Below are 115,343 nucleotides of genomic sequence, written 5' to 3' on the forward strand. Positions count from 1 at the left end.
CTCTTACCGGCGACAACAATCCTTTACATCTGGATGCAGCCTATGCGGCTAAAACACCTTTCCGGAAACCTATTATGCACGGGTTCCTGGGAGGAAGCATTTTTTCCAAAGTGTTAGGTACACTTTTTCCTGGCGAAGGGTCTATTTACCTGAAACAAACGATGGAGTTTGTAAATCCTATGTTTGTAGATGTTCCCTATGAAGCCGTATTTATCGTAAAAGAAATATTGCCTAATTCCATAGCACTGATCGAAACACTGGTGGTAGACAAAGCCAGCCGTACCGTACTGATTACCGGCGAGGCGTTGGTCAGAAACAAAAAGATCAAGCGTATCAAGGCAACTTCTGCTGAATAATACGTTTATCCTGTAAGAACCTGAACTCCATACTTATACCCGTTGCATGAGGAATTTCATTCTGGCTACTTTCTTTCTTTGCTGTGCCTTTACTTCCGATAAAAAAGCATATCAGTTATTTAATCAGAAGGGTAAATTGGTGGAGTACGAGCAGGTGGTAACAGATGCTCTGGAGGCTGATATTGTTTTATTTGGAGAACTGCACAACAACCCCATCTGTCACTGGCTGGAGCTACAATTGCTGAAAGATCTGCATACTAAGAAGAAAGATAAATTAATTCTGGGAGCAGAAATGTTTGAAGCCGATGACCAGGTGGTGCTAGATGAGTACTTACAGAAAAAAATTACCAGTAGGCACCTGGAAACAGAATCTAAGTTATGGAATAATTATGCTACCGATTATAAGCCCCTGGTAGAATTTGCCTTAGCTAATAACCTGCCCTTTGTGGCTACCAATATTCCCCGCCGCTATGCCAGCATGGTGGCAAAATCAGATTTGACGGTGTTAGATAGTTTAGGAAATGATGTAAAAAAGTGGATAGCCCCCCTACCTATAGAGGTAGATTTGAATTTGCCCGGCTATAAAAAAATGATGAATACTGGAGGAGAGAGTGGTATGGCTCACGGGCACGGCATGAATATGGGTAATTTGGCCAAAGCACAAGCTATAAAGGATGCCACCATGGCTCATTTTATTTTATCCAACTGGCAGTCTGGCCAAACGTTTTTACACGTAAATGGTAGCTACCATTCCGATAATTTTGAGGGAATTGTCTGGTATTTGAAAAAGCAAAACCCACAACTGAAAATTCTCACCATTGCTTCGGTAGAACAGCCAGAAGTAACTAAACTTCAAGACAAATCTCAAAATTTAGCTACCTATGTTTTGGCTATTCCTTCAGATATGACCAAGACCTATTAAATAAGCCGCTTTTCAACTCTGCTCCACTTTTACTCCCCGCCAGAAGGCTACATACCCTTTTATCTGTTTAGCAGCTTCTTTCGGATTGGGATAGTACCAGGCAGCATCTTTGTTTTCCTGGCCGCCAGCCTGGATTGTATAATAAGAGGCTTCGCCTTTCCAGGGACAATGGGTATGCGTGGAACTATCTTTCAACAGGTCTTTTTTTACAGACTGGGGTGGAAAATAATGGTTACCTTCCACTACAATTGTGTCGTTACTTTCTGCAACTACCGTATTATTCCAGATGGCTTTCATAGTTTTTAAGCTTTATATCTACTAAACTAACGGAAGCAAAATTAGTTCTGATTGGTATGAGAGCTCTAAGGTTTTTCTTTGCCTGAACTATATCCCGCTTTGCTTTGCAAGGCTTCTATGGCAGAGGCTAAATAGGCCAACGGGGCATTCCAGTTAATGGCAATTTCATTGGATGCATACGAGCAGTCATCATCAGTAAAAGTTTCATCTGCAATAGTGGACGTATACGTGGTACATTTATCCTGACGTGGGGCATTGGCATTTGGCCCGCCGGAAAGTAAACCGGGTACTGGTTCCTCTACCTGATCGGCAATGGATGGCCGATGGTGCGGATGCATAGGCGTTTTATCTCCAAAACCAGTCACAAAAGAAAACCCTGTGGCATTTCTACCTACTAAATAATCCAGGTTGATTAATGCGTAGTCTAAATATTTTTTATCGCCAGTAAGCCGGTACACTTGAATAAGCGCAATACCCTGGTTAGCTGCCACAGCTGAACTCCCCCATATATAATCTTTTGCAGATTTTCCCATAACCGTGGCATACGAACGCTTCGAAGCTCCGTCTGTCAGTTCATCGGCAAATTGTACTAGCTGCTTTCTTAACTGAGGAAAATCTTTTTTTGCAACAGGCGTTAAGTCCTTCTCAAACCTGGCCAATGTATAATAACCCAGTAAGCGTACTTGTGCCCAGGATGGCAAAGGCATTTGTGTATCCGGAAATATGGGAACCGCCTGATAATAGCTGTCTTTTTTTGTGGTAATGTATAGTTCTGAGGCTGCCCATATAAACTCATCTGTTACATCTTTGTCACCATAGGCTCCTGTGCTTACATCTGGGTCATACTGTTTGTTCAGGGCTTCCTGGTCATATAGAACCGCCGGATTCTGGCGTGCCCAGTCCCAAGCCCTGGTAGCAGCGGTGAGGCACGAATCTGCCAACCCAGGTAATGCTTGAGGAAATTTTCTGGCAATGCGGCTTGCCTGCGCCATTACAGCTGCAAAATCCAGGGCTGCTGGAGTGCTTTTCTGTACCACATACCTGGGGTTTTTAGCCTCTTCTGGCATTACCATGCCATCAAATCTAGGGTTGGTTAACTTATGATATACGCCTCCGTCATTTGGATCTTGCATGGCCAGCATCCAGCGGAGATTCCATAAGGTTTCGTCGAGCAGGTCGGGAAGGTTGTTATTGCTCTCTGGAATGTTCAGTTTCAGGGTATCAAAATACGTGGGAAAATCTTCATACAATGAAAGTAAGGTGCCGGTAGTAATGCCACTGTTGACAATGTATTTATTGTAGTCTCCGGCGTCATACCAGCCAAGCGGAGCAGAAATTTTGGTGCCTTCCGGCCGTTGAGTAGTGGCAGCCGAAGGATGGATTAGTACCTGGGTATCTTCCTGTACATGCCCTGCCGGACGTTGCCATTTGCCTGCATATTGCTCAGGTAGTGGAGTAGAAATCCGTTGGAAATAAAATCCTTTGATAGAAGCTTTGGCTACCTCCTGGTGTACTTTTGACTTGATTTCGAAGGGGTATGAATGGCCTATCTCCGGAATGTATACCACATAGGAGCCTGGGGTAGTAAGAGCAGAAAAATCGGCAATGCGTGTCTTTTTAGCAGAAAATTCAGAAGTGCGTGGCTCGGTCAACTTTCCGGTAAAAACTGTTTTCCGAAGGTCTATGGTAGTTATATAAAATGTGTTACCAGCCTCAGCAGCCACTACAGCCACTTTAGGACCCGATGGGTAAAAGCCTATCTGGTTTAGCCGGATTTGTCCGGAGAGTGTAGCCTTTTGCGATTGATTAGCCGGAGTGCTAGTTTGCTGTGCTATGCTAAAATGGCTGATAAAGAGAACCAACACCATTATTGGCAGTAATTTTCTGAAGAAGAAAAAAATATTCATTTTAGGTATATTAGGTTGTTGTGTCTGAATCTACGTTTTTATAATGATTTTTTAAATAAGCATACATGGTTAGCAAACAATCTGCTTATTGTATAAGTAGCTTTGCTATATGAACATGTTTAGAACTATGTAGCCTGACCAGATAAATTCCTGGTTTTAGCTGTGTATGCAAATTAAGCTGATGTTGATTGGCCAAGAGGGGCTGACTATAGATGATTGTTCCATGGATATCTACTATCTCTATTTTTGAGAATTTTCCTTCTGGTAAATCTATTGTAAACTGATTACCGGAGGGATTAGGAAATACATGTAGATAGGTTGTTTCTGTTTTGTCTATTGCCAAAGGAGAGCCATTGCCATTTTCGACTAATACATAGTGCACTGACCTTGCCGGGGCGGCAACCTTTATCCCATTTTCCATAGTAGCCGATAGAGCAGAAATATTTTCCACAGTAGCCGGGCCACCAGCTGCATAAGGAGATCTCTGGCCATTTACCAATACATTCAGAGAAAAATTGCCATTGTCTTGGCCTCCGGTAAGTGAATATACATAATACCGGTTGCCATAGCCAAAATTCTGTAAATCCAGGGCAACGGTTTCTGCGGTATTTCCTTTATTTACGATTACTACCCCTGCCTGTCCGGAGTCAAATATGGAGGCATAGGCTACAATAGTACTACTGCCTGTTGTGGATGAAGTAACCAGGTAATTGCCGAAGAACTTCTGAAAGTAATACATATAATAAAATACCGGCCTTGGATTCCATTTGGGCACGTTTCCAGGTTCATCGCCTTGCGAAAACATGCCATGGTCGTTGCCATTGTTCCAGCCATTCGCCAAATCCCAGCGGCTGGCCATGCCATATTTATTTTTGATTAGTTCGCCCAAGGTCATAGTCGCATGTATGCCATTAATATACGAAACATATTGTCTGGAGCCTTCCGCAAAAATATTCCATTCAGTAAGGGCAACTGGTTTCATAGCTACACCTGCCGTTTGTATACTTTTGCTAATATAGTCCATAATGGCCCGGCTTTCCAGCCCAGGCGTACTCAGTATTTGATCGGGTGTGGAATTTTGCCCATAAGGGGTATAATAACTGTGGACAATAAAGAAGTCGGCTGCATTGCCAATGGCTTTAAACAAGCCAGCATTCCAGGTTTTATTTACCTGCGTATCCCAGCTGGGAGGTTCCGTTTGAATGAGCTGGGCACCAATATGAATTGTAGTTCCTATTTCAGCCGCCGCTGCCCGCATAGAATCGGCAAATACGTTGAAGTGCTGGCCGTACAATTCACCAGTAATAATTTCTGGCTGTCCATCTTTATTTTTTCTGGTATCTATCCGGTAGCCAGCCTGCCAGGTACCAGCATTTTCGTTTCCAATTTCCCAATACCTGGTTCTTCCTTTATCATACCGTACCCACTCAGCGGCATAATGAGCAGCTGTTTGTACAGGAGTTGGCCCGGTGCCATAACGGGCATAGCTATAATTAACAGTAATAATACCTGTGCTGCTAGTCATCTCCAGCATTTTGTAATAATTGTCTAAAGAAAGTGTCCAGCTTTCGGTATTCTTTCCAAACCAGTAATAGTTACTATATTTTTTCCCTTCCACATCTAGTAAGGTATCTGGTACATCAGCCGGGAGCTGGTCTTTGGAGGCATCCCAGAAGAAAACACTGCTTAGGTTGCCGCCTGGGAAGCGGATAATATTTGGTGAAAGTGTCTGAATATGGTTTAGCAAATCTGGCTGATCTACCATTTGACTCATATAGACATTGGCATTGGTACCAAAAATATATTTAGATACTTTGGCCAGTGTATCCGTACAGTTTATGGTAATAGTTGCCGTAGGACTCATAGCAGGAGGGGCGAAGTTTGTATATGGAGGAATAACTGCATTTTTGGGCTTAAAATCATCCAGGAAAAAGCCTTGGGTAGGTTGAGCCAAAAGAGGTAGGTGTTGACTAATCAGGAGTAGCAAAACAAAAAGGTAGTATTTTTTTAACATACAGAAGATGTCAGGCGATGAAGTAAATAATCCTTTTAAACACGCATACCCAGGAGGTCCGACGTAGTTGTGTGACTACTCAAAGAAAGCTATGCTGTTAAAAAATAAAGACTACCAGAGTCGAAGCAGCCCTGGCAGTCTGGTTGTGTTATATTTTGAGTCAACACTTATAACACATTTAACTATGATATTTTCTTACAAATCTTTTTAAGACTATATGGAAGCTGAATCCTTTACTGGCGTACTACCATGTTTTCAATTCTGAAGTTATCCAGGGCTAAGGTTGCCTGAATACCATTGGCTGTCGGATTTTGAATCACAATCCGGATCTCATTCGGATTCAGGTCAGAATATTTGGTAAGCTTGCCACCGCCATCAGCCGCAGAAGCAGCCAAGTCTGCTAACGGTACACTCATGGTATACCATTTGCCATCGGTGCTGCGCACAAAATCTGTCAGTTTAACCAATTTCTCAACGGTGCCAGCAGGTGTTCCAGGTATCCATACAAGTAATTCTAACCCTTCTAAAGAGCCACCGCCTGAGGCAGCAATTTCCATTTTCAGATCGAAGTTAGAGATTGGGGCATCCGCCGCATATTTAGGTGAAGTAGTTTCCGGAATTAAGCGGTTTGTACTATAGTTGCTCATGCTGATCACTTTATCATTGTTCCATCCCCATCCGCCTGGGACTACCTGGCTTATCAGGCCGAATTTGTTGTCGATGGCATTTATACCAGGCGCAGAGGTTACTACAGCTTTGCCAGCATCTAAGCCCCAGCCAAAGGCATTTACATCATCCCAGTTATGGATAATGCCTTCGTTGTTGAACAACTTGGTTCTCCGGCTAGCAGCAGACGTTCCACTTTCAGATGTGACTACTACATCTCCCTGAGCTGGATTTACCCCTGCAGGTATTTTTACAGTCATGGTTCTGCCGGTAGGGTCATTCGCTGTCATTTCAGTAGCTACCACATCACCTGGGAAGGTTACTTCTTTTACAAAGTAGAAGTATTGCCCAAACAGCGTAATGGTTTCGCCTTCTTTCGCAAATTCATTGCTAATGGCACTAATCACTGGTGCAGGAGGTAGTACAGTAAAGGCATAAGTTGCTTCGCCTGCGCTATTTACCACTTTCAACTCATTAGATACACTGGCAGATGTAGCTACCGTAGGAACCAGATCAGGAATCCGCACAATCAAATGCGTTTCTGTGGCGTATACCGGATTGATAGTTGTCTGGTAGCCATTGAAAGAAACATACTGGGTTGCTGCCAGATTATTTCCTACGATTACAATGGTAGAACCTAACGTAGATTGAGTAAACAAACTATCTGCCGCAGCCGGATTGGTTGTCCGGATAGCTGTAATGGAAGGCGGACCTGATGCTTCTCTGGGTTCAGTTGGATCTTCTTCTTTGCAGGAAGAGAATATAAACAAACCTCCAAGCAAGAATAACAAAAGGTAGCTTATTCTATGTAAGGGGGTTACGATAAGGTGTTTCATAAATTTTTCTGGGTTTTGCCTCCGGATTTCGCCAGTTGTTAAGATGGCTGAATTCCGGAGGCTTTTATAAGTTAATAGGTTATTACTACCTCAAAATAGCTTATTTAAATGTGTAGGGTATAGGTTCTTTGCGTAAGTTCGGAGCCCTGGACAGTTCAGTTGTTGGTATAGGAATAATGAAATTATTCAGGCTAACCGGGAAGGTCCGCTGGTTAGTACCCACACTGGTTATTGTCCAGGAAGTAGGGTTTTCTTTGCTGTCTGGGGCAACATTGAAGTTACCTCTGTCCTGTGTGCTCAGTTTGGAATAAGCCAGTTGCGGATTGTAGTAATGCAGGCGTACAAATTCATACCATGCTTGGCCTTCCATCGCAAACTCTAACAATCTTTCTTTATGGATGTCTTCCCAGGTAACAGTTTCTTTTGGAGCTAAGCCTGCTCTGGCCCGTACCAGATTAAAGTAATTCAGTGCTTCACCAGGAGCCAATACGTCATTGTTACCTAGTATGGCTTCTGCATAAATCAGGTATACGTCTGCTAAACGCAGCATATAAGTCTGTATTTCGGTGCGTTGTTGCTGTACCTTGCCACCGTTGTCTTCCGGCCGGCCTACAACGTATTTCTTTACATGGGCTCTGCTTCTGAAATCAGCCGTATTGTTATTATCTGTCTTTACGGTTAATTCTACAATCTTTTTAGAGCCTGGTTTGTCGGGGTCATCTACTTCTTCATGGATATAGCTGTAATGGTCGCCTGGTAGCATGAAGGTAGCTTTTCTGCGCTCGTCTTTGGAAAGATCTTCGTACTGCTCAAGCATAAATTTAGAAGCGCCAATATCGCCACCCCAGCCATCGCCGAAACCGGTAATGCTAGAACCGTAAGCTAGATAGGCTTGCACACTATTTTGGGTGCCCCAGTTGCCATCGTATTTCCACTGCAGCGCAAACAGCGTTTCGGAGTTGTTGTTATTAGCTGTTTTAAATAAATCCTCATAGTTCTGCATCAGCGACTTACCACTGTTGTCAATTACGCGTTTGGCAAAGTAGGCGGCGCTATCCAGGTCAGATTGGCGGCGGGTGCCACTCATGCCTACACCAGCGCGGGTCAGGTACATTTTTGCCAGCATACCTTCGGCTGCCCACTTATTCAGGCGGCCGGTTTGTAGCGATGAAACTGGCAGGTTTTCCGCAGCAAAACGAATATCGCGGATTAAAAACTGCCACACACTTTCTACCGTGTTTCTGGCAATGGTTGTATCTGTTAGTAGCGTTGTGTTGTTTTCGATAATAGGCACAGCCCCCCAGTTTTGCACCAAGTATGAATACGCCAATCCTCTCATAAAACGGGCTTCAGCTATGGCATGCTGTTTTATATCAGTGGATACGGCATCGCCGGCATATTTATTAATATTCGTAATTACCGTATTAGACTGCCCAACAATGTTGTAGAAAGACCGCCAGGAGTTGTTGTTTTCTTCGGTATCTCCGGTAGTATTCATCTGCACATTGGCTAGCTGGTACGAGCCGGAGAAAAGTACCCCGCCCCGGGCATCGCCAATACCATGAGACGCTTTGTCGTTATAGGCAAACCACACTTCGTTATATAAAGGAGCTGTACCGGCTAACACCTGGTCATTGGTTTTGTAGTAGTTGGCATCTACTACCGTATCTAATGGCGGTCTGTCCAAGAACTCATCCGAGCAGCCGGTAAGGAGGCCCAGAAAGAGAAGACCGGCAAAATATCTTTTATAGTTCATGTTCGATTTTATCATCTTGTTGAGTTGAATTAGCTTTAAAAATCAATACCGATATTAAAGGTATACATTCTGGTAAGCGGGTAGCGGCCATAGTCCAGACCGATAGATTGAGTAGTAGCCGATACGTTATTTCCTACATAAGCACCTACTTCAGGGTCCATGCCTTTGTATTTAGTGAAGGTGGCCAGGTTCTGTATCCCGAAAGACACACGTGCGCCTTGTACTACATTTTGCACACCCAATAAGCTCTTAGGCAGGTTATAAGAAAGCTGTAAATTTTTGACCCGTACATAGGAGCCATCTTCTATGAATTTGCTTGAATGTCTCACTCCATTGCCATTAGCATCTGTACTGGTAATTCTGGGAACAGTGGTACCTGGGTTTGATATATAAGCCGATGTACCTTCCCCTTCTACTTTTGCATAGTCAAAGGTTTCTGCCAGCATGTTGCGGCCCAGGTTGATCTGGTTCGGATTGGTGTTTACAAAGCGGATATAATTGTATACATCGTTGCCAAACGCACCGGTCAGCAGGGCAGTTAATTCAAAACCTTTATAACTAACAGTGTTCGTCAACCCTAGTGTCACTTTCGGCCATGGATTACCAATAAATGTCTGGTCTCTTTCATCAATGACATTATCTCCGTTCAAATCTTTGTATTTAATATCGCCCACCCATACACCGCTAGGATCAACTGGTAATCTTTCGCCATTTCTGGTAGGTATTGCACTGGCATTAATCTCTTCTACCGACTGGAATAACCCTTCGGCTACATAGCCACGCATTAACCAGGGAGCCTGACCTACTACTGCTCTTTGTGTCCAGTTAGACATCCACCAGGAAGTTCTGTCCAGGAAGGCTGCTTCGGAATAAAACTCAGTAACTTTTGTGCGGAAACCAGATACGTTGAAGTTTGTTGTCCAGTTTACCTGGCCATTGTCTACGTTGATAGTGTTTAAAGTGAACGCATAGCCTTTGTTTTGCAGCGCACCAATATTAACGGTAGGAGGAGCAATGGAACCTTCTGCAGATGTACCCATATACCATGGCAATGGATTTTCCATCAACAGGTTGTCGGTATTTTTTACATAAAAGTCACCTTCTACTTGTACGCGGCTGTTCAGTATACTCAGGTTGAAACCTATATTATTTGTTTGGGTCTCTTCCCACTGCAGGCCGGCATTACCATATCTGGAGGCACGGAAGCCAGAACCCCACGGAGTAGTTACAGCACCCAGAGGAGAGAATATACGGCCACCATCGCCCTGATTACCAGTTAAGCCTGTTTCTGCACGTAATTTTAACTCATTGATAAAAGGCATGGCCTCCATAAACGGCTCCTGCGTTACACGCCACGCTACGGATACGGAAGGGAAGAAGCCCCATCTGTTTTCCGGACCAAAGTTGGCTGAACCATCGGCGCGGAAAGCACCTTGCACAATGTATTTATCTGCAAAAGAATAGACTGCACGGCCTAAATACGATTCCATGGCCCACTGCCCTCTGGCGCTGCCATTTTGCTGTCCTAATGGATTGCCTAAAGTAAGCTCTATTAAATCGTTGGAAACAAACCCTGTTCTGCTACCATAAATGTTTTCCCACAATGATTCCTGCGATTCATGGCTAGCCATCAGGTTAATGTCATGTTTACCGAAACGGTTGGTGTATTGCAGCAACTGGTTCCAGTTCCAATAGGTATTGGTTTCGTTACGGCGTTCTAAGCTGGCCGTACTGTTTACGACAGATCCTAACTGGTAGGTAGGGGTGAAGAAAACAGAGTTATTAAAGCCAATATTTCCATTGAATGAGGTACGGAAGGTCAGCCCTTTCAGAATAGTTACATCTGCGTTAACTCCACCGAGGAAGTTTCTTCTTTTAAAGTTGTTTTGAATCAACTCTGCCAGCGCAATTGGATTAGGCGGGGTAAATTGTGTACTGCTTCCATTGGTAGCATCGGCGCCGCCCCAGGTTCCATTCGGATTCACTACGGCAATATTGGGTGCCATTTGCAGCGCATTGATGATTACATCTGATTGAGACGTACCCAGCTCTTCATTGGTCTGGCTGAAGTTTAAGTTAGTTCCTATTTTTAACCATTTACGGGTCTGGTTATCTACGTTTAACCGCACAGAATACCGGTCGAAAGCAGAGCCAGTAGCTACACCCTCCTGATCGAAATATTCACCTGACAGATAGAAAGTCGTTTTTTCACTCCCACCGCTTAAGCTAAGCTGGTGTTTATGCAGAGGTGCTCTTTTAAAAAGGGCATCTTGCCAGTTAGTACCTTTTCCAAGAATAGAAGGGTCCTGAAATTCTGTAGTTAAAGTGCCTCCCGTAAGTGTCCGGATAGCATTATGCATGGTCGCATACTGCTGCAAATCCATTGTAGATAAAAACTCTGGTTTATCCTGTAAAGAGAATGTATAACCATAATTGATGTTCATTTGGCCGGCTTTTCCACGTTTGGTGGTAATAAGCACTACCCCATTGGTACCTCTAGAACCATAAATAGCAGTAGCCGAAGGGCCTTGCAGAATCTCCATAGATTCAATATCTGACGGGTTCAGACCAGCCAAAGGGTTAGTAGAGCTTCTGGCACCATATTGTACTGTGGGAGGTGCAATTTGTACCCCGTCAATAACATATAACGGTTCATTGCTACCATTAATTGAGTTAATCCCTCTGATATTAACCGAGATACCACCACCAGGCTGCCCGGTGTTCTGAGTTACATACACACCAGCTGTTCTTCCCTGAATGGCTTGCTCAATAGTAGTGTTTACCGTTGATTGTATTTCTTTGGCGCTGATGGTCGTCTGAGCACTGGTGATATCAGTCCGTTTTAGCTCCCCATAGCCCACTACTACTACTTCGCCTAAGGTGGTTATATCTTCCGCTAACTGTATATCCAGACGGGTCTGGTTAGTTACGGCTACTTCTTCTGTCTGATACCCGATAAAAGAGACCACCAGCACATCTCCACTTTTCGTTTCTATGCTGAAATCCCCATTACCATCAGTGGTAGTACCGGTTGTACTGCCTTTAATTACAATATTCACCCCTGGAATGGGCTGGTTATCTAGTGTGGACGTTACTTTGCCTGCTAATCTGGATTGTGCCTGGCTGGTATAACTATGCAAAAAAAGTATTACCAATAGCAGCGTTGTAAATTTCCACACATGCGAGAGCTGTAAAACAAGAGCTTTACGGAGGTTATCCTTGTTTTGGTACATGTTTTTTACCATACAACTTGGGTTTAGATTATAAGAGATGTTATTCATTATTTCATTCCTGTATTTGGTTGTTCGGGTATTGATTAAGGTTGATTGGATAAATATTTATTGGTTAAAGTGAGTTTATTGTAAGGAATAGCTATCCGCTAATCCGCATATAAAGAGTTGCCTGATTGAGATAGTCTGTAAATACATAGGCTATTGGTCTGGTTAAAGTAGCATGAGCTTGTAGCTGTATCGTGCTGCATACATTGACTGCTGCTTTCATCCTACTTATGCGTGCTGTTGTTGTTAAATAATAGTGCAATACTTTCTTATTTTAATACAAAACTAGGGTATCTATTCCAGAGCCAGGTTTATAAAAAGCACCTGTTTAGGGTATAAAATGTTAACTGGAGGGGTGCAAATGATTTGAAAAGAGGTATAAAATGTTAACAGCTTGTAAAAAATAGTATTGTTTGAAGATGTTATATGAGAAAAGAATAAGGGTACATTGCTTGTGGCAATGTATTACTATGAAAGGCCATAGATGCTAATAGTATTGGTGCTAACAGAAGGGGAGTTATGGCTAAAATGAGCCGAAAGAATGCATGGAAGGTAAAAAGAGCAGCTTAGCTTGCAGGGAGCAAGACGTAATAGCTTATAAATGAGCGAGATAATAAAAATAGTATAAAGAAAGGCTACATAACAAAAATGAAAATAATAACGCCAGTGATGAGTACATAAAGCAAAATCTCTAGTGCTAAGAATAAACTTCCCGCCCGTTTGTATCGGTTTCCAAACATACTATTGAAGGTAGCTAGTAGAATAGTTAATTATCTAAAACTAGCCGTTTTCCTTAATTCAACAGGGGGCGATATCACTATATCAAGGGTATAAAATGTTAAAAGTAATGACTCAAATAAAAAATATTGTGGGCTTTTATGTAATTACTTAATTCCTTTGACCTGGTAAGCTTTTACTTGCTCGCCATTTATACCAAAAAGGATACTATTACCCAGCATTATACTGCTCCTAACATCGCCAGATAGTTTTAGGCCTGAGTTGCCTTGCGGGACATAGCTGAACTGTCCGTTGCCATTTCCCTGGAGCAGGGTTCCATAACTGGCATCATACTTTCCGAACCGGAGGCGGGAATGCTGTATGTTACCTGCAAGCAGCAGATCTTTCTTTCCATCCTGATTATAATCAAAGGAAATAAGGGTATGTACAGGTGCAAACTGAGCTTCTATAGGCAAAGGTTTTTCCTCAAATTTCCCTTGTGCATTAGTTATAAAAAGAGTGGTTTGTAATTGATTGGCAGTTAAATGGCCAGCTCCTTTCATTTCTTGCGGAGTAAATATATCGGTAAGTGTAGCACTGGCATAGCTAGTATAGTCGGCAAACCTGGTCCGCATGCTACTTACCTGATCCAACAACTCGTCGCGGGTAACATAAGGGTAGCTTTTGCCTTGTATATAAAAACACAGGATGGGATCAACCGAGCCATTATCATCAAAATCTTTGTAATACAATTCTGCTGGCTCTGTATCTGAGGCTTTACACTGAGAATTCAAGCCTAAATTTCCCACAATCAGGTCAGATTTGCCGTCGCCATTAAAATCATCTATCTGGAGGCTATTCCACCAGCCACGGTAGTTCTTATCAAAATAGGTTTGCGTAGCATTCGTAAACTTCCCATTTGTATTTGCAAAAACAGTAACGGGCATCCATTCGCCTACCACAATTAATTCTGCTTGCATATCTCCATTTAAATCATGCCAGGCGGCGTCGGTCACCATCCCAAGTTTTTGGAGTTGCGGAGCTAGTTCAGCTGTCATATCCATAAACTGCCCTTTTCCATTATTGATCAGCAAATAGCTTTGAGGCGTTTCCGGGTAACGCCCCGGAATTACCCTGCCTCCAACAAATAAATCTGGGTAGCCATCTTTGTTTACATCTGTGGCCCGGACACAGCTTTTACTTTCCAGCATAGCAGGTAAAGCTTGTTTATCTCTGGTAAAATTGCCTTTCCCATCATTTAAATATAGTCTGTCCTGCAACAAAGAATCATTTGGCAAATAGGTATCGTACCCTCCACTAACTATATACAGGTCTGGATAAGTGTCCTGATTTACATCCAGGAAAAGGGCATCTGCATCGTTCGACAGTTTGTCTGTTTCCAGAGCTGGTATAGGTGTAGGTATAAACTTTCCATTTTTAGCCTGAAGATATACCCTGCCTGCCTGGCCACGGCTACCTCCCACAAATACATCTTCCAGACCATCTTTATTTACATCCGATTTGGCCAGGCAAGGTCCGGGAAAAGATAAAGGATTCACCATTAGTGGCTGACGTTTAAAATCATTGACAGGTGTTAGCTGATGGGTAAAAGAAATAGGGGATTTTATTTCAGCCAGAATAGGAGAGGTAGTAGCCGGAAAACGATATGTAGAGGTAGCATTCTTTTCTTGTAAACTAAGTAATTGATTGGGTTGAATATTCCGAAGAAGTTGCTGTTTTCCACTTAGCCAGATAATCTGTAAGGAATCTATTAACGTATTTTCTCCCAATCCAACATGCAACACCGGGGATACACTGGACTGAAAACCCCTGGAGGGCATTTGCTCTTGATATTGTTTTTTCCCATCTATAAATAAAACTACTTTGGCTCCAAACCCTGCGGTGTTCTTTCCTTCCCCTTCCAGCTTGAGTTGCAGATAATTATTTTTTGAAAGCTGCGTATTTGCCTGGTTCTGATAGATAAAAGCCTGTTGGTTAATGTTATTTGTTATCAGATCCAGGTCTCCATCGTTATCCAGGTCGGCATAGGCAGCTCCATTGCTATTAGAAGGTATATTTATTCCCCAGGCTTTTCCCTGATTACTAAAGGTGAGGTTGCCATTGTTCTTGAAGATGTAATTGTTTACCTGGGAGGAGGGAATTTTATTTACTAAAGCCAATACGCCTTCCGGGTCAACTTGCCCGCTTTGATAAAACGAACTTCTGAATTTAATAAAGTCCATGTTGGTAAAATCCCGCAAGAATCCATTGCTCACAAACAAGTCTTTCCATCCGTCATTATCATAATCAGCAAATAGCGGAGCCCAGCTCCAGTCGGTGTTAGATATACCTGCCAGCTGGCCAATTTCACTGAAGGTACCATTGCCATTGTTAATGTGGAGCATATTCCGCATGTATTGATAATGAAACCCTACCCGCAGAAATAAATCGAAGTGTTCGTAATTATCTGGAGCAAAAAGGAGTTTCTGCCGGCGGTTGTCTTCTGGTAGCATATCCAGGGTAAATACATCTGGCAATGCATCATTATTAATATCACTGATATCATTCCCCATGGAATAGAGTGGCGTATGTCCCATGCTTTGCTTCAACTGATCGGTAAAGGTGCCATCGCCATTGTTGATGTATAAGTAATCCGGAGCAGAGTAATCGTTGGAAATATACATATCTGGCCATCCATCGGTGTTAATGTCGGCGATGGCTACCCCCAAGCCATAAGTAAAAGCAGAGCCAAAAAAGCCAGCTTTGTCCGACACATCTGCAAACTTTCCATTCTCATTTCTGAATAACTTCACCCGGATACTGGATTCTTTTTGCTTTAGTTTCTCAGTGATGCTAATATCATCTAAGTTGCGGAATAGCTCTGGGTTGTGGTTGAGCAGAAACATATCCAGGTCGTTATCCCGGTCGTAGTCAAAGAAAGAGGACTGTGTACTGAAGGAGGAATCGGCCAGGCCATAGTGGGAAGCCATATCGGTAAACTGCGGCAAGCCTGCTGCATCCGTTCCCTGATTAATAAATAATTGATTTACTCTGGCTTCTCCAGGCATGTTTCCAGAATAACACACATACATATCCAGTAATTGATCGCCGTTTACATCGGCCATGGTTACGCCAGTTTTCCAGTTATTTTTTCTTCCGGCCACTCCGGCTTTTTCTGTAATATCCTCAAACTGCATATTGCCTTTGTTGAGATACAGGCGGTTAGGAACCATATTTCCGGTAAAGTATATATCCTGTAAGCCATCATTGTTGATATCTCCTACAGCTACGCCGCCCCCGTTATAGAAATACTGGTACATAAGTATATTGCCATAAGGATTTTCTTTGATGATATTGCTGAACGTAACATGGGTTTTTTCCGGAGGCAGCAACGTAAATAAAGGAGGAGAAGTAGCCGCTTTTTCTACAGGATTTTGTTGCTCCTGTGTTTCCGCTTTTTTCTGGCAACCGAGCAATCCTATACTTATTGCAGCCCAAATAAGCAGGGTCCTAAACATTGGCAAGTGCATTCTAATTTCGGGGAATCGTTTGTTAATGGGGAAGTGACTATACATGGAAATACTCCTATACTTCCTGTTTTCTTTTCTGCGCTATATAGGCAGAGGGAATCAGGTTGAACTCGGATTTAAAGTATTTGGTAAAATATTTGGGATTGTTAAACCCTACCTGGTAGGCTATTTCCGATACGGTTAACTGGCTTTTTTCCAGCAACTGGGCAGCTCTTTTCAGGCGCACCGTCCGGATAAATTCAATTGGCGTCTTCCCTGTCAGGGAAAGCAGTTTTTTGTACAGGTGCACCCGGCTCATGCCTAGTTCCCGGCTTAGTTCTTCCACAGAAAAGTCGGCATTGCTCATATTCTTTTCTACTAAGGCCAGGGTTTTCTGAATTAGCTTTTCATCCAGCGACGGAATATTTACTTCACTCGGATTAATTTCTAGCTGCTTCTGGAAGGTTTTGCGGATTTGCTCCCGCTGGGCAATTAAGTTTTTAATGCGGGACATAAGCAGTTCAAAGTTGAACGGTTTGGTTATATAATCGTTGGCCCCGGTTTCCAACCCTTCCATCTGTTGCTCTGCTGCAGCCCGGGCCGTTAAGAGAATAACCGGAATGTGTGAAGTCCGTGGATCTCTTTTAATTTTCCTGCACAACTCCATGCCATCCATTTCCGGCATCATTACATCACTTACAATGAGGTCTGGTACCTGGGTAACGGCCTGCCGCCATCCTTCTTTTCCGTGTGCTGCTTCTATAATAGTATACTTGTGTTTCAGGTTGTCTTTCAGGTAGAAGCGGAAGTCTTCATTGTCTTCCACCAGCAGAATTAATGGTTTTTTGCTCTGGCCATTGGCGTACAGTAAAGCATCTTTCTCATCATTTTCTTCAACTGGCGCCAGCAAGTGTATTTCTTCCGGTATAAGCGCAGGAATAGCCACAGGTTCAGCTACTTTCTGAAGCGGTAACAGCACAGTAAAGGTGCTGCCTCTTTCTGGGACACTTTCTACTGTAATGGTGCCCCCGTGCATTTTTACAAATTCTTTAGTAATCGCCAGGCCAATGCCGCTTCCGTGGTTTACAAGATGACCAGGCGTCTCATGCTGAAAAAAGCTTTCAAATATCTTTTCCTGCTTTTCCGGCGGAATGCCTATGCCAGTATCTGTTACTTTTATTTCCAGCCAGTTATAGGTATCAGTTTCTTTCGGATTAATCCATACGGTAACGCTGCCTTGTTCTGGCGTAAATTTGAAGGCATTAGATAATAAATTGAACAAGATTTTTTCCAGCTTATCGGCATCAAAAAAGGTAATAAACTCTGCAACCGTTGCCTGGAAAGTAAAGCGGATGTTTTTTTTCTCTGACAAATCTGAAAAAGAAGAAGCTACCTCTCTGATAAAACTAATAATATCTCCCTGGCTAGTAGTTAATTTAATCTCCTGTACCTCCAGTTTGCGGAAGTCCAGTAACTGGTTCACCAAGTTTAATAAGCGCCGGGCATTCCGTTGGATCAGGGTAAGGTGTTTATGCTGCTCAGGATCTAGGGTGTTTTTAATCAGTTTATCCAGGGGTGTAAGAATAAGGGTGAGCGGTGTGCGGAATTCATGGCTCACATTGGTAAAGAAGCGGATTTTGAGCATATCCAACTCGTGCATCCGTTGGGCCTCCTGCCGTTCCTGCTCCAGCTGGAAATGCATTTTGGTGCGTTCTACCACTATTTTTCTGGCTAGCAACAAAGCGCCTATAATTAACAGGATATATCCGGCAAAGGCCCAGGGTGTTTTCCAGAAAGGTGGAAGTACATTTATCTCTAAGGCTATTCCTTCCCGGTTCCAGTAGCCGTCGTTATTAGCAGCCTTTACTTGGAACACATACTTACCAGGATTCAGGTTAGTAAACGTTGCTTTTCTTTCGGTCCCGTCAGTAATCAGCCATTCTTCTTTAAAACCTTGTAGCCGGTACATGTACTTATTTTTCTCCGGATGAAAAAAGCTCGGAGCCGCAAATTCAATGGTAAAAACATTATCTGTATGAGGCAAATTAATAGCCTGGGTATAGGTAATTGCTTTGTCTAGCACGGTATGTCCGCGGGTTATTTCGCCGGCTGCTATGCTTTTATTGAAAATCTGAAAATCTGTAAATACCAGCTGGGGCACCTGTTTATTTACCTCCAATTGGCCAGGACGGAAAATATTAAACCCGCCAGGTCCGCCAAAAATGAGTTCACCGGTACTAGTACTGAAAGCAGCTCTGTTGTTAAACGCTTTACCCTGCAAGCCATCGGCTTCGTCATAATTTCTGAACCGGAAAGAGGTATCTGTTGCTCCCGGAGCTTTTCCAATCGTAAGGTTAGACAGGCCGTTGGTGGTACTGAGCCAGATACTCTGCTTCGTATCTTCCAGAATACCTAATATCGTATTATCGGGCAGGCCATTTTCTTTTTTTAAAACTTTAAAGCTTTTCGTTTGTGGGTCAAACAGATTGAGGCCGTCGTTGGTGCCAATCCAGATTCTGCCCTGGCTGTCTTCAAATACGGTATTGGTATTGTAATGACTTAAGCCATTGGAATCGTTGCCAGTATTTACATAATGCGTAAATTTTTGAGAATCTTTTTCCAATACATCTACTCCATAGGCCGTAGCCACCCACAAATTGCCTTGCTTATCTTCGGTAATGGCTGAAATATGATTGGAGTGAATAGAATTTGCCTCATCCATCTTATAATGCCTGAACGTATTTGCCTTTCTGTTCAGAATGGATAGGCCTCCTCCCAACGTACCTACCCACAATCTTTTTTGAGAATCTTCGTAAATGTCCCACACCCGGTCGTCAGCAAGGCTTTCTGGGTTATTCGGATTATGGGTATAATGCGTAAATGTTTTTCCATCAAACCTATCCAGACCGCCGAAGTAGGTGCCAATCCATAGGGTTTGTTTAGCATCCAGATACAAGCTCACAATAACATTATTACTCAAGCTATTAGTATTGGCCGGGTTGTGCATGTACTGAACAAAACGGTTGGCTTGCCTGTCGAAATATAGGAGGCCGCCTCCATTGGTGCCTATCCATAAATTACCTTTGGCATCTTCTGCAAAGTCATTTACATCTTCATAAGGCAGACTCAGGGGATTAGAAGCATGGTTTTTAAAAAGCCGGAATTTGATGATATTTTCGTGATAATAGCTAATACCTTTTTTAAAGGTTCCTACCCATATAATATTGGTATTGTCTTTATACAGCACATAGATACTATTCTGGCTAAGGCTTTTTTCATCATCCGGATTATGAAGCAAATAGCTAATGGTGAAATCTTTTTTGTTTAGCAAGTTAACGCCTCCATGGTCTGTTCCTATCCATAGCAAGCCTTGTTCATCCTGCACTACACTCCTGACAATATCTTCGTTCAGCTGAGCAACCGTAGATTTTTTATGTAGATGCGTGAAGGTGTTTTTCTTCCAGTTGAAATAAAACAGCCCATTTGCTTCTCCTGTTACATATACCCAGGGGTCTCCATCCGTGTCGACATATAGATTATACGCTTGCAACTGATCCGGATATTTTTGGGCAAGCGTACGGTTTCGGTAAACAACGGTATGTGTTTGTTTGTCTAGTTTTTCTAAAATCCCATTCCGGTGGATTAGCCATACATACTGTGCATCTGCTTCTGCCATGGCGGCTACCTCATTGGTTGCAATAGATAAGCTATCACCTGGATTGTTTGTAATGGCTAAGGTAGTTTTAGTGGCAGTAGTATACTTATAGATGCCATCCTGCCCGGTTACAAACCAATAGTTTCCCCGCTTGCCTTTCACTATCGCCGTAACCGATACATTGGGAATGGCATACTGTTTAAGCGCAAGGCCGGCTGTGTTGTCAAACGATTCTTTCAGCGGATCATAGATGCTAATGCCATTGCGTGTATTGACCCATAGTTTATTATCCGGGCCGGGAAACATTCCAATAATGTAATTATCACTGATCGAGGTGGAGTCGCTCAGGTTGTGCCGGAATGTTTTAAAGCTGTAGCCATCGTAGCGGTTCAGGCCAGACATGGTTCCAAACCACATAAAGCCTTTATCGTCTTTTATAATACAGTTAATCTGATTGTTTGATAAGCCCTCATTAATGCCAACTCTGGAAAACTGATATAAAGCTTGCTGAGCAAATAAAGGGAACAGAGAAAAACTGAGCAGGCAGGCGAAAAGAATACGGTATACCATAATTGAGCGAAGCACTATTTTAGCTGGTACATCCATTAAGCAGGATGGCAGAAAAGTAACACGCTGTGTGTAGCAAAAATTACATTTCCACAGAAAAAATAGTGTGCAATATACGAATGATTGTAGATTTAATTGAAAGTATGAAAATTACTAACTAATGGGCGGCCAGTCGTATGGTGATATGTGCTGTATAGAGAATCAGGTGTGGCAGCTAGCTGTTGCTATGCATTTGGATTGTTAAATACAAAACCGGATTCTTCTTCGCCTTCTTCAAAATCTATTTCCAGGCCCAAGACATACATTACGTGCTTTTTTTCAATAAATACCAACACATTCTCTGTTGTATAGGCTTCATCTCCGGTTTTGGCTTTGTCAAACCCAAGTAAAAACGAAGTTCCGCCACAACCGCCTCCTTTAATACCTACCCGCAAGCCATACTCATCAGGCGAGATATTTTTCTGTTGCATAATGTCTTTTATATACGAAATAGCTTTGGGGGTAATACTTACCGGAATTTTTTTATCTGATACAAGAATGCTCATGCCACTAGCTGTTAATAAGTAAAATGGTACGCTGGCTAAATAAACAGGCAAGAATCCAGCTTATATATGGTGTATGATGTAAAAATTTTTACATTTGAAACGTATATTTAGCCAAATAAATTCTCATTCAGGAAATACGCATGGAAATAGTAGAAGAACTAATTAAAATTTTGTTGCCGGCAGCTATTGTATTGTACGCAATGTATTTGACAGTCAGGGCTTTTTTAAATAAGGAGTTTGAAAGAAAATTAATAGATATTAAGCTAAAAAACACAGAAATTGTACTCCCCGTGCGGTTGCAGGCCTACGAACGGATGTGCTTGTTCCTGGAAAGAATATCGCCTAATAACCTTATCCTACGGCTCAATAACAGTATGCTGTCTGCCAATGACCTGCATCAGTTGCTGCTGGCGGAAATCCGGGAAGAGTACCATCATAATTTGTCGCAGCAGGTGTATATGAGTGACCGGGCCTGGCAGCAGATAAAAGCAGCGATGGAAGAGATAATTACAATAATTAATAGTGCAGCCAGTTCAGTAGCCGCTGATGGAAAAAGCATTGATCTGGCTAAAGCTATATTCGACCGTATTATTCAGCAAGATTTAGATCCGTCGGGTGGAGCGCTTCGCTATATTAAAGATGAAATCCGGCAAGTATTTTAAGCTTAACTAAGGCTACTGCTCCTAACACAAAGGCGGCTACCATTGAAGATACTTTTCAATTGCAGCCGGCTTTTTAGCTATTTTTATTTATTCTTTAACAGTCAGCACAGAATTGGTGTAACTGCCATCTGCTTCTGTTTGTGGATTTGCAGGATCGGTAATCCATTCGCCATCTACTACAAATTTATAGCTATGGTTACCGGTTTCTAGGGGAACTTGCACTTGCCATGTATCTCCTTTGCGTTTCATTATATGGGTTCTGGGCGTCCAGTAATTGAAAGACCCGGCTACCATTACTTCTTTGGCTTTTTCATATCCTTTTAAAGTAAACGTGACGGGCTTAATCTGAGGTTTGGTTTTTTCAAGAGTAGCCAGTTCAGTAGTCACTACCTTTTTCCATTGCTCATCCATCGTTCCTGTAGCCTTGCTTGCTGCTGCGCCATCTGCCAGGTCATTTTTAGGATTCAGGATTTCTGTTAAAGCTGTGGTTTGAGCGGTATGTAAGGCTACAGAAGCTGGTACGGCTATATCGGGTGTTACGCCAGTACCTTCCCAGTTTGTTTTGGTAATGGGGTTAGTTACTTTGCCAAAAGGCACCCACACCATAAAGTGGTCGTTAGCCCGGCGTGTGCCTCCCGGGTTAGCTCCACCCCCGGTGGTATCTCCAATAATGGTAGCTCTTTTCAGGTTTTTTAGATCATATGCCAATTCTTCAGCTCCGGAGAATGTTCTGCGGCTGGTGAGTACATAAATAGGTTTATCCAAATACCGTTTGCCTGGCACATAAGCCCATGACCAGAACTGGCGGGTTTTATCTTCGTGCCGCCAGTAAATATCATTCAGGTGTACCGGGTCTTTAAAGAAATAAGAGCAGAGCATAGGAATAGCATCTGGAGAGATGCTTCCGCCACATTCCCGTAAGTCAATAATCAGCGCATCTGTGTTCGATACATAGGTTATGGTAGCAGCATACACTTCTGCCGCCAGGTCGGGTGGTGCCAGTAAGTTAAATTTAATATAGCCCAGGTTGCCTTTCAAGATATCTACCTTAGCTACGCCAAAATTTTCTTTAGCCAACATTTGCCGCATATGTTCGGCTTCCTGTGGAGACAGTGTCAGGTGTTTGGGCTCCGGAGGCAGTACTTGCGCTGAATAAGTAACATTTACGTGTAGGTCATGGCAGATGGCTTGTAAATCTCTGGTTAATCGTTGAGCGAACAGGTTGCCATCGGTAATGTGGTTATATTCTCCTTTAGCAGCCCGGCTTACAATGTCTCTCTCCATTTTGGCGGCTATATCCGGATAAATATAATTTTCCTGAAGGCAGCGGAGTACACTTTTAATAGCATGTGTACGGGCAGTGGCATCCAGATCTTGGGCCTGGCTGGCTGGTGGATTTGCGAAATTTGCGGCAAGCACCCATGCGAAGAGAAGTAGCTTGTCAAAAAAAGTATGTCGTTTCATAAGTATGTTGATTAATCGTAGCGGAGGTTACCTGTTGTAATTAGTTCACTCTGTTTTGTTCTTCCTCGGCTCCTGATCTACGGTTGCCGGGGGCTTTGATAGTTGTATTTCCAAAGTTGTAGGTAAAGTTTACCCGTACTGTGCGGCTCTCATACGAGGAACGGAAGCGAATATCCATATTCTGGTAGGCTATTACTCCTTTCACAGGGGCTGTCAGGAATAGGTCGGTTACATTTACTCGTACTGTAGCTTTTTTATCCCACAATTGCTTTTGTACGCCCATGCTTACCTGGCCAAAACCTCTCATTTGAGATAATCCATGGGCGGAAGGGGCATTATACCAGGCATTCAGTTCTGCAGTAAAGCCTCCCGGTAAGAGAAAGGAATGATTGGTAGAGAAGTTGCCGGATAACCGGCCATTATCCAGTTGTTGACCCAGATAATGGGAGTTGTAGCGGTTTCTGAACACATTGATAGTTTGATGACTGTTCCACCAACGGGTTATTTGTACAGGAAAACTCAGGTTCAGATCCAGGCTAGTTAGTTCATCCAGGTTGATTACGGTTTGTTTGGTAACTTTTGTCTCATCATTTTGCTCAGTTACGCTTGTAATTACTCCCTTTGTGTGGTTATAGCCAATACTTACAGTGGTAGCTCCTTTCCAGGTATAAGCTAGTTGCAAAGCATTGGTGTATTGCGGATTCAGATACGGATTGCCCTGATAGTAGGCATAGGGGTCCATTACATAGATGAAAGGATTGAGGTTGAGGTAATTTGGGCGGTCTATCCGGCGGCTATAGGAATACCGTATCTGGTGTTTTTCATGGATGCTGTAGGTGAGAAAAGCACTGGGAAACAGGTTTAGATACGTGCGGTCAACCACTTTATGTAACGTCACTGAATTGCCGATGGAGTGTGTTTGTTCGCCACGTAAGCCAGCCTGTACAGCCCACTTTTTCCAAGTGATATTACCATTCATGTAGGCAGCATGAATAATTTCTTTATATAGGAAATGATTGGTGCGGTCCGGATCAACCTGCCAGGTAGATTCTTCTAGTTGCTCAAAGCGAACGTCATTATCTGATGTTACGTAGCTGCTCTTCCAGCCTGTTTCCAGCCGTGTTTGCTTGTTGATCGGATGCACATAATCGGCTTTTGCAGCCCGGATGTATACGTATGAAGGGGGGATTGTCCGCTGAAGTAAGGTAGGTGCCGTTTCTTCGCCGCTGGCATTAAAAAAGCTGGTAATTAAATTATCCGTAGGACGTATGTTTACCACTGAATAATCAGCGTCTGCGGTGAGTTCCCGGCCAGTGCTGTCGAATGTGTGCTTATAATTAATAGTTGTGGCTATTCGTTGCATGCGTCTGTCAGTAGTGTTGGTCATTTTGGAGACTGATTGTAAGACAGAAGTATTTGTAAAAACCTGGTTTTCATTTTGTATATCAGCCTTGTCATGATTCACGATGCCATGTAAAAGAACGCCGAACGTGTTTTTCTTACCCATTGTGTAGTCTGCGCCTAGTTTAAAGGTATGTCCTTTGGTCTGATTGGGACGGTAGCCCTGCTGCTTTACCAGAGCCGCCGCCGGGTTTTCTGGAAAGTGCCTTTCGATGGCTATAGCCCCATACCCTTCACGGTGATCATAGGTATAATTGCCCATCATACTCAGATTTCCCTGACGCATAGTTAGGGTGATACCTGTGTTTGCTTTAGGAAACCGCCCATAACCCCCACCAAGGGCTACATTCCCATTCATGCCATATTGGCTACTGTTCCGTTTCAAGCGGATATTGATAATTCCTGAGTTGCCGGCTGCATCATATTTAGCAGAAGGGTTGGAAATAATTTCTATGCTGTTGATGCTATTGCTTGGCGTACTACGCAATAGGTTCATTACTTCTGTAGTTGATAAATAAGTTGGCTTCCCATCTATCATAATCAGTACTCCTTCCCGGCCTTTCATGGTGATGCGTTTATTCTGGGCATCTACTACTACACCCGGGGCTTTCTCCAGTACTTCCAGGGCATTTCCTCCGGCAGATACCAAACTGTTTTCTACATTCATCACCGTTTTGTCTACCTGTTGTTCAATAAAAGGTCTGGTAGCTTTTACTTCCACGGCTGCCAATACTTTTACATCTTCCCGTATGATAAGGGCAGGAACGGTGTAGGTCAATTGGTTTTCATGCAAACTAAATTCCTTAGAATATACCTTTTCGTAGCCCAGCCTGGAAGTAGCTACCAGATAGGAACCTTGTACTACATTTTCAATTTCATACTGTCCGGCAGTAGTGGTGATGGAACCTTTTACCAGCGATGAATCTGTTGATTTTACCAGAAGAATAGTTACAAATTCCAGGGGTTTGCCTGCTGCATCAGTTACTACGCCTTGCACGGTTGCTTTCGTTTGTGCTTTGCCTGGTACTATAGCCACCACGAGTAGCAAAGGAGTCAGCCAGGCAAACAGGCCAATGTATGTGTATAAAGTTTTCATAAGATAGGGTGCGAAGTGTGTCAGTTAATTTCTACAACAAAGTTGGCAGGAAAAGTCACGCTGCACAATCGCATGAAAATGCGAAAATGGATGGCTATAAGTTTGTTGCAGATAGATAGGTAGGCTTTATTGAGACGAGTAGCCAGCGAAAAAGACACAGCTTATCCTATCTGGTTTTTGCTTTAGTCCGGTATAACCACCAGTTAACCATCCAGGAAACCATTGCTACCAGTTACCTGCATAGATATGCGATGTTTATTTGCCAAAGCCTCTACCTACTTAATCAAAGGATGAGCTGAAGTACACTATACTATTGAATTGCTTATAATGAGTAGACAATAGGGGCGGGCCGTAATCTTATATGTAAAGCTGAATAAAAACTTATTACACTAATCCTTCACGCATAGCTTTGAGGATTGCTTCGGTTTTGGAGTTTACCTGGAGTTTGTCGTAGATGTGGCGGATATGGGAACGCACGGTGTCTATACTGATGTGAAGCTCATCGGCAATGAGTTTGTAACTATAGCCGGAAACCAAGCCCTTGATAATGTCCATTTCCCGGGCAGATAAATTATAGTCGCCGGCTTTTGTGCTTTTCTGCCCCTGAAAAAATTGCAATACTTTACGGGCAATATTGGCTGTCATAGGTGAGCCGCCCCGGTGAACATCAAAAATAGCTGTAATAATTTCAGAGGGAGGCGTATGTTTCAGCAGATAGCCGCTAGCTCCATTCCGGATAGCCCGGAAGATTTTATCTTCATCATCAAACACGGTCAGCATCAGTACCTGAGTTTGGGGAGCCAGTGCTTTTACTATTGGTACCGCATCTATACCACTTAAGCCGGGCAAATCAATATCCATCAATACTACATCCGGAAGTAAACTTTGGATTTCTTCTTTAATATGGCTGCAATCGGCAAATGCACCGAGCAGCCGGAGCTGGGGGGTAGCCTGTAACAAAAAAGTCATGCCTTCGCGGAGGTTGCGGTTATCTTCGTAGTAAACTACACTAATAGGTTCTTGCATACAGTAAAGGTAGGAAGAAGTTAAACAGGGGTAAATAGCATTAAGATGTGATCCGTGTGTGCAATTCTATTTTAGTGCCTTCCCCAGGAGCTGAATGAACAGTTACTTGTCCTTTAATTTCTGCGGCACGTTTACGAAGGTTCTGTAAGCCATTTCCCTGCCGGACGGTAGCTGGATCAAAGCCTCTGCCATTATCCTGAATTGTTAACCGCAGCAGCTTCCCGGTAACAGCTAAATCTACGGTTATTTTTGTGCATTGGGCATATTTTACAGCATTGTTAATGCTTTCTTTGAAAATAAGATATAAATTCCGTCGGTGTTCCACATGAAACTTTGTTAAATGAAAGGTATCCGATACCTGCATCCGGAAGTCTATTTGCTTTGCCTCAGCCATTTTTAACCCAAATTCCCGCATTCTGGTAACTACGTCTTCCAGGCTATCGTGCTTTGTTTGAATAGTCCAGATAATATCCTGCATGGATTCTGAAAGCGCTGTAGCACTGGAACTAATACGCTGCAAAATAGGAATAACCTCTGGTTGCACCGGGGCAATCTGGTTTTGTACCACATCGCTGAAAATGCGGATGCTACTAAGCGTGGAACCCATATCGTCGTGTAGATCAGTGGCAATGCGGTTACGGATAGCTTCCAGCCGGAGCCTGTTCGCTTCCCGATACCGGTAAATACCGTACAATATGCCTGCGGCTACACTCACCATAAGTATTATAAACCACCAGGTCTGGTAGAAAAATGGTATCTTATAGATGGTTAATGCTGCACCTTGCTCATTCCAGATGCCGTCGCTGTTCGCTGCTTTTACTTTAAAGGTATATGTGCCTGGCGCTAAGTTGGTATAGGTAGCATTCCGGTTCTCCGTTTTGGTCCATTGGTCATCTAAACCTTCCAGCATATACCTATATTGATTCTTTTCCGCCAGATGGTAACTTAGCACCGCAAAGTCTACGGATAGTGTATTTTCAGCTGCATCTATTGTAAGTGTGTGTTCTGTTCCAGGTAATCGTGGTTTGTTATCTACTTTTATTCCGGTAATCACCACCGGCGGTGGCGTTTTATTATATAGGAGTTGCTCAGGAACCAAGTGATTGAATGCTGCTGTAAATCCTATAAATAACTCACCCTTATCATCTTTGCGTAGCTGGCTATCTGCATTATTGGCAAACAGGCCATGTTCTTTCCGGAAATAGGTAAACTCTCCGGTTTGCAGGTTAAGCCGGTGCAGCAGGTAGTCGGTGCTCATCCATAGCCCTCCAGAGTTATCTTCTTCCAGAGAATACACATGATCGGCTTGAAGGCCATTTTCTGCTGTGTAGGTTTTGTTTACTCTCCCATTTAAGTCAGCTTGCGCCAGAAAACCAATACCCGATACCCAAACCCTATTTTTTGAATCTATTTTGAAAGAACTTTGCAAACGGTCGGAAGGTTGGATCTGAGAATCCAGCGAATGAAGGAAAATTTTCTCTGTGCGGTTTTGTGCAACCTGAATCCGGAATAAGCCCCGGCTGGTAGAAACCCATATCCGGCCAAGGGAATCTTCTTCAAAGGCATTCACCCGCAGCGGGTTGCCTATGCTCAGAGGCTCGTTTAAGGACCATGGCTGAATTTTGCCTGTTTCCTGGTTCAACAGAAATACCCCATCCTGACTAGAGCCGATCCAGATCCGATTTTTAGTGTCCGGAAAAACAGTACTAATAGAGTAGCCCGTAGCAGTTGCCGGAGGATTATTCCAGTGTTTCCATTGATTTGAAGCAGGGTCGCAACTATACAGTCCCTTTTCGGAGGCTACCCAAAGGGTGCCTTTTAAGTCTTGCCGGACGTCGGAAATGTACCGGCCCGGCGTATTTTCTTTACCGTTTATAGATTTGAATACATTGCTGCGCCTGTTCCATTCCAGAAGGCCACTGCCTGTCGTACCAATCCAGTATAGGTTTCGGTTAACCTGGTTCTGGTATAGGGCCAGTACTTCACTGGTAGAGGTGCTATCTACAGGTAAAGGGATGAGTTTTCTTTTAAATTTTATTTCAAAAGGATCGGACTTTTGAATACCACGGCTGGTAGCCATCCAGATAATACCTGTTTGCCCGTCCCGGTATAGGTGAATTACATCTCCGCCATTGTGGCTAAGTTTGTCTCTGATGTGATAGGTGAAGGATGTTTGCTGCTGAGAATCTGGCCGGTAGATGGCAGCTTTCTGGCTTTTTCCTAACCAGAATACCGGTTTCCCGTCTGGCAGAAAATCTTCTACCATTGTATTGACAAACGTATTTTCGTCTGGTTCATCTACAAAACATTGCTTGGTTGTATCGTACCGCATAATGCCTTTTTCAAACGTGGTAGCCCATACTGTTTTTTGGCTGTCTTCATACAGAGAAGCTACATGGATCTGGCTTTCCGGATGCTGAGTGTCCTGGCCCATAACATAGGTATACAAAGCTTTGTCTGGATTGAAGCGGTACAAAGCCCCGGCACGCATAACCCATAATTGTCCTTGGGAATCAGCAAAAAGATACATCAGCAGTGGGTGTGCATCCGAAGAGATCCCGGGAAATGTAGTTAGTCGCCGGGTTTGCAGATGTAAGCGGTAGAGTTTTTCTGCAGAAGCAAACCATCCATACCCTTCTTTATCGAATACTAAGCCGGATACAAAATCATTATCTCCCCGCGTGTCGGTTTGGGTAGGTAAAGGTAACGGCTCAAATGTTTCAGAAGCCGAATTGAAGCGGCATATTCCCAGGTGTGTAGAGATCCACAACCCCCCATCAGGACTTTGATTAATACCAATGATATAGTTGCCTGGTAAACCGTCTTTGGCCCGTTTATATACTTTAAACTCAATACCATCGAAGCGGTTTAGACCATTTACTGTACCAAACCACATATAGCCTTGCTTATCTTTAAATACACACGTAGTTTGGTCACTAGAAAGGCCATGGTCGGTAGTATAATGCCTGAAAGAATAATCAGATGCCTGACATACGGCAAGCTGGCTACCTAACAAAAATGCCATCATAGCGCTTAATAGGCGGACGATTAGCTGCATAGGTGGCATATAGTGTAGCTTAGAATGGAATAATGGCTTGGCCTAAGGGTAAGTACTCATATGCAATATACCCCTTTCTGAAAAAAATCAGTAGTCAGAGCAAGCACTATTTACTGGCACCAAGTAAAATCTGACCGGTATAAAGTACTGGTTGTACTTCTATCGTCCTGATACCAGAATTTTCGGGTGCTGATGGAGTTTTTACGTACAGTCCAGCCGTAAATCTTCTTAAACTGCCTGTGTTGCTTCTGCAGTATATCTACAGGAATCTATTTACTTGCTGAAGTTAGATTTTATACTTAAATCCGGCAAATAAAAATCCCACTATCCGGAAAAGGATGTGGGATTTAACTCATTTGTATACTCTGTAAAATTAATTGCCCAGCGGACCTAAACTACGGACGGAAGAACGGTTGCCTCCAAACATATAATGCAGGCCTATTTGTGCACCAACCAGCATATTAGCTCTTCTGCCGAATAAATCTTTTAGCACATCGTTAGCAGAGTTCTGGCGGATGCTGTTAATCAGATCCTCGTTGCGCATATCGGTAAAGCTATAATTACCCCGGATATTGGTAGATAGATACAAATGAGAGCCAATATCAATGTTTAAGCCTAAGCCTGCAGCTAGTTGTAATTCTTTGTCACGAAATTGTTTGATGGCAGAAGCCGCATCGGTACTCGCCAGAACCGTAGTACCTGCCGGGTAGCTATAGGTACCATTGCCATTATCGGTAGCTCCTACAGGGATTTGCCCATTTTCTGGTGTTTGCAAAGTGCCATTTTTATATTGTTCATAAATCTCTTGTCCCTTGGTTAGTAAAGATAGTTGTGGGCCAAGCATGAAGTTAAAACTGGTTCTGGAAGAGCTGTTGCTTAAGAAATTGAGCATTAAGGGCAAGTTTATGTATTGCAGATCAATTCTGCGTTCGCCAATTTTCTGTTTAGCTACATCTATAATTTCATAGATCTGTCCCTGGTTAGAGAGGATTGATTCCAGTTGCAGGCCAAAGCCCCGGTTAAAATCTGCTCCGAAAGCCATACCCACCGGAGCCCAGTTATAGGTCATTTGTGCACTGTACCTGGGATCTTTAGATAAGCCTTCATCCAGTACAAAGGTACTGTTGTAGGCCGTAGAGGCGCCCAGATGCACCCGTACCTGAGCACTTGCCTGCAGGGCAAGACAGCACAGCAAAAGAAGGAAAATGTGTTTAGTTGTTTTCATAATATTAGGAGAATTTAAGGATGCTATTTTTAAATGTTGTATGAAGAAAAATTAGTTTGATTGTTATATGTATGGGTGAGCAATTTATTCTTCATGAGCAAAGTGATAAAAATTGTCATCAATTTGTTGAAATACATCAAATTTAACCGTATCCTTAGATACATTCCTTTTAGTATATATAATACCTTCTTCTCCATACATTGGTGAAACCCTCTAACGGTAGCATATTTCTTTATTTTCAATGTAAACATCGGATAGATTGGTTTTCTTCATTGCTTCAACGATGAACATTATCCTATTACTGTCAATGGCAATGCCTCTAGAGGATAATAAATCGTTAATTGAATTATAAGGTATGCTATCTCCTGCCTGATAATAGTTGATATAGAAACCTAATGTAGGTTCTTCCCCATATGTCCTTTTAACTAGATTTATTACTGTTCCATCAACTACTATATAGTTATCTACTGGAAGAACGGCGATATTCTTAATGTTTGAAAGACTTAGAACACACGTATGCAAGGCTTTAAACTCATTATTTTTAACTAAACTTTTAACGTTGACTTCTTTTTCATTGGAATCAGCAATAACAAAAGTTATTACTCCAACTAAGCAAATAGGCAAAATGAAAAGAACTATTTCCTCTATATATTTCAGTATCTTCATTTCCATCAATACTATTGACCACCCAAAGTACAGACAAGCTTCCGGAAGTTTTAAAAAATAATGGCCAAACTTGCATGAGTGTATGAAATTGGAGAATGTTGTGTTTTCTATAACCTGTTGCATATCTACACTACTTCATATGTTCATCAGAAAAAATGGGGATTCTGCGGGAAAATATAAACTTATCTGCTTTACTACGGGTTGAATTGAATATATTTGAGATTGGTGTTCTTCTAAGAATAAAAGCAAACCTATGGAAATATTAGATATCGTAGTAGTAGGCGGTGGCCCCTGTGGACTTGCCTGTGCGATTGAAGCCTCCAGACAGAAACTGACACACATTGTACTGGAAAAAGGCAGCCTTACTGAATCTATCCGGAAGTACCCGAAACGGATGAAATTTTTTTCTACCGCAGAAAATATTGAAATCGGAGGCATTCCTTTTTCTACCTCTAATGTAAAAGCTACCCGCGACGAAGCCCTGCAATACTACCGCAAAGTAGTAGCCTATTATAAAGTAAACTTCCGGCTCTTTACGGAGGTAACTGGTATAGCCAAACAAGGAGATGTTTTTGAAGTGCATACGAGAGGCGACGAAAGATTTTTTGCAAAAAATGTTGTTATTGCTACCGGCTATTTCGACTTCCCCCGTATTCTGGGTATTCCCGGAGAAAATCTGCCGCATGTATCGCATTATTATGATGAGCCATTTAAATACTCATTTACTAAAGTAGTAATCGTGGGTGGAGGAAATTCAGCTATAGAGGCAGCTCTGGAATTGTACCGCCACGATGTAGATGTAACGATTGTACACAAGTTTGAGGATTTTACGCCTACAGCTAAATACTGGCTTACACCCGATCTGCGAAACCGCATCCGGGAAGGAAAAGTTAAAGTGCTGTTCCATACAGAAATAAAAGCAATAGAACCTGGCAAAATCCTGATAGAAAATAACCAGACACATGAACCCAGAGAGCTTCCTGCTGATTTTGTATTTCTACTGGTAGGTTATTTGCCGGATGCAAAACTGCTGAAAGAGTCTGGGATTGAACTTACGCCTGATACGCTGGTGCCTACCTACGATTCACAAACGTTTGAAACAAATGTAAAAGGCCTTTATTTGGCAGGCACTATAGTCGCGGGTATACATACCGAAAAGATATTTATTGAAAATGGCCGTGAGCATGCCAAAGCTATAGTGGCAGATATTGCCAGCAAACATTCAGTGACTGCCGAAAAATGATAAACCATTTGGCTACACTCAACCCAAAAGACACCCTGAAAGGTGTCTTTTGGGTTGTATGCACCTTCTCTAGCAAATCCATGAATGTAGAATACCTCTCCAGACTATAGTTGCCCCTGAAAAGCTAAAAAATATAGGCTGTATAAATATATTCACGCCTGCGTTACGCAAAACTGAGTATATTTGCTTTATGTACAAAGCTCTACTCCAGCCGCTTTTATTTAACCTGGAAGCTGAAAAAGCCCACGAATTTGTTTTCAACTCTGTAAAGCAAACCTTTAAGTTATCTCCCATAGCTTCAGTCTTTAAGCGTCAATATACCTTTGAGCATCCGGCTTTGGAACGGGAAGTTTTCGGGTTGAAGTTTAAAAATCCGGTAGGTTTGGCTGCAGGTTTCGACAAAAATGCTGAACTGACAGATGAACTGGCCTGTATGGGTTTTGGCTTCATAGAAATAGGAACGCTTACTCCTCGGCCACAGGAGGGAAATCCTAAACCCAGAATGTTCCGTCTGAAAGAAGATAAGGCCCTAATTAACCGCATGGGCTTTAATAACCAGGGGGTAGAAGTAGCAGCACACCGTTTAAAAAACCGCAAATCAGACATTATTATTGGGGGCAATATTGGCAAGAACAAAAACACACCAAACGAACAGGCTTTATCAGATTACTTGTTCTGTTTCGATGCATTATATGACGTAGTAGATTATTTTGTGGTAAATGTAAGTTCGCCTAACACACCCAACCTGCGCGATTTACAGGAAAAAGAACCACTTACCCAACTGTTGCAAAGTTTACAGAACCGTAACCAGTCGAAGCCCAAGCTTAAGCCTATTTTGCTGAAAATCGCCCCTGATTTAACGGATGGCCAACTGGATGATATTATAGATATAGTGAAACAAACGCGCATTGCCGGGGTTGTAGCGACTAATACTACCATTAGCCGCGAAGGGCTGCACACCGATAAAGCTACCATCCAGGCCATTGGTGCCGGTGGACTAAGCGGCCAGCCCCTGAAAAAACGGTCAACCGAAGTAATCCGTTATTTAACAGAAAAATCTGGCAAAGCTTTTCCCGTTATTGGGGTAGGAGGTATTGCTTCGGCAGCAGATGCCCTGGAAAAACTGAAAGCCGGAGCTTCCCTGGTGCAGTATTATACCGGATTTATTTATCAGGGTCCGGAACTGGCGAAAAAAATTAACCAGGCAATTATTCAACAAAAAGAGTATATTTAATTTGAAAATTTGAGAATGTGGAAATATGAAAAGTAGGTGTATTTCAAAATTCCACATTTTTTTTCGTTCGTAGAATCGCATCTGCATGGCAGGTATACAGCAAAAATTTGATGACTATACGTTCTAAGCATTTCGACATTTTCAAATTTGCATATTTCCAACTTACCCGGCATGGCAAAAAATACCTTTAAAGAGAATACGTTTAAAAAAGACAATGAAATAAAAAAGCCCGGGCCATCTGTTGCTAGTGCTACGGTTGCAGCGCCGAAGGCACCCAGGCGTAAATGGTTTACCTTTCTAGCCGATAGAAGATTTCATCTGACCGGAGGCTTCTTCTTAATATTTATTTCCTTGTTTCTAGCTGTATCTTTTGTTTCCTACTTATTTACCGGCAAAGCCGACCAGAGTATTGTCGATTCTGTTTTTGATGCGACTGTCCGTGAGTCGGGGGCCGAGGTAGAAAACTGGATGCGGCTGACTGGTGCTGTAATCTCTCACTTGTTCATATTCCGCTGGTTTGGAATAGCTTCTTTTCTGTTTATTCCCGTATTTTTCTTTGCAGGCTATAAAATAGTATTCCGGCGGGAGTTATTTCCGATTGCCACCTTAACCAGTTTTTCCGTTTTTTCCATCCTGTGGATAAGCCTGCTGCTGGGATATGTTATTCTTATTTCGCACGAAGAGAGTTTCCTGGGCTTTTTGTCTGGCGGTATTGGCTATGAGTTTGCCCTCATGATGGACAGCCTGATCGGATGGGGCACTTTGTTATTTATTGCCTTCTCACTGATCGTATTCATTATCTTCTTTTTTGATGTTACCTCCATTAAAGGGTTTAATACCAAAATAAACGAGAAAATTAAAGACATAGAAGAAGCCCATAAAGAAGAGGTGGATTTTACCCCATCACCCAAAATAGTAGAAAGAGAACCCGAACCTGCCTTTGTAAAAAGTCCGGTTACTGGCGAAGAAAGAGTACTTTCACCCACCGTAATGGCTATGAAAGATACCCGGACGGAAGTTTCCTTAAGCCCTGCCGTTTCCGCCAGTCAGCATACCTCATACACGAATGGGTCTGCCGCAACTACCAAAAAGCAGGGAGGCGTAGAATTCAGCATAGAAGAACGGCATGAAGAACCGGAACTGGAAATAGCCCCTGTGGTGGAAGAGGAAGAATCTAATACTAACTATGCCCAGGTGTTTGGCAACTATGACCCTACTCTGGATTTGCCAAATTACCAGTATCCGCCCATTGAACTGCTGAATGAATACCAGACTGATAAAGTCCAGGTAAGTGTAGAAGAACTGGAAGCCAATAAAGATAGAATTGTAGAAACCCTGGCCAATTACAGCATTGGCATTGCTTCTATTAAAGCTACCATTGGGCCAACGGTAACCTTATATGAGATTATCCCGGAAGCTGGGGTACGAATTTCCAAAATTAAAAATCTGGAAGACGATATTGCCTTGAGTTTATCTGCCCTAGGTATCCGGATTATTGCCCCTATTCCTGGCAAAGGCACCATTGGTATAGAAGTGCCGAACAAAAACCGCGAAATGGTATCTATGCGCTCAGTATTGGCTACCGACAAGTTTATGAAAAGTAGCATGGAGTTGCCAGTCGTATTAGGAAAGACTATCGCCAACGAACTGTTTATGACAGACCTGGCTAAAATGCCTCACTTGCTGATGGCGGGTGCTACTGGCCAGGGTAAGTCTGTAGGCTTGAATGTGATTCTGACTTCTCTTATTTATAAAAAGCACCCTTCCCAGCTGAAATTTGTACTGGTAGACCCTAAGAAAGTAGAGCTTACCCTGTTTAATAAAATTGAACGCCATTTCCTGGCTATGTTGCCAGATGGTGCCGAACCTATTATTACAGATACAAAAAAAGTTGTAAATACGCTTAATTCACTTTGTATAGAAATGGATATGCGCTACGACCTGCTGAAAGATGCCGGTTGCCGCAACCTGAAAGAATACAACCATAAATTTATTGAACGCCGCCTGAATCCAGAGAAGGGTCACCGGTTTATGCCCTATATTGTACTGGTCATAGATGAGTTAGCCGATCTGATGATGACGGCAGGGAAGGAAGTGGAACAGCCCATTGCCCGCCTCGCACAGCTGGCCCGTGCAATAGGTATTCACCTAGTGGTAGCTACCCAGCGGCCTTCTGTAAACGTAATCACCGGTATTATTAAAGCAAACTTCCCGGCCCGTTTGTCTTTTAAAGTAACTTCTAAAATAGATTCCAGAACCATTCTGGACACCGGAGGTGCCGACCAGTTGGTAGGGCAAGGCGATATGCTGTTATCTACTGGCTCAGATATTATCCGCCTGCAATGTGCCTTTGTAGATACCCCCGAGGTAGACCGTATTTGCGACTTTATCGGTAACCAGCGTGGCTATGATTCAGCGTACATACTTCCTGAATATGAAGGAGATGAAAGTGGGGAAGAGAAAAGTGAATTTGACCCAGCTAACCGAGATCCTTTATTTGAAGATGCGGCCAGAGTTATTGTAACGCATCAACAGGGAAGTACTTCTTTGCTGCAACGACGGCTGAAACTGGGCTATAACCGGGCAGGCCGCCTGATAGATCAACTGGAGTCTGCCGGAGTGGTAGGCCCCTTTGAAGGAAGTAAAGCCAGAGAGGTGCTCATTCCTGATGAAAATAGTTTGGAACAATTATTGAACAAATTGAACAATAATTGATGCCCCGAGTTACTTACTAGCATAACCAAATGTGGTAGTTTTCGTGTAGAAATAAGGGTATCTTGTTTGCTTACAGATATTTATAAGACTATTTATTAACATACCTTAATGAAAAGAATTAACCTCTTACTTGCTTTTGTATTTTTATGTACTGGAGCACTAATGGCACAAAAAGACAAGCGTGCCGAAGAAATACTAGATGCCATGAGCGACAAATACAAAGCTTTTCATGCGTTCAAAGCACAATTTACCTATACTATGGAAAGCCCCTCGGCCGGTGTAAATGAAACATACAATGGCGATCTTACGGTAAAAGGCCCTAAATATTATATGAATCTGGGGGAGCAAGAAATTATTAACAATGGCTCTACCGTATGGACGTATATTAAAGAAACAAACGAAGTAAATATTTCTGATTATGAACCGGATGAAGATGAGATTACCCCATCTAAGATTTTCAGTATTTATAAAAAAGGGTACAAATACAATTTTGTAGAAGAAAAGAAAGAAGGCGGCCAGGTATACGAAATAGTAGATTTGATTCCGGAAGATAAAAACAAGAATATTTTCAAGGTGCGCATTACGGTAAACAAAAAAGACAGATCCATGAAAAGCTTGCGTGTATTCGAAAAGAGTGGCAACCGGTATGTATACACCGTTAACCGTTTTACCCCGGTAGAAACGATAGACGACAACTTTTTTGCGTTTGATAAATCTAAATACAAAGGCGTAGAAATTATAGACTTGCGGTAAGTCACTTACTTACCTGTTTGATCCCTCACAGCAAATAAAAACTGTGAGGGATTTTTGTTTCTAGCCATTCAGCTAGTAGGTTTACATTGCATTATGTATTCTATTACAAAGCCATATAACCGGAATAACCTATGACACGGAAAGAACTATTTCAACAAATGACCCAAAAACAGTCTTACTTATGTGTAGGATTAGATACAGATATACAAAAAATACCATCACACCTCCGGTCAGCAGACGATCCCATTTTTGAGTTTAACAAACAAATTATTGATGCAACAGCCGATTTCTGTGTAGCCTATAAACCCAATACAGCCTTTTATGAAGCTACGGGAGCTAAAGGCTGGGAAAGCCTGCAAAAAACACTGGAATATATTCCTAAAAACTTCTTTAAAATAGCCGATGCCAAACGGGGTGATATCGGCAATACGTCTGGTTTGTATGCCCGTGCATTTTTTGAGCAGATGCAGGCCGATGCCGTTACAGTAGCCCCTTACATGGGCGAAGATTCTGTAAAACCTTTTCTGGCTTTTGAAAATAAGTGGGTAATCCTGCTGGCCTTAACCTCCAACCCGGGCAGCCAGGATTTTCAGACAAAGCTATTAACCTCAGAAAAACCATTGTTTGAGCAAGTAATAACTACCGCTGCTACCTGGGCCGATGCCGATAAATTGATGTATGTAGTAGGGGCTACCCAGGCAGAGCAGTTTCATAAAATCAGGCAACTAGCACCAGACCATTTTTTGTTGGTGCCAGGCGTAGGAGCGCAAGGAGGAGATTTACAGTTACTTTCTCAACATGGCATGAACAAGCAGTGCGGACTATTGGTAAATGCCTCCAGGGCAATTATTTATGCATCGGCTAACAAAGATTTTGCTGCAAAAGCCGCCAGAGAAGCACAGTCGATACAGCAAGAAATGGCAATTTACCTGGAAAAATATCTGTAAATCAGCAGAAACTATTCCGGTTGAACTTAATTGAAGCTACCTTTGCTTATTATTTTATAGACGATTAAACTGACTGAGCCATGAGTAAATTTCATGCACCTGAAAAGACAATCTATGTATGTGTAGGCAGCAAATGCGGGAAAAAAGGCGGAAAAGCTATTTGTAAAGAATTCAAAGATATTATTAAAACAAATGGATTAAAAGATGAAGTTGAAATAGTAAAAACAGAATGTACCGACCGTTGCAAGTTTGCTCCGGTGCTTTCTATTCAACCGGCCAATGTGTGGGTAAAGGAATACGATGAGAGAGATGCTTTTAAATTCCTGAAAATAGCCTACAATGAAGAGTAGGATAATTTGAAAATGTAGAGATGTGAAAATCTAGACATTGTATAAAAGAAAAGACCTCACCGGTTTCTGAAGCCGGTGAGGTCTTTTCTTTTATATATGGAAAGGAATTATCATTCGTATTTGATTTTTGGAATTTGATGGTCAATTTCCCAGCGGCCAGTACCTTCTTCGCCAATAACATCAAACAACTCCAACGCCCTTCTGGCTACATATTCTTCTTCTTTCTGTTCGTTCAGGAACCAGTTCATAAATTCCACCGTCATATAATCTTTTGCCTTGTGGCATTTATCTACGATGTTATTAATAGATTGGGTAATTAAAACTTCCTGCTCTAAAGCCTCTTCAAATACTTCGCGGAAAGAGTTAAACTCAAACTTTACATCTAAGATAGTCGGAGAAACGGCCGTACCACCCAGATCCAGTACATATTTGAAAATTTTCAGCATGTGCTGACGCTCTTCGTCTGACTGCTTATAAAAATGATCGGCACTGTTGTCAAATCCATTTCTGTCGCACCAGGAAGCCATAGCCAGATACAGGGCAGATGAATGCGCTTCTTTTCTGATCTGATCATTCAAAACAGCTTCTATTTCTTCGGTTAATGAAGTTTTAAGTCTCAATAAATCTTTCATGGGAGTAAAATTAGTTTACTTACAAATTCAGTGTTATATACAGCACTATGTATGTTCCGGCAATCGGCAGGTAAATAATGCTTTTTGTACATGGGTAATCATCTGAAACCCTGGTGTGTACACGTAAATTACAACGGCAATATACGTTGTTTGGTTCAAAAAAGTATCAGGTAAGCCTAGTTTTTGGCTAATTTAGAAAGAGATTAAAGAAGAATAAAAACAGAACTATTTTACTAAGCGGCAGAGTCTTTCTTTGAGAATACTATTCAATTCCAGCATCACTTTGGCCCCGGCTAACAGTTCTTTGAGTGCAGCAATTTCGGCCAATGTAAGTACGTAGCAGTGTTCGCAGGCGCAGGGAGAAATGATTTCTATATCCGATGAACGTTCCGGGCAGGCAGCCATATCTGGAAGGTTCACTTTGTCTACTAATGTTTTCAACCGGAAAAAACAAAGGATACTGAATTTAATTGCTCTCCCACCAAAATCGACATAAAAACAGTTTTCTACATCTGACTGATACACACAACCTGCTTCTGTACGGAAAACTTCTTCTAATATGGTGTTACGCTTTTCTTTAAGTATCATTGGTATTGCCTGCATTGGAATTGAATTACACAAAAATATATACTATTTAGAATAAGTCCAAATAAAATGATAAAGTTCATTATAAAGAGCATATCATAAGAAGTAACAGTTCTCCAGGGTATTTTTTAGTAAGAGTATAAGAAAGGTAAATGCTTTGTAATCAACAAGAACTATACTACACCTGGATTGCTTGGTTTATGAAACGGCCATAAAAAAGTAACCTGAAAAAGTTGATATTAATCATTCTTTTTCAGGTTAAAAATTTCTCCTAAACATAGATTATTTTAGGTAAGGCTTAATTGTCTGTGTCCAGATGTCATATCCATCGTCATTCATATGTAGCATATCTTGCACAAATAATTCGGGGCGGGGTTGCTGATCATTGTCTAACATCTTATCGAAGACATTAATATAGGTTGCTTTCTTCTGTGTATTTAAAAAATCGTTGATCAACCGGTTCGCTTCCTTCACTAGTGCCAGTTTATCGGCTCTGGAAGGGCTGGGCTTCATAGAAATATAGGCAATAGGTGTACTAGGCATTTTCCGCCGGATAGCGGTAAACAAAGTTTTAAAATCAGCCAGCACTTGAGCAGGTGTTTTGCCATCATTTATGTCATTCTCTCCAGAGTAAATCACTATTTGTTTAGGTTGGTAAGGATAAATAATCCGATTGGCATAATGAACAAGATCTCCCAGGCCAGAGCCGCCAAAACCTCTGTTAAGGACTTTTTTGTTAGGAAACCGCTCAGCTAGGTCCTTCCAAACCCGTATAGATGAACTACCAGTAAAGAGAATAGCATTTTTTGGTGGAGGATTTTCTTTATCTGCCTTTTCAAAGGCTACAATTTCATTTTCAAAGCGGTTTATTTCCTGGCAACTAGCATGTTGAATAAACAGAAATACAAACAAAAAACAAAAGGTAATAAATACTTTCATGGGATGTCTGAAGAATTAACGTCTGTTTTAGATTTTCCCTTAATTTAGCGGCCGGTTTTACCTAGCTGCTGTGTCCAATACAAATATTACACTTCTTACTTCGTTAATCATTATTCTTATTGGGTATTTTTTAAAAAAATATCAGGTAATCAAAGAAACAGAAGGAAAAGTACTCTCCAAAGTTGTATTATACGTTACCTTTCCGGCGTTGATATTCGATACAGTATCTGACCTGGAAATACGCTATGCATTGGTTTTTTTGCCCTTCATTCCTTTAGCTTTCTGCCTGCTGCTTTTTAGCATTTGTTACGTTCTTTTCAGAAATCAGCCGGCCACTATCAAAGGAGTACTTTTTATGGCTGCTACCGGGTTCAATATCGGGCTGTTTGCTTACCCCATTATTGAAGCTATCTGGGGTAAAGAAGGACTGCAATATATTGCCATGTACGATCTGGGCAATGCATTTGCTGTGCTAGGGCTGAGCTATTCGCTGGGTTCTGCCTTCTCTCCGCAACGTACCGGAAGTAAACGGATAGATGGTGTGTACATTTTAAAAAAGCTGGTTAGATCAGTGCCGCTGGTGAGTTATGTGGTAGCCTTGCTTTTCAATATTATGGGGCTGTCGTTTCCATTCTTGATAAACAATGTCATAGGTGCAGTGGCCAGAGCCAATATGGCTATGGTGCTTTTACTCCTGGGTATTTACTTGAACTTCCGCCTGGATAAAACATTTATAAAACAGCTGTACTCCATTCTTTTTGTCAAGTTTGGCTTAGCCTTGCTGATAGGAATCACTCTGTTTTATATCCTTCCTTTTGATAAACTGTATCGCACCATTGTGCTTATTGCCTTAATATTGCCAGTAGGGTTAACCGTTATTCCTTTTTCAGATGAGTTTGGGTATAATACCCGTTTTGCAGGAGCTATTGCCAATATCAGTATTCTGATCAGCTTTGTGTTGATGTGGGGGTTAATCATGGTGTTTAACCTGGCGTAACAATTCTATTAAGCTTACAGGAAAAAATCATAAAGTAGAAATTTAAAAATTTAACATAGCGCTTCTGCCTTGCAAGCCGCCAGTATGCAGAACAACCAGGGTGCTGCCTTTCGGGAAGTACCCTTCCTGCAACAGATCATATACGCCGTAGAGCATTTTTCCGGTATACACTTGTTCCAGTGGAATGTTATGTGTCTGTTCAAACTTCCGGATAAATTCCAGTAACTCGGGCTGCACTTTTGCATAGCCGCCAAAATGGTAATTTGTTTGAATATGCCAGGTACTAGCAGTAAGGTATGTTTTATTGGGTGCAGCATCAATAATAGCATAGCTCTGCAATAACTCTTTTACGGACTGATTGAGAAACTCACCCCCTTTTAAAGCAGAAAATCCGATGATCTTTTTATCGGGTGCACCGGCAACAAGTCCGGCCATAGTACCACCTGTTCCGCAAGGGAGGCACAAATAATCAACCTCCAATGGGATGTCTTGTATAATCTCCATGCAGCCTTTTACTGCCAGGGCATTACTTCCTCCTTCGGGGATGAGATAAAAATTGCCATACTGCTCCTGTAAAGAATATAAAACTTCGGGATGTTCTTTTTGCTGATAGGTAGTACGGTCCAGGTAATGGAGATGCATGCCACAAGCCCGGGCGAAAGACAATGTAGCATTAAGTGGCTGATGTTCCTCCCCACGGATGATTCCAATAGTACGGAACTTATATAATTTCCCGGCCGCCGCCACTGCATAAATATGGTTAGAATACGCTCCGCCAAAGGTAAGCAAGGTGTCTTTTCCCTCTTGAGCGGCCTGTAGTAAATTATATTTTAGTTTTCTCCATTTATTACCAGATATTTGCGGATGAATTAAGTCTTCCCGTTTAATATATACCTGTATTCCTGCTGCCTCGGTAACTGCATCTTGCAGGCGTTGCAGCGGGGCATACACAGGCGCATGAAGCAGGGTAGATAGGGCAGACGACATACACAAAGTTGACGAACATATTTCTATTAACAAATACTTCTATGAGTGAAGCGACAGGCAAAGACGAATATATAGAGGACGATGATTTATTTGAACATTACCGGTTCCAGGTAGATAAGGGCCAATCGCTGCTGCGGATTGATAAATTTCTGATGGACCGCATACCCAATGCTACCCGCAACAAATTACAGCAGGCCATCGATTCGGAGGCTGTGAAGGTAAATGATAAAGTAATAAAGGCCAGTTATAAAGTGAAGCCACTGGATATAATTACTATTTCCCTGCCCGAACCTCCACGCGACACAGAAATTGTACCCGAGGATATTGCTTTAAACATTGTATATGAAGATGCGGATGTACTGGTAGTCAATAAACCGGCAGGTATGGTGGTACATCCGGCCTATAATAACTGGACCGGTACGCTGGTAAATGCCCTTACCTATCATTTTCAAAATCTGCCTACATCCCAGAATGGCGAAGGCCGCCCTGGTCTGGTACACCGCCTGGATAAAGATACCTCTGGGTTACTGGTAATTGCTAAAACCGAATTGGCCATGGTGCATCTGGCCAAGCAATTTTATGAGCATAGCATCGAACGTACGTACTATGCCCTGGTCTGGGGAGAACCTAAAAATGAAAGTGGTACCATCAATGCCCATGTTGGCCGCAGCCTGAAAGACCGCCGGGTTACGGCTGTGTTTCCAGATGGAGAGTTTGGCCGCCATGCGGTTACCCATTACAAAGTACTAAAATACCTGCGGTATGTATCCTTGGTGCAGTGTAATCTGGAAACCGGCCGCACCCATCAGATCCGGGCACATATGCAATATCTGGGGCACCCGCTGTTTAACGATGCTACCTATGGTGGGGATAAAATTCTGAAAGGAACCAGCTTTACCAAATACAAACAGTTTGTAGAAAATTGTTTCAAACTTATTCCCAGGCAAGCCTTACATGCCAAATCTCTGGGCTTTGTGCATCCCCGCACGAAAGAATGGTTACAATTCGACACTGAACTTCCGGAAGATTTATCAACCGTAATAGATAAATGGGAGAAGTATATGAATACAATTTAAATGTGAAAATATGAGTAATGTGCTTATCGTGTGATGTGCAGATGTGCTGAATAATAAAAAACTTCTGAGGAAACATACGAAGGCCAAACTTAAAATTTATTTCCCTGATGCACAGAAGATAGTAAATTATACTGGCCTAAATCAGCCGGGAAGCTTGCCATATCAGGTGAAAAGCCTTAATTTTCACAATTACACATTCTTCAAATTTTCAAAAATTATCTATTATGGCCATCTGGTTTTTATGTAAAATCCGCTATCAGAAGCAGAGTGAAAATGGCAAGCAAACCGCCGTCAACGAATCCTATCTAGTAGATTCTGTGTCGTTTACCGATGCAGAAACAAGAATATACCAGGAATTAAGCAGCATTATTAAAGACTTTACCCTTACTGGTGTACGGCCTATGCGCTTAACGGATGTGTTTCACTACGAAGATGCCGAAACCTGGTATAAGTGTAAAGTGAACTATGTATCGGTAGATGAGAAAAGCGGCAAAGAAAAGAAAATTCAGAATACAATGCTGGTGAGTGCCTGGAGTGTAAAACAAGCGTATGAGCGGATAGAAGAAAGCCTGAAGTCGATGCTTGTTCCTTTCGATATATCGGATATTAATATCACCAATATTATGGAAATCTTCCCATACGTAGCAGAAGAGAAAGTTCCGGCTAATTTCCGTCCGCTGGCAGAAGTGCAGGCAGAGCGGGATATGGAAACGGTAGAATAAGTAGTACCGTACTTGCTATAAAAGAAAGCCCGCCAGTCTACAAACTGGCGGGCTTTCTTTTATCTATTTTTTACTTCCTGCCGGGATATTATCTTTCAGCGAGAGCCAGTGAATGGCTTCTTCCCAGGTCTTAAACGAACGGATACTATCTTTAAAACCCAGATTACTTCCCACCTTTGTCAGAAACTCTACCGAAAGATTTTCATCCTCATTCGTAGACTGAATAATAGCTGTTCTGAAAACCAGTCCGAAAGTTTTAATGATTCTTGGTAAAAAATTAGTAGCGTACCAGGTTCTGGACTGCATGTCCGTATAGGTCAGGTCTTTTAAATTGTAAACAATCTTGCGGCATTTATATACGGTAATGGCCTTGTACAATTTTTCCAGAATGGCTTTGTAGCTTTCATGTTCTACAGCCCCGGAAAATCTGACAGTGAGCAGGGCCTCTTCTTCCGCAATAAACAAAGCGGTAGTCTTTTCGTCATTTTCAAAGAGTAATTGTAGATCCATAAGTAATTAACTAAAGTAGTATATAAACAATTCTACGTAAATACTGTTTGAAACAGCATTGATCTTCCCGGGTTATCTTACATACGCTACAATCAAAATCATTAGCCGTTCCGGAGAATTGGGTAGCTGAGAGTAGTGTGCTGAATACGAATAGTTTATGTTATCAACTGGAAGCTTTGCCAGAGAAAATAAACAACATGGCGAATAGGCTGTTTTTCAATTGCTGGATTGATTTTTAGCAAACAATGTTTTATCTTAACATACACCACCTTAACCTGTACGCTATGGCCCGCATTTTTATGCTCATCACTTTCGTTATCAATGGATTTTGCGTTCAGGCGCAGTTTAAATTAATAGGCGATGCAGATTATATGGATAACGGCTGTATCCGGCTTACGCCAGATATTCCGTATTCGGAGGGCATCGCATACAGTACAGCCACCTTGAATCTGGAGCATAATTTTGAAATAGAATTTGATATATTTCTGGGAGATAAAGATGAGGGAGCCGATGGAATTACTTTTGTTATTCACAACGACAGGCGTGGGTTTGAGGCATTTGGCACCTGGGGCGAATGTATGGGCTATGGCACCTGGAGCCGGGCCTATGGAGGAGGTACCTATATAGCGCCTTCGGTAGCCGTAGAGTTCGATACCTATGAAAATGGCCGGCAAAACGACCCTTCCTCTGACCATGTGGCGTACCTGGAAGATGGAAGTAATTTTCATTCTACCTATTGGAACAACAATGATATAGCCTTTAACCTGGAAGATGGCTATCTACACAACTTTAGATTTAAGTGGAACCCCACTACCAAAAAAATTACTGTATACCTGGATGGCCGTATTGTTTACCAGGGCACCAAAGATCTGATAAAAGATATCTTCAAAGGTTCTACAGAGGTGATCTGGGGATTTACAGCCTCCACCGGTAGAAAAAGCAACCTACAGTATTTTTGCCTGAAGCGGCTAGCCATGAAAAAGGCAACTCCGCCTGCCCCCAAAACTACCAAGCCGAACTTACAAGCACCCCAGGTAACTCTCACTTCTAAAGACCGGCCGCAACAAGCCGAAAGCCAGTATGCCAGAAATGAAACGAAAAAATAGAAAATACTGATAAACTGTGTTTATCTTCCGGCAAGTTATAAAATAGTATAAGTTATGTGTGTTTAATTCTGAAATATAGAAGTTGTATGTATGATAGAGATTGACGATGAAAAAGAAGCAATTATGGGCATTATCTATGCCTGTATGTCGGCAGATAATAATGTATCTACACAGGAATACGATGAAATGGTGCACTTACTATCCAGAAAACAACTATATGCCAACACGGACCTGCGGGTGATTTTTAACAAGATAAAGACATTGCATCAATCGATTGGGTATAACTCGTTTAAGTTGATTGAACTAGCTGCTGAGAAAGTTTCAGAGAATCTACGGCTGACAGTGTATGCTAATGCCATGGAAATTTTTCTGTTAGACAAAACGTTTCATGCCAACGAAAAGCAACTGGCAGATTATCTGCAGAAAGCCTTGCATATAGATAATAAATGGGCTAAAAAAATACAGGAAGTAAGTACTATTAAAAGTATGGGATAACAAGCTGGAGAATTGCGTGTATTTATGTGTTGAGTACTAGTAAGAAAAGTTTAGGATGAAAGTAATAAATGTATCCCTACAGATGAGTTACTTAGCAAGTTTGGAAGGTCAGTCAAAAGCTAAACGAGAACTGCTCTTATACTTTCTAATTGGGTGTAGCATTCTACTAAATTTAGGAAATAATGTACTGCATGTCATCAATTATAAAAAACAATTTGGTATGCCTTGGTTTGGGTCACCGATAAGTATATATGAAGCAGTAAATTATGACTATTTATTAGGCCCACCTCTCCAATCATTTAACAATGGCTATCCATTTGACTACCTGCTTGTAAAAATTATATTATGGAGCCTAGCACTAATATGCCTGATACTATGGATAGGTAAGTTGAACATTGGAAGGATAGTATTAACTTTTCTCTTTACACTTTTTTCTTTGTTCTTATTAGTTTCAGTGAATAGTTATCTAAGGAATGAATTCACGGAAATATTGGATTCGCTACAGACCATTGAGATTCCTCAACATACGGCTTATAGGATAATTGGCGATTCCATAGGAGTGATAGTATATAAGTTTATCGGATGTTGTATTTCTACTTTTATTGTTTACAAGTTGATCAATAAAACCGGTGCCTAACATCAACCCTGCTGCCACCGCTATTTCCTTAATAGGAAGTAATGGTTTGTATAGGTTTATGCCCCATTAGCTATCTAAACTATACTTCAAAAATAAAAAAAGGAGGGTTGAACCCAGCCTTCAATAATAACGGTTTGGAGACGTTAAAAACTTTTACTCCTTTAGAAGTAGTTCCCTCCAGAGTGCCTACATGCGCATGCCCATGAAAAGCGGCTACTACCTCCCGCCGGTTAATGGGTTCGGCAAGTCTGGAAGAGCCTAAAAAGGGAAAGATGGGTTCCGGTTCGCCTACCACCGTTGCCTTAATGGGTGAATAATGCATTACTACAATTTTCTTCAAATCAGTATGTTCACTATCCAGCTTAGCTAGAGCCCGGTCCAGACATAAAGCTTCATTTACCGCTTCCTGTACAAATTGTTTGTTCATTTTTTCGCCCCACAAAGGCAGCATATGCTGGTCAAAGCCTCCCCCGAATCCTTTAATGCCTGCAATTCCTACATTGCCTATTACAATAGAGTCGCCATCCAGAATGCATATATTTTCACTGTGGAGGGCTTTTTTTATTTCTGCCTGTTCGTCTGCTTCATAATCATGGTTGCCCAATACCCCTACTACCGGGATAGTACAAGCGTTTAGCTCTTCGCGTAACGTTACTGCATCTGCCGCACGGCCAGTATCTGTTAAGTCACCTGCCAGAATTAACAGATCAGCCTGTTCAGACACGGTTCTAAAGTACTCCACCCATTTGCCTTTATCGTTTTCCCGCACATGAATATCGCCAACTGCAGCTATACGCGTTTTTTTTCTGGAATTCGCCATAAACTAAGTGTTTTGCTAACGTATATTCGGTCACAGTAACAGTCAACGTGCTACTGGGTACATTATATAGTTTTGATGGTGATTACCTTATAATCCCACTGAGTAATGTCGTTTTTGTATTGCGTCTGGTCGATAATAGGACCCAAGCATACTTTTTCTACGGGCGCAGGTAAAGCGTACTGATCTTTGGCCAGGGCAATCAACTGGTCAAACAGCCAGCGGGGAATTAGCTCCCGTTCCGTAGGATACACAAATTGAAATATCAGGCATTGGGCCAGTAATAAGTGCCAGTGCTGCTCCAGCCGCCGCCAAATCCGGTGCCAGTCCAGGGTTTTGCCCTGTTTTAGAATAATATGATTTACATCGGCTCCGTCGTAACGTTCGCGGTTTTGTACATATATTTTACACCACAAAAGTTCTTCGGGTGCAATCAGGCGTACTGGTATTCCATACGCTTCGCCATCTACCGCATGCTGATACCATACATCGTCTACCTGGCAAATATTATTTACGGTATTGAAAATAATATCAATAAAATTATCCCCTTTAAATACTTTCGCCAGCCAGCGGACATCGGTTATTTCGGTAGTATAGCCATGTTCGGCAAATAATCTTAATATATGTGGATACTCCCCGGCTTTGCAGAATATATCCAGGTCTTTCATGTCCCGGTCTATTCCTACATATTCCCGTAAAGCTAGGCCTCCTCCCACTAAAAAGGGTAATCCATTATCTATCAGGAGTTGTAAAGCCTCCCGGTAAAATTCCTGCGCAACTGTCTTCTGATCTTCTACTTGCATCATGCCTGTCTAAAATTCCTATATTGAAAGTCTAGCCATATACTTATTTCTCCTAGATTTGTTGCAACTTTCAATCGTCATCCCGAAGTTTTTGTACATAAAGCAATTATAAAGAGTTACTGCTTTCTAAAAACATAGGTAATCATCTACTTTATGAAAAATATCTGCACTTCCATTGTTTGCATACTTATTTGTTTAAGCTGTCAGCGGCCTTCTGCCGGAGCCGATTGTATAGATCAGAGCAAGGTAAACCCCGATACCATGTGTATCCAGGTATATAAACCAGTGTGTGGCTGCGACAATAAAACCTACGGCAATGAATGTGAAGCACAGCGAAGTGGCGTTACCTCCTGGAAAGAAGGGGAATGCCCGGGAAGTCAAAATTAATTTCAAAAATATCCGTGCCTCGTGCAACTATCGGCCGCATTCTGTCATCTGGTAGGCTAGAACACACTAAAATTTTAAACGTATGCATATGATTCGTAACAGTATACTCCTTATAGTTTTCTGTATAGCTTCCTCAGTAGCCTTTGCACAGGAAACAGCCGTACGTAAAATGGGGTCTTTTAACAGGCTGGAACTGGGTGGCCATTTTGATCTCCGCCTGAAAAAAGGCGACAAAGCCGAAGTAACCATCGAAACCGAAGATATTGGGCCAGATGAAATTATTACAGAGATTAAAAACAGCACCTTGCACATCCGGATGAAAGATGACCGGAAATGGGGAAAAAGTGACCTGAAGAGATCGGTTATTTACCTGACCTATACCGATCTGCGGAGTATTCAATGGGATGGTGCCGGAAATATCACCACCGAATCGGAACTAGTAACCGACAGGTTCGATCTGGAAATAAGCGGTGCAGGCAATGTAAAAATGGATTTAAAAGTGGAAGACTTACAGGTAGATATGTCTGGTGCAGGCAATATAGAGCTGCGCGGATCTGCCAGAACACAGGATGTACAAATGAGTGGAGCCGGTAATTACAATGGCTTTGAGTTAAAAAGTGAACGGGCTAAGGTAGATATGAGTGGGGTAGGCAATGTACGGGTATATGTTACCAAAGAGCTCAATGCCAGTGCCAGTGGGGTTGGGGCAGTCCGCTACAAAGGGAATCCGGAAAGTATTATTAAAAATTCTTCCAGCTTCCTGGGCTCTATCAAAGCAGGCGATTAATAATCCATTAATCCATTTTAGATCTTTGTAAACTTGCCTATTATCGCAAGAGTATCAATATTGCCTATCATCTGAATAAACAGATCAAGGAAATGAAAATGGGTAGGATTATATTATTAACTCTATTTTTTATTACAAATATAGTTGGCTGCTCCTGTCCCGATACGCCGGATTATTTTGACATCAATGGCCTTGAACTTACCGTCTATAAATATGATCAGCAGACAGATAAATATACAGCTGTAGAAAATGATCTATGGTTGACCATGGATAAATTTTACCTCAAACTGAATTTCAATTTTCACTATTATGGATCACTTAGACAGTTTACCAATCCTTATGCTGCCTATGCGTTAACCTGTGAAGATAGAGGCCATAGAGGTACGGATGAGAAAATAGAAAGCTTGCACATTGTTACCCTCACTGACTTTGATACACAGCATTTGCAGGGCGATACGCTCGATAATCTTTTTTCAGTAAGCCATTATGGCACTGGACAAAAAATGCCGTTAAGTCAGTTGGTAGCGGATACAAGCAGGATTTATTATAGAGACATAATCTTGTATATGGAGCAGAAGCCTGGTCAAAATCCCATTCAGTTCCAAATAGATATGCAATTGAACACAGGTGAGAAGTATTCAGTCACCAGTAGAAACATGATGATACGCTAGAGAAGGTAGAAAATATTGTTTGTCAGCCTCATCAACGCTTACAACTGAACAGACAGATATGGCTGCATAAAGTGATATTCAATGTATACCTGCAACTGCTATTTATACATTTTCCCTTGTCGAGGCGTAGTTCTTTACCTGATAATAGCTAAGCATAGGATTCTACCTATGCTTTTTTACGTGCAACACTTAGTTTTGCTTATACCCGGATAAAGTCCAACACGTAAGAAAGTGTAGTTCAAAAATACGCCTGGCTATTCTGAGTATCATAGATAAATAGAATAAGGTATGCCCTTGTTGCTGATACATTCTCACATTTTCCAATTTCCACACCTTCTCATTCCTTTTTTACCTACTTTTGCTCCATGCAAGAAAGATACATGCAGCGGGGTGTTTCTGCTTCCAAAGAAGATGTACACCAGGCTATCCGCCACCTGGACAAAGGGTTATTTCCCAAAGCCTTCTGTAAAATAGTACCCGACCTTTTGGCTGGCGACCCGGACTATTGCAATATTATGCATGCCGACGGTGCCGGCACTAAATCGTCTCTGGCCTATATGTACTGGCGGGAAACCGGCGACTTATCAGTATGGAAAGGCATAGCCCAGGATGCCATTATTATGAACGTAGATGATCTGCTGTGTGTAGGGGCTATAGATAATATTCTGCTTTCTTCTACCATTGGGCGCAACAAAAATCTGGTTCCGGGCGAGGTAATTGCTGCTATTATTAATGGCACCGAGGAAGTTTTGCAATTGCTCCGCGAGCATGGCATAGGTATCTACAGCACGGGCGGCGAAACGGCAGATGTAGGCGACCTGGTACGCACCATTATTGTAGACAGCACCGTTACTGCCCGTATGAAACGCGCTGATGTAATCAGCAACGACCGCATACAGCCAGGCGATGTAATTGTAGGTTTTGCTTCCGATGGCCAGGCTAGCTATGAAACTGAGTACAATGGGGGTATGGGTAGCAATGGACTTACTTCTGCCCGGCATGATGTATTTTATAAGCTGCTTGCCGGGAAATATCCGGAAAGTTTTGATCCTGGCGTACCTGCCGATTTGGTTTATTCCGGTAGCCAATCGTTAACAAGCCCAGTGGAGGGAGTTCCGGTAGATGCCGGAAAACTGGTTTTATCGCCTACCCGTACCTATGCGCCTATCATCAGAGAAATTCTGAAAACATACCATAAGCATATTCATGGCATGGTGCATTGCAGCGGTGGTGCACAAACCAAAGTACTGCATTTTGTAGAGGGGTTGCACATTATCAAAGATCATTTATTCAACACGCCACCTTTATTCAAGCTTATCCAGCAGGAAAGCCAGACTAGCTGGCAGGAAATGTACAAGGTGTTTAATATGGGCCACCGGATGGAAATATACATAGAAGAAAAATATGCGCAAGATCTTATTACCATTTCAGAGTCTTTTCAAGTACCTGCTCAAATTGTAGGTAGAGTAGAAGAAGCCACACAGAAAAAGCTTACCATCCGCAGCCAGTATGGCGAATTTGTGTATTCCTGATCATCCATTTTTCCCTGACTTCCAGAACTTCAACTCAAACAAAAGTACTAAAGCCGCGGTTGTATGAATTCCTGAAAATATAGTAGATACGTATGAAAAAATACCTGATTATATTCTTTGTTCTCTTATCTATATCCATCCAAATAAACGCTCAATCGGTTAGTTCGCAGCCTGATCCGGCGATTAAGCAGATGGTGGAGGAAGTATCTGCTCAGAACCTGGAAACCATTGTGCGGAAACTGGCAAGCTTCGAAACCAGGCATTCGTTAAGTACGACTAAAAGTGCTACCAAAGGCATAGGTGCTGCCCGTAACTGGGTAGAGAGTGAATTCAAGAAATATGCGCAAGCCTCCAATGGCCGTTTGCAGGTAGTACAAGACCCCTATATTCTGGAACCAGACGGCAGACGCGTAACCCGCCGGGTAGAAATGCGCAATGTTATGGCTACTTTGAAAGGTACAAATCCAAACGATACCAGAGTGTTCATTATTAGTGGCCACCTGGATTCGCGTAATACCGATATTATGGACAGTACCGGCCGGGCTCCGGGTGCCAACGACGATGCTTCGGGAGTGGCTATTGTGATGGAACTGGCTAGAATTATGGCTAAAAAAGAATTTCCCTGCACTATTGTTTTTGTGGCTGTACAAGGCGAAGAACAAGGCTTATTGGGTGCTAAACACCTGGCTGACCGGGCTAAAAAAGAAAACTGGAATATCACCGGCATGATCACTAATGATATTATAGGCAACTCTTTGTCTGACGAAACCAACATACGCGATAATACGCACGTGCGGGTGTTCAGTGAAGGAGTGCCTGCCTATGAGACCGAAGAAATGACCAAACTGCGCAAAAGTATATTTTCCGAAAATGATAGTCCCAGCCGCCAGTTTGCCAGATATATTAAAGAAGCAGGCGAAAAATACGTAGACCAGATGCAGGTAGAGCTTATTTACCGCAGCGACCGCTTTTTACGTGGCGGAGATCATACCCCTTTTAGCCAGAATGGGTTTACAGCCGTACGTATGACCGAGATGAATGAGAATTTTCAGCAGCAGCACCAGAATGTACGCACCGAAAACGGCATCCAGTACGGCGACCTGCCGGAGTTTGTCGATTATCAGTACCTAAAGAAAAATGCTGCAGTTAATCTAGCCACTCTAGCCAGTCTGGCACTGGCTCCATCGGCTCCGGAACAAGTAGGTATTGTTACCAGCAACCTCACCAATAAAACCACCTTAAAGTGGCAAGCCTCTGCTGTTGGCGAAAAACCGGCAGGCTATTATGTATTAATGCGGGAAACCCATAGCCCGGTATGGACTAAAAAAGTTTTTGTCAATAGTACTGAAACGACGCTACCTTATTCCAAAGACAACTTCCTTTTTGCCGTACAAGCCGTAGATGCCGAAGGCCATGAGAGTTTACCAGTAATTCCGGCACCAGTAAGATAGATTAGGAAGCATTCTTAGAAGCCAAAGCCAATAGATATATTGGCATCATACCCTATTCTGGGTTCACCTGGAGCAAGCGTGCCATATTTGATAGCAGGGCCAATATTTGCATCAAAGTACCCAAATTTTCCAATCCGTATTTGAGTTCCCCACAGCAAGGATAGCATATTACTCCGTTTAAACCGATCCTCTGTCTGGTATAATGAATGATTGCTTTGCAGAGATAAATAGTGATTAGAAAAATTATTGGCTCTTCGCTCTTCCCGGATATGTTTATTCATAAAATAATACCACCTAACTCCTAATTTGCCTCCTATAGCGTAGTCATTGCCTTGCTTGCTCCAGATTACACAAGTATTTTCTACTTCCGCCAGTATAGAAATAGCCGGTAGTAGCTTTTGTTCAATGGCCACTACATTCAAAAAGCTACCACCAAAACCAACTACTTTCCTATCGCTTCCCCCACCGCCCCAGAAGCCAGTTAAAAAACCTCCCACTTTAATTAATGTTTTCTCTTCCACGTTGGCTCTGGTAAAATACCTATATTTCTCTTTAAAAGAGAAGTCAGAATGGGTTCTATCTTCGGTGGTATATTCCCTGTGGGTTATCTCCGTCTGAGCAAGGGCTTTGGAATAGGTTAAAACTAAAATAAGAACACTAAATATAATGGACAGAAGTTTATAGGAGAATGTCATAGCGGAGAAGATGGTAGGTTAAAAGTTTATCTAGAAGCCAAAACCAATAGACAAATTTACATCGTACCCTAACCTGGGCACACTAGGAGCAAGCTTCCCAAGTTTGATGGCAGGGCCAATATTTGTATCAAAGTATCCAAACTTCCCAAGCCGTATCTGATTCCCCCATACTAAGGATAAAGTACTGTTTCGGCTAAACTGGTTTTCTGTCTGGTATAAATAGTGGCTGCTTTGCAGAGATAGATAGTGGTCAGAAAAATTATTCGCCCTGGTGCCCTCTTTGATGTGTTTATTCATAGAATAATACCACCTAAGCCCCAAGTTGCCTCCCATAGCATACCCATTGTACTGTTTGCCATTGCTTACCCAGGAGTTTTCTACTTCTGCCATTATAGAAAGGGCTGGTAGTAGCTTTTGTTCAATAGCCACTACATTAATGAATCTGCCCACAAAACCTGTGTTGCTTCCTCCCCAACCACTACTTAAAGCACCTCCTACTTTAATTAATGTTTTCTCTTCCATATTGGCTCTGGTAAAATACCTGTACTTCTCTTTAAAAGAGAAGTCAGAATGGGTTCTGTCTTCGGTGGTATATTCCCTGTGGGTTATCTCTGTCTGAGCAAGGGCTTTGGAATAAGTTAAACCTAACACTGTGAGAGTAATGAGTGTAGCGAACAAGAGTGTATGAAAAGTATGAAAGGATTTCATAGAGATAACTATTTTATGTTAAAAGTATGTCTATAAAGCAAAACCAATAGCGAAGTTTACATCTATAGTAGGCACCCACCAGGTTCTGTTACGTTTACTGAATACTGCAACTCGTTCGCCAAATACATCCCAAAAGTAGGGATTGCGGTCTTCGTAAAGTTTAAAAGAAGGCCCTACGTTGAAATCTATATAACTCAACTTACCCAATCTTTTCTGGCTTCCCCAAAGTAAAGAGAGATGGTTACTTTTGGGAAATCGATAGTGAGGACTACGTGCAAACGTATGGTGATAGATGTAGTTGGTAGATTGTACCGAAAGGTAATTATTAGAGAAATTATTGGCACTGCGGCCTTCTTTTATCCGTTTGTTTATGGCATAGTAATACCGTAAAGCGCCGTTCACCCCTATATTGTAATCATTTGGCACTTTTTCACCTTCGGTATAGGAGAACCTGTTTTCCAATTCCAACAGCACAGATAAAGCAGGCGTAATTTTATTCTCTACGGCCACAGAAGCCGTTAAGCGGCCAATGAGCCGGTCGTCTTTCCAGGTGGGCACTGGAGAGAATCCTATTTTTGCCAGGGTTTTTTCCTCTATATGGGTACGGGTAAAATACTGGTATTTTTCCTTAAATGTAAAATCAGACTTATCCGCTTGTTCTTCAAAATAGTCTGTCCGGATGTTATTTGTCTGGGCATACATGGGTTTCGTAAAAGTGAACAAGAGAAGGATAAGTACCAATAAAGATTTATTATTTTTGAGCAGCATGGCTTTGAACATATATAGTGATGGGACTAAACGTAGTAGAAATCTGTACAGTAGACGCAGATGATTTTATATTACCAGAAGTATAGGTTTTTTTACCTGCTATATTCCTGGTAATGTCTCCCGGTGCATGGGGCGGTAACTGAATATCTGAAAAAGAAGTAGAAAGCGAATAGTTGTATTGCTCAAATGCAGGCACATCCATCGTAACGGAAGTCCGGGTGGCGGCTATGGTAAGCTTCGTTAGTTTAGGCGTAGCAGAAATGGTTATCTGTCCATACGTATTATGAATATCATACATACCTGCTGCCCTGGTCAGGTGTATGTTAGCTTTTTCTGCTTTGCAGACGAAAAGCCCGGTTACATTCTCTCCCTTGATATCTCCATATGAGGAGTTGACTACGGTAGAACCTTTGATATCTGTAAGTTGCAGTTCACCAAAATTGATAGAGACTTCTGTTTCGCCGCTCAAGTTTTCTATTTGTATGTTTCCGTAAGCGTTGGAGATTCTTAACTGGCATCCTGCAGGTGCTTTAATCTGATATTGTGCCTTCAGGTTGCTTCGCACCTTATCATCAGAAGCAGTAGCATGAAAATAGTTGGTAAAAATATGGGTATTGCTCTCTTTCTTTATTTCGTATTTCAAATGTTCCAGGTCATTTTCTGCAATATGCCGTACCGGGTGTTTAGCAATGAGTTTCAGTGTTAACTGAATATAATTTTCTTTCCACCCTATTACCTCTACAGAAGCCTTCCGTGCATCAATATTAAGTACTTCGCCTGGTGTATAAGTTATCCGTTTGTCTAAAGTTTTGGTAACCACCTGTATCTTTTCCTGCGCTATAGCAAGTAGCGGCTGTGTACTTATCAGTGCCAGAAGGAAGATGTACCGTATTATATATCCATAACCTATTTTGTTCATGATACTATAAGTTGAATCAGTTCTTTAGTGATCTGGGCTTGGAGGTTTTCCAGCTTAATCTGGGCTTTTATCAGTTCCGGCTCCTGGCCATACGTGGTTTGCTGCGCTTTTAGCTTTTCTATCTCTATGGTTAGTTCATCTAGTTGGCCTTTCAATTCTTTAAACTCTGAAGTAGCACATACCAGCAGCTGGTTTTCGCAAGAATCATTTATAAATCCCATCGCTTCTTGTATGGCTAGTGGGTGTCCGGTAGAATTGGCTGGCGACTCGGCTATGTATAGCTCCTGACTGTAGGTGTATAGCGGCGAACTTGCCTGCTGTTTCACAAACCATATACTAATAGCTATAATCAGACTGATACAAGCAGCTGCTGAGAAGTAGGTAAGCCAGGTAAGCTGTTTTGTAACAGCAGGTGCAGTAGAGGGTAAACTGCTTTCCAGTTTTGCCCAGGCAGCTTCATTGGGCTCAAGCAAGGGCAAGGAAGGAATAGCTTTCGATAATGTATCTTCAAAACTCAGCTGTGCTGCTATGTTATTCCACAAGGAGTCATCCGGCTCTATACCGGGAAGCTCCTGAATGGCTTTCTGTAAGCGGCGGTCATGGTTGTTTTTCATTACTGATAAATGGATTTTAACATCTTCTGCAGCATCTTTTTTGAGTGGTACAATTGTGATTTGGAAGTACCTTCAGATATGTGAAGCAAGGTGCTTACTTCCTTATGTGAGTATCCTTCAATTTCAATAAGGGTAAAGACAGCCCGGTAACCCGCTGGTAATGCTTGTATGGCCTTATGCAACTGTTCACCGGATAAGGTATCGGGCCATTCTGCCGGTTCGCCGTGCTGAATTTCATGTATGCTTTCATATTTTATTTCTATGCGCTGTTTCCGCAGAGCTTTCCGGATCACAATGGTTTTTATCCATGCGCCCAGCGTCGAATTTCCCCGGAACTGGCCTATATCTTTAAATACTTCCAGAAATGCCTCTTGCAATACATCATGTGCATGATCCATATTATTTACAATCCGGAAAGCTTTGGTGAACATGGCCTTTTTATATTGATCATATAGCTTTTTCTGAGCTGCTCGGTCTCCTTTCCGGCACTGGGCAATCAGTTCGTTTTCGGCTTCATCAGATGTAAGAGACACTAGTCAGAGGGTGTTTTATACAAAGGGTACAAAAAGGAAAGAAAGGTTGTATGGGCAGAAAAAAATTAGGTGAATTTGTTGCAATACAGTTTAGACAGGATGAAAATCTATACTCATGCGCCATCAGGCCATGGCTACAGCACCGTTGATACACACTATTTAAATCTCCACCCTCCCCTGGAACATGTGTGTTGCATGAAAACGAAGCAGAAGTAAAGCAAATAAAAATAATGAGAATAGCTGTACCGATAAACTGTAGTTTATTAGATGTAATCACCTTATATCCCAGTAGATTAATTGGTTTTATGGAAAAGTAGAAAAACTTCTGACCAGATTATAAATAAAAAAAGTAATTTTATGAGAAAATCTATTTTAACGTTGAATTCATTCTTAGTGAATATGAAGAAAAAGCAATACCTATCCTTTCCCAGAAAAACGGTTTATCTCTGTACCATACTGCCTGCCTTGCTTTTATCTAATTGTCAGCAAGAAAAAGGGCAGTCAGCGGTAAAACAGGACAAACCGGTTGATAAAAGAATTAAACAAATGGAGCCGGCTCAAGTAAGCCAGCTGGCACAATCCATCGAAGCTAGTGTTTCCCCTAAATTGTCGAAGGGCTTAACTCTCCGGATATGGGGCGTAGATTCTCTGGTTGCCGACCCGATTGCCCTGGATATAGATGATCAGGGACGTGTGTATTATACCAGAACTAACCGTCAGAAAAACTCCGAATTCGATATCCGGGGCCATCAGGATTGGGAAATAGAATCTATCAGCCTGCAAACGATTGATGATAAACGGGCATTTCTGCGGAAAGTGTTATCACCGGAAAACAGCAAGAAAAATGAGTGGCTGAAAGACCTGAATGGCGACGGCTCTCATGACTGGAAGGATATGACCATTGAAAAAGAACATGTATACCGCATAGAAGATAGCTCTGGTGATGGCCTGGCAGATAAATCGCAACTGGTAGTAGAAGATTTTAACGATGAGGTAACCGACGTAGCCGGTGCTGTATTAGCCGATGGCGAAGATCTGTATGTAGGGGTAGGCCCGGATTTCTGGAAATTGAAAGATACAGATGGCGATGGCCTGGCCGACGACAAAAAATCTCTTTCACATGGCTATGGCATACACGTAGGGTTTGGAGGGCATGGTATGTCGGGTGCAGAAATGGGGCCTGATGGAAAAGTTTACTGGGGTATTGGCGATATTGGTTTCAATGGGAAAGGTCCCGATGGAACTAAATGGGAGCATCCCAATAGTGGCGTAATTGTCCGGTGTAATCCCGATGGAAGTGATTTTGAAGTATTTGCCCATGGTCTCCGCAACACCCATGAGTTTACCTTTGATGAGTATGGCAACCTGATCAGCCAGGATAACGATGGCGACCATCCAGGTGAAAAAGAACGCCTGGTGTATGTAGTAAACGGATCGGATACCGGCTGGCGCATCAACTGGCAGTTTGGTAAATACCGCGATCCGGATAACAATACCTACAAAGTATGGATGGATGAGCAGATGTATAAGCCCCGTTTTGAAGGACAAGCTGCCTATATTACTCCCACTATTACTAATTTTGTGAGTGGGCCTACCGGGTTTCTGTATAATCCTGGTACAGCATTAAGTCCAAAATATAAGAATACGTTCTTCGTCGTAGAGTTTAATGGAAACCCTGCCCGGTCTGGGATACATGCCTTCAAATTGAAACCTAAAGGAGCTTCCTTCGAATTAGGCGAACAAGAGCAGATCATGAGCAATGTACTGGCTACCGGTATTGATTTTGGCCCAGACGGTGCGATGTATGTAGCCGACTGGATTGATGGCTGGGACACCAAAGACCATGGCCGCATCTGGAAGTTAGATGTAGCCGAAGGAGCCAATAGCCCGGAACGCACAGAAGTAAAGACTTTGTTAGGGGAAGATTTTAGCAAACGTCCGGAAGATCAGCTGGGGCAATTATTATCCCACCAGGATATGCGGGTACGCCAGAAAGCCCAGTTTGAGCTGGCTAAACGAGGTGCTAAAGGAGTAGAGCAGTTCCAGAAAAGTATCAATCAAACAGCTAATCAGTTAGCCAGAGTTCATGGAATCTGGGGTATGGCCCAGGTTGCCCGCAAAGATGCCAAGCAAGCCCAGGTGTTGCTGCCTTTACTGAAAGACCAGGACCCTGAAATACGGGCACAAGCTGCAAAGTGGCTGGGTGACATCCGGTACAAAGAAGCAGGAAGTGCATTACTCCCACTGTTGGCAGATCAAAGTAGCCGTGCAAGGTTCTTTGCTGCCGAAGCGCTGGGAAGAATAGCCTATGAGCCTGCCATTAATCCGATTATTGAGATGCTGAAGGCAAATAATGACGCAGATGCCTATTTACGTCATGCCGGTAGCCTGGCTCTGGCACGTATTGGTAAAGCAGATCCTATTGTAGCCTTGCATACGAGCCCTTCCAAAGCGTTACGGATTGCCGCTGTGGTGGCCTTACGGCGCTTACAACACCCTGGTATAGCTAATTTCCTGAATGATAAAGATGAATTTGTGGTAACAGAAACTGCCCGTGCCATTAACGATGATCTTTCTATTAAAGAAGCTTTGCCAGCTTTGGGTGATCTGCTGGCAACTACTCCTTTCAAAAACGAACCTTTGATCAGACGGGCTATCAATGCAAACCTGCGGGTTGGCACTGATAAAGCGATGCAGAACCTGATCAACTACTCCATGAAAGAAACGGCTCCGGCAGCTATGCGGGCAGAAGCTATTGATGCCCTCAGCACTTGGTCTAAGCCTTCCGTGGTAGACCGGGTAGATGGCCGCTACAGAGGCGTGATTGAAAGAGATCCGATGCTGGTAAAAAACAAAGCCAGTGAATCCCTCATCAAATTAGTTTCTACTAGTCAATTACCTGTCCGGTTAAGCGCAGTGAAAGCAGTGGGCAAACACAAAATAGAAGGTGGCTCAGAGAAATTATTTGCCTTACTGAAAAATGACAGCAAACCCGAAGTAAGAATAGAAGCCTTACGTGCCTTAGCCTCTTTGGAAAATGCCCCAATAGACAAAGCTATTCAACAAGCACTGGACGATAAAGAGAAAAGTGTACGGGTTGCCGGACTTGACCTGTTAGCCAAAATGGATATCTCCAAAGACCTGATGGTATCCCTGTTGTCAGAGGTGATTAATACCCGCACGACTGAAGAAAAACAAGCGGCTTTACTAACCCTTGGAAAACTGCCGGTAGCCAATTCACAAAAGGTATTTGATGGCTTGCTGACCAAGCTCTCTAATGGAAACTTCCCCGCTGAAATACAACTGGAATTGGCCGAAGCGATTGATAGCACAAAATCCACAGAACTGCAAAACAGGTACAAGGAAGTTACTGCTAAATTGTCTCCAGATGCGGTAGCCGCTGCCTATGAAGCAAGCTTAGTGGGTGGTAATGTAGATGAAGGTAGAAAAATATTCTTCCGCCACCAGACGGCCCAGTGTTTACGCTGTCATTCCTATGATGATTTAGGAGGCAATGCCGGACCCCGGTTAAATGGCGTAGCCAGCCGCTTATCACGCAAACAACTGCTGGAAGCCGTTATTAATCCGAGTGCCCGCCTGGCTCCCGGTTTTGGAGCAGTTACCCTCACGCTTGCCGGAGACAAAACCATCAGTGGTATTTTGCAGGAAGAAAACAACAAAGGTGTAGTACTTAAAATCGGCGACCGTCCGGATACGCTGATCCGCAAAGAGCAGATTGTTAAACGCACGAATGCTCCTTCGAGTATGCCGGATATGAAGCAACTGCTTACGCCCCGTGAAGTACGGGATGTAGTAAGCTTCCTAGCTACCTTAAAAGAAGAAATGTAAGAGTGGCTTTCCGAAGTTCTTGATAAAGAAACCTGTTAGGTTTTGGAAACCCAACAGGTTTGAAGCCAAACTATTTTCTTTAGATTATATCGGAGAAGCTTTCATAACTGAAAAATAAATCCCTGTTGCCTTCGTTTATGTCAAGCATAACAAGCAGCAGGGATTTATTTTTATAGCCTTTTTCTATAGAAAATTTATTCCCCGATTCCTGTAATATCCTGCTTTTCCGGACTATTTTTAGGGCAGAAATTGTTTTCCGGTAAACAACCTCCCTTCTGCTATGGAAGACTTATTATCCGCCCGCCTGCAAATGGCCATTTCCCTGGGCTTCCACATTATTTTTGCTTGTATTGGTATGGTCATGCCGTTTCTAATGGCTTTTTCGCATTGGAAATGGTTACAAACAAACAAGGACGAATACCTGCATCTGACAAAAACCTGGTCTAAAGGAGTGGCTATCTTTTTTGCTACTGGAGCTGTGTCAGGCACCGTATTATCTTTTGAACTAGGATTGCTATGGCCAGGATTTATGGAACATGCCGGACCCATTTTCGGAATGCCTTTTTCCTGGGAAGGAACCGCCTTTTTTATAGAAGCCATTGCCTTGGGTTTATTCCTGTACGGCTGGAACAAAATCAATAAATGGGTACACTGGGCAACTGGCGTAGTGGTAGGTATTTCTGGTGTGGCTTCCGGCATATTTGTGGTAGCAGCCAACGCCTGGATGAACAGCCCTTCCGGGTTCGACTGGGTGAACGGACAGGCAATAAATATTGATCCGGTAGCTGCTATGTTTAACGATGCCTGGTTTAGCCAAGCCTTGCATATGACATTAGCTGCTTTTGTCAGTACTAGTTTTGCCGTGGCAGGTATTCATGCTTTTCTGTTATTAAAACATCCTGGTCATTCGCTGCACCAGCGGGCCATGAAAATTGCTTTAACCTTTGGTGCCATCACTGCCCTGTTACAACCCTTAAGCGGAGATATTTCCGCCAAAGATGTAGCTGTCAGACAACCAGCAAAACTAGCGGCCATGGAAGCTTTATTCAAAACCAGTAAACCGGCTGATCTGGTGATTGGTGGCTTACCTAATGTGGAACAACAACGGGTAGATTATGCCATTCATCTGCCTAGGTTCCTGAGCTTTCTGGCACATGGCGATTTTAACGCAGAAGTAAAAGGCCTGGATAGTATTCCCAGAGATGAGTGGCCACCGGTGGTTGTAGTGCATGTTGCTTTTCAAATCATGGTGGCTGCTGGTATGGCGATGGCACTTATCGGACTAGTTTTTCTATTCTTTGCCTGGAAAAAGAAACACTTACTTTTTCATAAAACTTTCTTAACCATTGTGGCACTGGCGACTCCACTTGGATTTATTGCCGTAGAAGCCGGCTGGACAGTAACAGAGGTAGGCCGGCAGCCCTGGATTCTGTATGGCATTATGCGTACATCCGATGCTGTTTCACCCATGAGCGGCCTCATGTACCCAATGATCACCTTTACTATTCTCTACCTGATTCTGGCCTTTCTGGTAACCTGGCTGATGGCCCGCCAGATAAAAGTGCTGCACGAAACCTACAAACCAGAGCTTCAGGAAGCATAGGGCAATTTGAGAATTAGATAATTTGAAAATGGCTTATAGATTAACTAATTATCTGTATATCAGCATATCAACTAATCAACCCATTTACGTATGTTTGGCATTGTAGTCCTTTTCCTCGCCGTGTCTTTGTTGTTTTACTGCTTATTTGGCGGAGCCGATTTTGGGGCAGGTATTCTGGAAGGATTTGCCGGGAAAAGGTACCGGTCTAAAGGCCGTAAATTGACTTACACTGCCATTGGGCCAATTTGGGAAGCCAATCATATGTGGCTTATTCTGGTGGTGGTGATCTTATTTATGGCATTTCCCAAAGTATATACGGTTGTATCCATTCATTTGCATATACCCATTACGATTATGCTGATAGGTATTGTGTTAAGAGGTTGTTTCTTTACTTTTCGCCACTATGATGCCGTGAAAGATAAGTCACAAAGGTATTATTCCTGGATATTTGTGCTTTCCAGTATCATCAGCTCTTTGTTTTTAGGAATAATTGCCGGAGCAGCTACCCTTGGCCGGATTGATACCTCTACCACTTCCTTCTACGAGGGGTTTATTTATCCCTGGTTTAATGAGTTTTCGTTTGCTGTCGGCATTTTTGCCTGTTGTATTTTCTCTTTCCTGGCGGCTGTTTACCTGATTGGTGAAACTCAGGAAGAAGAGCTAAGAAAATACCTGCTGAACCAGGCTTTGAAGGCTAACATCGTCACCGTTGTTGCCGGCGGACTAGTCTTTCTGGCTGCTAAAATAAACGGCTTTCACCTGATAGATTTGCTGTTAAGCCATTTGTTTAGTGCCCTCTGCTTACTATTAGCTACTATTTCTTTACCCATCTTATGGATCGCCTTACGCAAGCGGCAGGTTATTTTACCCCGGATTCTGGCAGGTTTCCAGGTTTTGATGATTTTAACGGCCTGGCTCTGGCTGCAATATCCGGCTGTTATAAACTTGCAAAACGGACCCGATCTGACATTGTTCAATACCGTTGCTCCGCAAGCCACCATTCAGGTACTGGGTTGGGCACTCATCGTGGGTTCTATGCTAATTCTCCCTGCCTTATATTATCTGTTACGATCATTTAAATTTAACACGAGTGCTGAATAAGTATTTATCATCCAACACTCGTGTAATAGTTAAAACTCATCCGCCGTAATCTGTTTCACTGTTATTTCGCCGTATTTTTTCACCTTATCTTGTATCTCGGAGGCTTTGCCGATTAGTACGAATTGCAGGTTTTCTTTGGGGAAGTATCTGGTAATAATCTCTTTGGCTTTTGCTGTGGTAAGTTCGTCTACCTTCTGCTGAAACGTGTTGATGTACGATTCGTCAAAGGTATACCAGAACATAGAGGTGAGTAAAGAAGCCAGATCGCCGGATGTTTCAAAGCGGGGCGGAAACTGACCCTTGATATAGTTTTTGGCAGAACTTAATGTCTCTTCGTCTATGCCTTTTGAATGCAATCTATTGACCACTTCCAATGCCAGATCAATGGCTTCGGTGGTAGTAGCCGTTTTAGTAAATGTGCTAATGGTAAACGATCCATTGGTTTTCAGTGGAGTAAAGCTGCTACGGGCTCCATAAGTCAGTCCAGAGTTTACCCGCAATTCGTCGTTGAGCCAGGAAGTAAAACGGCCACCCAGTACGGTATTTATTACTTGTATAGCCACATAATCCGGATTGTTTCGGCTAATGCCAGGAGCACCAATGTAAAAGGTAGTTTCAGTGGCATTGTCTTTATTTACCAGCAGCACCCGGTTTTTCTGGTAAAGGGGCAAAGGCACTTCTTTCGCCTTAATGGCTGTATTCTCTTTTTTCTTCCAGTCTTTCAAAAGCTTTTCCAGTTTACTACGCATGTCTTTTGTCTTAAAATCGCCGACCAGGGCAATAGCCGAACCATTGGGTGTGTAGTAGGTAGAATAGAAGTCTTTGGCATCGGCAACCGAAAGAGCAGAAACCGTAGCTTTAGTGCCGCTCAGCGGATTTCCATAGGGATGGTCTCCATACAAAAAGCTGTTAAAATAGGTGCCAATTACTTCTCTGGGGCTTTCCCGCTGCTGATCCAGTTCTACGGCCAGGCGTTTCTGTTTCTTTACAAACTCCTCTTCAGTAAACACTGGATTTACCATAATTTCTTTGAGAATGGGCAATACTTTATCCTGGTGGGTAGCCATAAAAGAAACTTGTACCGCGGCATATTCCTGGGCGGCATAGGTGTTAACACTGGCGCCCAGAAAATCCATTTGCTCTTCTATCTGACTTTTGGTATAGCTTTTTGTGCCGAACAGCAATGCATCGGCTGTCAGAGAGGCCAGTCCGGCTTTCTTCTCATCTTGTATAGCACCTGCCGGGAACAAGGCCGATACATGAATAACCGGCACTTCATGCTGCTCCATTAGATATACGGTAAGGCCATTGCTGAGAGTGAACTTAGTATACGGAGGTAATGTAAAGCTGCCCGGCCTGGCTGTTTTTGCCTGTGCGAAGATAACGGAGCTGATAAGTAGCTGGAAAAAGAGTAAAATATATCGTTTTCTGAAGAATTGCATGTTTTGGTGTAGTTAACTTAGTTATTGTAACACATCTGTTAGGCTTCTGAAAAGCTGACAGGTTTAATGCTCTTTGTAGAATACTCTGCTTACAGGTTTACTGTTCTACATTTTTTTGAATGATACCCACCGTACGGTTGGGTTTTTTGAAATACTTCTTTGCCACTTCTTGTATAGTGGCGGCGGTTACTTTGTTGTATTGGGCAGGAGCCTCATATAACTTCTTGTAGTCGCCAAAGAATATTTCATAGGTGCCTATGTTATTTGCCTTGCCATTAATGGTTTCCATTTCCTGGTAAAACTCCATCAGTTTCTGGTTCTTGGCTTTCTGAATCTCATTTTCGGTCACGCCTTTTTCTGCTACTTCATCCAGAATAGTAAATATGGCCTGCTCCAGTTCAGTGCTGGTGGTATCTTTACTGCTGACGGCATAGATGTAAAATAAATTCGGATCTATGCTTTGTGGGAAATAGGAGAATACTTCTGTAGCCAGTTGCTTTTTGTCTACCAGTTCTTTGTATAACCGGGAAGAGTTACCACTGGATAAAATAGTATTCAGCAGTTCCAGGGCATAATAGTCGTCTGATTGGGTTTGTGGTACATGGTAGGCCACTAGTACATTAGGTGTAGTTACGTCTTTTTGCACAAATACCCGCTTTTCTCCGTTCTGTGGAGGTTCTTCAGTATGCACTGGCCGGGGAGGGGCTTGTGCCGGTATAGGTTCAAAATACTTTTTAGCCAGGGCCAGTACATTGTCTGTTTGCACATCGCCTACGATTACAGCTACACAGTTGTTGGGGGCATAGTAGGTCTTAAAGTATTGCTGCAAATCGGCTTTCGACCAGTTTTTTATATCCGACTCATAGCCAATTACCGACCAGCGGTAAGGGTGGGCCATAAACGCAGAAGCCTTTACCATTTCATGTACCAGGCGGAAGTTACTGTTTTCAAGTCCGGTACTGCGTTCAGAAAGCACTACTCCCCGTTCACTTTCAATCATTTTATCATCAAAATTCAAATCTTTAATGCGGTCGGCTTCCAGGTCGAACATGGTTTCCAGAGAACTGCTGGGAAACCAGTCGGTGTACACGGTTACATTTTCGGTAGTGTAGGCATTGTTGCTGCCGCCTTTGGCTTCCATCGTCTGGTCGAACATCTTCGGGCCATATTTTTTAGCTCCATTAAACATCATGTGTTCAAAAAAGTGAGATAGCCCGGTAATTCCCGGATACTCATTGCGGGAGCCTACTTTCCAAAACAAGTACATATTGGCATTGGGTATGGAATGGTCTTCCAATACCATAATTTTCATCTGATTGTTGAGTGTAAAGGTTTTTACATCTGCTGCTTTGGGTTGCGCCAGCAGGCGGGTGCCTATCAGCATCAGCAGAACAAGGGTTATTCTCATAAATAAGGCAAGGGATGAGGTAAGAAGTAAATTTATCAGATAAAGGGCAGATGTGCTAATGAATGGTACTTTTTTCATGCCTGCCAATGAATTTCACAGTATGGTAATATTGAACTGTTAATTTTACTCCCTATCTTCCAATACTATGCAGCCAACTCAGACTCCGGCCCACCCCAAGGCGAAACATTCGTTTACCTACTGGCAAACCTCCACTATTATAGGATTATTTGTCGGCTACAGTGGCTATTATATCTGCCGTACCAACTTAGCCGTAGCCACGCCGCTGATTATCACTGAATTTTCCGGACAAGGCATGAATAAAGAAGTAATGGGGCAGATTGCCTCACTAGGGGTGGTTTTCTATGCATTGGGCAAAGTAGTAAATGGCATATTAGGCGATTTTATCGGCGGAAAAAAGGTTTTCATTATTGGCATGGTAGGTTCGGTAGTAGCTACTATTGCTTTTGGCCTGGGTACTGGCCTGGCTATTTTCTTTGCTGCCTGGGCCATAAACCGCCTGGTGCAATCGATGGGCTGGGGCGGACTGGTAAAAACCACCGCCAACTGGGTAGCTTATCAAGCGTATGGCCGGATGATGGCTTTGCTGAGCTTGAGCTTTCTGTTTGGAGATATTGTAGCCAAGCTACTTTTGGGGCAGCTAATAAAAATGGACATTGGCTGGCGGGAGCTATTTTTTGTAGCGGCTGCCCTGTTGACAGGTATTGCCTGTGTGAGTTTTTTTCTGGTGAAAAACCGCCCAGAAAGTGTAGGCTATCAAAGTCCGGCAGTTAACCCGGATAATCTGTTTACAACCGATGAGCATACCGAAAAGCCACAAAGTATGAAAGAACTACTTCTGCCTTATTTTAAAAGTCTGCCTTTTCTGCTGATGCTGGTGATGTCTTTCGGACTTACAGCTATTCGGGAGGCATTTAATTTCTGGATTCCTACATATCTGTTTGAAAGTACAGGTTTCTCCGAAGGAGAAGCTTCTCAGTTTAGTGCGGCCTTTCCGGTATTTGGGATGGTTTCTATTCTGGGTGCAGGTTATTTGTCAGATACTTTGCTAAAAGGGAAAAGAGGAATATTAATTGGGGTAGCATGTATCCCAATTGCTGGAGTGTTGTGTCTCATGGGACTTGGATTGAAAGACGAAGTGATTCCACTGATACTTATTTCCCTTGTTGGCTTGTTAGTACTCGGCCCGTATTCTTTTTTGGCAGGAGCCATGTCCCTGGATATGGGAGGCCGCAAAGGAGCCGCCACCGCTTCCGGGTTGATGGATGCCGTGGGCTATGTAGGAGGTACGTTGGCGGTATGGCTTACCGGTAGGCTGGCGGAAAGAAGCGGCTGGAACAGCGCCTTTATTGTACTGGCGGCTATAGCTGCGTTTACGGCCGTTGCTGCTTTCGTGTATTACCTGACGCAGGAAAAGAAGAAGAACATGTGAAAATGTGGAAATGTGGTTATTTGCCAATTTAGTAATGGTTTGCTGATGTAATAAACCTTAGCAAAAGAGAGAATGCCAGTGTGGCAATTCTTCTACCTTGCCGGTCAAAGACTTACTTTTATGAAGCATTTGTACCAGCTACTTTATCTCATTATTGCTATTTTGATTTCCTGCGAATCAGCTACGGCTCAAACGTATATACCAGATCCTGCATTTCAATCACCCACCTTCCGGAATCCTGGCGGAAATATCAATACGATTGCTACACAGCCAGACGGAAAAATTCTGATAGGGGGAAGCATGCACTATGTAAATGGTGTGCTACATGGTGGCATAGCCCGTCTCCATCCGGATGGCAGTGTAGATAATTCTTTTAGACCTCCAGTTGGTCAACCAAGTGAAATATCCGCCATTAAGATCTTATCTACCGGAAAAATACTAATAAACGGTTCTATTTCTCTGCCTGGTGAAGGTACTAAAACCAGGCTGATGGGTCTACATGCAGATGGAAGTGTAGATGCAGCATTTAAACGTATAGAAGGACAAGTGAATTTACTTGCCGTTCAAGCAGATGATAAAATGCTAGTTAGTATGCCTGTTACGCAAGGAGACTTTACCAGTCCTTCCAAACTTGTGCGCCTCTATCCGGATGGTAGCATAGATGCTACCTTTACTGCCGATGAAAAAATTACCAACAGGATTATTTATACGATAGAAGTACAGGCAGATGGAAAAATTATAGTGGCTGGTGAACCTGCTTTAGTAAATGGCCTTAGCAGTCATACACTCTTCAGGCTTTTACCGGATGGAAGTTTAGATCCTGCTTTTTCGTTCGGAGAAGTAAGTCAGAAGCCGGTGCTGTTTACTGTCTTGCTGCAAAACGATGGCAAAATGCTGGTAGGCGGCTTTAGCGACTCTCCTATTCCATACAAGACGTATATCAGGCGTTTAAATTCCGATGGTAGTATAGATACAAGCTTTCAGCCTGCTACCCTTCCGGCCAATGGCATGGTACTGTCTCTAGGCAAACAGCCGGACGGAAAACTACTCGCAGGCGGATGGTTTTATACACCCAATCCGAATGCAGTTCCCTATGGATCGTATCATTTTGCTACGAATCTCAGTCCGGCATACCGGCTAGAGGCAGATGGTAGTCTGGATAATAGTTTTACAGTAGATTCAAAGGTAATAAATTTTGCAGGTAAGGCTCTGAAGATTTTGCCAGATGGCAGAATACTCGCAGGTAATTCAACTGGCTTTGTAAGTTTTACTGGAGTCAATAGTTCATTAATTAATGCCATTCTTTGCCTGAATACTAACGGAAGCCTGAATGAATCGTTTCTTGGTGAAGTAGAAGTAGATGGGGTAATTTATCAAACAATCCCACAACCTGGTGGAAAAATTCTGGCGGCAGGTCTTTTTAAGAGAGTAGGAAACAAAAAACGCGAAGGACTGGTACAAATTAATATAGATGGTTCCGTAGATGATGCCTTTGTACCAAGTTCTGACATGCCTCCGATAGGGTATAGCATACCTATAGTTGTGAAGCAGCCTGATGGTAAAGTCTTAGTGGGAGGCATCTACAACGATAATGGAGGTGTATACAAACGTTTGTACCGGCTGAACCCAGAGGGGTCTATGGATTATACATTTGATGCAGGGAATAATGCTCTGAACAGGATGAATGTGCGCCACATGGTAGTTATGCCTGACAATAAGATTGTAGTTGGAGGAGGTAGCCTGGAACATAGTATTTTTAAGATTGCACGTTTGCATCCGGATGGCGGTGAAGATGTTGCTTTCAAAAAAGAAACCGGCTTTGGTGATGGATTTATATATGCCATGGTATTGCAAGCAGATGGGAAAATACTGGTAGCCAGTGGATATCAAGGAGACAGATGGTCTACACGTTATTTTGACCGTATTAGCTCTGATGGATCTTTAGATAAAACTTTCAAAGCAGCTTCTTTAGTAGTGGACTCACTGGTTATGATAACTTCAGTGATAGTTCAGGCAGACAAAAAGATAGTAATTTCAGGAACAGATGCCTCCTATCAAGCACGTATTATCCGGTTGAACGAAGATGGCAGCATAGATGCTTCTTATAGGATGAGTAATTTTGAAAGAAGCTATTATTCAACTATGTTACAGCCGGACGGAAAAATTATTGTGTATGGATATTCTTTTGCTACACAACAATCTAAAATTATCCGTCTGGCTACAGATGGCTTTTTGGATAATACTTTGGAAATTGGCAATGTTGCAGGTTTTATTTCAACGCTCAGCTTGCTGCCGGATAATAAGATTATGTATAGCAAACCGGGTGCTTTAGTAAGGTTAGTGCAAGAGCAAACCGTCTTGGGTGTAGAAGAATATCACCAGCTAATCAAAGTATATCCTAATCCTTCTCCAGGTATATTCACTGTAACGTTGCCGGACGAATTCAGGGAGGCAACACTTCAAGTAGTAAATCAGCAAGGCCAGAAGATGCCGGTGAAGTATGTCCGCACGCAGAATAGTATATTTGTAGAAGCTGGTAAACTTCCGGCAGGTATCTATTTAGTACATTTGTTTAATGGGAAGACTAAAATAAGCCGGAAAATCATAATAAATTAATATACCAGTAGTAAAGAGGTAGTATAACTTTTCCACCATGGCCTGGACCAATTACCATAGCCACTGCCATTATTGCGATGGCAAGTATGCACCTGAAAAATATGTTGAAAGTGCCTTGGAACAAGGTCTGGCAGCCTATGGTTTTTCTTCCCATGCACCATTGCCTTTCGAAACTACCTGGGCGATGAAGCCAGAAAATCTTCCGGCGTATGTGGCAGAAATACGCGCACTTCAGGCAAAATACCAGGGTCAGATTCAGCTCTATTGCGGAATGGAAGTAGATTATATCCCTGGGAGAATTGGCCCAAAAAGTAAAGCCATTCTGGAAGCAAAATTAGATTATACAGTAGGTTCCGTACATTTTGTAGAAGCCTTTCCGGAAGGCAAAGGGTGGGAAATAGATGGTTCTCATCAGGTTTTTTTAGATGGCCTGCACCAGATATTTAAGGGAGACATACAGAAAGCTGTAAGCCGCTACTTTGAACTAACCAGGCAAATGGTAGCACAGGAGTGTCCGGATGTGATCGGGCATATAGATAAAATTAAAATTCAAGATGAAGGAGGAAAACTGTTCTCGCAGCAGTCAGCCTGGTATCAGCAGCAAATGAAGCAAACCTTGCAACTGATTGCCGATACAGGTGCTATTATTGAAGTGAACACCAGAGGAATTTATAAGAAGAAAACTACAGAAACGTATCCGGCCAGGTGGGTGCTGGAAGAAATGCACACATTGGATATTCCGGTTACGATCAACTCCGATGCCCATCATCCAGAAGAGATAACCTTATACTTTTCAAATACCGCTCAACTATTGCAGGCCATAGGCTTCCGGCAGGTACATATTTTGTACAATGGAGCATGGCAGGCCGTAGAGTTTGATGAGAAGGGAGTGAAAGTTTGATGGATACGATTAATTGTCATTCGACTTACGTAGTGTTTTCTAAAAGCCATTGCAACTGCTCCAGCAAAGTATGTATAACAGGACTTTTTTCCATTTTTGTTAATAAGTAGGCTGTCATAAAACCCATGACCATAATCATTCCGGAGAGGTCATGTACTTTTTCAAAAGCTTCCGGAATCATGGTGTCGGCTAACATGACTAGTATAGCTCCTGCAGCTACCGCGGTAGTAGCCGCTATTACATCGGGCGGAAAATAACTGAAAACAGAATAGCCCAATAAAGAGGCAAGACCTGAAGCTGCTGCTATTGATCCCCACAAAGTGAAAATATACCCGGCCGAACGTTTGGCTTTTTTCATACCTACCGCACTGGATAAACCTTCCGGAATGTTAGAAAGAAATATAGCAATGACAGTGACCACACTTACGTTGCCTCCGGAAATCATGCTGATGCCGATGACAATAGATTCCGGAATGCCATCTACCAGGGCACCAATAGCCAGAGCCATCCCACTGCCGCTGGCTTCCTGCTCAGAGGGCTGTAGCTCATTAGACCGTTTCCGGTGTTTAGCACCTCTCAACGAAAGCAGCCAGTTAGCTCCGGTATAAATAGCAGCACCTGAGAAAAAACCAATAGCTGTTGCATCGAAACCACCTTGCTCATAGGCTTCTTCTACTAGCTCAAACGAAAGCGCAGAGATTAACACACCACTTCCAAAAGCCATAATCCCTGCTGCCACCCGGTCTGGTATCCGGATAAAATAGCCAGCGGCTGCCCCCAATAATAGAGCGGAGCCAGCCAATAGTCCCCACAAACTAGCTTGTGCCCACAACGGAATCATAGGAATCGCTTAGGTTAAGATGTATAGAATGTACATGTATACGGAGTACCTAAAGAAGCAGCCATTAGAGTTTACAACACCTATAGTATTTGATAGGCCATCCTATAAGCAACCTGGTATTTGTACGGAAGGCAGAGGTACGGGAGGAAAGAAAAAGCAGTTACTGGGCTTTTCATACTGGCATTTTGCTCCACAACCGCTTACTGCTGCTGATTGGCTGATTCAAAGGCAGATATCCTTTTATTGGCCGGACATTACTCATTTACCTTACATAAACTTAACAAAAAAGCTAACTACTGATAACATGAGTGCGGCAGCCAGGTTTTTTATATAATTTATTCTTAATACGCCACTAATTTTCTGATAATATCCTCCCTCTAATTTCGCCCCTGATTCAACTTACCTTACCTATGTTAAAAAACTACCTTATTATTCTATTCGTGGCCCTTGTCGGTTATTTCTCTTCAGCTCGGCTAATGGCTCAAACTACGCAGGCCTCTATTACAGGTATTATTACCGATGAGGAACAAGCACCTTTGCCTGGTGCCAACATTATTGTTAGGAACGAATCTACCGGCTTTACTACCGGAACAACCACCAACAGCAAAGGCGAATTTATATTCAAGCAACTTCCCTTAGGAAGCCCTTATTCGGTGACGGTTTCATTCATTGGGTATGTTAATGAGAAACGGACTGGCTATGCCCTAAATCAGGGAGATGTGCTACGGGTAGACCTGCAAATGAAGACTTCGGAACAAGCACTGGAGGCGGTGGAAGTAAATGCTTCTGCATTACAAAACCAGGTAAATAATTTTGGCGCAGCTACTTCAGTTACTGCCAGAGATATTGCCAAGCTCCCGGTAAACGGGCGGAACTTTACCACCCTTATTGATTTATCTCCGTTAAGTAGAGGAGGCAACATTGCCGGACAGTTAGCCTCTTCCACCAACTTTACTATTGATGGGATGACAGCCAAGAACCCAACTTCTGGTGGTCCTACTAACCGGAATGGAGGTCCGTATGCTATATCTATGGAAGCTGTGCGGGAATTCAATGTAGTAACCAACCAGTACGACGTAACCTATGGGCGGAGTGGCGGCGGTACCATTAGCACAGTCACCAAATCTGGAACCAATACCTTTACCGGGAGTGCTTTCACCTATGCCCGGGCCAACTGGCTATCCAGCCCATATGACATCCGCGGAAACAGACGGGATGTAGATTTTTCTACGTATCAGTATGGCTTTTCCCTAGGTGGTCCAATAGTAAAAGATAAGGTTCACTTCTTCTTGGTCTGGGATCATCAGGCAGATGCCCGGCCGCTGCAAATTGCTGATATTCAGTCGCCCGCAGATGAACGGCGTCTCAATGTCACTCAGGCTTCACTAGACCGTTATGTACAAATTGCCAGGGATAAATACGGAGTAGCTAACTCACCTCAATTCGGTTCTTTCGATAAAAAACGGGGCACCGATGCCATTTTCGGCCGGGTAGACTGGCAGCTGAATGACAAAAATTTGCTTACCATCCGTAACAACTTTGTATACGATATGAACAACCTGGGTTTGGACGATAATAGCAATATTAACCTGTTTGAGGTGTACGGAGATGTAAAATCCATTGATAACAGTTTGATGGCTACGCTAAGGAGTACAATCAGTCCTAAAGTAACCAATGAATTTAAACTGCAGCACCTGTATACGTTGGAAGAGGCTTCTCCAAGTTCGCAATTACCTGCCCAGAATATTCCCCGGGCTATTGTAGAACGGGTAGCTTCTGTGGTAGACGAGAAAGATGTGTTTACCACCATTCAGCTGGGAGGTCAACGGTATTCGCCGGAGCAGTTTTATAATAATGTATTTCAAGCTGTTAATAACGTATACTACAACACCAACCGGATCAATTTCACCTTTGGTGCAGATTTAATGTATACCCATATGAATTCCTTGTATGGCAGTGAAATGAATGGCCGTTTCTTCTTCACTGGCCTGGATAATTTTGATAACCTGAAGCCTTACCGCTATGCCCGGGAAATAGCCTTATCGGCTGATAACAGCGTAAACCAGAACATCCTCAACACAGCTTTATATGCCCAAATGCAAACCAGCTTAGCCAGAGGATTAGATATGTTACTGGGCCTCCGGGGAGATTATTCCATTTACATGAACAAACCAAACTTTAATCCAACAGTGTTTGAGGACTTAGGTTTGCGTACCGATAATGGCCTGGCTACTTTCCAGCTACAGCCACGCGTGCAGTTTACCTGGGATGTAAATGAGCAGCAACGGAATTTTGTTCGCTTCGGCGCAGGTATCTTCGGCTCAGACATTAACAACTATGCCATGATTAACAACATGGTGTTTGATGGAACAAAAGTGCTTTCGGTAGACCTGCAAGGTGCTAATGTGCCAGTTCCTAATTTTGTAGCATACCGTCAGAACCCTTCTTCTGCACCTGGCACCGAACTATTTAACCTCCCTGGGGTAAACCGCCTGGCCACCATTAATATGAATGGGGCAGATGCTAAAGTGCCAGTGATTTACAAAGCCAACATGTCGTACAACCGCATTTTCAGCGACCGTTTCCGGATGGGAGTGAGTTTGTTTGCCAGCCTTGGCCGTAATAACTATATGTATGTAGACCGCAATATGGCAGACGAACCTTACTTCACTCTAGCCAACGAAGGTAACCGGGGGGTGTATGTACCGGCAAGCAGCATTAATCCTACTAATGGAGCCACTAACTGGATGATGGGACGCAAAACAGAACGGGTAGGCCGGGTGCTGGAACTGAACAGCGAAGGCAAAGTAAATCATTTTGCGGCGGTGGTAGATGGTACATTCCGCTACTTTAAAGATGGCGAAGTTACGGTTAGCTATACCTGGAATGATATTAAAGATAATACTTCGTATAACGGAAACGTAGCCAATACCGCCACACTCGCCTTAATGGTGAAAGATGATCCCAGAGACCTTAGCCGCATGACCTATTCCGACAACCAGTTCAGGAACAAAGTGGTTTTTTATGGCAGTTTACCTACGTTTTATGGCGTAAGTGTGGGTGTCCGGTATTCTGGTATTGGCGGAACCCGCTACTCGCTGGCCGTAGGTGGAAACGTGAATGGAGATTTTGTTAATTCCAATGACCTTGCCTATGTTTTTGACCCGAATAATCCTGAGGTGCTGGAGAAGTATAGAACAGGTATTACCACTATCTTAAATAACCCAGATGCTGACGAAAGCCTGAAAGAATACATTCGCACGAACCTGGGAGAAGTAGCTCAACGAAACGGAGGCGTGAATGGATTTTATGGTGTCTGGGATTTACGGGTCGGTAAAAAATTCAAAACTTTCCGCTCACAGAGCATCGAACTCTCAGCCGATCTTTTTAATGTGGCAAACCTGTTAAATAGAAACTGGGGAACAACCAAAGTACTGGGCAAGCAGAATATTTATTCCCTAAGAAGTTTTGATGTTGCTTCTCAAACGTACAATTACGATGTAAATCCAAATGCGGGGGTAATTACACCATCAGGCAATCCTTACCAGATTCAACTAGGGATACGGTATAGTTTTTAAAGAATACTAGTAGCTGATTTTAACTAAGCATACCCGATTCGTCAGGTGTGCTTAGTTTTTTATTCAAATTGTCCTGTTTTGCATAGCAGATTATTTTTCTGCCTTCGAGAATTACCTGAACTGATTAATACCCTACAAAGAAGCCTGGTTTACCTTACCAACTGTTAGATAAAGTGGAGAGCAACGCTTAGTAGCTTCGTTAGTTTTATGCTGAATGTCTACCGTTTGTCTTAGCTCAGTACTGGACGGGTGTATGATTTTCTATAATTGAAGCTATGCAGTTAATGACTTATTCCTCGGGTACTGCTTCGGCGACAACTTGCTTGGCGGGTTTAGCCAGAGTAATAATAACGACCGACAGAATAATAACAGCAGAGGCAAGCAGCATAGGCACCGTAATATTTTCACCACCCAATGACCAGCCTAAAAACAAAGCAACTACCGGATTTACATAGGCATAGGTAGAAGCCAGACTAGGAGATACCACCCCCAACAACCAACTATAGGCAGTAAACCCTACCAAAGATCCAAACAAGGTAAGATACACCAATGCCAGGCCTGATTTTGTGGAAACTTCATCAAACTCCAGTACCTGCCATTCGCCTTTTACAGTTCCGGCTAAAACGAGCATTACCCCACCGGTCAGCATTTGCAGGGAGATAGAAAGCATAGGCGACTCAGGTACCCTGGCACGCGTAGCATACATAGAGCCAATAGCCCAAGCAATGGCACTGGCAATTACCATCACCACCCCTATAGGATTGGCAACGCCCGTACTTTTACTTGACCCGAAACTTACCAGCAATACAATGCCAATAAAGCCTACGATTAATCCAATAGCCTCTTTTCCTGTCGGTCTGCCTTTGCCAAACATCGTCCAGGCCACTAGTACCAGCCAGAAGGGCTCGGTGGCTACCAATATAGCTGCCAGGCTAGATGGCAAAAACTGCAACGACCAGGCCATGCCACCATTTCCGATCAGAAGCAGAAACAACCCAGTTACAGCCGCCGATTTCCAGTGAACAAGTTTGGGAGGCATAGCTCCTTTAGAACGGGCATATATATACAGAATAGTACCAGATACCAGAAAGCGGACACTGGCCATTAGCAGAGGGGGAATGGTTTCGCTGGCGAAGCGGACACCCAGATAGGTAGAACCCCAGATAAAATATACTGCAGCAAAAGCAATAAGAAGTTTTAAGGTAGATGGTCTGGCGGTTTGCATAGGCGTAAAAATCGTTTGTTGGCCCTGTGCAAACGTATGGAAAGTTGTGAACTTAGTATATGTATTCCTTTAATGATCCTACTAATTCTTTTTTAAGAGCAATATTTTAACGTGTTCATTACTAACGGAAAAAGGTGCCTGTACAGACACCTTTTCAGGATAACCCAACGCAACAAGTTAATTAGTTTTCCGGATGTAGATATTGCCATGCATATTTTTGAAAAGCATTTCCGGGCCGCCACCATTTATTTTTCCATATACCCATTCGTCTATGCTTACCCGGTAAGTGCCGGAGCTGCTTTTCTGTTCTACTTTTGGTTTGGAATTATCTACCGCCATATCGAAATCCGTGAAGATGTCGCCCCGGTCTGATTTTATTTTGGTATTGAATTTTGCATTGCCGGGGAAAGATATATCTACATTACCATTTAAGGTGGTAAAGGCCATAGGCGTATTAGGGGTAACTTCCCGGAAGGTAACAGTGATATCGCCATTAACGGTATTGGCTACTACAGACCCCGATACATTCGTCAGGGTAATCTTCCCGTTGACATTGCTTATTTCCATAGCACCATTTACGCCTTCTACCTGGATATTGCCCTGATTTATGGCTTCTAACTCTAGTGAAAAGTTTTTAGGTACGCGTACCACCAGGTCAATTTTTCTCCTCCAGGAATCTGTATCAATGTCTACTTCATTATTATTCTCCTCTACTTCCAGAGAAAAGGCATTATTGCTGATCCGCTTCATGCCATTGGCGGTCGTTCCTGTATTTTCATCGTCACTTTTACGGGTTACAGCTGATGCTTCTACCATTACTTCTTTGCCATCGTAACCAGTCACTTTGATAGAACCATTGGTGAGGCCTACCTTTAGCTTACCAGGCTTTCCAGGACTGGATAATGGTACAGTAATCTGTTCTTTGGCATCTCCTTGTGCAAAGGCAGGCATGTTTACATAAAGGCTCAACAGCAGGCATACAAGTATTATATGAATATTTTTCATTAGTCTGTTTTTAGTTAATCGTCATTAAATTGTTTAGAAGAGCTATTTATTATTTGGCTTTTTTTACAGTAATGTCTCCGTTAAACACTTCAAAGTTGTGTTCGGGTCCGCCTTTGCCAATGCGTACACCAGAATTGCCTTCCAGTTTATAGGTAGTTCCTCTGGCCTTTCCGTCACTGGTCTTCTCCACTTTTACTGGCAGGTTTTCGGCAATGGCAAAGTCAGTATAGGCTTCTCCATTCGTCGTTTTAAACTTCAGATCGGCCGATAGGCTTTCCGGATAACTAACTTCAATATCGCCGTTGAGTGTTTTATAGTTGGAACTTTTGGGCGGCGTGGTAACGTACGTGGCTTTAATATCGCCATTAATGGTGTGGGCTTTGGTTTCGCCGGTAATCTGCTGGAGGGTAATAGAACCATTAATGTTGCTGGCTTGTATCCGGCCTTTGGTATTGGCAACCGTTATATTTCCTTTGTTTACTGTAAAAACGGCCAGTGTAGTCTGTTGGGGCACTTTTACTTTATAATTAAATACATAATTATAGTCCTGGTTCCAGTCGTTGTTGAAATCGTAGCGGATGCGGCCATCGCGGCGGCGGTACACATAGGGGTTATCAATGTACAGCGTTATACTGTCGCCGGATTGTTGAATGCCGAGCTTTACTTCTTTACGGGCTTTTTCCAGGTCTTCCTGCGTGTTGGCTTTCAGAGTTTTTTCAATTTCTACGAGTATTTTGTTTCCATTATACCCTTCCACAGCAATGCTGCCATTAATATTTTCTATATACAGTACATTGCTATTGCTTGGGTTGGGAAAGGTAAATTCCTTTACAATGTTCTCTTTGTCTTCCTGGGCAACAGCCAGCTGCCGGAAGAAGGCTAACAGCAAGCAGATTAGTTTCATTTTCATGGATGATAAGTTTTGTAACAAATACTAATAGTAGTTTTGAATTAGGTAGTAAACATTGAGTGTAGAGCACGTCGAAAGCTTTTGCCCGCATGGCCGGGCGGGCCTCGCCTTTGCAACACCGCTACATAGAATCCGCACAAACCGGCTCCCTATACCAAAGATTCTATAAGGCGTCTTTTGCAAATCGAAGATTCAGCGAAGCTAAAGGCTGTTATTATACACTACGCATTCTAGTGTGTACTTTATCTGTTTATAAAGTCAGTACATCCGCCTACATCAATACGTTTACACTATTTTCAATTTTAGCTTTTACGGCTACGTCTATGTCTTTTTTCTTCAGTAGCTCTTTGAAAGCATTCACCGAATTTTTCTCTTGTAGAGCTACCATTACATCGGCCAGGGCAATTTGTACCAAGGGCGAATCCTGTTGCGTAATAGATTGAATAAGCCCTTCCCGTACCTCTGGATGATTGGCTAGTTTATGCAAGGCTTCAACCGTAACCAGCCGTACATTTACATTGGGGTCATTATTCAGCGTCTGCAATAACGCATTAATTACTTTGTCGTCTACCTGGTCCAGTTCGTTGGTATAGGTTACGGCTTTTAGCCGGTCGGTAGCGGCTGGCTGCTGAAGCATAGTCAGCAACATTGCTTCCCGCATCTGCTGTACTTCACTGGCCAGCTGGCTGATTTGCTGCGAATCGCCGCTGGTGCGGGTATGAAATAAATATCCTCCGCCCCAGCCAATAATCAGCAGTAGCAAGCCCATGGCCAGCTGTAAGGTATAGGATGGTTGCCAGTGGGCTTGCAGGTATTCTTTTAAGCCCATATACCAACCCTGGCGGCTATGCCCTGTAGCTTGTTTGTACTCATTGAGCATCTGATCAAAATGGGTACGCATCAGCTGCATATCCGGCTCCGGAACCGGTAGGCTTGCCAGTTGCCCATGCATTTGCTGCATCTGTACCAGTTCATGCTTACAAGCTGTACATCCGGCTACGTGTGTATCCAGGTTCAACTGATCGGCAAGGTTTGTCGCTCCATCTAAGGAGAGAATCATCAATTGCGTGGCTTTTTCACAGGTAATAGACATACGTTTAGTTAATTACTACTCACTTTTAAATTTGGGCGCATATTTCCGCTCCTGGCTTATTTTCAGAAAAATTTCCCGGAGTTCGTTAAAAGCCCGGTGTACTTTTACTTTTACATTGCCTTCTGTACAGTTCAGGATTTGCGCAATCTCCTGATACTTGAGTTCCTGGTAACGGCTGAGTACCAGTACTTCCCGTTTTTCAAAAGACAATTGTTCCAGGGCTTGTTGCAGCAGCTCCAGTTCCTGTTCTTTACTTAATTGATCTTCCCGGTTGCTATCGCCTGCAATGCGGCTTTCCCACAGATCCAGGCTTCTGGAAAAACTAAAGCGCTTGTTTTTCTTAAAATGGTCGGCGCTTACATTGCGGGCCAGGTGATACATCCAGGTAATAAATTTTCCGTCAGCCGTAAAGGTATGCTTGTATTTAAGCATGCGGAAAAATACATTCTGTACCAAATCCTGGCTTGTTTCCTTATCACTGGTCATCCGGTAGAAAAAGCCGAATAATGCCTTGGAATAGCGTTCAAACAGGACGCCCAGCTTGTCTGCCTGACCAGCTTTTACCGCGAGCATTAGTTCGTTATCCGATAGTGAATTCAAGCCTGGGGTTCTGTTTTGTTATTTGAAAGGGGAAACCGCGCATTTCACGAATGGTTACAGAAATAGTATAACTTTTTTTCCGTATGGATCAACATGTCATATTCGGCTGTTCTGCACCTTGTGCCACCTGCCTGCTATACCCTTGGTAATTTACTCAGGAAATATCAGTAACTTAGATTTGGCAAGAATAATACAGGATGTAGTTGAGATGAATACCGAGTCCTGAACAAAGAGTTGTGCATCTAGCAGGATGGTTTCGTTTTTCAATATTCCTTGTTCTATTGTTCGCTATTCCATACCTGGTATTTATTAGTACTAATAACCCCTAAACCTGTTACCTGCTAATATTATGCAGAATGTTTTAATTCTATTTGCTCATCCGGCTCTGGAAAAATCCAGAGTACATGCCAGACTGATTAATGGTCTAGACGATATGCCCAACATAACCTTTCATGACCTGTACCAGCGGTATCCCGACTTTTACATTGATGTGGCGTATGAACAGGAACTGCTGCTATCGCACGACATTATTATTTTGCAGCATCCCTTTTATTGGTACAGTGCACCTGCTTTAGTAAAACAATGGATTGATCTGGTACTGGAACATGGCTGGGCCTACGGAAGAACGGGCAATGCTTTACGAGGCAAAGTCATGCTCAATGCCATTACGGCCGGTGGGGTACGCGATGCCTATGGAAACAACGGATATAACCGATTTAGTGTACGCGACTTTCTGCTGCCTTTTGCCCAGACTGCACACCTCTGTCATATGCATTACTGGCCGCCGTTTGTTATTCATGGTACACACCGGTTAAGTCCTGAGCAAGTAGCAGAAGAAGTAGCCAATTACCATGAGTTATTGCAGTGGCTGATAGAAGGAAAAATTACCAGCGAACATATTGCTGCCACACATTATCTGAATGAAATCTTGGTTTATCAAAAATAGAATATGGAAGGTACGTTCTTTTATCAGGCATTAGTTTATCTGGCGGTTGCTGTATTGTTTGTGCCAATTGCTAAAAAATTAGGCTTAGGCTCCGTATTGGGCTATTTATTAGCAGGTATTCTGATTGGACCGTTTGTACTCAATCTGGTGGGAGAGGAGGGAAGCGATATTATGCACTTTGCAGAATTTGGCGTAGTAATGATGCTGTTTCTGGTAGGGCTGGAGCTGGAACCAGAACTGCTGTGGCGTTTGCGGGCACCTATTGTAGGCATGGGCGGCTTACAAGTAACCTTAACTGCTTTCATTTGCACAGGCATTGGCGTAGCGGTAGGCTTACCCTGGAAACAAGCACTGGCTATAGGGCTAATACTGGCAATGTCTTCCACAGCTATTGTGCTGCAATCCATGACAGAAAAAGGGCAAATGAAGAGTGCTGCCGGGCAAAGTGCTTTTTCCGTATTGCTGTTTCAGGATATTGCTGTTATTCCTATTCTAGCCTTGATGCCCCTGCTTGCCCCAGCTACTGCCGCTTCAACCGCCGAACATGATGCTACGTGGGTAGCCAACCTGCCAGCCTGGGCTCATACTCTAGCCGTTCTAGGTTCAGTAGCCCTGGTAATAGTAGCCGGCAGATATTTAATTAGCCCTTTATTAAGAATGATTGCTGCCACCCAGCTACGCGAAATGTTTACCGCTACAGCTTTATTATTGGTAGTAAGTATAACAGTGCTGATGATTCAGGTAGGCTTAAGTCCGGCGCTGGGAACATTTCTGGCAGGAGTTGTTCTGGCCAACAGCGAGTATAAGCATGAACTGGAAAGTGATATTGAACCGTTCAAAGGCTTACTGTTAGGCTTGTTTTTTATTGCGGTAGGCGCATCCATTGATTTTGGGCTTATCGTCTCAGAACCCACCCTAATTATTCAACTGGTGGTAGTTGTAATGGTAGTAAAAGGATTAGTTTTATTTGGCCTGGGGAAAGCATTTAAACTGGCTACGGCGCAGAATCTATTGTTTGGCGTGGCTCTGTCCCAGGTAGGGGAATTTGCTTTTGTGCTTTTTTCATTTACTGGTCAGCAGGGTATTCTGGATGAACGGACGATCAGTTTATTAATGGCAGTAGTAGCAATTACCATGGGCCTTACCCCTCTGGTGATGCTGGTAAATGAAAAGTATATTATGCCCAGGGTTTGCTCCTGGCGGGCAGAGGATGAAAAACAGCCAGATACCATCGATGAAAAAAATCCGGTAATCATCGCCGGATTCGACCGGTTTGGCAATATTACTGGGAGATTCTTAAAAGCATTTGGAGTAGGAACTACCGTGTTGGATAATGACTCAGATAGAGTAGACTTGCTGCGAAAAGTAGGACTGAAAGTATATTATGGCGATGCTTCGAGGCATGAATTACTACATGCTGCCGGAGCGGCAGAGGCCAAGATGATTATTATTGCTTTGGATTCTCCGGAAAAGTGCCTGGAACTGGTAGAAACGGTAAAAAAACACTTCCCACATCTGCATATTCTGGTACGGGCTAACGACCGCACCGACGCCTACGATCTGATGGACGCTGGGGTGCCCCATATTTACCGGGAAACTCTGGACACTTCTCTCCGGATGGGCACGGATGCATTAAAATTACTTGGTTTCCGCGCATACTCTGTACAACGGGCAGCTCAGTTGTTTCTCCGGCACGACGAACAGGCATTGAAAGGCCTCGCCGCAGTACGGGATGACCGCAAGCAATACATAAACGTAGCCCGCGAACGCATTGAAGAACTGGAGCAAACCATTTTATCTGACTTAAACGGAAAAATGCTAGAATATGAGACTGGCTGGGATGCCGAAAGCCTGCGGGAAGAAGTAAGAAGTTCGGCTTTCCCTCCCGCTATTGTCTTAGATGGCGATGATGAAAAGGCAGAAGTAGATAGTAATAGTAATCATGAGAAGGCCAAGTAAAAGATAAAGATTTAAATAATGGCGGTTAGCTAATCTTTGATCTGGGCAGTTTCACATATCTCTTTCTAATAAGCCTGTATTTCATGCAAACTGATATCCGGATAGTATATAGCTGTGTTTTATCCGGACATACTCTTCCTACATGGCACAACTCTCAATATATGAGTAAAGGTGTTTTCCTCTGAAATTTTATACGGGATTACTGGTATGGCTGCCAACAATTCTTAGGATTTTTCCAGCTTTTATTATTATTTTATTTACCTTTAACTGCGTTTTTAGGTATTTTTATTGCTCAGCTTCTTCTGCTATATGCCCACACATTCCCGCCGCCGCTTTCTAAGTCAGTCTTCGCAACTACTGGCAGGAGCCAGTCTAGCTTCATTGCCTGCCACCAGCACATTGGCTGCTTCTTATGCTGTTGCTGCCAATGAAAAAATTAAGGTAGCTTTAATAGGTTGCCGTAATATGGGGTGGGCTAACCTGAATTCTATGCTAAAAATGCCGGAAGTAGAATGTGTGGCTCTATGTGATGTAGACGATACCGTGTTGAATGAAAGAGCAGCTGAGCTGGAAAAGAAAATAGGCAAAAAGGCCAAACTATACAAAGATTTCCGGAAGTTGCTCGAAAATAAAGAGATACAAGCCGTAATCATTGGTACGCCAGATCACTGGCATTGCCTCCAGACAATCTATGCCTGCGAAGCCGGGAAGGATGTGTATGTAGAAAAACCCCTAGCCAACTCCATTGAGGAATGTCTCTTGATGGTAGCAGCCGCCCGCAAATATAACCGGGTAGTACAGGTAGGCCAGTGGCAACGGAGTGCTCCCCATTTTAATGAAGCTATGCAACATGCTACCTCTGGTAAAATCGGCAAAATACGTACTGTAAAAACCTGGGCGTATATGGGCTACGGCAAAACCTCTCCCGTACTACCAGACGAACCGGTGCCAGCGGGGGTAGATTACAAAATGTGGCTTGGCCCGGCACCCGAGCGGCCATTCAATAGAAACCGCTTTCATGGCAGTTTTCGATACTTTTGGGATTATGCCGGCGGCCTGATGACCGACTGGGGCGTGCATATGATTGATATGGGATTGAAAGGAATGAAGGTAACTACGCCTAAATCGGTACAAGCTATGGGCGGCAAACTAGGTTTTCCCGACCATGCCGATGAAACACCCGATACTTTGCAGGCGGTATATGAATTTGATGGGTTTACCCTTTTGTGGGAGCAAGCCAAAGGCATTGCCCGCGGCCCTTACGACCGCGAACATGGCGTAGCTTTCATCGGAAATTTAGGTACAGTAGTAGTTGACAGAGGAAAATGGGAAGTGTTCCCGGAGGTAGAAAATGGCGCTTACCTAACAGAAATGGTTCCTGTCCGGAATAACACGATGAATAACCTGGATCAGCATACGAAGAACTTTGTGGAGTGTATCAAAAGCCGCCAGAAACCCAATGGAGATATAGAGTTTGGCGCACATGCGGCTATTAATGCGCAGTTAGGCAATATGGCGTACCGCTTAGGTAGAAAGATATTCTGGGATAGTAGCAAAAACAGCATAGTCGATGACTCAAAAGCCATGGAAATGGCCAAAGCTACCTACCACAATGGATGGAATCTGCCAAAGGTGTAGAGAAAAGGTTAATCGATGAACGCTGATTATGAAAGCAAGTTTATTTTCGAGACAAGTTAAGTTAGGTGTTTTTAGTTTAAATCTAATTGATGAAAGCATGGGGATAGTGGGTGGAACGATTTACCCAACTGAAGAATATTTTAAGAATTATCAGCAAATTTTCAGGAAACATTTGGAGAAGCCCAATTTCGATAAAATAAGTAAACTTCAGTTAAAAGTAGTTACGCAGGATGGAGAAGAATTAAAACCAATGGGTGGAATTGTAGTCACAGATATTAAAAAATATGCGGATCATATAACTGTAGAAGTTTGCGGTGTAGATTCAATGGTCATGAAAAAAATACGATAATTATTGAGTTTTTATTTGCAAGGAGTATAGTTAAACACCAATGCTGACTGTCAAGAAATAATTCTCATATTCCCAAATTTGCCTTTTAACATAACCCTACCATTATGACAATCTATTCCAGAAGAGATTTTTTAGCCAACTCTTCCAAATTGATGGCCGGAGCAAGCTTGGCTTCTATCCCCTTAGCTGAGGCCGCTGCTGCTCCTAAAAAAGTAGCAGCTAACGATAAAGTATCCGTTGCCCTTATCGGCTGCAAAGGCATGGGCTGGAGCAACCTTACTTCCCACTTGAAGCTACCCGATGTAGAGGTAATTGGCTTATGCGATGTAGACAGCAATGTACTGAACGAACGGGCTGCGGAATTAGAACAAAAAACCGGCAAAAAAGCGAAGTTGTACAAAGACTACCGCAAATTGCTCGAAAACAAAGACGTAGACGCGGTTATTATTGGAACGCCAGACCATTGGCACTGCCTTACCATGGTAAATGCCTGTGAAGCCGGAAAAGATGTATATGTAGAAAAGCCCTTAGCGAATTCTATTGAGGAATGCCAGGTAATGATGGCGGCTGCCAAGAAATACAACCGGGTGGTGCAAGTAGGCCAGTGGCAGCGCAGCGGCCCCCATTGGCAAAAAGCCATTGATTATGTGCAGTCAGGCAAACTTGGCAAAATAAGGCTGGTAAAATCCTGGGCCTATATGGGATGGATGAAAGAGATAAAAAAAGTGCCGGATAGCCCGGTTCCAGCTGGAGTAGATTACGATATGTGGTTAGGCCCGGCTACCAAACGGCCATTCAATCCGAACCGGTTTCATTTTAACTTCCGCTGGTACTGGGATTATGCCGGTGGCCTCATGACCGACTGGGGGGTACACCTGATAGATATGGTACTGTATGGCATGAAAGCCGGTGGCCCCAAATCTGTGGTATCGATGGGCGGTAAATATGCGTATCCGGATGGTGCCATGGAAACACCTGATACCCAGCAGGCCATTTATGAGTTTGACGATTTTTCGATGATCTGGGAACATGCCGTAGGCATCAATGGTGGGCCATATAACCGGGATCATGGGGTGGCTTTTATCGGGAATCTGGGAACCCTGGTAGTAGACCGCAGCAAATGGGAAATTATTCCGGAGGTGGAAAATGGCGAGTATAAAACCCCTGCTATTCCGGTACAAGCCAGAGGTGGCAATGATGGCGGATTAGATAATCATACCAAAAATTTTATAGAATGCATTAAGAGCCGCCAGAAACCCAACTGCGATGTATGGACAGCTGCCAATACAGCCATCAATGCACATCTGGGCAATATTGCTTTTAAATCGGGGCGTAAAGTATACTGGGATGCCCAGAATATGGCCTTCAAAAATGACAATGAAGCCAATCAACTGGTAAAAGCGAATTACCAGAATGGCTGGAAACTTCCGAATATCACGTAATTTTTATTTTTTTACACTTTCTAAACCTTTATCATTAAATTTTTTAAGTAAACATGCAAAACTCATTTGTAAAGAAAATCATTCTTTCTGCCCTATTATCAGGCGTATTTTTTTATGGGTATGCACAGGAGCAGCCAGGAAAAGTACCGGAACCTATGCCTATGAAACCCCAGATGACCGAGTTCTGGGAGCCCGAACCGAAAGTAGTAACACCTGGTGCTGTACCTAGCAATCTAGTAGTGCCTCCTCCTTCCGATGCTATTGTGTTATTTGACGGAAAAGACTTGTCTAAATGGAAAGGGAAAGACGGAGAAGCCAAATGGCGGGTGAGTGATGGCGTTTTTACCGTAAACAAAGGAACCGGCGACATTGAAACTAAACAGACTTTTGAAGATTATCAGCTGCACATCGAATGGCGCATTCCGGCAGATATACAGGGCGAAAGTCAGGCCAGAGGCAACAGTGGCATATTTATGCAAGGGATTTATGAGCTACAAGTACTGGATTCATATAATAACCGCACCTATTCTAACGGGCAGGCAGGCAGTATCTACAAACAAACCCGGCCTCTGGTAAATGCCATGCGTAAGCCAGGTGAGTGGCAGGTATACGATGTTATCTACACAGCTCCTCGTTTTAAGGAAGATGGTTCGTTGTTTTCTCCGGCTTATATCACGGTTATGCATAATGGTGTGCTGATTCAGAACCACTTTGAAATTAAAGGAGATACACCCTATATCGGCTTACCCAAATACACCAAGCACGGCAAAGGTCCTATTAAATTACAGGATCATGGCGACCCCAGCAAACCCATTAGTTTCCGCAACATCTGGTTACGGGAATTGTAATAAGGTATTGCCATAATATAAAAAGCGTAGTCACCTTTGGCTACGCTTTTTGTTGTAAAAAAATGCATGTATTCTTCTAATCGTCACTTTCTTCGCTTACATCTGCACCCACAAGGCTAATTCTACCTGGGCGGCCGGGTATGGCAAATCTTCTAAAATCTGAAAGGTTGTCTTTGTTCAGCATAACTACCTCTGCCCCCTCCGGATTTGTTACATATACATATTGTTTACTAGCGGTAAGGGCCGGAATTTTATTATCTGCCGGAAATACCAAAGGCAGCTTTCTTTCAGCTTTTTTTGCGCCTGATGTTCCATCGAATACCATACAGGTGCCATCATTCTGCAATACCAGTATGTCTTTGCCTTCATGGTCGAAACGGGCAGCCACTATATTCTCTGACTCTATTACCGGAGAAATGAGGTTATTCCCGGGAGAAATCAGGTATACACCATATTTGCTGATATAGCCGATAAATTGGTTAGCCGCTTTTCCATAATAAATGGTACCAATCCATTTGTCGCCAAAGCTAGCCGGATAGGGAATTAATCGTTGGCTACCATTATCGTTTACTTCGAGCAGGCCATTTACTGAACCAAACAAGGCTAACGTACCATTGCTGCCTTCGCCATGTATACCGCCAGTAGCTAGTGGAGAGGCATACACTACACTGCCATTGCTATCTACAATCTTTACACGTTCGGGTAACGAACCGGCTACCGAATTATCTTTCTCTGTAACGGCAAAAGTGCCATTGGTAAAACGGACCGCTGCCCCATGGTGAGGCTTATCTACGACAATATGCGCAGTTTTTTCAGCTGTATGTAGCTCTTCTTCGGAGGTAAGGCTTAACGAACCATCGCCATCATTGAATATAGTAATGGTATTGCCCGACGCATACATATGGGTAGGCCGTGGGGCATCAGCAGTGGTTTTAGCCCACTTAGGGGTGCCCTTCATATGTGCATGTTCTCCATGGCCTTCTATTCCTGAGTCAAAAAACTGCACATGGTTATTGGCTGTGTTCAAAACAACGGCAAAGCGCCCGCTGGCAGTCGGGTAGAGGGTGTTAGCTGCAAACTGGCTGCTAAAGGTCTGGGTTTCGTTTTTATGCGGACTAATAAAAGATAAGCTGTTGTTATCAAAATCTGCGACAAGCAAACGGACAAATTGGTTTTCATTCTTGGCTTTTGCACCCGGAGAATCGTCTTGCTGACATGCCGAAAATACGATAAGCACTAGTAGCAGTGAAATGGAAAGTAATTTTTTGGGTTTCATAAGGTAATTTTTATATTTGCAACAATGATGCAAGTAGTAAATAATGCAACAATGTTGCAAATAAAAAGTAATTTTTTTTAGAGGTGTTGGTGCTGGAGGTAGCTGATACTTTTCCTAGTTTTACCGTGTTTTTACGTATAGCAATTCATCAGAAAAAGTTAGCGATCACCGATACTAGATAATATATGACAAACAAATGGCTCGCATATGCCCAGCGGATTCAGGCAATAGCCCAGGCTGGCTTAACCTATGCCCAGAATGACTACGATGTGGAACGGTACCAGGAACTGCGGGATATGAGTGTGGCAATGATGGCAGACCTATCTGGGGAACCAGTGGCGTTAATAGAAAAATTATTTGCGGGTGAAACCGGCTACCAGACTCCCAAAGTAGATATCCGGGGAGTAGTGTTTAAAGACAATCAAATACTAATGGTGCGGGAGAAAATAGATGGATGCTGGTCGTTGCCTGGAGGCTGGGCAGATATTGGCTATTCGGCTAAAGAAGTAGTAGTGAAAGAAGTACGCGAAGAGGCCGGTATCGAAGTAAAACCTGTGCGCTTGCTGGCGGTATGGGATAAAAAGCATCATCCGCACCCAGCCTCCCCATATTATACCTACAAACTATTTATCCGCTGCGAAATTGTCAGGGGCGAGATAGCCAAAGGAATGGAAACCCTGGATGTCCGCTTTTTCGGCCGGGATGAACTTCCACAACTGTCGGTGGAGCGCAATACCCATTCGCAAATTCAGACCATGTTCGAGTTTTTGGACAAGCCAGAGAAAGAAGTACTATTTGATTGATTAGGTAGGCAAGTATTTACTTCCCAGGCCTTTTTCTATCTTTTCCAGGTTTCGGATGGCCGACGAGCTAATGTGTTCAAACTGCATATCGCAGCGGATAAAAACCACTTTAATTCCTGGTTTCATATCTTCCATAAAGCGTTGCTGGTTCACTTCATAACTGAGATCATCGCCATTCCGCAAGCCTCTTACCAATACCATCTGTGCATGTTCTTCTTTGGAAGAAATATACTCTGTGAGTAAGCCGCCAAACTGCTCAATCTGGCGGTATTTCAGCACAGCCAGTTTTTTCAGGGAAGAAGCAGCCGTTTCCTTTTCCGGATTAATCCCTTGCGCCACAATCACCTTATCAAAAATACGTTCGGCTTTCTCCAGTATATTTAGGTGGCCGTTATGAAACGGGTTAAAGGAGCCGGCGTAAATCCCGATTTGCGGTCTGTGAAAAGTAAGGTAATGGATTAAATTCTGCAAATTCTCTTTGTTTTCCGGATATTGTTTTGCAAAATGCTCCAGTAAGGCAATTCTGCCCATTTTATATAAGCTATAATCGACAAACTGGTATTCTTTAGCAATCCCCTTTTCCCAGGCTAGCATCTCCTTAAAATCAGATTTGGTGACAATGGCCATATCCAGTTCACAGAAAATCCTGGAGAGTTCACTGGTAGGCTGATGGGTTTTGGTATCCAGAATAGCTTGTATAATACCTGCCGAGTGATCTGTCTCCTGAGTAGCCTGCTGGAATAAGGCGGCGGATTTTTCTTCATTATCGGCAGCAGTTGCATCGTATATGGCATCATGAAAGAAAGCTACCATCAGCAAATTTTCTTTCAGGGTAGTAGAAATTTGCCCTTGCCTGGCCAGGCTCTCTATTTCATTCAGCAAATACTGCAGATGCAACTCATTGTGGTAATACCGGTGTGGTTCACGCCAGCGGTTGAGTATTTCCTGCATAGCCGTAAGGTTCATGCCAAACTGGGCAAACAAGGAATAATAGCTTGTATAGTCAACAGCGTTCATAAAGCGAGTATACAGAAAAGCACAGGCATTACAAAAAGCGGATGGCAGCAGTTACTTAAATTTTTTTAGAATGCCTGCTTGCGAACAAAAATGAAAAAGCCAGTGTTGAACAAAAACCATTCATACGCAAAAAGTACTGCTGATGGGGAGGTATTTGCTAATTGTTTAACTTTAATTTAAAAACATTAAACAAATTTCCTGCGGCATCTGTTATGAATGCAGTATAGCAAATTGGGTAGGTAAGCTACCTATCGGTAATTTTAATTGACAAAGTAAAGACAGTCTATACTATTTTAAATTTTTGTAGAACAAACCTATTGCATGAACGTAGCTGTATTCCGGAAAGAACATTTTAATGCCGCCCACCGCTTACATAATCCTAACTGGTCTGATGAGAAGAATCAACGGGTATTTGGCAAGTGCAACAATCCCAACTACCATGGGCACAACTATGAGCTTATTGTGCGGGTAACAGGCGAGCCCGACCCGGTAACTGGCTATGTAATTGATATGAAAGTGTTAAGTGATTTGATTAAAGAACATGTATTACTCAAATTCGATCATAAAAATTTAAACTTAGACACCCATGAATTTAAAGAACTCAACCCGACAGCAGAAAACATATCAATCGTTATTTGGAATATTCTGAGGAGCAAAATAGACACAAAGTACGCGTTAAAAATTACACTTTATGAGACAGAAAGAAACTTCGTTGAATACCCCGCTGATTAAAGAAATTACTGATCTGAGCCACCTGACAATAGACGAAGTTGGCGATGAACATATAAGTACTTCATCCGACACACCTTTAAGAGAAGATGCTTTTGAGATGGACGATGAGCTGAAGATGGAACTGATAGAAAAGCATTTCCGTGAAATTATGCACATCCTGGGACTTGACCTGACAGATGACAGCTTAAAGGGTACACCCCGCCGGGTTGCCAAAATGTATATTCAGGAGATTTTCAGTGGGCTTAATCCGGCTAATAAACCTAAAGTGGCTCTTTTCGAAAATAAATACAAGTACAATGAAATGCTGGTAGAGAAAGATATTACCTTTTTCTCCAACTGCGAACACCATTTTGTGCCCATATTTGGCAAAGCACACATAGCCTATATTTCCAGTGGCAAAGTAATAGGCTTATCTAAACTGAACCGGGTCGTGCAGTATTTTGCCAAACGTCCGCAGGTGCAGGAACGCATGACCATGCAAATTGCTACGGAGCTAAAAGAGATGCTGCAAACCGAAGATGTTGCCGTGCTGATAGATGCCAAGCATATGTGTGTTTCTTCACGTGGGGTAAGCGATGTAAATAGTTCCACGGTTACTGCCTACTATGGCGGCAAATTTTCCGAAGAGCAGACGAAAAATGAGTTTTTGGCGTATGTTCAATTAAAGTAATACCTACGAGTCCTATATAAATACATGCACCCACAAGGCGAATTTCAAAACCTTGTGGGTTTGTTTTTGTTAGATAGACAGCATATGACTATTTATTCATGACGACGTTTACAGACAAAACTATTTTAGTGGTAGGTGGCAGTTCCGGTATTGGCCTGGCTGTAGTAAAACAATTAGCTAAAGAAGGTGCTACACTTATTACGGCCTCCCGCCACCAGTCAGCGGAATTGCAAACGTTACAAATACCCCATATTCCGGTTGATGTAACTGGCGATATACAAGCATTGTCTGACCTGCCCGATGTGCTGCATGGATTGGTTTATTGCCCGGGTACTATAAATCTGAAACCCTTTGCCCGGCTAACCGAGCAAGACTTTATGCATGACTGGCAGGTAAATGTATTGGGTGCCATACGTGTGTTGCAGCAGGCAATAAAATCCTTAAAAAAAGCTCAGGGAGCCAGTGTGGTGCTGTACAGCACTGTAGCCGCCAGCGTAGGCATGAACTTTCATGCATCCGTGGCTACAGCAAAAAGTGCCGTAGAGGGCCTGGCACTTTCGCTGGCTGCTGAATATGCCTCCTCCCATATACGGTTCAATGTCATAGCTCCTTCACTTACCGATACGCCGCTTGCCGGAAATCTTTTGTCTTCTCCTGAAAAACGGGAAGCAGCCAATAAACGGCATCCGTTAAACAGGGTAGGTACACCGGAAGAAATAGCAGCTATTACCACGTTTTTATTATCCGGCCAAGCAGCCTGGATGTCGGGTCAGATAATTGGCGTAGATGGTGGCATGTCTACCTTGCGAGTCGTATAGGTTCTGTAACTAGCCTACTGATTAGTAAAATACAAAAAATATAGCTTAATTTTTCAATGAAGCGATCAGATTATTAAAATCTGACAATAGCTATTGCGCAGCTAAATAAATTTTAGTAATTTGTTTAGCTTTTATGGTAGATCTGCGGTTGTCTGGAAACCGTCATTTTTTAAGACTGCTTACTTTTTGTATCGCCTGTAAATTTAACCTCTAACCTTAATTTATTATGGCAAGCTCTTCTGTTATTCTTACTCACCAGCTGGAGGAACGTTATGCAAGTAAACATGCAACTCTTTCCTGCCATGCTGAGTTACAGGTGCTTTTATGCACGGCTACTGCTGCTTATATTCCAATGGCAGAATTTATGGATTTGTTTGAAAAAGCAGGTGAACTTATCGCCAGTAACAACCTAACCAAATGCATCTACGATGAACGAAAGCTGGTAGCATTTCACATGCCTTCTATGGAATGGTTTTATCTGGTATGGATGGAACGGATGTACAAAAAAGGCCTTTCCACGTACCGCAGACTTTTGCCAGACGATAAATATTTCGAGCAGCAGATGAACCGGGGCAAAAAAAAGTTACTACAAGAAAATCCCTGGTTTACGTTTGATAACTATGACATTGTGTACTGCAGAACGCTTGAAGAGGCGTTAAGCCGGTAAATCTACAGGTGTATTAACAAAAAAGAAGTTACTCAGTAAGCCTCAGTTTTGTGGATGTTGGGTTCAGGCTAAGTAGAGAAGATTTAACTAAACGAGCACCGCCGGAAGAAATCCACGGTGCTCGTTAGATATAAACGAAAGAAACTATTTTGGTAAACTCAAGGAAGTGTAGCTATGATTACTCCACTAGGGCAAAGCGTTTTTGCTCGGTTTCCAAGGTAAGTGTTCTGCTGTAGGTATCTTTGCGGCTTCCCACTTTTATCGTATATTCTCCATCGTTTAGTTTAGACATATCGAATGTACCATGATAGATCGCCTCTTTGCCTATTAATTTTTTGTAGGTCAACTCTCCGTTCTCATTGTACACATAAATGGTAATATAGTTTTTCTCTGGATTAACAAAGTGAACTTTCATACTCACTGAGTTTTCTACCGGGTGAACAAAGGCCTGAAACTCATCAGCAGCTTTGGTGATAGAAGGTGCATTATCCTGGGCAGTAACGGATTGAGCAGATACAGCTGGAGCTACAGCTACAGCCGCTACTAAGGCCACAGCAGCAAAGGCTTTACGGAAACTATTTCCGGCGATGCCAAAAAAGATTGTTTTCATAATTGTATATAGTTTGTTAAGTGGTTGTTTTTTAGATACTTGTATTATACTATAAGTAAATATTATACCACTTTTTATACAATTGAGTGTTTTGCAACTAAAAGAACCCCGGAAATAAATGAAAGGAAGATAGAATAGATAAGCGGTAGTTTCCGGATAGCCATTATCCACACGGTACATAAATAAGCAATCTGGATTTGAGGAAAATAGGGAATAAGTGTCCGGTAACGAACAAGTAGTGTACACTAGTGAACAGCTAATTATGTATGAGACAAAATCAGTTGCTCAATTATTTATCAGAGAATGCAGTCGGCTAACAATCGGGTAGTTTCTATTTAACAAAGCCTGGTAAACCAGGATAATAAAAAAGCGCATGTATTGCCAGAAATCTGCAAACATGCGCTTTAAAATATATATAAGTAAGGAGTAGAAGAGTTTGAACCTGCACTACCTTATTGAATAGATCTGGACAAATTCCGGCCTCTATCAATTAGTAATTAGCGGGCAGAAGCAAAACGTTCTTGCTGCGTCTGAATAGAAAGATTACGGGAATAAGTTTCTTTCTTGTTACCAACTTTCACGGTATATACACCATCCGACAGATTAGACAAATCGAACTTACCATGGAATATAGCATCTTTTCCTAGAAACTTCTGGTATACAATGTCGTTGTCTTGGTTATAAATGGTGACGATAATATTTTCTTTCTCTGGATTAACAAAGTGAACTTTCATACTCACTGAGTTTTCTACCGGGTGAACAAAGGCCTGAAACTCATCAGCAGCTTTGGTGATAGAAGGTGCATTATCCTGGGCGGTAACGGATTGAGCAGATACAGCTGGCGCTACAGCTACAGCCGCTACTAAGGCCACAGCAGCAAAAGCTTTACGGAAATTATTGGCAGATATGCTAGAAAATAAAGTGTTCATGATTTTGTTGTTATACGTTAAGTTGTTGATTATTAATTTTTTGTTGTTTTACTACTTGTAAATTTTATACCATTTGATGCAGATAAGACCATCAAGTAACCAAAAGCTTACAGGAAATAAATGAATGGTAAGGACAAAGGATAAATGGTTGTTTTCTGGCTTTAAAGCCAATTGCTCAGGAAAGCAGTTGTTGAGTAACCTGCTCTGATACACCCCGCTAGTGTTCGTTTATGAACAGATAGGTGTACACTACCGAACACCTGATGAGGCAGAAGTAATAGATTGAGCTGAAAAAATAGTGTGAATCCAGCGGATTACAAAAATGAAGAAATTATTGGCGGCATCTGCGTTGATTTAACGTGTCGGAATGAACAAAAGCACTTTTTGGTATGTTGCTCTCCTAAGCAAATAGTATTATTTACAGATATTGGGTAGTTTTGCATTTCATAAAATGATCCATACATACCTTACTTAAATTGACTAATATGGCTGTACAAAAAGTTACGGATGCTGAGTTTACTGAGCAACTTGCAAATCATCCAAAAGTTGTTGTAAAATACTATGCAGACTGGTGCGGAAGCTGCCGTTTATTTGCACCTAAGTTTAACCGGCTTTCCAGCGACAGCAGGTTCACAGATATTACCTTTCTGGACGTAAATGCGGAGACAAGTCCGGTAGCCAGAAAGACTGCCGGCGTAACAAATCTGCCGTATTTTGCTGTATTCCAGAATGGCCAGTTAGTAGAGGCCGTGGCTACCAGCAAAGAAGATGCGTTGGTAGAACTGATTAATAAATTGAATTAATACTGATAACTCATAAACTAACTATTGCAGAAAGTACAGGTTTTGTTGCTATCTGCGCAGTTTAGTTTCATTGCCCAATTAATACTAGAGATATGAAGATCCCTGTTATAAAAAAATTAGTTGAAAGTTGTACCATTGAAGAATTGCAGGCTGCTGAGCAAGCTATTTTAGAAGAACAGCCTTTGCCCATTGAAATAGAAGGTAGTGATGAAGGCGAACAGTTAACACATGCCATTGCTGCCATCTGGATTCTGGAACGTATGCAAGAAGCCAATCTGGATTTTAAAACAGCGCTGCGGGAATACACCCAAAAAGTAAGAGAATCTATCAATTAATAATTAAGACTAGCAGATGAATGGTTTGTGCCTATATAAAATTTAATTGCAGCTCATTTATCATTCTTCTATAGTCATTCATCATTATCAAGTTATGAGCAAAAAAGGACGAATTCTGGTAGCCATGAGTGGGGGCATAGATAGTTCTTTGGCGGCGGTTATGCTGCACGAACAAGGCTATGAAGTAATTGGCATGACCATGAAAACATGGGATTATGCCACCGCCGGCGGCTCCAGAAAGGAGACTGGTTGCTGTAGCCTGGATTCTATTAACGATGCCCGGAATGTGGCGGTGAGCCTTGGCTTTCCGCATTATATACTGGATATACGCGAAGAGTTTGGCGACTATGTAATTAACCATTTTACAGGCGAGTACCTGGAAGGCCGTACGCCTAATCCATGTGTGCTATGCAATACCCATATCAAATGGGATGCGTTGCTGCGCCGTGCTGACAAACTAGGCTGCGAGTATATTGCCACTGGCCACTATGCCAATATCCGTGAAGAAAATGGCCGGTATGTAATCTCCAAAGGTCTGGATGAGAACAAAGACCAGTCCTATGCCTTATGGGGTATTTCACAACAGAGCCTGAGCAGGACTATATTTCCGCTGGGTGGCCTGCGCAAAACCGAGATACGGGAAATGGCCATGGAAAGAGGCTTCTTTGATCTGGTAAATAAATCAGAGTCATACGAAATATGCTTTGTGCCTGATAATGATTATCGGGGTTTCCTGAAGAGACGGGTAGAAGGGTTGGAAAAACAAGTAGCTGGCGGCGAATTTGTACTGGAAGATGGTACCATTGTAGGCAAACATGAAGGCTATCCTTTCTATACCATCGGGCAACGGAAAGGCTTAGGTATAGCCTTGGGGTATCCAGTATTTGTTACCGAAATACAGAAAGAAAAAAACCGGGTGGTTTTAGGCCAATATAAAGACTTAAGCCGCGATGGTATGTGGGTGAGCAAATTGAATATGGTTAAATATGCTGATCTGCTAGGTAAACCCACCCAAACGGTTACTAAAGTACGGTATAAAGATGCCGGCACGCCTGCTTTAATTGAACAAGTAGGTGATAAAATGAAAGTGCTGTTCCATGAAGGAGTAAATGGCATTGCACCAGGCCAGGCCGCTGTTTTCTATGAAGGCTCCGATGTAATTGGGGGTGGCTGGATTACCGCCAGCTTCCGGCAAGATGCTGACTAATGCCAGATAAGTAGTTGATAAAAAACCTCACATGTATTTCACACTTGTGAGGTTTTATGCCAAATCATAAAAATAAATTTCCCGCGTATGCCCATATTGTAGATTCAACTAGTATATTATTCAGTATCTTATGGTTAAATACGGGGCATTTGTATTATTTTATCTCAGTATTGTATGGATTGTATCTTCTTGCAGTAGCAGTACCGTAGAGCCTGATGCTGCCAGGCTAGGATATACGTATTTTCCGTTAGAAGAAAAAAGCTTTGCTATATATGAGGTGGAAGAAACTATATATAGTTTAACATCTACTCCTGTTACCAGAAATTATCAGATAAAAGAAGTAATAGCCGAGCAGTTTAGAGACCTGAGCAATGAAGAAGCTTTTAAGGTAATGCGTTATAGCCGGCAAAACACCACCGCTGACTGGGAACTCGATTCTGTGTGGGTGGCCAAGCGGACAGCCAACCGGGCTATTCGTACAGAAAACAACCGGTCGTTTGTAAAGCTGATTTTTCCGGTGGAAGAGAGCCAGAAATGGAACGGAAATGTGCTGAACGAGTTAGGGGCAGACGAATATGAGTTTAGTCAGGTGGCTAAACCTTTTACCATTGCCAATCAGCCCTATACTTCTACGGCCACAGTCATGCAGGTAAATGATTCCAGCGCTTGTAATATGAAACGGGTATATGAAGTATATGCACAAGATATTGGCCTGATTTATAAAGAAAAAATATTGGTAGATTACCGGCAAACCAATAACATTTGTGAGGGGCTGGGCGACATACAAGCCGGTGTTCAATTATATCAGAAGTTATTAAACTATGGAAAAGAGTAAAAAGGTATGTTGGCTGATTATTTTACTAAGCTTACTTTTCTCTCCGGTATGGGCACAAAAGTCTAAGTATTTTATTGAGTTTACTGACAAAGCCAATTCACCCTTTTCTCTTTCCGATCCTAGTGCCTTTCTTTCTCAAAAATCTATAGACCGCCGGCTAAAACAAGCAATTGACATTACCCTACGCGACTTGCCTGTAAATCCGGGGTATGTACAGACCGTGCAGCAACTAGGCGCTACCGTATGGTATACCTCCAGATGGATGAATGCTGCCCTCATAGAGGCTGATTCAGCCCAGTTGGCACAGATTAACACATTGAATTTTGTAAAAAAACAAGACGCAGCCAACTGGCCACCAGTAAGTGGAGCCCGGCTCAGTCAGCAACGGCATAATTCCATACCCAAACCTTCTTCCGCCCGAATAAATACTACAAAAGAAAATCAAGCCAGTCCGCTGGATTACGGTTTTTCAGCCACCCAGGTAACTATGATAGGAGCTGATAAAATGCATGAGCAAGGGTTTACCGGGCAAGGGATGCGGATAGCTATATTTGATTCCGGCTTTAAAAATGCTAATAGCCTTCCGGCTTTTACGCATCTGTTTATAAACAACCGCGTGCTGGCTACCTACGATTTTGTAAGCAAGGAAGAAAGTGTGTTTGAAGACGATGAACATGGCTTACGGGTGTTTTCAGCGATGGGGGCGTATGTACCTGGCGAAATCATTGGTACTGCTTACGAGGCCGACTACCTGCTTTTCCGTACCGAAGATGCTTCATCTGAGTTCCGGATCGAAGAAATTAACTGGCTGATGGCGGCAGAATATGCAGATAGTGCCGGTGTAGATGTGATTAACTCGTCGTTAGGGTATAACTATTTTTCTAACCCACGTATGAATTACAGCCAGGCAGACATGGATGGAAATACAGCGCTAATTACCCGTGCTGCCGATATAGCTGCTGCTACGGGTATGTTGGTGGTTGTGAGTGCAGGCAACGAAGGGAATGACCCCTGGCAAACTATTGCTGCGCCAGCCGATGCCGATTCTGTGCTCTCAGTAGGCGCCGTAGACCGGGACGGCCTATATGCATCTTTCAGTTCACGCGGACCATCAGCCGATGGGCGTGTTAAACCTGACCTGGCTGCTCAGGGACGAGGCACCGCCTTAAGTGCTGCTTCCGGGAGCACGGTATCTTCGAATGGTACTTCCTACTCCTCTCCGGTACTGGCCGGGATGGTAGCTGGCTTTTGGCAGGCGTATCCGCAGCTAACGAATATGGAAGTAATCAGCTACTTAAAAAAATCGGCAAGCCAGGCTACCAAACCTGATTCTCTGTTAGGATATGGCATACCTGATTTTTCCAAAGCAGCTGCCTTGGCAGAGAATGACATAAAGCATGCCCAGGAGATTTGCCGTATTTGGCCTAACCCTGCTTCTGATAACAGCCTCACCTTGTGGATTAATCCCCGGTTTAAAAATGAGGCGGTTAGTATTCAATTTTTCGATGCAAGTGGTAAACTGATAGACAAACAAACCATAGCCAAGGCATCTGTAGAAAATACGCTTCGACTGAATAAGCTATATACGCGGGGTACCTATGTTGCCAGGGTAACTTCTCCAGGTATTAAATGGACTGGTAAAGTTGTGAAATTGTAGCTTGCACCAACCAGTTTCCATTATTTCTTCCAGCTTGCCGGATCTTTGCGCCACTCTTCCAGCGAAGCAATATCTGCTGACGTAATGTAGCCTTGGTTGACAGCTTCATCCAGCAAACTGCTGTAATTACTCAGGCAAGACAGTTTTACATGGGCGGCTTCAAAATTATGCTTGGCCGTATCAAACCCATACGTGAAAATTGCCACCATTCCTAATACCTCAAAGCCTGCCTCCCGAAGAGCTTCCGCTACTTTTAGAGAGCTGCCGCCAGTAGAAATAAGATCTTCTACAATCACTACTTTTTGCCCAACAGTTACTTTTCCTTCTATCATATTGGTCATGCCATGCTCTTTGGGCTTAGACCGTACATAGACAAATGGCAGATTTAGGCTGTCTGCTACCAGGGCTCCCTGAGGAATACCGGCTGTGGCTACCCCTGCTATAGCTTCTGCTTGTGGGTATACTTCCTGAATTAGGTGTACTAACGATTGTTTAATGAATGTACGGGCCTCCGGATACGATAACGTTACCCGGTTATCGCAATAAATAGGCGATTTCCAACCGGAACTCCAGGTGAATGGAGAATCGGGTCTCAACTGAACGGCCCCGGCTTGTAGCAAAATAGCTGCTATCTGTCTGGCGGTATTGGTGGTGGTATGCATGCAGCGAAATTAATTAATTATCGTATAAATCAGAAAACTTATCCGGAGGCAGAAGTGCAGGAAATTTACTTTGCACCGGCTAAGCATTTGTAATAGAACAAATAATTGCATTTTTTTGCAAAGACTGATAAACCAAACTTCATATTTCAGGTAAAGCCCATCTACATGAATCTTTTTATAAATGATAAGCCTGTAAAGTTCATTCAAACAGATAAGTACCTGGATTTAGCGAACCAGTATTCGTCTGTAGTAGATGGCAAACTGACCGCTGTAAAAGCACCCCTGTTAAAAGGACATGTATTGGTGGTAGAACCTACGGTTGTGCTGCTGTACAAAATTTTTACATTAATGCGTGTAAAAAAGCTCAAAAAGCTCCAGTCCATAACGTTTGCAACGGCCAATAAAAAGGAATTAGTAAGGGCAGTAAAAAAACATTTTAAAATAATAAAGGCGGCGGGCGGCATTGTTAGTAAAGACGACCGCATATTGTTAATGTACCGGCTAAAAAAATGGGATCTGCCTAAAGGCAAGCTAGATAAAGATGAAAAATCTAAAATTGGAGCCGTACGCGAGGTAGAAGAAGAGTGCAATGTAAAAGTGAAGCTGGAGCATAAAGTATGTTCTACCTGGCATACATATATGCAGAATGGCAACCGTATTATGAAAAAAACGAAATGGTATGCCATGACTTGTCTGGATGATTCAGCCATGAAACCACAGCTAGAAGAAGATATAGAGCAATTAATTTGGGTAGATCCGGAGCAGGCTAAAATATTATTAGCTAACTCCTACCATTCTATTAACTATGTAGTTGATAAATATTTTCAACAGCAAAAGGCTTTGCAGGAAGGAAACAATAATCAGGTAGGATGGCTTTAACTGCGGAACTTCAACAGTTCTTATTTTTATCAGCTAAGCAGCTATTTACATAAGTGAATATTATATATGCTGAAATAGCGGTGGTCCAGCACTTCATCAAACTTATAGCCGAACTCTAAATGTTTGGGCTTGGCTCCGAAGTTTACATTCCGGATGTATTTGTACAAGGTGTTGAATATGGCTGAATCATGGCTGATACCCCCATACAGAATTACCTTACAGGTTTCCGGATTTAATTTCAGTTCCTGCATCACCAGCATTGTATAATAAACAAAATCCTGTACACTGGTATAATAATAGGTGTTACAAAACTCCAGTTGCTGCCCGTCTACCAAGGCAATGGTCAAATACGATTCTTCTATCAGGATGGATAACGCCTGGGAGGGTTTTGCTAAAGATGCATTATTATACTTTAAGCCCTCAATAAAGGCACTTGTATGATGAACCAGCTGAATATGCTTATTTAGATAAACTGCTTTAAACCATTCTATTGATTTCCGCTGGGCAGCAAACACATTCACCATACCTGAGCTGGTATGTTTGTAATACTGCACATCCATAGGCTCCGAAGTGGTATCAGCGGCAAGCTGTAGGTAATCAGCAGCTTGTTCTGGCTTAAATACGGCTTCCGGAATAAGCGTAAAATGCTGATTCTGGAAAGATAAAAAAATGTTTTGCCAGAAGCCTGCCTGCAACACCATATGGTCGTCGAAAATCAGGTTGAGCTGGTCGAGCAATTGTTCGGTAAAAAGGATAGAGGAAAAGCTATAATCTTCCAGCCAGAGGCATTTGTTAACACGGGTGTCTAGTATGCAAAATCGGAAACTTTTGTTTCCGATTTGCATAGAAAGAGTATACTCAGGTATAGAATCGACGTTGAATTCGTCGTCCTTTACACTTTGAATCTGTTTAAATTTTACGCCTGTTGTGCTCAAATTAGCTAAAATAATTATTCCCAGTTACCAGCTGTACTTGCTTCTTCTCTAGAACCTACTTTTAACGCATTTTCATTATTATTTCTTCTTCGTTGGGGGTTAACTGGCGCTGGGTCTCTGAACTCAAACACATCTACCTCCAGGTTATTCCGTTTTACCCGGCCACCATATATCTCAAATTTTTTACCACCACTACCCGGGATTACAGAAATAGAATTAGGGTCGAAATCCGGGTAACGGCTGGCAGGGAATAACGAGTCTTTTACAGGTACAGTACCTAAGGTATCAAACTTTACTTTTGTATATTCTATGCCACGTGAATCTACGCTGTCGATGGTTTCTGTGCGCTGTATGTTTAGAAAGCGGTCATTTTTAATAAAATTGGTTAGTTCATCCCAGCTACCGGCATATTTACCATGTACCGAATAGAAGCCAAGCTGTAAATTTCTCAGCATTTTTAGTTTGTCAATCACGCGGGCTTCTATTGATGCAATTCTTCTTTGTTCCATGATAGGTCCCCGGATGCCATCATATATTTTGTAGGCTAAAAAAAGAATGGGGATTAAAAGTACATAAGTAAAAATCTTTGTCTTGGTCATCGTAGTGTAGGTTTTGCAAGTATAAAATTTAGTATGCAATATAAAGAATTTTCTGTTTTTACGGAAAAAGCAATACTATAAATAGAAAAATTTCAATAAATCAGAAATAGCCAAGCTTTTCGGTCCGGCAATAAGTCTTAATATGCCGGGTAAGAATTATGCATTTTTTGTGAGAAAGTTACCCTTTAACTGGTAAATATCAGCCAGCGTGCTACAGTAGCTAAACAAATTATGCACTTCCGCAGGCAGATAATTTCGAATTTCCTGTATAGTCATAAACTTTACTTCTCTGATAATCTGCTGTTTCAGTTCTGGGTCGGTTCCGGTAGCTATATGCCCGCCGGTGCGCCTTACCAGAAAAAACAATTCTACCGCCTGCAACGCCTGGCTGCTGTACTCATTCACACATAAAAAATCTAGTACATCAATTTCCAGCCCGGTTTCTTCCCTGAATTCTCTTTGCAGGCTTTCCGCTGCCGATTCGCCAAACTGAATGCCTCCACCTGGAGGGCACCAAAACAGATTTGATTTATTTAATCCACGGTGATTTACCAGAAGTATGCTGTCCTTTTCAATCAGGATGCCGCACACCCGTACCCGCACTCTGTTGCCAAATGCCTGTACTACTTCCGGATGAATATCTTGCATAGTATTTATTTTTGAACAAATAAAGTAAGTATATACACCGGCCAAATTAGTAAATTACTTATCCATTATAAGAGCGGCATCCATATATTTTACCGGTGCAGCACTACAATCAGAAGGTAATTATGAGTAAATTTGCTTTGCGCAAGCCTACATCCTAGCTGCACACACGTACGCTATACACTTCAGATTGTTGCCAGTATCAGACGCATTATGAAAGTATCTCCGGCCCAGCTATTGGCCAAAAAGTTTCCCTTTACTCCTACACAAGGCCAGGCCGATCTGTTCAGGTTGCTGGAATATTTCATACTGGAAAAAGAAAAATACCGGCAGGTATTTCTGCTGAAAGGCTTTGCCGGTACTGGAAAAACAACCGTTGTAAGCACCCTGATAGAGGTAGTTCGCAAGTTCGGCTACAAATATGTGATGCTGGCACCCACCGGCCGGGCCGCTAAAGTAATGACCAATTACTCTAAGCAAAAAGCCTCTACTATCCATAAAAAAGTCTACTGGCAAAAGGCAGATCCGTATACTGGCAATCTGGTATTTGAACGGCAGAAAAATTACCACACTAATACCATTTTTGTGGTGGATGAAGCCTCCATGATTTCTGATGAAACAGATTTTATTGGCGGGAATGGTCTGTTAGCCGACCTGATAGACTATGTGTTTGAAGATGAAAGCAACAAATTAATGCTGATTGGCGATGCGGCTCAGCTACCACCAGTAGGCCGTATTCTGAGCCCAGCACTGGATAGTGAGTATTTAAAGCTCAATTTCGATGTAAGTGTATTAGAGAAAGAGCTGGAAGAGGTAATGCGGCAAGACGAGCAATCGGGTATTCTGATCAACGCCACTGCCTTGCGGAATGTATTGCTGCAAAACTCTACGGATGTTAAACTGCATACCAAATATTTTCCTGACATTTACCGGATGACCAGTGAAAAACTGGAAGATGGCCTCCGGTATGCCTACAACAAATATGGTACGGAAAACACCATTATCATTTGCCGGTCAAACAAAGCTGCTACCCAGTACAACCAGTACATCCGCCGGACTATCCATTTTACGGAGAATGAGATTGATGTAGGAGATATATTAATGGTGGTGCGTAACAATTACACTACCTTAGATGAAGGAGCCCCGGCAGGCTTTCTGGCCAATGGTGATTTTGTGGAAATTATGCGGGTGCGGAGTACAGAAAATATGTATGGCTTCCGGTTTGCTAATCTGCAACTCCGGCTGATCGATTATCCGGAACAACCAGAATTTGAAGCAAAAATCTTATTAGATACCTTACATTCTTACGCACCGGCTTTAAACCAGGAAGATAATAAAAAGCTTTACGACAATGTAGTGACGGATTATGCCTATATCCGTTCTAAAAAAGAGCGGAACGAAGTGATAAAAAAAGATCCCTATCTGAATGCGCTGCAAGTAAAGTTCGCTTATGCGCTTACCTGCCATAAATCGCAGGGTGGGCAGTGGAATGCCGTGTTCGTAGATCAGGGATTTCTGACGCAGGAAGGAGTGAATGCCGACTTTTTGCGCTGGCTCTATACAGCCATGACGAGAGCAACCAATGAATTATTTTTGATGAATTTTGACCCGCAATTCTTTATTATTTCGTAAATAACCTTACGAAAGGAAATATTTCAAAATTTCTTACGTTCTGGTGGCAAGGTTCTTGCAAAATCTGTTTTCAGCAACGTATACCTATTTATATATTTGTATTAATTATTAAAACTAACAATTATGAAAAAATTTGCACTCTTTGTATGTAGTTTGTTTTTTGCCTTTGCCGCCTTGGCTCAGAATCAACCTGCTACACAAGCCAAAGCCTCCGCAGCTAAAATTGCCTTTGAAGAAAAAACACATGACTTCGGCGATATTAAGCAAGGCGACAAAGTAGATTACACCTTTAAATTTAAAAATACTGGTACAGAGCCTGTAGTAATCTCCAATGTACAGACTACCTGCGGATGTACAGCTACTAACTGGACTAAAGAACCCATTGCTCCAGGCAAAACCGGCGAAGTTTCGGCTACATTCAATAGTGCCGGTAAAATGGGTCAGCAAAACAAAGTAATTTCTGTGTATTACAATGGCGGTATGGAAACAGTGTCTATTGTGACAAATGTGCTTCCTGCTAAATCTGATGCATCAGCCAAGCAGAGCCAGAAATAACATTAACTTATGCAAGTATCTAAAAGCCCTTCCAACGAAGGGCTTTTTGCTTATAGGCAGATTCACCAGAGGCAGGTATTACGTATGGTATATTTACCAGGCAACGTTGCTAAGAACAAGTAACTTTTGTATATTCTTCCGTAGAATAGCCTATTCCAGATTAGTATGAGAGATATGTTAAGTGTAGAATTGAAATATAAGCTGTTACAGGTTATTCAGCAGTATTATCCTGTAGGCCTTCCATATTTAAATGCAAAATACCCCGGATATCAGGAGTTACGCAGTATTCTGGAAAGTAAAATAAATACCTTGATTAAAGAAGAAAAACTTGAACCCTGGGCAAGTCTGGTTGAACGCCTACAGATAGTTTTTCCTCAGAAGCCAGTGTACGATCATGCATATATTCAGTATCCAAGTGTATGGCTTTGTGTAGAGCTGGGCTCTCAGGAGGATTCTTTCCTGAAAAGGACTACCAATCTGCATGTATATATATCTTTGTTAGCACCCTATTATACCATTTCTCTGGAAGAATACATTGTACCAGTAACGTATAATGAAAATTTAGCTCCCTCTCTTGTATCCTATTATAAAACGTATCAAACTGCCTCCATTATTGAAAAACAACAGTATTTTGATAAAGTCCTGGAGGCCATCAAGGTATATTATGCGGCTTATACCTACCTGGATTTTCATGCCATACATTTCCTGAAAATAACTGGGGCTATTCCGCATGGGGAAGATGAAGAAACGATGCATGTAACCTATCCTGCCTGCGATTTCCTGTTTGGTTCCGGCTCAAAATCAGGCACCCTACATTGGGTTTAACAACCAGGTGAGCCAAAGAGGGAACAGGTTTACCTTTACTAACGCTAAATTTGGTTGAAGGCAATAAATTGTTAATATTCGCAGCAAGCATTCATTTATTTGCCTTTTGCGGTGGCCAAGAAAGTTCCTGTACTCCAGATAAATAATTTCCAGCAAGTAGCAGCCATTCTTCCAAATGTATATGTGCAACGCATGGAGGAGCACCTGGCCCAGTATCAATTCATCAAAACCCCTCACCGCCACGATTTCTATTGTATCTTTTTATTCACACAAGGCACTGGCACGCATATTATTGATTTTAAAACATATGAAGTAACGCCGGGAAGTGTGTTTTTTATGTCACCGGCGCAAATGCATACCTTTCAGCTGTCGGCAGATACAGATGGATATGTGGTTTTTTTTACTCCCGAATTGTACCTACTGGAAAATACCCGCCATACATTGGCGCATTTCCCCTTTTTTCATTATACAGCTTCTCCCTGCATGGTTCTGAATGGGAATATCCGGACAGCCGTTACAGAAATTGTTATCCGCATCTATCAGGAATACAGGGGGAATGAACCGCACAAACAAGCCATTATTAGCTCTTATCTGAATATTCTGTTAATCAAATTAAGCAATCAATATAGCCAGGTCAATCATCCGTCGTTATCGTCTCATCTGCTTCACCAAATCCGGCAGTTAGAATCACTTATTGAAAAGCATTACCTGGCGCATAAACCAGCCGGCGAATATGCAGAGCTAATGAACATATCTCAGAAGCAATTAAACACCATCTGCCAGACAGCTTTATCTAAGCCGTTGAGTACCATTTTGCAGGAGCGAATTATTTTGGAAGCCAAACGGCTGCTGGTACATACCCACCTGACCATTGCACAGATTTCTGCACAACTCAATTTTACAGATAATTCCTACTTTACCCGTTTCTTTAAAAAAAATGCCGGGCTTACCCCTGAGCAATTCCGGCAGCAGTTCCAATAAGTACCATCAATACCGCTTTTTGTTCTATCAATCCTGCTTTTTATACGTTATTTTTGTTATCGTATTAAAGTAATTTAACATGATAGGCAAGGGAAGTAAAATATATAGTGTCGTACAAGGGGTTTGTCCCCGGTGCCAGGAAGGGAAAGTATTTACCTATGCTCCTTTCAAATCTATTGAATTTACCCAGATGAATGAACAATGTGCCCGATGTGGCCAGGCTTTTGAACCTGAACCTGACTTTTATCAAGGTGCCATGTATGTCAGTTATGGGTTATCGAGTGCGTTGTTCTTATCGGTAGGCGTACTGATGTTATTCTTTCTGAACCTGGGATATGTAGTCACTTTCAGCGTTATGGGCGTAATAGCTATTTTATCGCTGCCCATTATTTTCCGCGTATCCCGCCTGATCTGGTTGAATTTCTTTGTGAGCTACAGACCTTCAACCATAAAGCAGCCTCAGCCAGGAAATAATTAGCCAGCAATGTTCGCTAACGTAGAATAGGTTTTACTACATCCCTGTTTTTCTCGTCTCCACTTAACTGTGTTACAGCCCTCTTATGTAAAAGGTAGTGTGCATATGCTTCAGATTTAGCATATTAGCTATACTCAGGCACTTTGCTATCTGGAGCTACACCTATATTACACAGGAGATGAAAAATCAATTGTACTGGCTATGTCAGCTTTTTGGATGGACATATCATTTTTCAATTGATAGTATGCGGTACGTCAGCCTGTTTGGCATGAGTACTGGCTTAGTAGCCAATGCTTTCATAAACATACTCTTATGTATAGGCATCACCCATTCCTATCACCTGCTGATTGAAAAACTCGCCTGGCTGGATTTGCCATTGCAAAAGCTTATCCCCCGCATTATTGCTGCCGTAACACTTATGTCCACTATGCTGGCTTTGCTCAATATTCCTATTGATTATTATACCATTCCGGCGATGCGCCAGGTGTGGACAAATTTAAGTGGAATTGCTATTGTATTTATTATTACCAACTGGGGTAAACATTTCTTACTTTGGGCACTTATCTACCATGTATACCAATACTCTGACCGGTCTAGGAAAAGTGAGGTGGAAAAAATTAAATTGTTGGCCTCCGTGAAAGATTTTGAATCTAAAATGTTGCGAGCCTAGTTGAATCCTCATTTTATGTTCAATGCCATGAATAGCATACGGGCATTGATTATTGAGAATCCTGAAAAGTCACAAACATCTATTACCAAACTATCTAATTTACTGCGCAGCACCCTGCTTGCCGATAAGCATACAACTGTAGCCCTGGAGGAAGAATTAAAAACAGTACAAGATTATCTGGCCTTAGAAAAAATCCGCTTTGAAGACAGGCTGCAAGTTGCTATAAAAATAGATCCTTCTACTTTATATGTCCAGGTGCCGCCCTTAATGGTACAAACACTGGTAGAAAATGCAGTAAAACATGGAATTTCTAAATCTGTAAAGGGGGGCATTATTGCTATAGAGACAAAAAATGAATCTAGGTTTACCCATATCTTTATCCGGAACACAGGTATGTTACAACCCTCAAGTTCAGAAGGATTCGGGTTAGCCAACACTAGTCAACGGCTAGCCCTGCTTTTTGGTAAGCAAGCCAGTTTTGAGATTAAACAAGAGCTACCAGATGTTGTATGTGCAGAGTTAATTATACCAATGGAGTTTGCAGGAGAGTTAAAAAGTGTTCTAACATAGAAAGATAGTATTAACCATCAGCTTTTTTCCAATATAATCTTATAGGAGTCGTGTATTTTGATTTACCATTTAAATGAGTTAATAACTATTACTGTAAAATCTATTTAAAATTAAATGAAGGAAAGTATCTTATTTAAGATAAACTGTATAAATTATTCTATTTCTATGTATTTGTTTGGAAGCTTATATCTTACGAGATGAAGAAGATTTACTTTTATTGGATATTCCAGATTATTGGATGGACAGGCTGTTGTTTATTTGAACTCCTAGCTTATTATAATTCCTTTGGTTTCCAAATTGGATTGCTTGTTAATGCCTTTGCCACTTTATCATTGGGAATAGCTATTACTCACTTCTACCGATTACTCATCAAAAAACTCTCCTGGCTTGATTTACCTCTTCAAAAGCTTTTTCCTCGAATAATTGGCTCTGTTGCTCTCATGGCAAACGTGATGACATTGGTTGGTCTTCCCATTGACTATTATACAGTTCCTGCTATGCAGGAGGTAATCGTAAATTTGAACTTGATGCTTGTTTTTCTCTTTGTTATTACTTGGGGAAAATATTTACTTCTCTGGGCACTTTTTTACCATTTGTTTCAATATTATCAACGATCCAATACCATTCGACTGATTCACATCGCAAATCAACTACCTAATAAATAGCAGACCAAAATGTACTTTACTTATTAAGTAAAGTAGCTAATTTCAAATAAATACAAAATTACAACTGCCTAGTAATTCCCATAGCTAGCAGCACCCAGCCAGCAATCATAAGGACACCACCAATGGGTGTAATGGCACCCAGCCATTTGATGCCAGTCATACACAATATATACAAGCTACCAGAGAATATAATAGTGCCTGCCAGCATCAGGTTTCCGGAGTAATGGAGTAGTTTGGAGTCGAGTCTGAAGAGAAGTAAGCCAATAAGTAACAAAGCCAGCGCATGGTAAAACTGGTAACGTACGGCTGTTTCAAATGTGTCGGTACGGCTGGTAGATTCCAGCATTGCTTTTAAAGCATGGGCTCCGAAAGCACCAATAGCCACTCCCAAGCCACCCAGAATGGCCCCACTTAACAGAAATAATTTTTGCATAGATTGAAATTTTATATTCTTTTGCCGGAAACAAAAATAGCAAGACCCCATGAATAAATGTGTATTTCTGGACCGCGATGGTGTACTAAATGAAGAAATAGGTGGCTATGTATATGAACTCGATCAATTAATAATTCCCGAAGGCATGCCAGAGGCTTTGCAACTGTTGAAAAAAGCAGGGTATTTATTAGTGGTGATAACAAACCAGGCAGGTATTGCCAAAGGATTATATACAGAAAAAGAAGTAATGCAATGCCATCAGAAAATTCAGGAGGCTTGCGGAAATGTTCTGGACGCTATATATTATTGCCCGTATCATCCCAGTTACGATTCCGAATCCATCGCCCGTAAGCCGGATTCTTTGATGCTGGAAAAAGCCATTGCCAGATTTAACATAGATGTTGCCCAGTCGTGGCTGGTAGGAGACAGGGAACGGGACATAGAGGCCGCACAGAAGGTAGCCGTAAGAGGAATATTTGTTACCGATGGAAAAGAAAAATGCCCGGCAGCTGTGTACCAGGCAAAAAATTTATATGAAGCAGCAAGTATTCTGTTGAAAGCATAAAAAAAGCAAGATTATATCTTGCTTTTTTGTTCGGTTGTATGCTTTGCCATCACCTGGTCTGTCTTGTCAGCTGTATCAGCTTTCGAGTAAACCGGGCACGTATAGTTTCTGCCACAAGAAGCAAGTGCCACCGTGGCCACTACTGCTAGAATGTAAAGCTTTTTCATAGAGATATTAGTTAGCCTATTCATGTGAATATTGTTTTGTTATTAATGGCCACAGGGAATGGCTTTAAATACCATCTCCTGAATACAAATTTTCAAGGGCCATTTCATAAGCATATCTAAAATTAGTAAAAAAAACGGTGCGTCCTACTGTACTTATTTTACTACAACATAATGCACCGGAAAATAGTGTAATATTTGCTTAAGATATGCTTCAATAACTATTCCCCCTGCATTTCCTCTCTAAATATTATTGCCGGTAGCCTAGTATCTTCAACATAGATTCACTGTCTTGCTCGGGGGCAAACAAGCGAGTAGTAATCTTCCCATTAGCATCCCGGTCTATAATTACGTGTTTTGGCGCAGGGATCAGGCAGTGTTGTATACCTCCATAGCCACCCAGCGATTCCTGGTAAGCACCCGTGTGGAAAAAGCCGATATAGAGTTTTTCATTCTCTTCTATCACAGGTAAGAATACTTCTGATGTATGTGCCTCTGAATTGTAGTAGTCCATACTATCGCAGGTAAGGCCGCCCAGGTTCACTTTATGATACGGATTATCCCAGTTGTTAACCGCCAGCATAATATACTTCTGATTCATCCCCCAGGAGTCTGGCAGATGCGTAATAAAGGACCCGTCAATCATATACCAAAGCTCTTTATCATTCTGTAGCTTCTCATCCAGGATAGAATAGATGGTAGCTCCACTCTCACCAACCGTATAGCTGCCAAACTCAGTAAAGATATGCGGCACCGGTACCAGATTTTTCTCACAGATCCACTGAATATTTTCAATCACCTGCTCTACCATGTACTGGTAATCATACTCAAACGTCAGGGAAGTTTTAATTGGGAAACCGCCACCAATATCAATGGTATCTAGTTCAGGGCAGATTTTCTTCAATTCACAGTATTTGTATACAAAGCGGCTTAGCTCACTCCAGTAGTATGCACTATCTTTCATGCCAGTGTTAATAAAGAAGTGAAGCATTTTAAGCTTATACTTGGGGTTATTGGCAATACGTGTTTTGTATAACTCAATTACATCATTATAGCGGATACCCAAGCGTGAGGTATAAAACTCAAAGTTAGGTTCCTCGTCCGCAGCAATCCGTATACCGATTTGCATATCGGTATTTACCAGCTTATCATACGCATCCAGTTCCCGCAAATTATCCAGAATAGGCACACAGTTATGAAATCCGTCGTTCAATAACTCGCTGATATAGCTGGTGTATAGCTCCCGTTTGTAACCGTTGCAAATTACATAGGTGTCTTTATTTATTTTCTCTCGTTTATACAATTCCTTAACAATGGCAATATCGTAGGAAGAAGAAGTTTCCAGATGTATATTGTTCTTTAAAGCTTCCTCCAGCACAAACTGAAAATGGGAAGACTTGGTACAATAACAATACGTATAACTGCCTTTGTAGCGGAATTTCTTAATAGCATCGTTAAAAATCTGTTTGGCATATTGAATATGTTCGCTGATTTTTGGCAGATACGTAAGCTTCAGAGGTGTCCCATACTCTTTAATAATGTCCATCAAGGGTACTTCATTAAAGTGTAATTCGTTGTTTACTACGCGGAACTCTTCTGTGGGGAAATCGAAAGTTTGATCAATCAAGTCAACGTAACTCTGCATGGGAGGTCTCGCTGGCTTTTTGTTTTTGATAACAGATTCGTGTCTCAATTCTATAACGATTAACTATTTTAAGGATGCGAAAATGGGATAAATTTACAATCTTTGCAAAGCAGAACTTATAAAAATTCATATGTACTATGCTGCCGGGCCCATTGTATGTAAAGAATAGTTTGTTCGCTAAACCTTCTCACCAACAGGTAGTTTATATACCGGTGCGCTTGTAATGACTTATATTTTAATAATTTCGTTTTTGAAACATACCTTTGTAGGTGATTGTTCCCTATGTTGAGTTAATTTTTTGTAAAATATACCTACAGGACTTAAGTAAAAACATATTCCTGTACAACCAATTCTATAATGAACATTGAATCGTCGTTACAACAAACCATTGGACAAGCCTTTAAAGAATTATTTGGTGCAGAACTGCCTCTACAAGACATAAACCTGCAGGCAACCCGCAAGGATTTTGAAGGGTCTCACACCTTCGTTACGTTTCCCTTTGCCAAGCTTTCTAAGAAAAATCCTCAGGAAACAGCCCGCCTTATTGGCGAGTATTTGCAGCAGCATACACAGCTGGTAAGTGCCTTTAATGTAGTGCAAGGTTTTCTGAATCTGACTATTGCCGACAGTGCTTGGCTACAGGTATTTGCGGATATAGTAACACAAGCAGATTTTGGTTTCTATGCTTCTAACGGGCAGAAAGTAATGGTCGAATACTCTTCGCCTAATACCAATAAACCTCTGCACCTGGGGCATCTGCGGAATAATTTCCTGGGCTATTCGGTAGCTGAAATTTTAAAAGCCAATGGCTATGATGTAATCAAAACCAATCTGGTAAACGACCGGGGCATCCACATCTGTAAATCTATGCTTGCCTACCAGAAATTTGGCAATGGTGAAACCCCTGAAACTTCTGGCATGAAAGGCGACCACCTGATCGGAAAATACTATGTGCTGTTTGATAAAGCCTATAAGCAGGAGATAGATGCGCTGAAAGCACAAGGTATGGCTGAAGAGGAAGCGAAGAAAACTGCCCCATTGATG

101 protein-coding genes (2 of these 101 cut by a window edge) are annotated in these 115,343 nt (G+C 42.5%); 54 read left to right on the forward strand and 47 right to left on the reverse strand.

Features of this window, described 5'->3' with window-relative positions; genetic code table 11:
* On the forward strand, positions 1-356 hold the 3' portion of the coding sequence (locus tag Q0590_RS12455) for a MaoC family dehydratase (RefSeq protein WP_302037874.1). The gene continues 67 nt to the left of window position 1, outside the view; only the last 356 of its 423 coding nucleotides appear in the window; its start codon lies off the left edge, out of view; it ends in the stop codon at positions 354-356.
* A gap of 46 nt (positions 357-402) precedes the next feature.
* Entirely contained in the window at positions 403-1,278 is an 876-nt protein-coding gene (locus tag Q0590_RS12460) for a ChaN family lipoprotein (RefSeq protein ID WP_302037875.1), read from the forward strand.
* A gap of 12 nt (positions 1,279-1,290) precedes the next feature.
* On the opposite strand, the gene Q0590_RS12465 is transcribed toward Q0590_RS12460, so the two are convergent.
* The 9 genes from Q0590_RS12465 to Q0590_RS12505 form a co-directional block, all read right to left on the reverse strand.
* Complete coding sequence (locus tag Q0590_RS12465; RefSeq protein ID WP_302037876.1) at positions 1,291-1,575, reverse strand: DUF427 domain-containing protein; 285 nt, start codon at positions 1,573-1,575, stop codon at positions 1,291-1,293.
* A gap of 65 nt (positions 1,576-1,640) precedes the next feature.
* Positions 1,641-3,482, reverse strand: coding sequence for a glycoside hydrolase family 9 protein (locus Q0590_RS12470; protein WP_302037877.1), 1,842 nt, complete (start codon positions 3,480-3,482; stop codon positions 1,641-1,643).
* Between the two features lie 85 nt (positions 3,483-3,567).
* Positions 3,568-5,436, reverse strand: a complete 1,869-nt coding sequence (locus Q0590_RS12475) for a T9SS type A sorting domain-containing protein (RefSeq protein WP_302037878.1) — start codon at positions 5,434-5,436, stop codon at positions 3,568-3,570.
* 293 nt (positions 5,437-5,729) lie between these two features.
* On the reverse strand, positions 5,730-6,998 hold the full coding sequence (locus tag Q0590_RS12480) for a glycan-binding surface protein (protein WP_302037879.1): 1,269 nt from the start codon (positions 6,996-6,998) through the stop codon (positions 5,730-5,732).
* Positions 6,999-7,098: 100 nt separating this feature from the next.
* Positions 7,099-8,754: a RagB/SusD family nutrient uptake outer membrane protein gene (locus Q0590_RS12485; RefSeq protein ID WP_302037880.1), complete on the reverse strand. Its 1,656-nt coding sequence runs from the start codon at positions 8,752-8,754 to the stop codon at positions 7,099-7,101.
* A gap of 35 nt (positions 8,755-8,789) precedes the next feature.
* A complete protein-coding gene (locus Q0590_RS12490; RefSeq protein ID WP_302037881.1) occupies positions 8,790-11,999 on the reverse strand; it encodes a SusC/RagA family TonB-linked outer membrane protein in 3,210 nt (1,069 codons plus the stop codon).
* A gap of 917 nt (positions 12,000-12,916) precedes the next feature.
* Positions 12,917-16,267: a VCBS repeat-containing protein gene (locus Q0590_RS12495; RefSeq protein ID WP_302037882.1), complete on the reverse strand. Its 3,351-nt coding sequence runs from the start codon at positions 16,265-16,267 to the stop codon at positions 12,917-12,919.
* Positions 16,268-16,334: 67 nt separating this feature from the next.
* Complete coding sequence (locus Q0590_RS12500) at positions 16,335-20,483, reverse strand: hybrid sensor histidine kinase/response regulator transcription factor (protein ID WP_302037883.1); 4,149 nt, start codon at positions 20,481-20,483, stop codon at positions 16,335-16,337.
* 221 nt (positions 20,484-20,704) lie between these two features.
* Positions 20,705-21,025: a HesB/IscA family protein gene (locus tag Q0590_RS12505; protein ID WP_302037884.1), complete on the reverse strand. Its 321-nt coding sequence runs from the start codon at positions 21,023-21,025 to the stop codon at positions 20,705-20,707.
* Positions 21,026-21,165: 140 nt separating this feature from the next.
* Here Q0590_RS12505 and Q0590_RS12510 point away from each other — a divergent pair, with 140 nt between their 5' ends.
* Positions 21,166-21,687: a DUF7935 family protein gene (locus Q0590_RS12510; RefSeq protein ID WP_302037885.1), complete on the forward strand. Its 522-nt coding sequence runs from the start codon at positions 21,166-21,168 to the stop codon at positions 21,685-21,687.
* An 87-nt stretch (positions 21,688-21,774) separates the two neighbouring features.
* Here the strand turns inward: Q0590_RS12510 and Q0590_RS12515 are convergent, their stop codons facing one another.
* From Q0590_RS12515 to Q0590_RS12540, 6 genes are all read right to left on the reverse strand, one after another.
* Positions 21,775-23,151 (reverse strand): S41 family peptidase, encoded by a 1,377-nt coding sequence (locus Q0590_RS12515; protein ID WP_302037886.1) that lies wholly within the window; start codon positions 23,149-23,151, stop codon positions 21,775-21,777.
* Positions 23,152-23,191: 40 nt separating this feature from the next.
* Positions 23,192-25,648: an outer membrane beta-barrel protein gene (locus Q0590_RS12520; protein WP_302037887.1), complete on the reverse strand. Its 2,457-nt coding sequence runs from the start codon at positions 25,646-25,648 to the stop codon at positions 23,192-23,194.
* A gap of 384 nt (positions 25,649-26,032) precedes the next feature.
* Entirely contained in the window at positions 26,033-26,674 is a 642-nt protein-coding gene (locus Q0590_RS12525; RefSeq protein ID WP_302037888.1) for a response regulator, read from the reverse strand.
* Positions 26,675-26,714: 40 nt separating this feature from the next.
* Positions 26,715-29,741 carry a sensor histidine kinase gene (locus Q0590_RS12530; protein ID WP_302037889.1) on the reverse strand — a complete coding sequence of 1,009 codons (3,027 nt, stop codon included), beginning with the start codon at positions 29,739-29,741 and terminating at the stop codon, positions 26,715-26,717.
* Positions 29,742-30,105: 364 nt separating this feature from the next.
* Positions 30,106-30,957 (reverse strand): outer membrane beta-barrel protein, encoded by an 852-nt coding sequence (locus tag Q0590_RS12535; RefSeq protein ID WP_302037890.1) that lies wholly within the window; start codon positions 30,955-30,957, stop codon positions 30,106-30,108.
* 213 nt (positions 30,958-31,170) lie between these two features.
* A complete protein-coding gene (locus Q0590_RS12540; protein WP_302037891.1) occupies positions 31,171-31,623 on the reverse strand; it encodes a hypothetical protein in 453 nt (150 codons plus the stop codon).
* A 253-nt stretch (positions 31,624-31,876) separates the two neighbouring features.
* Here Q0590_RS12540 and Q0590_RS12545 point away from each other — a divergent pair, with 253 nt between their 5' ends.
* From Q0590_RS12545 to Q0590_RS12570, 6 genes are all read left to right on the forward strand, one after another.
* The gene (locus Q0590_RS12545) at positions 31,877-32,866 is read left to right on the forward strand and encodes a YpdA family putative bacillithiol disulfide reductase (RefSeq protein WP_302037892.1); all 990 of its coding nucleotides are present in this window, start codon (positions 31,877-31,879) and stop codon (positions 32,864-32,866) included.
* Between the two features lie 190 nt (positions 32,867-33,056).
* Positions 33,057-34,100, forward strand: a complete 1,044-nt coding sequence (locus tag Q0590_RS12550) for a quinone-dependent dihydroorotate dehydrogenase (RefSeq protein ID WP_302037893.1) — start codon at positions 33,057-33,059, stop codon at positions 34,098-34,100.
* 171 nt (positions 34,101-34,271) lie between these two features.
* Positions 34,272-36,815 carry an FtsK/SpoIIIE family DNA translocase gene (locus tag Q0590_RS12555; RefSeq protein ID WP_302037894.1) on the forward strand — a complete coding sequence of 848 codons (2,544 nt, stop codon included), beginning with the start codon at positions 34,272-34,274 and terminating at the stop codon, positions 36,813-36,815.
* Positions 36,816-36,923: 108 nt separating this feature from the next.
* On the forward strand, positions 36,924-37,568 hold the full coding sequence (lolA1, locus tag Q0590_RS12560; protein ID WP_302037895.1) for an outer membrane lipoprotein periplasmic chaperone LolA1: 645 nt from the start codon (positions 36,924-36,926) through the stop codon (positions 37,566-37,568).
* A 131-nt stretch (positions 37,569-37,699) separates the two neighbouring features.
* Entirely contained in the window at positions 37,700-38,515 is an 816-nt protein-coding gene (pyrF, locus tag Q0590_RS12565) for an orotidine-5'-phosphate decarboxylase (protein ID WP_302037896.1), read from the forward strand.
* Between the two features lie 80 nt (positions 38,516-38,595).
* Complete coding sequence (locus tag Q0590_RS12570; protein ID WP_302037897.1) at positions 38,596-38,865, forward strand: (2Fe-2S) ferredoxin domain-containing protein; 270 nt, start codon at positions 38,596-38,598, stop codon at positions 38,863-38,865.
* Positions 38,866-38,975: 110 nt separating this feature from the next.
* On the opposite strand, the gene Q0590_RS12575 is transcribed toward Q0590_RS12570, so the two are convergent.
* The 3 genes from Q0590_RS12575 to Q0590_RS12585 form a co-directional block, all read right to left on the reverse strand.
* Positions 38,976-39,497 carry a ferritin gene (locus Q0590_RS12575; RefSeq protein WP_302037898.1) on the reverse strand — a complete coding sequence of 174 codons (522 nt, stop codon included), beginning with the start codon at positions 39,495-39,497 and terminating at the stop codon, positions 38,976-38,978.
* 225 nt (positions 39,498-39,722) lie between these two features.
* Complete coding sequence (locus Q0590_RS12580) at positions 39,723-40,085, reverse strand: hypothetical protein (protein WP_302037899.1); 363 nt, start codon at positions 40,083-40,085, stop codon at positions 39,723-39,725.
* Positions 40,086-40,364: 279 nt separating this feature from the next.
* Positions 40,365-41,021: an SGNH/GDSL hydrolase family protein gene (locus Q0590_RS12585; protein WP_302037900.1), complete on the reverse strand. Its 657-nt coding sequence runs from the start codon at positions 41,019-41,021 to the stop codon at positions 40,365-40,367.
* 70 nt (positions 41,022-41,091) lie between these two features.
* Between Q0590_RS12585 and Q0590_RS12590 the strand changes: the two genes are divergently transcribed.
* Complete coding sequence (locus Q0590_RS12590) at positions 41,092-42,018, forward strand: AEC family transporter (RefSeq protein ID WP_302037901.1); 927 nt, start codon at positions 41,092-41,094, stop codon at positions 42,016-42,018.
* 42 nt (positions 42,019-42,060) lie between these two features.
* Here Q0590_RS12590 and Q0590_RS12595 read toward each other — a convergent pair whose 3' ends face one another.
* Entirely contained in the window at positions 42,061-43,005 is a 945-nt protein-coding gene (locus Q0590_RS12595; RefSeq protein ID WP_302037902.1) for a 1-aminocyclopropane-1-carboxylate deaminase/D-cysteine desulfhydrase, read from the reverse strand.
* 41 nt (positions 43,006-43,046) lie between these two features.
* Here Q0590_RS12595 and Q0590_RS12600 point away from each other — a divergent pair, with 41 nt between their 5' ends.
* Together Q0590_RS12600 and Q0590_RS12605 are read left to right on the forward strand one after the other, a co-directional pair.
* Complete coding sequence (locus Q0590_RS12600) at positions 43,047-44,081, forward strand: RluA family pseudouridine synthase (protein ID WP_302037903.1); 1,035 nt, start codon at positions 43,047-43,049, stop codon at positions 44,079-44,081.
* Positions 44,082-44,305: 224 nt separating this feature from the next.
* Entirely contained in the window at positions 44,306-44,803 is a 498-nt protein-coding gene (locus tag Q0590_RS12605) for a DUF4494 domain-containing protein (RefSeq protein ID WP_302037904.1), read from the forward strand.
* Positions 44,804-44,866: 63 nt separating this feature from the next.
* Here Q0590_RS12605 and Q0590_RS12610 read toward each other — a convergent pair whose 3' ends face one another.
* The gene (locus Q0590_RS12610) at positions 44,867-45,313 is read right to left on the reverse strand and encodes a hypothetical protein (protein ID WP_302037905.1); all 447 of its coding nucleotides are present in this window, start codon (positions 45,311-45,313) and stop codon (positions 44,867-44,869) included.
* A gap of 284 nt (positions 45,314-45,597) precedes the next feature.
* Here Q0590_RS12610 and Q0590_RS12615 point away from each other — a divergent pair, with 284 nt between their 5' ends.
* Positions 45,598-46,419, forward strand: coding sequence for an L-type lectin-domain containing protein (locus Q0590_RS12615; protein WP_302037906.1), 822 nt, complete (start codon positions 45,598-45,600; stop codon positions 46,417-46,419).
* Positions 46,420-46,509: 90 nt separating this feature from the next.
* Positions 46,510-46,914: a TerB family tellurite resistance protein gene (locus Q0590_RS12620; RefSeq protein WP_302037907.1), complete on the forward strand. Its 405-nt coding sequence runs from the start codon at positions 46,510-46,512 to the stop codon at positions 46,912-46,914.
* 716 nt (positions 46,915-47,630) lie between these two features.
* Here the strand turns inward: Q0590_RS12620 and Q0590_RS12625 are convergent.
* Entirely contained in the window at positions 47,631-48,371 is a 741-nt protein-coding gene (locus Q0590_RS12625) for a metallophosphoesterase family protein (protein WP_302037908.1), read from the reverse strand.
* Positions 48,372-48,433: 62 nt separating this feature from the next.
* Entirely contained in the window at positions 48,434-49,174 is a 741-nt protein-coding gene (locus tag Q0590_RS12630) for a nucleotidyltransferase (RefSeq protein WP_302037909.1), read from the reverse strand.
* A 150-nt stretch (positions 49,175-49,324) separates the two neighbouring features.
* Here Q0590_RS12630 and Q0590_RS12635 point away from each other — a divergent pair, with 150 nt between their 5' ends.
* The 5 genes from Q0590_RS12635 (at position 49,325) to Q0590_RS12655 (ending at position 53,999) form a co-directional block, all read left to right on the forward strand.
* Positions 49,325-49,558 carry a Kazal-type serine protease inhibitor family protein gene (locus Q0590_RS12635; protein WP_302037910.1) on the forward strand — a complete coding sequence of 78 codons (234 nt, stop codon included), beginning with the start codon at positions 49,325-49,327 and terminating at the stop codon, positions 49,556-49,558.
* 88 nt (positions 49,559-49,646) lie between these two features.
* Complete coding sequence (locus Q0590_RS12640; RefSeq protein WP_302037911.1) at positions 49,647-50,345, forward strand: head GIN domain-containing protein; 699 nt, start codon at positions 49,647-49,649, stop codon at positions 50,343-50,345.
* A 92-nt stretch (positions 50,346-50,437) separates the two neighbouring features.
* Positions 50,438-51,016, forward strand: a complete 579-nt coding sequence (locus tag Q0590_RS12645) for a hypothetical protein (protein ID WP_302037912.1) — start codon at positions 50,438-50,440, stop codon at positions 51,014-51,016.
* 365 nt (positions 51,017-51,381) lie between these two features.
* Positions 51,382-52,548 (forward strand): AIR synthase related protein, encoded by a 1,167-nt coding sequence (locus Q0590_RS12650; RefSeq protein ID WP_302037913.1) that lies wholly within the window; start codon positions 51,382-51,384, stop codon positions 52,546-52,548.
* Positions 52,549-52,640: 92 nt separating this feature from the next.
* Positions 52,641-53,999: a M20/M25/M40 family metallo-hydrolase gene (locus Q0590_RS12655; protein WP_302037914.1), complete on the forward strand. Its 1,359-nt coding sequence runs from the start codon at positions 52,641-52,643 to the stop codon at positions 53,997-53,999.
* Positions 54,000-54,013: 14 nt separating this feature from the next.
* On the opposite strand, the gene Q0590_RS12660 is transcribed toward Q0590_RS12655, so the two are convergent.
* From Q0590_RS12660 to Q0590_RS12685, 6 genes are read right to left on the reverse strand one after another with little or no spacing between them, the layout of a single operon-like run.
* Entirely contained in the window at positions 54,014-54,694 is a 681-nt protein-coding gene (locus tag Q0590_RS12660) for a hypothetical protein (protein WP_302037915.1), read from the reverse strand.
* A gap of 30 nt (positions 54,695-54,724) precedes the next feature.
* A complete protein-coding gene (locus Q0590_RS12665; protein ID WP_302037916.1) occupies positions 54,725-55,402 on the reverse strand; it encodes a hypothetical protein in 678 nt (225 codons plus the stop codon).
* A 30-nt stretch (positions 55,403-55,432) separates the two neighbouring features.
* Positions 55,433-56,170: a hypothetical protein gene (locus Q0590_RS12670; RefSeq protein WP_302037917.1), complete on the reverse strand. Its 738-nt coding sequence runs from the start codon at positions 56,168-56,170 to the stop codon at positions 55,433-55,435.
* The gene (locus tag Q0590_RS12675) at positions 56,154-57,089 is read right to left on the reverse strand and encodes a DUF4097 family beta strand repeat-containing protein (protein WP_302037918.1); all 936 of its coding nucleotides are present in this window, start codon (positions 57,087-57,089) and stop codon (positions 56,154-56,156) included. Before Q0590_RS12675 ends, Q0590_RS12670 begins: the two co-directional genes overlap by 17 nt.
* Complete coding sequence (locus Q0590_RS12680; protein ID WP_302037919.1) at positions 57,086-57,703, reverse strand: hypothetical protein; 618 nt, start codon at positions 57,701-57,703, stop codon at positions 57,086-57,088. Before Q0590_RS12680 ends, Q0590_RS12675 begins: the two co-directional genes overlap by 4 nt.
* Positions 57,703-58,236 (reverse strand): RNA polymerase sigma factor, encoded by a 534-nt coding sequence (locus tag Q0590_RS12685; RefSeq protein WP_302037920.1) that lies wholly within the window; start codon positions 58,234-58,236, stop codon positions 57,703-57,705. The genes Q0590_RS12680 and Q0590_RS12685 overlap by 1 nt, the downstream gene beginning before the upstream one ends.
* Before the next feature lie 399 nt (positions 58,237-58,635).
* Here Q0590_RS12685 and Q0590_RS12690 point away from each other — a divergent pair, with 399 nt between their 5' ends.
* The 3 genes from Q0590_RS12690 (at position 58,636) to Q0590_RS12700 (ending at position 64,789) form a co-directional block, all read left to right on the forward strand.
* Complete coding sequence (locus tag Q0590_RS12690; RefSeq protein WP_378410481.1) at positions 58,636-62,085, forward strand: HEAT repeat domain-containing protein; 3,450 nt, start codon at positions 58,636-58,638, stop codon at positions 62,083-62,085.
* 280 nt (positions 62,086-62,365) lie between these two features.
* Positions 62,366-63,688, forward strand: a complete 1,323-nt coding sequence (locus Q0590_RS12695) for a cytochrome ubiquinol oxidase subunit I (protein ID WP_302037922.1) — start codon at positions 62,366-62,368, stop codon at positions 63,686-63,688.
* Positions 63,689-63,778: 90 nt separating this feature from the next.
* Positions 63,779-64,789 carry a cytochrome d ubiquinol oxidase subunit II gene (locus Q0590_RS12700; RefSeq protein ID WP_302037923.1) on the forward strand — a complete coding sequence of 337 codons (1,011 nt, stop codon included), beginning with the start codon at positions 63,779-63,781 and terminating at the stop codon, positions 64,787-64,789.
* Positions 64,790-64,818: 29 nt separating this feature from the next.
* Here Q0590_RS12700 and Q0590_RS12705 read toward each other — a convergent pair whose 3' ends face one another.
* On the reverse strand, positions 64,819-66,231 hold the full coding sequence (locus Q0590_RS12705) for a M16 family metallopeptidase (protein ID WP_302037924.1): 1,413 nt from the start codon (positions 66,229-66,231) through the stop codon (positions 64,819-64,821).
* A 97-nt stretch (positions 66,232-66,328) separates the two neighbouring features.
* Positions 66,329-67,639 (reverse strand): M16 family metallopeptidase, encoded by a 1,311-nt coding sequence (locus Q0590_RS12710; RefSeq protein WP_378410474.1) that lies wholly within the window; start codon positions 67,637-67,639, stop codon positions 66,329-66,331.
* 145 nt (positions 67,640-67,784) lie between these two features.
* On the opposite strand from Q0590_RS12710, the gene Q0590_RS12715 reads away from it, so the two are divergent.
* From Q0590_RS12715 to Q0590_RS12725, 3 genes are all read left to right on the forward strand, one after another.
* Positions 67,785-69,089 carry an MFS transporter gene (locus Q0590_RS12715; RefSeq protein WP_302037925.1) on the forward strand — a complete coding sequence of 435 codons (1,305 nt, stop codon included), beginning with the start codon at positions 67,785-67,787 and terminating at the stop codon, positions 69,087-69,089.
* Between the two features lie 120 nt (positions 69,090-69,209).
* Complete coding sequence (locus Q0590_RS12720; RefSeq protein ID WP_302037926.1) at positions 69,210-71,705, forward strand: T9SS type A sorting domain-containing protein; 2,496 nt, start codon at positions 69,210-69,212, stop codon at positions 71,703-71,705.
* Between the two features lie 37 nt (positions 71,706-71,742).
* Positions 71,743-72,606, forward strand: coding sequence for a histidinol-phosphatase (locus tag Q0590_RS12725; RefSeq protein ID WP_302037927.1), 864 nt, complete (start codon positions 71,743-71,745; stop codon positions 72,604-72,606).
* A gap of 25 nt (positions 72,607-72,631) precedes the next feature.
* Here Q0590_RS12725 and Q0590_RS12730 read toward each other — a convergent pair whose 3' ends face one another.
* Positions 72,632-73,447, reverse strand: a complete 816-nt coding sequence (locus tag Q0590_RS12730; protein ID WP_302037928.1) for a ZIP family metal transporter — start codon at positions 73,445-73,447, stop codon at positions 72,632-72,634.
* An 89-nt stretch (positions 73,448-73,536) separates the two neighbouring features.
* Here Q0590_RS12730 and Q0590_RS12735 point away from each other — a divergent pair, with 89 nt between their 5' ends.
* Together Q0590_RS12735 and Q0590_RS12740 are read left to right on the forward strand one after the other, a co-directional pair.
* Entirely contained in the window at positions 73,537-73,668 is a 132-nt protein-coding gene (locus Q0590_RS12735) for a hypothetical protein (protein WP_302037929.1), read from the forward strand.
* Between the two features lie 189 nt (positions 73,669-73,857).
* Positions 73,858-77,025, forward strand: a complete 3,168-nt coding sequence (locus Q0590_RS12740) for a TonB-dependent receptor (RefSeq protein WP_302037930.1) — start codon at positions 73,858-73,860, stop codon at positions 77,023-77,025.
* 289 nt (positions 77,026-77,314) lie between these two features.
* Here the strand turns inward: Q0590_RS12740 and Q0590_RS12745 are convergent, their stop codons facing one another.
* From Q0590_RS12745 to Q0590_RS12765, 5 genes are all read right to left on the reverse strand, one after another.
* Positions 77,315-78,250 carry an EamA family transporter gene (locus tag Q0590_RS12745; RefSeq protein WP_302037931.1) on the reverse strand — a complete coding sequence of 312 codons (936 nt, stop codon included), beginning with the start codon at positions 78,248-78,250 and terminating at the stop codon, positions 77,315-77,317.
* Positions 78,251-78,427: 177 nt separating this feature from the next.
* Positions 78,428-79,255: a DUF4097 family beta strand repeat-containing protein gene (locus Q0590_RS12750; protein WP_302037932.1), complete on the reverse strand. Its 828-nt coding sequence runs from the start codon at positions 79,253-79,255 to the stop codon at positions 78,428-78,430.
* Positions 79,256-79,304: 49 nt separating this feature from the next.
* Positions 79,305-80,165, reverse strand: coding sequence for a DUF4097 family beta strand repeat-containing protein (locus Q0590_RS12755; RefSeq protein ID WP_302037933.1), 861 nt, complete (start codon positions 80,163-80,165; stop codon positions 79,305-79,307).
* A 271-nt stretch (positions 80,166-80,436) separates the two neighbouring features.
* Positions 80,437-81,258 carry a HEAT repeat domain-containing protein gene (locus Q0590_RS12760; protein WP_302037934.1) on the reverse strand — a complete coding sequence of 274 codons (822 nt, stop codon included), beginning with the start codon at positions 81,256-81,258 and terminating at the stop codon, positions 80,437-80,439.
* Positions 81,259-81,273: 15 nt separating this feature from the next.
* Positions 81,274-81,858, reverse strand: coding sequence for an RNA polymerase sigma factor (locus Q0590_RS12765; protein WP_366970443.1), 585 nt, complete (start codon positions 81,856-81,858; stop codon positions 81,274-81,276).
* A 349-nt stretch (positions 81,859-82,207) separates the two neighbouring features.
* On the opposite strand from Q0590_RS12765, the gene kefF reads away from it, so the two are divergent.
* The 6 genes from kefF (at position 82,208) to Q0590_RS12795 (ending at position 89,040) form a co-directional block, all read left to right on the forward strand.
* Complete coding sequence (gene kefF / locus Q0590_RS12770) at positions 82,208-82,804, forward strand: glutathione-regulated potassium-efflux system oxidoreductase KefF (protein WP_302037935.1); 597 nt, start codon at positions 82,208-82,210, stop codon at positions 82,802-82,804.
* A 3-nt stretch (positions 82,805-82,807) separates the two neighbouring features.
* Positions 82,808-84,763 carry a monovalent cation:proton antiporter-2 (CPA2) family protein gene (locus tag Q0590_RS12775; RefSeq protein ID WP_302037936.1) on the forward strand — a complete coding sequence of 652 codons (1,956 nt, stop codon included), beginning with the start codon at positions 82,808-82,810 and terminating at the stop codon, positions 84,761-84,763.
* A gap of 309 nt (positions 84,764-85,072) precedes the next feature.
* The gene (locus Q0590_RS12780) at positions 85,073-86,401 is read left to right on the forward strand and encodes a Gfo/Idh/MocA family protein (protein WP_302037937.1); all 1,329 of its coding nucleotides are present in this window, start codon (positions 85,073-85,075) and stop codon (positions 86,399-86,401) included.
* A gap of 28 nt (positions 86,402-86,429) precedes the next feature.
* A complete protein-coding gene (locus tag Q0590_RS12785) occupies positions 86,430-86,750 on the forward strand; it encodes a hypothetical protein (protein WP_302037938.1) in 321 nt (106 codons plus the stop codon).
* Positions 86,751-86,854: 104 nt separating this feature from the next.
* Entirely contained in the window at positions 86,855-88,192 is a 1,338-nt protein-coding gene (locus tag Q0590_RS12790; protein WP_302037939.1) for a Gfo/Idh/MocA family protein, read from the forward strand.
* A gap of 53 nt (positions 88,193-88,245) precedes the next feature.
* Entirely contained in the window at positions 88,246-89,040 is a 795-nt protein-coding gene (locus tag Q0590_RS12795) for a 3-keto-disaccharide hydrolase (protein WP_302037940.1), read from the forward strand.
* A gap of 76 nt (positions 89,041-89,116) precedes the next feature.
* On the opposite strand, the gene Q0590_RS12800 is transcribed toward Q0590_RS12795, so the two are convergent.
* Entirely contained in the window at positions 89,117-90,316 is a 1,200-nt protein-coding gene (locus tag Q0590_RS12800) for a hypothetical protein (protein ID WP_302037941.1), read from the reverse strand.
* A gap of 185 nt (positions 90,317-90,501) precedes the next feature.
* Between Q0590_RS12800 and Q0590_RS12805 the strand changes: the two genes are divergently transcribed.
* A complete protein-coding gene (locus Q0590_RS12805; RefSeq protein WP_302037942.1) occupies positions 90,502-91,119 on the forward strand; it encodes an NUDIX hydrolase in 618 nt (205 codons plus the stop codon).
* Here the strand turns inward: Q0590_RS12805 and Q0590_RS12810 are convergent, their stop codons facing one another.
* Positions 91,120-92,136 (reverse strand): adenylyltransferase/cytidyltransferase family protein, encoded by a 1,017-nt coding sequence (locus Q0590_RS12810; RefSeq protein ID WP_302037943.1) that lies wholly within the window; start codon positions 92,134-92,136, stop codon positions 91,120-91,122. It abuts the gene before it with no gap.
* A 321-nt stretch (positions 92,137-92,457) separates the two neighbouring features.
* Between Q0590_RS12810 and Q0590_RS12815 the strand changes: the two genes are divergently transcribed.
* From Q0590_RS12815 to Q0590_RS12830, 4 genes are all read left to right on the forward strand, one after another.
* Positions 92,458-92,868, forward strand: coding sequence for a 6-pyruvoyl trahydropterin synthase family protein (locus Q0590_RS12815; RefSeq protein WP_302037944.1), 411 nt, complete (start codon positions 92,458-92,460; stop codon positions 92,866-92,868).
* The gene (gene folE, locus Q0590_RS12820; RefSeq protein WP_302037945.1) at positions 92,828-93,538 is read left to right on the forward strand and encodes a GTP cyclohydrolase I FolE; all 711 of its coding nucleotides are present in this window, start codon (positions 92,828-92,830) and stop codon (positions 93,536-93,538) included. The genes Q0590_RS12815 and folE overlap by 41 nt, the downstream gene beginning before the upstream one ends.
* Before the next feature lie 98 nt (positions 93,539-93,636).
* Positions 93,637-94,356: an SDR family NAD(P)-dependent oxidoreductase gene (locus Q0590_RS12825; protein WP_302037946.1), complete on the forward strand. Its 720-nt coding sequence runs from the start codon at positions 93,637-93,639 to the stop codon at positions 94,354-94,356.
* A gap of 226 nt (positions 94,357-94,582) precedes the next feature.
* Positions 94,583-95,023: a hypothetical protein gene (locus Q0590_RS12830; protein ID WP_302037947.1), complete on the forward strand. Its 441-nt coding sequence runs from the start codon at positions 94,583-94,585 to the stop codon at positions 95,021-95,023.
* Between the two features lie 178 nt (positions 95,024-95,201).
* Here Q0590_RS12830 and Q0590_RS12835 read toward each other — a convergent pair whose 3' ends face one another.
* Positions 95,202-95,633, reverse strand: coding sequence for a DUF3244 domain-containing protein (locus tag Q0590_RS12835; protein WP_302037948.1), 432 nt, complete (start codon positions 95,631-95,633; stop codon positions 95,202-95,204).
* Between the two features lie 497 nt (positions 95,634-96,130).
* Entirely contained in the window at positions 96,131-96,562 is a 432-nt protein-coding gene (locus Q0590_RS12840; RefSeq protein ID WP_302037949.1) for a T9SS type A sorting domain-containing protein, read from the reverse strand.
* A gap of 485 nt (positions 96,563-97,047) precedes the next feature.
* On the opposite strand from Q0590_RS12840, the gene Q0590_RS12845 reads away from it, so the two are divergent.
* The 5 genes from Q0590_RS12845 (at position 97,048) to Q0590_RS12865 (ending at position 101,399) form a co-directional block, all read left to right on the forward strand.
* On the forward strand, positions 97,048-97,365 hold the full coding sequence (locus Q0590_RS12845) for a thioredoxin family protein (protein ID WP_302037950.1): 318 nt from the start codon (positions 97,048-97,050) through the stop codon (positions 97,363-97,365).
* Between the two features lie 92 nt (positions 97,366-97,457).
* The gene (locus Q0590_RS12850; protein ID WP_302037951.1) at positions 97,458-97,700 is read left to right on the forward strand and encodes a DUF6952 family protein; all 243 of its coding nucleotides are present in this window, start codon (positions 97,458-97,460) and stop codon (positions 97,698-97,700) included.
* Positions 97,701-97,794: 94 nt separating this feature from the next.
* Complete coding sequence (gene mnmA / locus Q0590_RS12855; RefSeq protein ID WP_302037952.1) at positions 97,795-98,907, forward strand: tRNA 2-thiouridine(34) synthase MnmA; 1,113 nt, start codon at positions 97,795-97,797, stop codon at positions 98,905-98,907.
* 130 nt (positions 98,908-99,037) lie between these two features.
* Positions 99,038-99,742, forward strand: coding sequence for a hypothetical protein (locus tag Q0590_RS12860; protein ID WP_302037953.1), 705 nt, complete (start codon positions 99,038-99,040; stop codon positions 99,740-99,742).
* Positions 99,729-101,399 carry a S8 family serine peptidase gene (locus tag Q0590_RS12865; protein WP_302037954.1) on the forward strand — a complete coding sequence of 557 codons (1,671 nt, stop codon included), beginning with the start codon at positions 99,729-99,731 and terminating at the stop codon, positions 101,397-101,399. Before Q0590_RS12860 ends, Q0590_RS12865 begins: the two co-directional genes overlap by 14 nt.
* Positions 101,400-101,419: 20 nt before the next feature.
* Here Q0590_RS12865 and pyrE read toward each other — a convergent pair whose 3' ends face one another.
* Positions 101,420-102,061 (reverse strand): orotate phosphoribosyltransferase, encoded by a 642-nt coding sequence (pyrE, locus tag Q0590_RS12870; RefSeq protein WP_302037955.1) that lies wholly within the window; start codon positions 102,059-102,061, stop codon positions 101,420-101,422.
* Between the two features lie 165 nt (positions 102,062-102,226).
* Between pyrE and Q0590_RS12875 the strand changes: the two genes are divergently transcribed.
* A complete protein-coding gene (locus Q0590_RS12875) occupies positions 102,227-102,940 on the forward strand; it encodes an NUDIX hydrolase (RefSeq protein ID WP_302037956.1) in 714 nt (237 codons plus the stop codon).
* A gap of 41 nt (positions 102,941-102,981) precedes the next feature.
* Here Q0590_RS12875 and Q0590_RS12880 read toward each other — a convergent pair whose 3' ends face one another.
* The 3 genes from Q0590_RS12880 to Q0590_RS12890 all read right to left on the reverse strand — a co-directional run bounded on the left by Q0590_RS12880 (position 102,982) and on the right by Q0590_RS12890 (position 105,122).
* Positions 102,982-103,875 (reverse strand): DUF3822 family protein, encoded by an 894-nt coding sequence (locus tag Q0590_RS12880; protein WP_302037957.1) that lies wholly within the window; start codon positions 103,873-103,875, stop codon positions 102,982-102,984.
* A gap of 14 nt (positions 103,876-103,889) precedes the next feature.
* The gene (locus tag Q0590_RS12885; RefSeq protein WP_302037958.1) at positions 103,890-104,474 is read right to left on the reverse strand and encodes a hypothetical protein; all 585 of its coding nucleotides are present in this window, start codon (positions 104,472-104,474) and stop codon (positions 103,890-103,892) included.
* A gap of 156 nt (positions 104,475-104,630) precedes the next feature.
* Entirely contained in the window at positions 104,631-105,122 is a 492-nt protein-coding gene (locus Q0590_RS12890) for an NUDIX domain-containing protein (RefSeq protein WP_302037959.1), read from the reverse strand.
* Between the two features lie 210 nt (positions 105,123-105,332).
* Between Q0590_RS12890 and Q0590_RS12895 the strand changes: the two genes are divergently transcribed.
* The 8 genes from Q0590_RS12895 to Q0590_RS12930 all read left to right on the forward strand — a co-directional run bounded on the left by Q0590_RS12895 (position 105,333) and on the right by Q0590_RS12930 (position 111,492).
* On the forward strand, positions 105,333-106,751 hold the full coding sequence (locus tag Q0590_RS12895) for an ATP-dependent DNA helicase (protein WP_302037960.1): 1,419 nt from the start codon (positions 105,333-105,335) through the stop codon (positions 106,749-106,751).
* 123 nt (positions 106,752-106,874) lie between these two features.
* A complete protein-coding gene (locus Q0590_RS12900) occupies positions 106,875-107,306 on the forward strand; it encodes a DUF1573 domain-containing protein (protein WP_302037961.1) in 432 nt (143 codons plus the stop codon).
* A 165-nt stretch (positions 107,307-107,471) separates the two neighbouring features.
* Positions 107,472-108,131, forward strand: a complete 660-nt coding sequence (locus tag Q0590_RS12905) for a hypothetical protein (protein ID WP_302037962.1) — start codon at positions 107,472-107,474, stop codon at positions 108,129-108,131.
* Between the two features lie 111 nt (positions 108,132-108,242).
* Positions 108,243-109,112, forward strand: coding sequence for a helix-turn-helix domain-containing protein (locus Q0590_RS12910; RefSeq protein ID WP_302037963.1), 870 nt, complete (start codon positions 108,243-108,245; stop codon positions 109,110-109,112).
* Between the two features lie 79 nt (positions 109,113-109,191).
* Complete coding sequence (locus Q0590_RS12915; RefSeq protein WP_302037964.1) at positions 109,192-109,590, forward strand: DUF983 domain-containing protein; 399 nt, start codon at positions 109,192-109,194, stop codon at positions 109,588-109,590.
* A gap of 175 nt (positions 109,591-109,765) precedes the next feature.
* A complete protein-coding gene (locus tag Q0590_RS12920) occupies positions 109,766-110,257 on the forward strand; it encodes a hypothetical protein (protein WP_302037965.1) in 492 nt (163 codons plus the stop codon).
* Complete coding sequence (locus Q0590_RS12925; RefSeq protein ID WP_302037966.1) at positions 110,258-110,827, forward strand: sensor histidine kinase; 570 nt, start codon at positions 110,258-110,260, stop codon at positions 110,825-110,827.
* A 197-nt stretch (positions 110,828-111,024) separates the two neighbouring features.
* Positions 111,025-111,492, forward strand: a complete 468-nt coding sequence (locus Q0590_RS12930; protein ID WP_302037967.1) for a hypothetical protein — start codon at positions 111,025-111,027, stop codon at positions 111,490-111,492.
* Positions 111,493-111,550: 58 nt separating this feature from the next.
* Here Q0590_RS12930 and Q0590_RS12935 read toward each other — a convergent pair whose 3' ends face one another.
* Positions 111,551-111,925 (reverse strand): DUF423 domain-containing protein, encoded by a 375-nt coding sequence (locus Q0590_RS12935; protein ID WP_302037968.1) that lies wholly within the window; start codon positions 111,923-111,925, stop codon positions 111,551-111,553.
* A 49-nt stretch (positions 111,926-111,974) separates the two neighbouring features.
* On the opposite strand from Q0590_RS12935, the gene Q0590_RS12940 reads away from it, so the two are divergent.
* Entirely contained in the window at positions 111,975-112,490 is a 516-nt protein-coding gene (locus Q0590_RS12940) for a D-glycero-alpha-D-manno-heptose-1,7-bisphosphate 7-phosphatase (RefSeq protein WP_302037969.1), read from the forward strand.
* 11 nt (positions 112,491-112,501) lie between these two features.
* Here the strand turns inward: Q0590_RS12940 and Q0590_RS12945 are convergent, their stop codons facing one another.
* A complete protein-coding gene (locus Q0590_RS12945; protein ID WP_302037970.1) occupies positions 112,502-112,657 on the reverse strand; it encodes a hypothetical protein in 156 nt (51 codons plus the stop codon).
* A 247-nt stretch (positions 112,658-112,904) separates the two neighbouring features.
* Positions 112,905-114,299: a type III PLP-dependent enzyme domain-containing protein gene (locus tag Q0590_RS12950; protein ID WP_302037971.1), complete on the reverse strand. Its 1,395-nt coding sequence runs from the start codon at positions 114,297-114,299 to the stop codon at positions 112,905-112,907.
* 357 nt (positions 114,300-114,656) lie between these two features.
* Here Q0590_RS12950 and argS point away from each other — a divergent pair, with 357 nt between their 5' ends.
* On the forward strand, positions 114,657-115,343 hold the 5' end (the start) of the coding sequence (gene argS, locus Q0590_RS12955) for an arginine--tRNA ligase (RefSeq protein WP_302037972.1). 1,092 nt of this gene lie beyond the right edge of the window; the window shows 687 of its 1,779 coding nt (coding positions 1-687); the start codon lies at positions 114,657-114,659; the stop codon falls past the right edge of the window.

Origin of the sequence: Rhodocytophaga aerolata (assembly GCF_030503435.1) — a bacterium.
Taxonomy (GTDB): Bacteria; Bacteroidota; Bacteroidia; order Cytophagales; family 172606-1; genus Rhodocytophaga; species Rhodocytophaga aerolata.

Excerpts from the sequence above, each read along its gene's own strand:
- Q0590_RS12460 (WP_302037875.1), top strand. The coding sequence starts at position 403 with ATGAGGAATTTCATTCTGGCTACTTTCTTTCTTTGCTGTGCCTTTACT.
- Q0590_RS12465 (WP_302037876.1), bottom strand. The coding sequence starts at position 1,575 with ATGAAAGCCATCTGGAATAATACGGTAGTTGCAGAAAGTAACGACACA.
- Q0590_RS12470 (WP_302037877.1), bottom strand. The coding sequence starts at position 3,482 with ATGAATATTTTTTTCTTCTTCAGAAAATTACTGCCAATAATGGTGTTG.
- Q0590_RS12480 (WP_302037879.1), bottom strand. The coding sequence starts at position 6,998 with ATGAAACACCTTATCGTAACCCCCTTACATAGAATAAGCTACCTTTTG.
- Q0590_RS12485 (WP_302037880.1), bottom strand. The coding sequence starts at position 8,754 with ATGAACTATAAAAGATATTTTGCCGGTCTTCTCTTTCTGGGCCTCCTT.
- Q0590_RS12490 (WP_302037881.1), bottom strand. The coding sequence starts at position 11,999 with ATGGTAAAAAACATGTACCAAAACAAGGATAACCTCCGTAAAGCTCTT.
- Q0590_RS12495 (WP_302037882.1), bottom strand. The coding sequence starts at position 16,267 with ATGTTTAGGACCCTGCTTATTTGGGCTGCAATAAGTATAGGATTGCTC.
- Q0590_RS12500 (WP_302037883.1), bottom strand. The coding sequence starts at position 20,483 with ATGGTATACCGTATTCTTTTCGCCTGCCTGCTCAGTTTTTCTCTGTTC.
- Q0590_RS12505 (WP_302037884.1), bottom strand. The coding sequence starts at position 21,025 with ATGAGCATTCTTGTATCAGATAAAAAAATTCCGGTAAGTATTACCCCC.
- Q0590_RS12510 (WP_302037885.1), top strand. The coding sequence starts at position 21,166 with ATGGAAATAGTAGAAGAACTAATTAAAATTTTGTTGCCGGCAGCTATT.
- Q0590_RS12515 (WP_302037886.1), bottom strand. The coding sequence starts at position 23,151 with ATGAAACGACATACTTTTTTTGACAAGCTACTTCTCTTCGCATGGGTG.
- Q0590_RS12520 (WP_302037887.1), bottom strand. The coding sequence starts at position 25,648 with ATGAAAACTTTATACACATACATTGGCCTGTTTGCCTGGCTGACTCCT.
- Q0590_RS12525 (WP_302037888.1), bottom strand. The coding sequence starts at position 26,674 with ATGCAAGAACCTATTAGTGTAGTTTACTACGAAGATAACCGCAACCTC.
- Q0590_RS12530 (WP_302037889.1), bottom strand. The coding sequence starts at position 29,741 with ATGCCACCTATGCAGCTAATCGTCCGCCTATTAAGCGCTATGATGGCA.
- Q0590_RS12535 (WP_302037890.1), bottom strand. The coding sequence starts at position 30,957 with ATGAAAACAACTAAACACATTTTCCTTCTTTTGCTGTGCTGTCTTGCC.
- Q0590_RS12540 (WP_302037891.1), bottom strand. The coding sequence starts at position 31,623 with ATGAAGATACTGAAATATATAGAGGAAATAGTTCTTTTCATTTTGCCT.
- Q0590_RS12545 (WP_302037892.1), top strand. The coding sequence starts at position 31,877 with ATGGAAATATTAGATATCGTAGTAGTAGGCGGTGGCCCCTGTGGACTT.
- Q0590_RS12550 (WP_302037893.1), top strand. The coding sequence starts at position 33,057 with ATGTACAAAGCTCTACTCCAGCCGCTTTTATTTAACCTGGAAGCTGAA.
- Q0590_RS12555 (WP_302037894.1), top strand. The coding sequence starts at position 34,272 with ATGGCAAAAAATACCTTTAAAGAGAATACGTTTAAAAAAGACAATGAA.
- lolA1 (WP_302037895.1), top strand. The coding sequence starts at position 36,924 with ATGAAAAGAATTAACCTCTTACTTGCTTTTGTATTTTTATGTACTGGA.
- pyrF (WP_302037896.1), top strand. The coding sequence starts at position 37,700 with ATGACACGGAAAGAACTATTTCAACAAATGACCCAAAAACAGTCTTAC.
- Q0590_RS12570 (WP_302037897.1), top strand. The coding sequence starts at position 38,596 with ATGAGTAAATTTCATGCACCTGAAAAGACAATCTATGTATGTGTAGGC.
- Q0590_RS12575 (WP_302037898.1), bottom strand. The coding sequence starts at position 39,497 with ATGAAAGATTTATTGAGACTTAAAACTTCATTAACCGAAGAAATAGAA.
- Q0590_RS12580 (WP_302037899.1), bottom strand. The coding sequence starts at position 40,085 with ATGATACTTAAAGAAAAGCGTAACACCATATTAGAAGAAGTTTTCCGT.
- Q0590_RS12585 (WP_302037900.1), bottom strand. The coding sequence starts at position 41,021 with ATGAAAGTATTTATTACCTTTTGTTTTTTGTTTGTATTTCTGTTTATT.
- Q0590_RS12595 (WP_302037902.1), bottom strand. The coding sequence starts at position 43,005 with ATGTCGTCTGCCCTATCTACCCTGCTTCATGCGCCTGTGTATGCCCCG.
- Q0590_RS12600 (WP_302037903.1), top strand. The coding sequence starts at position 43,047 with ATGAGTGAAGCGACAGGCAAAGACGAATATATAGAGGACGATGATTTA.
- Q0590_RS12605 (WP_302037904.1), top strand. The coding sequence starts at position 44,306 with ATGGCCATCTGGTTTTTATGTAAAATCCGCTATCAGAAGCAGAGTGAA.
- Q0590_RS12610 (WP_302037905.1), bottom strand. The coding sequence starts at position 45,313 with ATGGATCTACAATTACTCTTTGAAAATGACGAAAAGACTACCGCTTTG.
- Q0590_RS12615 (WP_302037906.1), top strand. The coding sequence starts at position 45,598 with ATGGCCCGCATTTTTATGCTCATCACTTTCGTTATCAATGGATTTTGC.
- Q0590_RS12620 (WP_302037907.1), top strand. The coding sequence starts at position 46,510 with ATGATAGAGATTGACGATGAAAAAGAAGCAATTATGGGCATTATCTAT.
- Q0590_RS12625 (WP_302037908.1), bottom strand. The coding sequence starts at position 48,371 with ATGGCGAATTCCAGAAAAAAAACGCGTATAGCTGCAGTTGGCGATATT.
- Q0590_RS12630 (WP_302037909.1), bottom strand. The coding sequence starts at position 49,174 with ATGATGCAAGTAGAAGATCAGAAGACAGTTGCGCAGGAATTTTACCGG.
- Q0590_RS12635 (WP_302037910.1), top strand. The coding sequence starts at position 49,325 with ATGAAAAATATCTGCACTTCCATTGTTTGCATACTTATTTGTTTAAGC.
- Q0590_RS12640 (WP_302037911.1), top strand. The coding sequence starts at position 49,647 with ATGATTCGTAACAGTATACTCCTTATAGTTTTCTGTATAGCTTCCTCA.
- Q0590_RS12645 (WP_302037912.1), top strand. The coding sequence starts at position 50,438 with ATGAAAATGGGTAGGATTATATTATTAACTCTATTTTTTATTACAAAT.
- Q0590_RS12650 (WP_302037913.1), top strand. The coding sequence starts at position 51,382 with ATGCAAGAAAGATACATGCAGCGGGGTGTTTCTGCTTCCAAAGAAGAT.
- Q0590_RS12655 (WP_302037914.1), top strand. The coding sequence starts at position 52,641 with ATGAAAAAATACCTGATTATATTCTTTGTTCTCTTATCTATATCCATC.
- Q0590_RS12660 (WP_302037915.1), bottom strand. The coding sequence starts at position 54,694 with ATGACATTCTCCTATAAACTTCTGTCCATTATATTTAGTGTTCTTATT.
- Q0590_RS12665 (WP_302037916.1), bottom strand. The coding sequence starts at position 55,402 with ATGAAATCCTTTCATACTTTTCATACACTCTTGTTCGCTACACTCATT.
- Q0590_RS12670 (WP_302037917.1), bottom strand. The coding sequence starts at position 56,170 with ATGCTGCTCAAAAATAATAAATCTTTATTGGTACTTATCCTTCTCTTG.
- Q0590_RS12675 (WP_302037918.1), bottom strand. The coding sequence starts at position 57,089 with ATGAACAAAATAGGTTATGGATATATAATACGGTACATCTTCCTTCTG.
- Q0590_RS12680 (WP_302037919.1), bottom strand. The coding sequence starts at position 57,703 with ATGAAAAACAACCATGACCGCCGCTTACAGAAAGCCATTCAGGAGCTT.
- Q0590_RS12690 (WP_378410481.1), top strand. The coding sequence starts at position 58,636 with ATGAAGAAAAAGCAATACCTATCCTTTCCCAGAAAAACGGTTTATCTC.
- Q0590_RS12695 (WP_302037922.1), top strand. The coding sequence starts at position 62,366 with ATGGAAGACTTATTATCCGCCCGCCTGCAAATGGCCATTTCCCTGGGC.
- Q0590_RS12700 (WP_302037923.1), top strand. The coding sequence starts at position 63,779 with ATGTTTGGCATTGTAGTCCTTTTCCTCGCCGTGTCTTTGTTGTTTTAC.
- Q0590_RS12705 (WP_302037924.1), bottom strand. The coding sequence starts at position 66,231 with ATGCAATTCTTCAGAAAACGATATATTTTACTCTTTTTCCAGCTACTT.
- Q0590_RS12710 (WP_378410474.1), bottom strand. The coding sequence starts at position 67,639 with ATGAGAATAACCCTTGTTCTGCTGATGCTGATAGGCACCCGCCTGCTG.
- Q0590_RS12715 (WP_302037925.1), top strand. The coding sequence starts at position 67,785 with ATGCAGCCAACTCAGACTCCGGCCCACCCCAAGGCGAAACATTCGTTT.
- Q0590_RS12720 (WP_302037926.1), top strand. The coding sequence starts at position 69,210 with ATGAAGCATTTGTACCAGCTACTTTATCTCATTATTGCTATTTTGATT.
- Q0590_RS12725 (WP_302037927.1), top strand. The coding sequence starts at position 71,743 with ATGGCCTGGACCAATTACCATAGCCACTGCCATTATTGCGATGGCAAG.
- Q0590_RS12730 (WP_302037928.1), bottom strand. The coding sequence starts at position 73,447 with ATGATTCCGTTGTGGGCACAAGCTAGTTTGTGGGGACTATTGGCTGGC.
- Q0590_RS12740 (WP_302037930.1), top strand. The coding sequence starts at position 73,858 with ATGTTAAAAAACTACCTTATTATTCTATTCGTGGCCCTTGTCGGTTAT.
- Q0590_RS12745 (WP_302037931.1), bottom strand. The coding sequence starts at position 78,250 with ATGCAAACCGCCAGACCATCTACCTTAAAACTTCTTATTGCTTTTGCT.
- Q0590_RS12750 (WP_302037932.1), bottom strand. The coding sequence starts at position 79,255 with ATGAAAAATATTCATATAATACTTGTATGCCTGCTGTTGAGCCTTTAT.
- Q0590_RS12755 (WP_302037933.1), bottom strand. The coding sequence starts at position 80,165 with ATGAAAATGAAACTAATCTGCTTGCTGTTAGCCTTCTTCCGGCAGCTG.
- Q0590_RS12760 (WP_302037934.1), bottom strand. The coding sequence starts at position 81,258 with ATGTCTATTACCTGTGAAAAAGCCACGCAATTGATGATTCTCTCCTTA.
- kefF (WP_302037935.1), top strand. The coding sequence starts at position 82,208 with ATGCAGAATGTTTTAATTCTATTTGCTCATCCGGCTCTGGAAAAATCC.
- Q0590_RS12775 (WP_302037936.1), top strand. The coding sequence starts at position 82,808 with ATGGAAGGTACGTTCTTTTATCAGGCATTAGTTTATCTGGCGGTTGCT.
- Q0590_RS12780 (WP_302037937.1), top strand. The coding sequence starts at position 85,073 with ATGCCCACACATTCCCGCCGCCGCTTTCTAAGTCAGTCTTCGCAACTA.
- Q0590_RS12785 (WP_302037938.1), top strand. The coding sequence starts at position 86,430 with ATGAAAGCAAGTTTATTTTCGAGACAAGTTAAGTTAGGTGTTTTTAGT.
- Q0590_RS12790 (WP_302037939.1), top strand. The coding sequence starts at position 86,855 with ATGACAATCTATTCCAGAAGAGATTTTTTAGCCAACTCTTCCAAATTG.
- Q0590_RS12795 (WP_302037940.1), top strand. The coding sequence starts at position 88,246 with ATGCAAAACTCATTTGTAAAGAAAATCATTCTTTCTGCCCTATTATCA.
- Q0590_RS12800 (WP_302037941.1), bottom strand. The coding sequence starts at position 90,316 with ATGAAACCCAAAAAATTACTTTCCATTTCACTGCTACTAGTGCTTATC.
- Q0590_RS12805 (WP_302037942.1), top strand. The coding sequence starts at position 90,502 with ATGACAAACAAATGGCTCGCATATGCCCAGCGGATTCAGGCAATAGCC.
- Q0590_RS12810 (WP_302037943.1), bottom strand. The coding sequence starts at position 92,136 with ATGAACGCTGTTGACTATACAAGCTATTATTCCTTGTTTGCCCAGTTT.
- Q0590_RS12815 (WP_302037944.1), top strand. The coding sequence starts at position 92,458 with ATGAACGTAGCTGTATTCCGGAAAGAACATTTTAATGCCGCCCACCGC.
- folE (WP_302037945.1), top strand. The coding sequence starts at position 92,828 with ATGAGACAGAAAGAAACTTCGTTGAATACCCCGCTGATTAAAGAAATT.
- Q0590_RS12825 (WP_302037946.1), top strand. The coding sequence starts at position 93,637 with ATGACGACGTTTACAGACAAAACTATTTTAGTGGTAGGTGGCAGTTCC.
- Q0590_RS12830 (WP_302037947.1), top strand. The coding sequence starts at position 94,583 with ATGGCAAGCTCTTCTGTTATTCTTACTCACCAGCTGGAGGAACGTTAT.
- Q0590_RS12835 (WP_302037948.1), bottom strand. The coding sequence starts at position 95,633 with ATGAAAACAATCTTTTTTGGCATCGCCGGAAATAGTTTCCGTAAAGCC.
- Q0590_RS12840 (WP_302037949.1), bottom strand. The coding sequence starts at position 96,562 with ATGAACACTTTATTTTCTAGCATATCTGCCAATAATTTCCGTAAAGCT.
- Q0590_RS12845 (WP_302037950.1), top strand. The coding sequence starts at position 97,048 with ATGGCTGTACAAAAAGTTACGGATGCTGAGTTTACTGAGCAACTTGCA.
- Q0590_RS12850 (WP_302037951.1), top strand. The coding sequence starts at position 97,458 with ATGAAGATCCCTGTTATAAAAAAATTAGTTGAAAGTTGTACCATTGAA.
- mnmA (WP_302037952.1), top strand. The coding sequence starts at position 97,795 with ATGAGCAAAAAAGGACGAATTCTGGTAGCCATGAGTGGGGGCATAGAT.
- Q0590_RS12860 (WP_302037953.1), top strand. The coding sequence starts at position 99,038 with ATGGTTAAATACGGGGCATTTGTATTATTTTATCTCAGTATTGTATGG.
- Q0590_RS12865 (WP_302037954.1), top strand. The coding sequence starts at position 99,729 with ATGGAAAAGAGTAAAAAGGTATGTTGGCTGATTATTTTACTAAGCTTA.
- pyrE (WP_302037955.1), bottom strand. The coding sequence starts at position 102,061 with ATGCATACCACCACCAATACCGCCAGACAGATAGCAGCTATTTTGCTA.
- Q0590_RS12875 (WP_302037956.1), top strand. The coding sequence starts at position 102,227 with ATGAATCTTTTTATAAATGATAAGCCTGTAAAGTTCATTCAAACAGAT.
- Q0590_RS12885 (WP_302037958.1), bottom strand. The coding sequence starts at position 104,474 with ATGACCAAGACAAAGATTTTTACTTATGTACTTTTAATCCCCATTCTT.
- Q0590_RS12890 (WP_302037959.1), bottom strand. The coding sequence starts at position 105,122 with ATGCAAGATATTCATCCGGAAGTAGTACAGGCATTTGGCAACAGAGTG.
- Q0590_RS12895 (WP_302037960.1), top strand. The coding sequence starts at position 105,333 with ATGAAAGTATCTCCGGCCCAGCTATTGGCCAAAAAGTTTCCCTTTACT.
- Q0590_RS12900 (WP_302037961.1), top strand. The coding sequence starts at position 106,875 with ATGAAAAAATTTGCACTCTTTGTATGTAGTTTGTTTTTTGCCTTTGCC.
- Q0590_RS12905 (WP_302037962.1), top strand. The coding sequence starts at position 107,472 with ATGAGAGATATGTTAAGTGTAGAATTGAAATATAAGCTGTTACAGGTT.
- Q0590_RS12915 (WP_302037964.1), top strand. The coding sequence starts at position 109,192 with ATGATAGGCAAGGGAAGTAAAATATATAGTGTCGTACAAGGGGTTTGT.
- Q0590_RS12920 (WP_302037965.1), top strand. The coding sequence starts at position 109,766 with ATGAAAAATCAATTGTACTGGCTATGTCAGCTTTTTGGATGGACATAT.
- Q0590_RS12930 (WP_302037967.1), top strand. The coding sequence starts at position 111,025 with ATGAAGAAGATTTACTTTTATTGGATATTCCAGATTATTGGATGGACA.
- Q0590_RS12935 (WP_302037968.1), bottom strand. The coding sequence starts at position 111,925 with ATGCAAAAATTATTTCTGTTAAGTGGGGCCATTCTGGGTGGCTTGGGA.
- Q0590_RS12940 (WP_302037969.1), top strand. The coding sequence starts at position 111,975 with ATGAATAAATGTGTATTTCTGGACCGCGATGGTGTACTAAATGAAGAA.
- Q0590_RS12945 (WP_302037970.1), bottom strand. The coding sequence starts at position 112,657 with ATGAAAAAGCTTTACATTCTAGCAGTAGTGGCCACGGTGGCACTTGCT.
- Q0590_RS12950 (WP_302037971.1), bottom strand. The coding sequence starts at position 114,299 with ATGCAGAGTTACGTTGACTTGATTGATCAAACTTTCGATTTCCCCACA.